Genomic DNA, 115,343 nt, shown 5'->3' on the forward strand with positions numbered 1-115,343 from the left:
TAGCCGATGGTCCGGGTTCTTTCCCTCTCGGACATGGACCTTAGCACCCATGCCCTCACTGCGCAGAAACGTTTCATAGCATTCGGAGTTTGTCAGGAATTGGTAGGCGGTGAAGCCCCCGCATCCAATCAGTAGCTCTACCTCTATGAAACTATCTACACGCTGCACCTAAATGCATTTCGGGGAGTACGAGCTATTTCCGAGCTTGATTGGCCTTTCACCCCTACCCACAGGTCATCCCAAGACTTTTCAACGTCAACGGGTTCGGTCCTCCACTGTGTGTTACCACAGCTTCAACCTGCCCATGGGTAGATCGCACGGTTTCGCGTCTACTACTACCGACTGTGGCGCCCTGTTAAGACTCGCTTTCGCTACGGCTCCGCCCCTGAAGGGCTTAACCTTGCCGGTAAAAGTAACTCGTAGGCTCATTATGCAAAAGGCACGCCGTCACGGTGCAAGCACCGCTCCGACCGCTTGTAGGCGTATGGTTTCAGGATCTATTTCACTCCGTTATTCACGGTTCTTTTCACCTTTCCCTCACGGTACTGGTTCACTATCGGTCTCTCAGGAGTATTTAGCCTTGGCGGATGGTCCCGCCGGATTCATACAGGGTTTCACGTGCCCCGCACTACTCAGGATACCACTATCTAAAAGGTCTTTGCCTATACCGGGCTATCACCGTCTATGGCCGCTCTTTCCAAAGCGTTCTAGTTCATAACTCCTCGAACATCGTGGTCCTACAACCCCGTTATTGCCGAAACAACAACGGTTTGGGCTAATCCGATTTCGCTCGCCGCTACTATCGGAATCACTTTTGTTTTCTCCTCCTCCGGCTACTTAGATGTTTCAGTTCACCGGGTTTGCTCCTCTTGCGAGGTGACATGTCTTCAACATGCCGGGTTGCCCCATTCGGATACCTGCGGATCATTTCGTGTGTGCCGATCCCCGCAGCTTTTCGCAGCTTATCGCGTCCTTCGTCGCCTCTGAGAGCCTAGGCATTCCCCATACGCCCTTTTCCAGCTTGTCGCTGTACCTTCTTACTTTGTATTCCAATTCGTACTCTTTACTTAAAAAATTCGTGTTTTTCTTCTCTTCAAAGTACACATATACCTAAATATATACGTACCCTGTCCCAATATGTCAATGAACTTTGTCGCGGGCCACGACAGGCAATCAAATCCCATCGAACCCACATACAATACATGAAGACAAATAAATTATCCCCGGGCATTGCCTGGTGGAGAATATCGGAGTCGAACCGATGACCTCCTGCGTGCAAGGCAGGCGCTCTAGCCAGCTGAGCTAATCCCCCGTCTTTTCAAAACGGAAATTCCAAAATAAAAATGAAATCCCAAATTCCAAAAACTTAGGGTCTTCTCAACTCCCAGAATTTCCAATACTTATCTTAAAGAACTTTTTTCAACTCCGAACCCAAATACTCTGAACTCTTAACTTGAAAATGTAGTCCCGGGCAGACTCGAACTGCCGACCTCTACATTATCAGTGTAGCGCTCTAACCAGCTGAGCTACGGGACTGTCCCGGATCACACTTTCGCGCGACCGTTCCTTTATACCATAATACCATGAAGACCTTTTCAATCGGAACCTGTCATAAAAAATAGAAAGAGGCACGGGGCGCGGTCGAAGGCCCCTCGAGGGGCGGCGCGCTTTCCTGTCGCGGCCCAAGGGCCACGAAGGTTCTGCTCTAGAAAGGAGGTGTTCCAGCCGCACCTTCCGGTACGGCTACCTTGTTACGACTTAGCCCTAGTTACCGATCTTGCCCTAGGCCGCTCCTTGCGGTGACGGACTTCAGGCACTCCCGGCTTCCATGGCTTGACGGGCGGTGTGTACAAGGCCCGGGAACGTATTCACCGGATCATGGCTGATATCCGATTACTAGCGATTCCAGCTTCACGGGGTCGGGTTGCAGACCCCGATCCGAACTGTGACCGGTTTTGTAGATTCGCTCTGCCTTGCGACATGGCTGCTCTCTGTACCGGCCATTGTAGCACGTGTGTGGCCCAGGACGTAAGGGCCGTGATGATTTGACGTCGTCCCCACCTTCCTCGCGGTTTGCACCGGCAGTCCCGTTAGAGTCCCCATCATGACATGCTGGCAACTAACGGTAGGGGTTGCGCTCGTTATAGGACTTAACCTGACACCTCACGGCACGAGCTGACGACAACCATGCAGCACCTTGCAAATTGCCCGAAGGAAAAGGTATCTCTACCCCTGTCAATATGCATTTAAGCCCTGGTAAGGTTCCTCGCGTATCATCGAATTAAACCACATGCTCCACCGCTTGTGCGGGCCCCCGTCAATTCCTTTGAGTTTCATTCTTGCGAACGTACTCCCCAGGTGGGATACTTATCACTTTCGCTTGGCCGCCCACTGCTCAAGGCAGCGGACAGCTAGTATCCATCGTTTACGGCGTGGACTACCAGGGTATCTAATCCTGTTCGCTCCCCACGCTTTCGTCCATCAGCGTCAGTTCATGGTTAGTCAGCTGCCTTCGCAATCGGTGTTCTATGTAATATCTATGCATTTCACCGCTACACTACATATTCCGCCAACTTCACCATGACTCAAGACCGACAGTATCAAAGGCATTTCTACGGTTGAGCCGCAGACTTTCACCCCTGACTTATCGGCCCGCCTACGGACCCTTTAAACCCAATAATTCCGGATAACGCTCGGACCCTCCGTATTACCGCGGCTGCTGGCACGGAGTTAGCCGGTCCTTATTCTTACGGTACCGTCAACAGGGCACACGTGCCCCTCTTTCTTCCCGTATAAAAGCAGTTTACTACCCATAGGGCATTCTTCCTGCACGCGGCATGGCTGGATCAGAGTCTCCTCCATTGTCCAATATTCCTCACTGCTGCCTCCCGTAGGAGTCTGGTCCGTGTCTCAGTACCAGTGTGGGGGATCCCCCTCTCAGGGCCCCTACCCATCGTAGCCATGGTAAGCCGTTACCTTACCATCAAGCTAATGGGACGCATGGCCATCCTTTACCGGCCGAAGCCTTTAACCTTATGATAATGCTATCTAAAGGTACCACGGGGCATTAATCCAAATTTCTCTGGGCTATTCCCCTGTAAAGGGCAGGTTCCATACGCGGTGCGCACCCGTGCGCCGGTCGCCGGCAAGAAAGCAAGCTTCCTCCCGCTGCCCCTCGACTTGCATGTGTTAGGCCTGCCGCTAGCGTTCATCCTGAGCCAGGATCAAACTCTTCATCGTTAATCTGTAAATAATCTTACGCGCCCGACGAAAAACAATCTCCCGGCCCCGTATCTCAATCCTATTAAATCTCAATATGGTTCCTTCCCCGCCCTTGGGCGGGGGTCGTTTGTCTTCACAGTATGTCAATGAACTATCCAAAAAAAAGAAAGCCCGTAAGCCCCCTTAATAACGCTTTTCCTCCAACAACATCAAATCCTATACGCCCAAAGCGGGTGCAAATATAAGATGGTTTTTTCGCTTACACAATACCTAATCCTATTTTTTTGACAAGGTTAACAAAAAAAGTTTTAACTATTTGAATATCAATGTTTAAGATGCCAACAAAAACTCCACAAAATTAGAATTCATCTATTTATTTATGTACTTCACTTTTGCTTCAGTCCATTAACGTAAAGTATTTCTACTGCAAACTTATATGGTAACCTTTTGTAATTCAGTTTTAATAGAAAAAGGGAGTTCAAAAGACCCCTAACACCTCCCCTGAAGAGGATCACGGACAAAGTGACTACCCTACGGGAATAGATACAATCAGACAAGAAGGCCACGAATGTGAAGTATCATTCGATAATCTATCTTTCTTATTCACATACAAGCCACAAACGCCAAAAGTTATTTAACCGCCTATGAGAAGAAATTCCATACGAGACCAAAACGGACGACGAAGTCGCGATAAGGATAATCTGGTGCAGCATAAAAATTCGGTTGGCTAAAGAAGGAATTAAAGTGTTCGGCCTTCAAATAAATACGAGTCTGTTGGACCTTCGCGTTAATAAAAAAATCAAGTAAAGGATATCCTCCCAACTTTTCATTGTTCTGAGTATAAAATTCCCCTAGGGCGGGATTATACCCATCCATGTTATAAGAGCTAAAATACTTCAAGGTGATACCTGTTTGAAGATACATGGCTTTTTTGAATACATCCGAAGAAAAGTAAAGCGTATTTCGAGTAACTAATTGGGGAACATTCAATACGTCACTTGACTGTGCCACTGTTTGATACATTACAGTATTGTTAAGTGCAAACTTGCCCAATCTAAATTCTTTATCGTACTTGACCTTTAAGTGGTTTACACTTTTGCTTTCTTGAAAAGGCCTGATAATGGTATTGTCTAGGCCCTCTTCAACAGTAATGGTCGGGTCGGCCGCAAAATAAGCGTAGTTGCCCAATCTGGAATACTTGGCCATGACATTGCCCCAAGTATGGGATTCAAAATCAAATTGTAGGCTATTCACATTTTCCTTTTCGAAAGTATTGGTGTTCTGCCAATTATAATTCGTGTAATCACTTTGGTACATCAAAAAATTAAAATCGGGCATGCTGTTCGATGAATGGAGGGTGACCCTGACTTTGTTCTTTTCATTGAAACGATAACTGGCCGCTGCGTCGAGAAGGCTCCCGGTCAGGCTTCCAGAAATGTTATATTTAACTCTTCCCTCTAACCTAAAACCTGCAATTGTTTTTGAATATTCCGCACCTATGGCAACTTCTTCACCTTTAAGCTGATTCTGAATGGTTTGTGTATCGGTAATTAGAATGCTATTGGTAAAATAGTTGTAGTTGTAAAGACTGATATTTCCTTCAAGCCTACCCAACGTGGCATTGTAGAATTCGGCGCTGAACTTATTAAACATGGTTTTCAAATTCATTCTATCGTTTATCGTAGTAACCAATGCGTCGCCGAAGTAAACGTTCGGGGCGGTTTGCGTAAACAAGTAATACTTTGTTTCGTAATCGAATTGATGACCTATCGATAGTGAAGTCTTCTCGACCCTTGAAGAATCTTTGTTCTTTCGAATCAATTTGTAGCTATGGTCCATATAGTACCGTTTCCCCAATAACTTATTCTCGGCATCACCGAATCGCACGTCGATACGAGACCGGTCCCTAAAGTTCGATTCTTCCGATTCGAACTGAAGTTCTTTGTTGGCCAAGCCCCCGTTTTCTTCAGTTTCAATATCTTGGGCAGCTATATGGGCCCTGAGCATATATCGACCGTTTTTTGTCACATAGTTCAAGGTCGTTCTGAAATTACCTGATTGGGCCTGATTGATCTGATATTTTCCCAAAGAACGGAAACCCTTGTAGGCGATGGAGTAATTAAATCTTCTTGACGTGTTGAAAGTTAACAGTGCATCCAACAATTGGCCCTCTTCAAAAGTGGTCTTAAAAAAAGGTCCGACATTGGGGTCGCTACATTGTAGTAGTCGATCTGTTCTTTCTCCAAATAATTGAAATGCTTTGCTTTCGCTCCCAATTTTGGATAGAAATCCACACGCTCGAAGTTAACGCCCAACTTATTGTAGGGCTGTCCCACGTTAGCGAAGGGCATCAATTCGAAATCATCGCGACGCAAGTAATTATACCTATATTCTTTTTGAATGGTCAAGGTAGTATCTAAATAGGTGGTATCTCTGGCATGTGAGATTATCTTGTAATCTTTAATCGTTATTTCCTCTTCGGGTAATGGCTTGTTGTTGGGGTTTCTCTTTTTTGAAAACTGGGTCGTGTCTTTTTGTTTTCCCTTGATCGGGGCTTCCTCTTGGGCAATTAGCGAGGCACTCATCAGAACAAAAAGCAATACGAGGAAATATCTCATGAATATTCGTTAGACGAACAAAGTTAATTTTTTTGTTCCTAACTAAATGTGAAAGTTTTCTCAAGTGTGTTGGAAGGATAAGCAACCACCTCTTTCGATTTCGACCAGATTTAATTTATATTCGCCAAAACTTATTACTTCAATTTTGCTCAAAAGCTTTCATAGCTATACCGATGAAATCGGAACGGATGAGGCAGGTCGTGGATGTTTGGCGGGCCCAGTAACGGCTGCGGCCTTAATTTTGCCAAAAACCTTTGAAAACACAACGCTAAATGATTCCAAGTTGCTTTCGGAAAAGAAGAGGGAAGCGCTTCGACCTATTATAGAAAATTCTTCGGTCTGTTTCGCCGTGGCCCATATTCTTCCTCAAAAAATTGATGAGATAAACATTTTGAATGCATCCATATTGGCCATGCACAAGGCTATTGAAAAATTGGAAGTCGATCCGAAATTTATCATTGTTGATGGCAATCGCTTTAAACCTTACGGAAACACTCCTTTTGAATGTATCATAAATGGGGACAGTAAATATATGAGCATCGCCGCGGCTTCAGTTTTGGCCAAGACCTACCGAGACTTCTATATGGAGGAGTTGCACGAGAAATATCCCATGTACAACTGGAAAAAAAACAAAGGATACCCGACCAAAGAACATCGGGATGCCATTCGAAAATATGGCCTCACCGAACATCATCGAAAAAGTTTCAGGCAACTGCCAATGCAAACCAGCCTTGATTTATAGGACACTTTTTAGAATCAATAGATTTCAGTGAATCGAATATTTTTCAAAAAGTTTTGTTTCACTGTGCATACATATAAAGTGCTTTATGTCATAAATTTGCAACAAAGTACCCACCATGAGGCTTAGAGGCTTTCTTATTCTGCTCACGATATTGATTTTGAGTTGTGGAAGGGAGGATAAAAAAAATATTCCTTTGTCGGACTATGTTCCGCATAATGCTTTGGCTGCAATACAGATCAACAATCTCGCTTCTCTTATCGACAGTCTCGAAAACAACGAATTTATTTCCCGATTGGAAAATCTGGAGTCATATAAGGCCATCATTGATAAAATCGCTTTTTTAGAACAACTAGATAGAGAATCTAACGGTATGTTGGTATTCTCAAAATCTGAAAGAGATAGTGTCGAAGTACTCTTTATTTCTGATACGTTGTCGAATATGTTCCATGTTGACAGTCTAAGAAACAAATATGCCGAACTTATCTCGTTTGACAACCAAACATTCGATAAGTATATCGTAAATGACAAAGCCATTTACAGTAGTGTTGTAGACAATAGGTTATTCATTAGCACCTCGGCAGAATTGTTGGATGATAATTTACAGCAGACCGAAGGAGACACCTCCGTTCTTTTCAAACGTCTGTATGCTATTGCCGATAAAAATAAACCGGCAAACTTGTTTTTAAACCTTAAGGAGAATGAATACCTGCTTTCCCAAATAACTTCCGATTCTTTACATATATCCATTTCAAAATTCTCCGACTGGGTCTATTTCGATACAGAAATTAGAACCGACTTTTTGGCCCTAAGCGGTCTAGCCGTGTCGAACGACTCGACTACCAAATACCTGAACCTTTTTAAGGATACCGAGCCTCTTCCCAACGCAACTCCCTTTTTTGCCCCTTTGGAATCAGAGTCGTTATTGACTTATACCTTTAATGACCAACGTGTATTTAAAAAAATCAAAAACACTTTCTTAGCAAAGTGCCCAAAAACGATTCGATCTTTAATACGGTGGAAGAAATCGGTATCGTACGTGTAAACGGAAAAAAGGCCGTGTTCATCAAAACCTATGGGTCTGAAGGTTTATTGGATTTTTTGGCCCTCCACCAAAAAAGCACTTCTAATTACCAAGGCAATAGCGTAAGAGAACTTGGTAACACCAATTTTCTGAACGCTAACTTTGACCCTCTCGTACAAAATTTCGTTGCCAACTATAGTACCGTTCTTGAGAATGTCTTCGTTTTTACGGAGAACAAAGAGACCGTACAAACGATAATTTCCAATTATAAAAATGGAAATACCTTCGGCAAGAATCCGGTTTATGGCTTTGCCAGCAAAAATGTAGGGTCATCCGCGTCGATATTATGGATATCGAATGCAAATCATGTTGAGCAACTCGTAAAAGATAATTTCATTGAAGATATACATGTAAATCTGAAAGATTCTAAGTTTAATGGCTATGCCTTCGCCGGTCAGATGGTTGCAAACGGAGATTTTTTCCATATCAATCTTTCTGCCCAAAAGATGTCAACGGAAAAAGCCCTAAAAATCATTAAACCTCTTTTCACTGTTTCTTTGGATGCAGAACCCGCCACCAATCCACAATTCATAACCAACCATAATACCAAGAAAAAAGAAATTATAGTTCAAGATGTTACGAACAACCTCTATCTCATTTCAAACAATGGAAAAATTCTTTGGAAGAAACAATTGAAAGGGCCCGTACAAGGCAAAATACATCAAGTAGATCTTTACAAGAACGGCCGATTACAGTTGGCCTTCACAACGAACAGCGAGTTTTTGATACTAGATAGAAATGGAAAAGAAGTGAAACCATTTACAATTTCGTATGAAGGTGGTAATCTCAATCCTTTGGCGGTATTCGACTATGAAGGAAAAAAAGACTATCGATTTGTAATAACGCAAGGTGAGAAAGTTTTCATGTACGACCGCAATGCAAAAATTGTAAAAGGATTCAAATACACACGTGCCGATAGCCCCATTCTTGATGCACCCAAGCATCTAGTAGTTGGCAACAAAGACTATTTGGCCTTCAAATTGGAAAATGGAAGCCTGCGATTGCTCAATCGCGTAGGCGATGTTCGAACCAAAGTGAGCGAAAAAATCGATTTCTCTGAAAATGAGGTCTATATTCATAAGAATAAATTTACCTTGACCGATAAGGAAGGCACTTTATATCAAATCGATAGTCAGGGCAAAATAACCAAGACCGCCTTCAATCTCAATCAAGATCATGGTTTTGACGCCACCAGTAATACGTTGGCACATATGAACGACAATACGCTAAGTATCAAAGGAAAAACGATAGAATTAGATCTTGGCGTATACACAAACCCAAAAATTTTCTATCTAAATGATAAGATTTACGTTAGCGTGACCGACATTCAAAATCAGCAGGTATATCTTTTCGATAGTCAAGCCAAACCGATTCCTAATTTTCCTATTTTCGGAACGTCGATTATCGACCTAGATGATGTTGACAACGACCAAAAACTAGAACTTACAGTTAAGAATCAAGATAATTCTATTGTCCTCTACACAATTAACTGATTTGATTCAAATTAGTGCACTTCATACAAAATTAGAGTCCACTGGCACAAGAATCCTAAATAGCTCCAACCTACTTTAGTATTTTGCAAGAATCAAAGAAAAGTAATTGAAAATGTATTGTTATGTGCTTTAGTCGTTAACCCTTGAATGATTTATACATTAAAAGGCTAAACAATAAAGAAAACGGTATCTTTTTTGTGCTACGTTCTCAATAACCAAAACGCCAATTTCTTTATCTTTAAGGCGTAAAAACACTATCATGAAAAAAATTGCTCGACTATTAAGAATCAGCCTTCCCCTAATTTTTATCTTCGCATTTGTACCCCAAGCGAACAGTCAGCTTCTAAAAAAATTAGGGAAGCGAGCAGAAAAAGCTGCGGAACGCGCGGTCGAACGTCGTGTTGAAAAAGAGACCACCGAAAAAACGGAAGAAGTACTTGATAGCATCCTAGAGCCCGGATCAAAAGGAGAAAAGGAAAAAAAGAGCCCCGTACCAAATGGTGAACCCTCTACTGATTCGGAATCAGGTAGCCATAGTCCAACTATAGAAGGTTCATCTGACCCAAATACTTCTTCGGAACCTAGTGGGCCGAAATCAATTACCGTATATAGTAAGTTCGATTTTGTGCCCGGCGACAAATTGCTGTTCTTCGATGATTTCGCCAATGATTTTGTGGGAGATTTTCCCAGTAAATGGAATACGAATGGTAGTGGCGAAGTAGTGACCCTCAATGACTCGAAAGACAAATGGTTTGAAATTCTACCTGGCTATACGACCTTTTACATACCCTACGTAGACTTGCCGGAAGAATACACTCTTGAATTCGACATTTTGAGTTCAGGCATCGATGCAAAAACCTCAAGCAGTGCATGGCTAGAGGTCGGGATTAGTTCTGATGACAAATTTCGATGGGGCGATTACTACGTACATGCAAATCTTCCTTTTGCACAATATACCCCTGTGGGAATTCGGGTTAAGAACCACATAAAGTATGGCGGTGGAGGTATAAACAATGTTGTCAAAGCAGACATTCGAGAAGCCGTTCTTGCTCAACCGCACATTTCTATTGCCGTCAACAAACAGCGATTTCGCCTTTGGGTCAACGAAAAGAAATATGTCGATATTCCAAAAGCAGTTCCTGCAGAGGGTGCAATTTCAACAATAAAATTTCAGCTACATGGCTTTAAAGATGGAAAGGAACGGCTGTTCATTCGCAATGTGAAGGTAGCAGAAGGTGGTTTGGACCTACGCAGAACGTTGATTTCAGATGGTAAAGTTTCCACAAACGGAATCCTATTTGATTCGGGCTCGGCCAATATTCAAGCACAATCCATGGGAATCATACGTCAAATCCATCAGGTTTTACAGCAAGAAAATAATATGAAATTGAAAATCGTCGGTCACACGGACTCCGATGGCGAAGATGCCTCAAATATGACACTTTCCAAAAACCGTGCAGAAGCAGTCAAAAATGCATTAGTCTCAGTGTATGGTGTTTCTTCTGACCGATTGAGTACCGAGGGCAAGGGAGAATCTGAACCCGTCGGCGACAATGGCACCACGGACGGAAAAGCACAGAACAGAAGAGTAGAATTCATTAAACAATAATTTTTAAACATACGATTAAGATGAAAAAATTAGTACTAAGTTTTCTTTTGGGCATATTAGTTATTCCAAATATAGTGGCGCAAGATAATTGCAGTAAATATTATCCGATGGTCGAAGGTACTTCGTTCGAGTATACGAACACAGATAAAAAAGGAAAGTCAGAAGGGGTGACCCGCTATACCATATCAGAGGTCACGCAAGAAGGTACAGCTACCAAAGCTACCTTCGATTTAAAATTTATTGATAAAAAAGGAAAGGAAATCTTTACTACCAATTATAAGATTACCTGCGAGGGAGATGTGGTCAGTATCGATTATCAATCGTTGTTTCCTTCACAAATGATGCAACAGTACACCGAAATGGGTCTTGAGATGGATATTACCGGAACCGACATTGAATTACCGAACGACCTCAGCGTCGGTCAAGACCTTGCAGACGCCAATGTCTCTGTGGCGATGAACATGAGCGGTATCAAGATGAATATCGACGTGAACCAGACCAATAGAAAAGTAGAAAAAAAGGAAAGTGTAACCACTGCGGCCGGCACTTTCGATTGTTTTCTAATTACTGAAACCACAAGTTCGAAAACCATGGGGGCCACCCAAGAAATGGATTCAAAATTATGGCTGGCCGAAGGCGTGGGCATGGTAAAACAAGAAACGTACAAAAAGAACGGTAATCTTATGAGTCGCACCGAACTGACCAAGTTCAGTAAATGACTTCATATTTTCGTAAAAGCATAGACCGAGGCCTGCACCTCGGTTTTTTAAGCACTTACCCATTGGTATATTTAATCTTCTGCACACTGAAAAAAGCCAACATGATACTATCAAAGTTTTATTTGGTTATCTTGTAGTTACTCATGCAGAGTATTTTTCTGAAGTAGAAATTTGACCCTATGCGGCGTATTATCCTTTTATTTTTACTGTTCTGTTTTCAAGGCGTACATGCGCAAAGCAATCACTTCAAAGACTCAGTAACAATTTCTGAGTTTAAAAAAAGGTAATTCTGCATATCAACCCGAAACCTGATAGTGCTCTTTTTTACATCAAGAAGAGTTTTGAAGTTGTGAAAACCAGTAATTATCAAAGAGGGTTGGCCGACACCGAATATCTACTGGCGCAGTACTACAAAAGAACCCAAAAAATCGACTCGGCCCTTGTTTATTTTGAAAGTTCGGCAAAACGAGCTGAGCAAGAGAACTACAATATTGGTGCTGCAATAGCCTATAATGGTCTATGTAGAAATCTGTACCTGCTGGCAAAATATGAGGATGCAGAAAGTGCCTGTAAAAAAGCGCTCGAAAACATAAAGTCTGAAAGTGATATCGAATATATGACAAAGGCAGACACCTATACTGCCTTAGGAACCATCTACTCACGTCAAGATTTAATTGAAAAAGCTCAGGAAAATTTCCTCAAGGTAGATTCGATGCATTTTCTGAGGCCCTTACGCCCAGATGTAATTGCTGCAGCCTATCAGAATTTAGGAGGCATACATTTAAAGTTTGATGATGTGACCCTGGCGGAATCATATTATAAGAAGGCCAATGATCAATTTAAAAAATTACCTGTTGCCGCGGCTGAATTCTACATGAGCAGCAACAATGTGGAATTGGGAAAACTTTTTTTACAAAGGGAGAGCTTGATAAGGCAGATAGTATATTGACAAAATCACATGAATTTTTCAAAAGATCAAAGATCTAACAACGGCGTCGGAAATCGCTACTAACCTAGCCAAAATCAAGTTAGAAAAAAAACAGTTTGAAAGTGCCGAAGCTTTATTCACTGAATCTTTTGAATTTTATGAACAGTCAGAATTTAAACTTGAAGGAGCGATCAATGCCATTGAATTAGCGAAACTTTCACTACTTAGAGAAAATCCACGTAACGCCCTTTCTTGGTCTCAGAAAGCCTCCTTATCGAACAAGAGCATTAAGAACGGTGTAATCGAGAAAGATTTGGCCTTTGTAATGGCCAAGACCTATTTTCAAATGGGCAACTACAAGAGGGCAAATGAACTAAATGAAGTAGGTTATGCAATAAAAGATTCCCTTGACCGTATTCAAAGTGCTGAAAAAATTCGAGAAATCGAAGGAAAATATCAAACGGCTCAAAGAGACAAAAAGATAAGACTTTTAAAAGCCCAGAACGAACTGGCCCAGCAACAAAAAAAGAACCAGCAGAATTTTCTATTGGCCGGTATTGGGGTAACATCTTTGGGCCTTCTTTTCTTTTTTATTTTATACAGAAACCGCCAAAAAACTAACCAAAAGCTATTGGAAATAGATCGACTAAAAAACAACTTCTTCACCAACATCTCTCACGAATTCAGAACACCCTTGACCCTAATATCTTCGCCCATTCAAGAAACTCTTGCAGATCCGATCTACCGAAAGAAAGGCGCAGTCATTTTGAAATGGCCGAAAGAAATACGGGCAGACTATTATCGCTGGTCGACCAATTGTTGGAGCTTTCAAAAATCGATAGCGGTAACCGTAAAATACAATTGGAAAAAGGCAAAGCCACGCATTTGATAGCCGCGTGGGCAGAATCGTTTTCATATCTGGCAAAGCAAAAAAATATCGACTTCGAAATCCAAATAGAAAACAAAGACAGAGAAGTCTGGTTCGACGCTGACGCCCTTGAAAAAATAACGGTCAATCTTTTGGGAAATGCGGTCAAGTATACCCCCGAAAATGGAGGCGTACGTATTTTCGCAAAGATCATAAGTGGTATTTTAGATTTCAAAATAGAGAATACCGGAGAAGGTCTTACCAAAGACCAAATCAAGACTCTTTTTGACCGCTTCTACCAAACCGACGAACAAAACGATGGTACTGGAATTGGACTTTCACTCGTAAAAGAACTTGCCGAATTGCACAAGGGAGCAGTTACCGTAACCAGCAATAAAAATCAAAACACCATATTTAGCGTTCAACTTTGTATCGACAAGAATAAGTTTAAGAATGTCATTTTCAAGAAAGATTCCGCTTATACGGAAAAAGTGCTTCAACCCGTTATAAATGATTCTTTTAGTGAAGTTGAGCCAACAATAGATGAAAATCTACCGATTCTATTGATTGTCGAAGATAATGTGGATGTACGTAACCTATTGGCCGATACCTTTCGAAAAGCATACCAAATTATTTCAGCATCGAATGGTGAAGAAGGTGTCGTAAAGGCCATCGAAAAAATACCTGATTTGATTATCTCCGACATTATGATGCCCATTAAAGATGGTATTCAATTGACAAAACAATTGAAAGAAGATGAACGTACCAGTCATATTCCAATTATTTTATTAACCGCGAAGGCAGGCGACGAAAATGAGCTTTCAGGCATCGAAGTGGGAGCCGATGATTATATTACCAAACCCTTCAATCAAAAAATACTAAAATCAAAGGTGACTTCTTTGATCGACCTTAGAAGAGAACTACGATCTCGATACAGCCAAGAGGTCATTTTAAAACCTAGGGATATTGCCATTACGTCGACCGACGAACGGTTCTTAGAAAAGTTACAGAGCGTTTTGGATGAAAAACTCATAGATCCTTCTTTCAGTGTTGAAAACTTCAGTGCCGCCGTTCATATGAGCCGTATGCAATTGCACCGAAAATTAAAGGCGTTGACCGGTCTTTCTACATCAGAATTTATTCGATCGCAACGTTTGAAATTGGCGGCCCAGATACTGAAAAAATCAGATGTGAGCATTTCTGAAGTTGGCTATAGTGTTGGTTTCAACGATCATGCCTATTTCAGTAAATGTTTTAAGGAAACTTACAATTGTACCCCTTCCGACTTTGCAATGAATAAATAATTGCTGTCGAAAACGTTGTTTTTAAAGGTCTTTCCGAGTGTGTTACATGGCTCATAGTTCTTGTTACATATTTCATAGTACTTCCTAAACTAGTCCGTTACATTCGCATTGTAAAGAGATAGACCATGGTTCGTCTCTATGTCAAGATAAATGATGATGACGGCTAAAAAAAGTAAAATGGAAGGTTCGCTTGACAGTTTCCCCGAAAATCAAATTTACCTAAATATCGACCAGCTAAAAGATGGCACCTATGTATTGAAAATCATGAAGAACAATAAGGTCATTAAAAAAACCACATTTAAAAAATAGAGATCAATACATATGAAAAATGGATTTTTTAACGCTCAATTCAATAGCTCACATACATATAAATTGAACTCTATTTATGGTACCCTTCTTTAAATCTAAACGTTAGTCTGGAGCAGGACAAACACTATTAAATAATTAATTAAACCCAATATTATGAAAGCAAAAATTATGATTCTGATGGTCTCACTAATAGGACTATCCTCATGTATCAAAGACTACCACGGCAGTGGACCCAAAGAAATCGAGTTTACCGAAAAAAATTACCTCTATGAAGGTCATCTATATCAAGTTTATATTGATGGGGAAATAGAGGCTTTAAACATTGAGATCCAAGTTTTGAAAGATAAAATTGCCAACGATCTTGGGGATGAAAATACCGAAAAGGATCTTGCCGCTGCAGCCGAGAGGCGAGACGGTCTTGAAGATGATTTGAAAAGTATCTTTTCATTGGAACAAGTGGGCATCCGCATTCCACCGCCACCGCCGCCATGCCCAATACCGAACAACTGTGACTTCTCAGGATTGGAATACGTATTAGCCGGTACCGGGGTCGAAAAAATTCGGATTCTGTTTTTCAATGAAGGTGGAGATGTAGTTGGTGGCGGCACCATCGATGAATTGAGCCCGCTGCCTGGTGCCGAGGGTCAAATCAATTACAGTAATCTTATGATCGGTGATCAAAATAGTCCCGTTTCAGCCATTCAAGTTCAAGTCTTTAATTCCGATGGGGTCGAAGAAAGAAACTATACCGTTAAATAAAAAACGAAGTGTTTGAGTATCTTACGGGTAACTTAGAGGAATTGTTGAAGTAAAACCGACATACTAATTCACCTACCGAAAAATCCAAGTTGCCCTGTATGGTACTACGTATTATCGTCATATCCCTTCTTTGCTTTTCTGCCACCACGTATGGTCAAGATGCTGAGTATGAAAATCAGATCGACATACTTCTGGGGAAGGGATATGCACATTACGGGGTTCAGAAAGACTCTGGGCAATACTATTTTAAAAAAATCGAGAATTTGGCGTGGGCCGAAAAAGACACTCTGACCCTGCTCGATATCCTAATTACCTCTAACCGTCATTTGGGCTATTTCTATGACCTGAGCACCATTAGGGAAAACTTATCTAAGATCGATAAGATTTCTGACCCCAAATCCAGTTTTTGGCAAAACCTTGAAGATTCACTTTTATATCGTAATTCGATTCGGGCCGATAAGGGTAACTTTTACTTTAAGTTAGGCAACAAAGGTAGGGCAAAGTCGTACTTCAACCACATAAAGAACTCGTATCAGAATCAACCGCCCGAATCACTTACACCAGATCATTTTCTTTTATTATCCAATTCGATGAGCTTTTTGGCCAAGACCTACCACTTGGAAGATAAGTTCAATCTGGCAAAAGATTACTACGAACAAACCATAAACTTAGTAAAGACGGTAACACCTGAAAATCTAAATAATCTATACATCAACTATGCTCTTTTGGCAGAAGTTCTAACCGATCAAGGCGATTATGAACAGGCCAACTCATATTTACGAACTACCCTTAAAGATGCCCTGGAACAAAACAATAATCCGAATAGAATCATTAGTGTTACCCATCATTTGGCCGAAAACTATTTATTACTTTCCAAAAAGGATAGTGCGCGCCATTATCTTGCAGTAATGGCAAACCATTTAGACAGAAGCCCAACTTTTAAGCAACTATATCACCGAACAAAGGCCAGGTTTGAGTTGCAAAACAATAACGTCAAAAGTGCCCTTAGTGAGATCGATCTAGCCCTTGACACCTATCTCGATCAGACCGGGGAACTGAATAATGAAAGGTTGGCCAATCTATATTTGGAAAAAGGAAAAATACTAATTCTTGCAAGGGATTTTCAAAACGCCCTCAAAGCTGCCGATAAAGGACTTGAATTACCATCCAGTAAATTTGGCACTGCCTATCTAGATTTAATGGCCTTAAAAACAGGCACATTGCTTAGTTTAGAAAAATTCAATGAGGTCGGTACTTCGGCATTTTTGGCAGTTAGCATGTTAGATAGCCTTAAAGCTGACTATCAGTATAGTTCCGATAAAATCGATCTTATTGAAAAGACCTTTCCTTTATTCGAATCGGCCCTAGAAGCTAACTATTCTAGTTTTAAAAAAGGGGCAACGACGAACATTTAGATAGGGCTTTCTTCTTTATGGAAAAGAGCAAGTCTGTATTGTTGTTAGAAGCCCTTATGTCGGCCAAAGCCGAGCGATTTGCTCAAGTACCAGATTCGTTGTTGGAAAAAGAGCGCCTACTACGTTCGGAAATTACCTCATTGGAAAAAGAGTTAATAAAAAATACAAATGAAAAGGAGAAGCTTAAAAGTGACATCTTTCTTTTAAAGGAGCAGCAAGCCGGCCTTATGAAATTTGTGTCCGCAAATTATCCCGACTACTATAGCTTGAGGTACGGTGCGAACGTAACCGACCCGAATTCTTTTTCCAAAGAACTTGACCCAGACGAGTTGATGATAAGTTACTTCTATGGAAATCAAGCTATCTACGCCCTCTCCATAAGCCAACAGTCAAAAAATTTGATTAAAATACCTCTCGACAAGGCACTCGAAAATAAAATCAAAGAAGTACATGAAATGCTTTCAGATTCGAAATCGGACATAAGCGACTTGTCAAATTTAACATACGAACTCTATGGTATATTAATAGCGCCTTTGCTTTCTTCACCCGAAACCTCAAAATTGACACTGATTACCGACGGGCTTCTTAGTTATCTTCCTTTTTCTGCTTTAAATACGGATTCGAACGGATTGACCTATCTGGTCGAAAATTATGCTATAAGTTATGCCAATTCTGCCACATTATTAAAACAATTAAATGAGCGAGAACCCGCCAGTGAATCTCAAATGCTTGCGTTTGCCCCGAGCTTTGATGGCAAGACGGAGGTCAGCTTAGATCGTTCTAAATTACTGCCTTTGCCCCATAACAAAAAGGAAGTCGCACAAATATCGAAGTCTTTCGATGGTCGTTCTTTTGTAGATAAAGAGGCATCCCTCGATCGCTTCAGGTCAGAGGCTAAGGGTTTTACTATTTTACATTTGGCGACACATGCCATCTTTGATGACAGCACGCCGGAATACTCCTATTTAGCATTTGCGCAAGTCGACCAACCTATTGATGAAAGTATTTTGTTCGTCGCTGACTTGTACAACCTAAGAACAGACGTGGACCTAGTAACTCTCAGCGCATGTGAAACTGGTATAGGCGAATTGAAGCGAGGTGAAGGGTTTCTAAGTTTGGCCCGAGGATTTTTCTACAGTGGGGCCGCAAGCATCGCCAGTACCCTCTGGAAAGTCAATGATGCCTCCTCGACCCAGCTGATGGATTCGTTCTATAAAAATCTAGCGGAGGGAAAAACAAAAGATCAGGCATTGCAAAAGGCAAAAAAAACATTCATAAAAGACAACAGTCAGAATGCACTCGCCCACCCATATTATTGGTCAGGATTTGTTATTTCGGGAAATACATCACCCCTAATATCTTCAAATATATGGTCATGGCTTATTTTAGGAATTGTAGGCTTATCAATTTTACTCGGACTTTACTTTTTGAAGAAAAGAAAAAGCTAGTCTAGCTCTTTTAAGAGTTCCTCCGCTTTTGACCTGTTATAATCGTAGTTTTCAATATGATGCTCGAGAACGGCAATGGCATTTTTCTTGTCTTCCTCTTTTAGGTAGGCCAATGCCAGGTACCAATTTGCTTCCGCCTTGAACTCGTCATCCGTTTCAATGACTTTGTTAAAAAGGGCAATAGCGTCCCTGTTTTTGTCAAGATTCAAGTAGGTTTGGGCCAGATAGAAATTACTATGTTCTATGCTTCCCTTATCTTCCGAAGAAAGAAAAATTTTGGCGGCCAATTCATAATCACCCGATTCATAGGCTGCAAAAGCATCCCTTTCCAAAGATTGAACAGTATCGCTCCTTGTAATCGTGTAAACCGTATTCGGATATTCTTGAAAGTTCGATTCGTACAGATCATTATAATTGGGTCCAGAGAGGCTATTATAAACAATCCATCCTAAAGCTGCTAACAAGGTAATTGAAGCTGCAATGGACCATTTTTGGTAGTTGGGCTTCAATCTTCTTACCGGGGCCGATTGCGAAATATCCTTCTCGAAACCGACCAACCTTTGCTTTAAATCTTTAGTCTCTTTGTCTCGGATTGCATTTTGTATATCGCTTTCGAAATCGAACTGTTTCTTAAAATCTGGATCGGTTACCAACAGCTCGTCGAACCGCTGCTTCTGCTCGGCAGTGAGCTCCTTTGAGAAATATAGATATAGTAACTGCTCCTTTTCCATCACACTATATATTTTCTTTTATCCGTTCCCTTAATGTCTTCATACAACGCGATTTTGCCGCTTTCACCACATTCTCGTTGTTGTAGTTCTCGGCTTCCATGATTTCTTTGATCGTGTAGCCACGATAGTAAAAAAGTGTCAATAGTTCTTGACATTTTTTACCGAGAGTCGTGAAATACTTCTGCAACAATTGTTGCTCGGCAGTTAACGCCGGCTTCTCTATTTCTAGAGTACTGACCAACTCATCGGCTTCTCCGACCATTGAAAGGTCATAATTGCCACTTACCTTCTTTTTGTTTTTTCTCATCTGATCGAAAATCAAATATTTTCCAATTCCGAAAAGATAGGTGGAAATACTACTTGTAAAGCGCTCTATCTTTCCGCTCATAACATTGTCGTAAAAAATAACATAGGCATCTTGGTAAATATCAACGTTTTCTTCATCGGTGAGGTTATATCGCCTAGCGAAGTTCAAGAACTTTCCCCTGTTCTCTTCGTACACTCTTCTTAGGACGTTCTCAGAACCTTGTCTTAATTCTTCGAGTGTAAATTCTACCTGTGCATTTTCCATTTAATGCCGTTCTAACAAAAAGGTTAACATGTGGTTACAGCTAATTTAACATTTTTTGTACGCCTATATCGGTCAATTCCGCGATAAATCAAACGGAATCAAGTGTTTGTAGTAATTCGATTACAAATAACTTTTGTCAGGTTTCCTTTGAAAGCCGTTTCCTTATCCTTTTTCAAGAAATAAAATGAGTTTCCTGTTAACCTATTAGCATCTCCTCCATAAAAAGGAAACAATAAAATAAGGAAGTCATGAAAACGATAAAAGTACTATTACCCATGTTCATACTCATTGGCCTAAGTGCCTGCGAAAAAGAAAATCTCTTCGATTTCGGGGCACAGGGCTTAATCGAAAATCCCATTCCGAGTCCTTTACCACAAGAAGATTTGCTTCCAGAAGATTTTGTAAACCTTACGTTCACGGTTCGTAGCCAAGAGGATCAAATGGGAAAGTTTGCAGAGAACGCTATGGTAGAATTCAATGGAAAAATCTGGTCGATTGGAGGCAAAAATGAACATTCGGCAGGCACCTCATTGAACGCTGTATGGGCCAGTGATAATGGCGAGCATTGGTACTCTGTCACCAGTGGGCTTTTTGATGAACGAAGTGCCCATACCCTGACCGTATTCGATAATAAAATGTGGCTGATCGGTGGAGTTAACAATTCAGGTCGCCACCTTTCAAATGTCTGGTATTCAGAAGACGGATCTACATGGGTATTGGCAACCGATACACCTGCCTTTGGTAGTGCCGCCTATCACAACACCATTGTTTTTAACGGAAAGTTGTTCCTCATCGGCGATGCCTCAGGAGGCTATATAAAGGTGTGGTCATCGGTAGATGGAATTGAATGGGAGGAAGAAAATTCCATGGCCTTTTCAAGTAGGGAGAATTTTAGAACAGTGGTTTTCAATAATATCATTTATGTAATTGGAGGTAACTATACCTCAATATCCTTCAATGAGATTTGGGCCAGTAATGATGGAACCGAATGGTCGCAGGTAACACCATCTGGCACTATTTTTTCCGCACGTTTTGCACATACGGTGACCGTACACGAGGGGCGGGTATGGGTAGTTGGCGGTAGCAATGTTTCGCCCTCAGATTTCGTACTTGACTTTTGGTATTCAGATGATATGGTCGAATGGATCGAGTATTCCGGAGCCCTTCCATCCACCGAGGGTCTTGCTAATCATGCAGCGCTCAGTTACAACGGTGAAATATGGTTGTTCGGTGGATATCAAGATGAAGGGTCAGCAATACGAATGATAGGGTCGATTCGAAGTATCCATGCCGATTAATCGCTTTTATAAGCTTTCAATATTAAAAACTCAAAAATTTTCAATCTGATATCTACATGGTCATTTAGTATAAGAGACTGTGCCCATCAAATTGGGCACAGCTTTTTCATTAAAGGGCCCTATCTCTTTCTTCTAAAAATCATGATTTCTAAAAAATACCCTTTGATGTTAACCTTTTATCTATCCAACCATAAAGAAGTAACAATTAAAAAGGATAATTATGAAAGCAATAACAACATTACTGATCATTTGCCTTGTAGGATGTATTACCGCCTGTCAGGGTCAGACAACAAAAGAATCGTCAGAGAAAGAAACTCTAAAAACAACGGGGGAGAAAGATAGCAGCAAACAAATGAACTTGCTCGACGAACAGGTGAAAATGTACGGCTCGGTTTTCGAGCTGGCCGGTGCAGGTGAAGACAATCCATTGAGCCAGGCCGAAAACTATGGCGAGCTAATCGAAAAAATGGATTTGCCCGAAGAACAAAAAGTAACGCAACGCGAGCATTACAAAGTGTATGACCTAAGTCTTGACCCTACCAAAAAAGATTCATTGAAAATCATGGTCGGCAAAATGTTGGAAAACGCAATGGAAAAGAGTCAAACCGACCCTGATAATTAATTCACTTTAATAAATAAATTATGAAAACGCAAAACCATATTATCGGTCTCTTATTTCTTACTAGCAGCATGCTAACGCATTCGCAAGAATTCAAAGAACGGCATGTTCGAAAACTCGAAAACCTCGGTATTAAATATAAAGCCGAGTATTCGTTCAACGAGCAAGCGACCAAAGATCTTCATCAGGTTTTGCACCATGATTTTAAACGTAGAGCAAAAAATACCGTTGGCGCTTCTTTGTTAACGGTCGGTGTAGGTGGCCTGGTCGGGGGGGCTCTGATAATGAGAGGAAGAAATTATCACGGCGAAAGAAATGCCAGCGCTGGCGGTCTTCAAACTTTTGCGGGCTTACTATGCTTCGGAGTTGGCGCGGCAGGAGTGGGTACTTCGATTCCCCTTTTTGTAGGTGCTCGCAAAAGCAAAAAGAGAAGAGACCAATTGAGAAAATCTTACGAAATGGATCAAACCGAGGCTATATGGGCTTTACAAGCAAAGTTTTTGAGTGATAGTCAAGACCAGAATCTTGTTATGGCACATTGAACCGTTAAATATAAATCTCAATCCTTCAAGGTATTTACGTTTAGTACGACTTGTAATCTGATGTCTTATGCTCGGAGCCAAAAACTCGGTTTTTTTTATACCCCCATGTTAACCTTAGGAAAATCTGACCATAAAAAGGAAATCTGTAAACAAAATTATTATGAAAACACATAAATTAATCCATTCCGTAGTTTTAATTACATTATTGACCCTAGGTTGCCATAAAGATGATGGACCGGAAATAGTAGTGCCCATTGAAGAAAACCTTCCGACTCCAAACCCTGTACCGATGTTGAATTCTATCAGCCCAGAAAGCGGTCCAAAAAATACAACTGTGACTATCAAGGGCATTGACTTTGGTACTGATAAGGCCAAGGTTAAAGTATTTTTCAATGATGTGAAGGCTATGGTCGAGTCGGTAACGGAAACTGAAATTAAAACAAAAGTGCCTTCTCTAGCGCTTACGGGGCCCGTAAAAGTTATGGTTGATGGCAAGGAATTGACAGGGCCGGACTTTACCTACGAATTTTCAGAAGCGCATGTTAGTACTTTGGCCGGAAACAAAGATGCATCGGGCAATACCGATGGTCAAGGCACAGATGCCCTTTTCTCAGGTTTTGGTGGTATAACAAGGGATGTTGATGGAAATCTCTATGTCGCCCAACCTGTAGAAAATACCATCAGAAAAATAACTTTAGATGGTCTCGTGACCACATTCGCCGGGGCTTTTGAAGGATATGAAGATGGCCCCCTTCACAGTGCAAAATTCAAGTGGATAAGTGATGTCGCTATCGATGCATCCGGGAATATGTACGTAGCGGATACTTCCAATAATAGAATACGAAAAATATCACCCGATGGTACCGTAAGCACCTTAGCAGGCAGTTGGCAAGGATTTGCAGACGGACAAGGGATCGAAGCCAGATTTTTTCTGCCCGATGTCATTACCGTCGACAGTTCAGGCAACGTATTTGTCGCTGAGGGCAGTGCTGATTACGCCCATACTAGAATTCGAAAAATTACCCCAGAAGGTTTGGTAACAACATTCGCAGGGTGGGAAACCGGATTTCTTGACGGACAGGGAACGGATGCTAGTTTCAAATTTATTTCCGGGATGACGATGGATAATTCGGGAAACATAATTGTAGCGGATGCCGGAAATAACAAAATACGCAAAGTAAGTCCAGATGGTCATGTTTCCACAATTGCCGGAAGCACTGAGGGCTACTCAGACGGTATGGGTGACGAAGCACAATTTTATCGCCCATGGGGCCTGGCCGTCGATAAATTGAACAACATTTATGTAGCGGACTATTCAAATATGAGGATACGAAAAATCGACCCTAAGGGAATGGTAAGCACCGTGGCAGGAAGTGGATCTTATGGCTTTGATGACGGCGAAGGACAGAATGCGACGATAGCATTCCCCAGAACCTTAATAGTGGATGACAATTTTAATCTATTTGTGACCCAAAATAATGTCATACGAAAAATAGCACTTGAGTAGAGTGATCTAAAAACCAACACGATCAAAACCGAGGCCAAACCCTCGGTTTTTTTATGCCTTTATGTTAACCTTTTCGATCAGCGCCCATAAAAAGGAAAATAATGATAATCTCAAAATTTCAAATTATGAAAACGACAACGAAAATTATGATGTGCTTAATGGCGGCACTTTCCATTGCCACTACTTCTTGTGACAAAGAGGGACCTATTGGACCAGAAGGCCCTCAAGGGTCGCCGGGTATGCAAGGCATTCAAGGTGAACCGGGCGAAGCAGGGCCAGCTGGACAAGACGGAATCAATGGTACAAATGGTACCAATGGGACAGACGGCCAAGACGGTAGCGCGAACATAGACTATCTTACTTTTGACGTAAGTGCCGCAAGCGGAACCTCATTTGAACTTAGTGCGAATCCACTATCGGCCAATATAGTTGAAGAGGGGACTGTGTTGGCCTATTTGAATGTAGGTAGCGAATGGTATCAAATTCCAAATCAACGTATTACCACTAATGGTTTTAGTTTAATTGATATAGCCACATCGTTTATTGATAACGGTAGCAATTATCTATTTAAAATGACATTCCTTAGAGACGGAATTCCATTTGCAATTGCAGCTGGTGATTTAGACACCTTGCGCCTTGTCAACATACGTCCTAGCTCATCAGGTAAAAGCACGGGCAATGACGCACTCAAAATGTTGAAAGACAATGGTGTAGATGTAAGTGATTACTACCAGGTGATGAATTATTTTGGATTGCCCTATTAGAACTTTAAAAAAACCAATAATAGAAAGGACCGAGGCCATAAACCTCGGTTTTTTCTTTTCTACATGTTAACCTTGTTCCAAAAAGAGCATTAAAGTGTAAATACTAAAACAAGTGTCATGAAAAATAAAGGTCATTTAAATTATTTAAAAATCCACATTCTACGCCTATTTGCTGTACTAGTTATAGTTGTAGGTTGTAAAAATGATGACAATGGTGTTCAAATCTATGAAGAAGTCGAAGAGGTCGCTGCCCCTGAAGGAGTCATAACCTTGGCCAATCTAGAGAAGCAATTGAAAATTTCGTTAGACGACGGTAGCCTTCTCGAAGAAAGTGTCGTCGCTAGGAACTTCGGCAGCATAGTACATGAGGGAAATCATTACCAATTCGAGTCGAATACTTTCGAAAAAATAAGTAGCAACGGTATCATTGTATGGACAAAAACATATACTGAAGAAGTTGACAAATCAATCGAACTAGAAGCGGACAATATCGTCTTCTATGAAAACAAGGCGTTCATTTCCTATCGGATATTGGATACCAACACCTACGCCAGCGAGTACTTTCTCGAAGCCCTAGACCTTGACAACGGAAATAGCTTTTGGTCGCTGAATGTGGGTCATAGAACAATACCGCATATTTATAAAAACCGATTGGTAACGGTTCAATACCCTAACGGCAATGCACCCGTAGTCTTTCAATATAGGAACAAATCGGTAGGAGATGTTGAGGCAGAAAAAACACTCAATGATAGAATTGGCGGTTTCGTCTTCGACAGTGACTTGATTATCGCGAACTCATGGAGTGATAGGGTTTTTGCCATGGACCGTGCTTTGAACATAGTATGGAACTATGATACAGGAGCAGAAAACCCTAGAAGAGGATCTATTTTTCAAAATCAATATATTTTTTATTCCAGGGATAAGCATCTGTATTCCCTTGATAAGAATTCAGGTTTGTTGAATTGGAAAACAGCTTTGCCCGAACCGAATATTTTAGGAATTCATAACTACGCTGAATACACCTATGTAGGGCAAGAAACCGGAACTAAAACCATGACCTTGTCTAAAATTAAAAATGAAAACGGAGCGCTGGAAACTAGTTTTGAAATGCCCATGTCAGAAGACTACTATACCACAAAACTTATTTTTCATAAAGAATATCTGTTGTTGGTTACTTCTCCCAATTCCGATGAAAACGAAAATCAGATACAGGTAAAGCTGATTCATTTGCCACAATCAAAAGAGGTATGGTCGGTTAACCACAATATTCGCATTCGGTCATTGAAAGCCAACATTCTTTCCAATGATTAAATCATATCTATTGAGCAATCACACACAATAATTAATTATAAAATTTCAAACTATGAAAACTTCAAAAATAATACTTGCATACCTAATCGTAGCATGCTCCCTAACCCTAGTTTCCTGTTCAAAAGAAGGGGAAGTTTCAGAAAAAGAGGGTCTTCAAAATCAACCGGAATTAAATTCAACGGAAGGATCCGTTCAAAAAACCTCGTTGACCTCAAAAGCATCGCTCCCATCAAGGGGAAGCCTCAATTTGGACATCATATTGGACGATTTCAAATCTAAAAAAAGAAGCTACCACATGAACGTTTCAACGACCGCGATAATGAATACCGGTCATGTATTTCCCATTGTGGGATACTCCCTGAATCAATATACCTATTGGGAAGTGGGCAGTACAGGCTATTGGAGGGCAGATAATCGCATAAAAAGATCTGATTCAGGTTTTTCGGCCAGCAACCATTTTGAGGTATTGGTATATCCGAATCGTTCGGCACCTGAACTTGTGGATCAAAACGGAATCAAGATTACTTGGAGAAGCCCAGAAATGGGTCTACACACCTTTATTCTTGAAAATGTATCAGTCTACTATGTAACCAATGGCATTCTGATCAACGGAAGTTATAAAATCAAGGATACGCCTATTGGCGTGAGTATCAGCATTACACCAAAATCTTAGGAGAAGTCTAATCTTTAAATAAATCAAAATGAAAAATATACTGAAACTTATACACTTTAGCTTACTGGTATTAGCGCTTTCTATTACATCTTGTGTCAAAGAAGGACCAGAAGGGCCAATTGGGTCCGTCGGGGCGAAAGGCGAACAGGGAATTCAAGGGGAAAACGGAAATGCAAACGTCAAAGCTTTTGAACTAATCGTAAATAAAAGTGACTGGATGCGCAATCTCCACTACGGTGGCGGCAACGTTTACAGAGCGTTTGAAATACTTCCTGAAAGCATCGGCAACATTGATTTATATTCCTTCAATCAAGGAGGTGGCACTGTATTACTTTATGGTTTGATCGAATACTCCGGTGATACGCACGGAGCTCAACAAGAACGCAAACCATTACCATTTATGACCTCCGTTAATAAGGGAGCAGATTATTTTGGTCTGAAATTGGAATTTTCCCTAGCAGAAACTCCCTCTTAATGGCCGAAACAACTAATGGTTGGGATGCTAAAGGCTTAGCGGATGAAGATTTGCCTGATGTCGTAGACGTACGTATAATACATATTGAATCTAATAATGTCATATCTGGAAAGTCGACAGAAACCGACGTTCTTACCGAACTTAAAAAAAACGGTGTCAATATAAATGATTACTATGCGGTAATGGATTACTTCGGATTAGAGTACTAAAACTATTTTCTGAATAAAAGCTTAACCGAGGCCCACACCTCGGTTTTTTTATGTCCTGGTGTTAACCTTCGAATGTTATGTGCATAAAAAGAAGCAGGCAACAATCCTAAAATCCATGATTATGAAAACATACAAAATACTATTTCTAGCAATCCTCATTGTAACATTGTCATCTTGCCACAAAGAGGAACTGGAATTCCACCCAACGGAGCCCCGATTGCAAAAGACCGGTTTTAAAGGAAATCTAGAAAACCTCCCCACCTTTGAAAGAGAAAATTGTTTCTATCTTCGGAATGAAGGCAAGGTTTTAAACTATCCCCGAACGGAGAGTAGAGCCACGGTCAATTTTCAAGGGCAAATATGGACTTTGGCACTCAATACCGCCAAAGCTTCCGGCAACAGTGCAGGTACTGCTGAAATATGGTCAAGCAACGAAGGTCAAAAGTGGAAACTTCGAAAGACTAATCCTTTTAGTGGAAGAAAATACGCATCATTGGTAGTACACAACAATCGTCTATGGATGATCGGAGGCGTTAATGGTGCAGATCAATACTTAAGGGATATTTGGAGCTCTGCCAACGGTATCGATTGGGTAACAGAAAGCTTTGTTGCCCCTTTTACCCTTGGCAATAGAGTCGGAGGAAGGGTAACCACGTTTCGAAATAAACTATTCGTGGTCAAAAGGTCGTACCCGAATACGGAAGTCACAGTGTATTCGAGCAAAGATGGTAGGCGTTGGGATCTAGATACAGCGGATGCCCTGGGTACTATAGGTTCCTTTGATGTCCATGATTTTGAAGCTATAGTCTTCAATAATACCTTAAATATTATCGCCATTATAAATGGTGGCCGCGAGCGAAAAATGATTTTTAGAACAACCAATGGTAGTGATTGGCATAACTTGCAATTCGAATCACGGCCAATTGTACCGACCCGATACGCCCATCAAGACCGCCTTAGGGGTACTGAAGGTGGTTCCGTCACTGAATATAAAGGACTGGTCTGGCATATTGGAGGTACTCAAAGTCATTATGATATTTTAAATCGAATATGGTATTCATCGGACATGCAGACTTGGACAGAATATAGTCCGAAAGGAAAATCCGGTTCTACAATTCATAAAATCAAAGCTCCACACTTGGTTAATCATACAGCATTGCCCTTCGACGACAGGCTATTAATTTTTGGTGGTGGTACGGGTAAGCTTGTTATGGATTATAGCCCCAACCCTAATGTTTGGAGTATCTATGAAGATTGCATTGTAGAACTTACATTACAATGATTCACAAAAAGCGAGGCCTAGGCCTCGCTTTTTTCTTTAATTATTTCAGCTTCAAAAAGAAGCTCGAAATGTTTTACAAGTTTTTGTTTTACCTCATCCATGTCGACTTCCTTCTTGCCCAACTCTACATTTAACGAAGTAACGGCCTTATCCTTTATTCCACAGGGAATCATCAAATCAAAATATCCCAAATCAGAATTCACGTTCAGCGCAAAACCATGCATGGTAACCCAACGGGAAGCACGAACACCCAAAGCACATATTTTTCTCGAAAACGGAGTGCCGCCATCCAACCAAACCCCAGTTTCGCCTTTCGAGCGTTCTCCTTTCAACCCGTATTCGGCCAAGGTCAAAATGACCATTTCTTCCAGAAGTCGCAAATATTTATGAATATCGGTAAAGAAATTATCAAGATCCAGAATGGGGTAGCCGACAATCTGCCCCGGGCCGTGATAGGTAATATCGCCACCCCTGTTAATTTTGTAGAATTTGGCGCCTTTTTCGGCCAATTCTTCTTCACTTACCAAAAGATTGGAAAAATCCCCACTTTTTCCTAAAGTATATACATGGGGGTGCTCAACTAATAAAAAATGATTGGGCGTTTCGAGTTGGGTTGCTTCCCTTCTATTTTTTATTTTAAGGTCAACGGTTTGTTGAAAAAGAAGCTCTTGGTAGTCCCAAGTTTCCTTGTAGTCCTTCCGTCCTAGATCCTGTACATGTACCTTCTTGTTCATTGGTGCAAAGATACGAAATTGTCAAGGGGCTTATTTAAAAGCCAAAAGGTATTCCCTCCCCTCGGAGAGGGTTAGGGTGGGGACTCAATTCGGATTGTTCAAAATAACCAGTGCCGCGATAACCCCAGGAACCCATCCACAGAAAGTCAGCAATAAAACGATTAAAAATGATCCGCAACCTTTACCGATTACCGATAGGGGCGGAAAAATTATGGCCAGGAGAACTCTTATAAAACTCATTGTAATATTTGATTTTGATTGATGTATTATATGGGTCGTATTATTTAGTCATTTGTTACATCAAAAGCAAAAGTATTATTACCCTGATCAAATTGATAGATTAGGCTAGACTACTTATATTTGCTGCCTTAATCAGCACATGTATGCAACTTTCGGAACAAGAGGTTATTAGAAGGGAAAAATTATCAAAGTTGAGGGAAATGGGCATTGACCCATATCCTGCGGCTTTATACCCCGTTGACGCAACATCCAAAAGCATCAAGGAGGGCTATTCCGAAGGAAAAAAAGTCGTTATTTCTGGAAGATTGATGTCCCGAAGGATTCAGGGTAAAGCTTCCTTTGCCGAGTTGCAAGATAGCACCGGTCGCATACAGGTCTATTTCAATCGTGATGAAATTTGTCCGGACGATGATAAGACTCTCTATAATGAAGTCTATAAAAAATTACTCGATATCGGGGATATTATCGGCATCGAGGGCGAACTGTTTACGACCCAGGTCGGCGAAAAAACCGTAATGGTCAAAAAGTTCAGCATGTTGAGCAAGGCCCTGCGCCCGTTACCCCTACCTAAAAAGGATGCTGAAGGAAATGTTTTTGACGAATTCAATGACCCCGAACAGCGCTACCGACAGCGGTATGTGGATCTCGTGGTTAATCCGAAAGTCAAGGAAACCTTTGTCAAGCGCACCAAGATCACCAATACTATCCGTCAGTTTTATAACGAGCGGGGCTATTTGGAAGTAGAGACGCCAATTCTACAACCCATTCCCGGTGGTGCTGCGGCACGACCCTTTTTGACCCATCATAATGCGTTGAACATTCCGCTGTATTTACGTATCGCCAACGAACTTTATTTAAAGCGTTTGATCGTAGGTGGATTTGACGGAGTTTATGAATTCTCAAAGGATTTCCGCAACGAGGGAATGGACCGAACTCACAACCCTGAGTTCACCGTGATGGAATTGTATGTAGCCTATAAGGACTACAATTGGATGATGGATACCACCGAACAGCTTTTAGAACGGGTCGCCATCGAGGCCACGGGAAGCACCAAAGTCACCGTGGGTAAAAACGAGATCGAGTTCAAGGCACCATACCCTCGTGTTCCGATTCTGGAGGCCATAAAAATCCATACAGGCTTTAATGTAGCCAAAATGGATGAAAATGAATTGCGCGAAACCGCCAAAAAACTACACATAGATGTTGACGACACTATGGGCGTGGGCAAACTGATCGATGAGATCTTTGGGGAGAAATGTGAACATCATTACATTCAGCCGACCTTTATCACAGATTACCCAAAAGAGATGAGTCCCCTGACCAAAGAGCATCGAGAAAACCCAGCATTGACCGAGCGATTTGAACTGATGGTCAATGGCAAGGAAATCGCCAACGCTTACTCCGAGCTGAACGACCCTATCGACCAACGCGAGCGCTTTGAAGAGCAATTGAAACTCTCCGAAAAAGGGGACGACGAAGCCATGTTCATCGATCAAGATTTTTTACGTGCCTTAGAATATGGAATGCCCCCTACTTCCGGAATCGGTATTGGTATTGACCGCTTAGTCATGCTAATGACCAATAATTCTTCGATTCAAGAGGTTTTGTTCTTTCCGCAGATGCGACCTGAAAGTAAACAAGTCGAACTCAGCGAAGAAGCAAAAATGGTTTTTGAATCCTTAAAAAAAGTCCAGAAACTTGCATTGATCGACTTGAAAGAACAGTCGGGTCTTTCCAACAAACAGTGGGACAAATCCATTAAAGAATTGACTAAAAACAATTTGGCCAAGGTCAATAAGACGGATGACGGTCTATTCGTGGAAGTAACAGCCTAGCAACATTTTCTCAGTTGAATATGTTTTTGGTGTTTTAATAAGTTGTCCTTAGTTTAGGACATGGACTTCCTGAAAAAAATTCTCACTCTTTTAATCTTTGTTTTTACTTATAATTCATTCGGGCAATCGCCGATCGAACCTCAAGAATCTCCCCATGACCTTCATTTTGAAAAACTTGCCAATACTTGGGACGAAGGTATTCCCCTAGGTAACGGTATGGTCGGCATCCTTATTTGGGAGAAAGAAGGCAACCTGCGTTTTTCGTTGGACAGGGCTGATCTTTGGGATCTACGCCCTATGGAAAACCTCAAAACCCCAGAATGGAAATATAGTTGGGTATATGAACAGTGGAAAAACGACACCTACAAAGAAGTACAGGATCGCTTCGATGTTCCCTACGATAAGAGTCCTGCTCCTTCGAAAATTCCCGGTGCAGCTTTGGAATTTGATATTACTGCTTTTGGGGAAGTAGCTTCCGTTCATTTGTATATCAAAAATGGCGTTTGTGAAATAAAATGGAAAAACGGAATCAGATTATTGGCATTTGTACACGCTACTCAGCCAGTCGGTTGGTATCAGTTTGAAGGTCTTCCGGAATCATTAGGTTATGAATTGATTCCTCCGGCTTATACCACTCCTGGAGAAAGTTTAGAAGATAGTCCTGTGACCGGACAAGATTTGCGAAGGCTTGAATATCCCGAAGGGAAAATATTAAAAAATGATACTTCTACCACCTACCTTCAAGAGGGCTGGGGCGGTTTTAAGTATCAAGTCCATGCTGAACATACTGTTGATGCCCAATCCTTAACCGGCAGTTGGAGCATAAGTTCCGAATTCCCTGAATGGGAAAAGAAGCCCAGCGCCATGAACCTTGTCAAAAAACATAGGCAAAAGGGGCTTTCAGAGGCATTCAAATCACATTCGAAATGGTGGAATGAATTTTGGTCGAAATCTTCATTGAAAATTCCGGATACCATTTTAGAAAAGCAGTGGTTCTTGGAACAGTATAAATTTGGTTCAGTGGCCCGTGCATCTGGCCCTCCGATTTCATTACAAGCGGTCTGGACGGCCGACAACGGAAAACTACCACCATGGAAAGGCGACTTTCATCACGACCTCAACACCCAACTCAGTTATTGGCCCGCCTATTCGGGAAACCACCTAACCGAGGAAATGGGTTTTATCAATTGGTTATGGAAATATCGGGAAACCTTTGAAAAATATACTTCGGAGTATTATGAGGCTAAAGGTCTGATCGTGCCCGGAGTGACTACTCTTGAAGGACAACCCATGGGCGGATGGATCCAATACTCCTTCGGGCCCACGGTATCGGCTTGGCTGGGACATCATTTTTACCTGCATTGGCGATATTCGATGGATAGGGGTTTTTTAGAGGAAAAAGCATATCCATGGATAAAAGATGTCGCAATATTTTTGGATGCCATTTCCCAAAAGGATGAAAAAGGGAGGCGAAAACTACCCATAAGTTCGAGTCCCGAAATCCATAACAACAGTAAGCAAGCATGGTTCGGCGAAACCACCAATTTTGACCTGGCCCTGATTCGCTGGACGTATGAAAAGGCGGCCGAACTCGCGACGGCACTCGACAAAAACGCAGAGGCCGAAAAATGGAAGAAAATATTGTCTGAATGGCCCTTGTTGGCTATCGATGAAAAAACAGGTCTTATGATTGCTCCCAACGTCGATTATGAAGAATCACATCGTCATTTTTCACACCAAATTGGGTATCATCCATTAGGTGTCGTCGATTTCTCAAAAGGGGAAAAAGATATAAAAACAATAGAAAATACAATAGCCACATTAGATAGTTTGGGCTCTTCCCAATATGTCGGATATTCATTTAGTTGGCTGGCGAATATGAAAGCCCGTGCATTCGATGGAACGGGCGCTAAAGAAGCATTGAAAATTTTTGCAACTAGCTTTTGCCTACCAAACAGCTTTCATGTGAATGGGGACCAATCTGGAAAAGGGTATTCCAATTTCACCTATCGTCCATTTACTTTGGAAGGAAATTTTGCCTTCGCCGCCGGTTTACAAGAAATGTTGTTGCAAAGTCATACGGGAATCATCCATATTTTTCCCGCGATACCTTCGAATTGGGAAACCGTTTCGTTTAACAAATTACGGGCTGAAGGAGCATTTTTGATTTCCGCGATAAAGGAAAATGGTACGGTCAAAAAAGTATCCGTTCATTCAGAAAAAGGCGGAAATTTGAAACTGAAAAACCCCTTTGGCGATACTATTTTTGAATGTACTTCGGAGTTCGAAGTTAAGGAAGACAATATTATTTCCATCGGAACAGAATCCAATCAGATTATCGAATTGGTGTTGAAACAATAGGAAAATTATCATTCCGTTGAAAAAGGAAACCCTAGCCTATCAAGAAAAGATTCCTCGTAGTTCCGAATGACATTTCATGGGACTTTGTCATTCCGAGGCCTAAGGAATCTCCTGAAATAATTGTTATCTTTATGGGTCAATACCATTGATAATGCAGAAGTTCACTCAAAATAGCATCTTTTTGTTCGCAATGTTCGCTGTGCTTCTTTTTACGCAGTCCTGCCAAGATACCGACCCCGTTGATTTCAGCACCCAAATAAAACCCATTCTCAACAATAAATGCATTACCTGTCACGGCGGGGTTAAAAAGAACGGTGGCTTCAGTTTACTCTTCGAGGATGAGGCCTTTGCCGAAACCGAATCGGGCAAACCTGCGATTATTTCGGGTGATGCCTCAGGCAGCGAATTAATACGAAGACTCCATGAGGACGACCCAGAACTTCGCATGCCCTATGAGAAACCAAAATTGTCCGACGAGGAAATAGATTTGTTGACCCGTTGGATCGACCAGGGAGCAGAATGGGGCGAGCACTGGGCCTATTCGCTTCCGGAAGAGATTGAAGTTCCAGTTATGACCGCTGAAGCAGGTTTTGCCCCTGAAAGTGCTTCCGAATTCCTAAAAAATAACATTGACAATTTTGTATTGGCGCGATTGGAAAGTGAAAAAGATCGAGCCGAACCTTCCCGCTGATAAAAATATTATTGCTCGAAGGGTTGCCCTTGACCTAACGGGATTGCCCCCCGACCAAGAATTATTACAAAGTTTTGAAAAGGGCGACCTTACCTATGAATCTTTGGTCGATACCTTATTGGCACAAGAAACCTATGGTGAGAAATGGGCCACTTGGTGGCTCGACCTCGCTCGATATGCTGATTCTAAGGGGTACGAAAAAGATATGGCGCGCGAGATTTGGCAATATCGCGATTGGGTTATCAAGAGTTTTAACAAAGATCGCCCTATGATCAATTCACCATTGAACAATTGGCGGGCGACCTTTTGCCACAACCTTCGACCGATCAACTGATTGCTACGGCCTTCCATAGAAATACCATGAACAACGATGAGGGCGGCACTGATGATGAAGAGTATCGGGTGGCTACCGTTATCGATAGGGTGAACACCACTTTTGAAGTATGGCAAAGTACTGCCATGGGCTGTGTACAATGCCATAGTCATCCGTACGATCCGTTTAAACATGAGGAATATTACAAATTAATGGCCTTTTTCAACAATACCCGTGATGAGGATACGCCCAGTGAATCCCCCGTGCTGAAATTTTACACGCCCGAGCAACAAAAAGGAGTAGATAAAGTATTGGATTGGGTTGCCAAACATGGCAATGAAAAGCAACACACCACCTATAAAAACTTCCTACAGTTTACCGAACCGGTCTATAAATCACATTTTTTTAAGGAATTTAAAAGTAGTGTCTATGATGACCACGCTTCGGTTGTTTTTTGGGACGATGGAAATTTGATCATTGAAAATGCCTATACCAATAACGCAAGCCTTGTGTACCTAAACTACCGATCGCATTACGATGGCACAAAAATGACGATTCGCGAAAAAGATTCTAATGGACCGATTTTAGGGGAGTTTGTCATCAATAAAGCAAAGAAGAATACTACCTCACAATTTCCGATTCGAAAAATCGACAAGAAAACTGATATCTATATCGAGACACAGAACAATGCGATTGCCAAAGAAGTCAACATTCTTAATTTGTACTGGATAGGCTTTTTGGAGGATATGCCTGGAAAAGAACAGCCTGGCTGGGCGAATATCAATTCCACATTTATAGAAGCACTGAATGCCGATACACCAACGGTACCCATTCTTTCGGAGAATCCTGATTATATGAAGCGTACCACGCAGGTTTTTGATCGTGGCAGTTTTATGGTCAAAACGGATACGGTTCAACCTGCCACTCCTGAAAGCCTAAACGAATGTAACCCTGATTGGCCCAAAGACCGATTGGGATTTTCAAAATGGATCGTCGATAAGAAAAATCCGTTGACCGCACGAACCTTGGTCAATCGCGTGTGGCATCAGATATTCGGTCGGGGTCTGGTATCGACCATCGAGGATATCGGTTCGCAATCTGAACCACCCACCCATCCAGCTTTGTTGGATTGGCTTGCCTTACGCTTTATGAACGAGTATAACTGGAGCGTGAAATCGCTCATCAAAGAAATTGTCATGTCGGGCACCTATCGACAAAGCTCGGAAAGTAGCCCCGAAATGTATCAAATAGACCCCGATAATGAATTGTACGCCCGAGGACCGAGAATACGTTTAGGTGCCGAACAGATTCGTGACCAAGCCTTGGCCGTATCGGGATTGTTAAGCAATAAAATGTACGGACCTGGTGTAATGCCACCACAACCCGAAGGGGTTTGGGAAACCGTTTACAATGGAGCAAAATGGATGGAGAGCAAAGGGGAAGACCGATATCGACGGGGAGTGTATACGTATCTGAAACGCACAAGTCCGTATCCTTCGTTTTTGACCTTCGATGCCGGTAGTCGTGAAGTCTGTATGATCCGTAGAACACCCACCAATACGCCCTTACAGGCCTTGGTGACCTTGAACGACCCCGTTTATCTTGAGGCTTCCTACCAATTGGCAAAAAATACAATGATTCCTAAGGATGTTGATGCGAGCATTGCCGTCGCCTACAAGAGAGCAACACTTTCCGAGATTGAGCCGACATCATTACAAACGCTGAAAGACCTCTATGAAACCTCATTGAACGAGTTTTCCAATAATCCGGAAGCGGCTGAACTCTTTCTTCATTTTGACAAAAATCCGACGCCGCAATTGAGTGCCATGACAGTAGTTACCAACGCCATTATGAATCTGGATGAATTTTTAACGAAAGCCTAATGGAAGATATCATAAAAAGATTGCTAAAGGAGCAACTAGCCCGGGAAGCCCAAGCAAAGACCCGAAGGCATTTTATAAAGAACTGTGCACAAGGTATTGGCGGACTCGCATTGAGCTCTATTTTTATGGGGTGCGACCCTTTAGGCAAACCGGTCAAAAAATCGCAAGTGGCCTTTTCGGAGCGCGATCTAAATCCATTGGCCACCTTAGCACCTCCTTTTAGTCCAAAAGTGAAATCGGTTATTTATTTACACATGGCGGGCGCCCCTTCGCAACTTGAAATGTTCGATTACAAACCGGCACTCCATAAGCTCGATGGTCAAGACTGTCCGCAATCTTTATTGGAAGGAAAAAAATTCGCGTTTATCAAGGGCACACCAAAATTATTGGGGCCGCAGGCAGAATTTGCCCAAGAGGGCGAATCGGGCAATTGGGTATCGAACTTCTTGCCGCATTTCAAAAAAGTAATCGATGAAGTGGCTTTCCTAAAGGCGGTGAATACGGACCAATTCAATCATGGTCCGGCCCAATTGTTTATGCATACAGGTAGCGCCCGTTTAGGACGACCTAGTATCGGATCATGGGCCACATACGGTCTCGGTTCTGAAAATCAGAACTTGCCAGGGTTTGTGGTTTTGACTTCAGGAGGTAATGCTCCCGATGCCGGAAAAAGTGTCTGGGGCAGCGGATTTCTACCCTCGGTCTATCAAGGGGTGCAATGTCGTTCAAAAGGTGACCCGGTACTCTATATTGAAGACCCTGATGGCGTAACACGAGATCTTAAAAAAAGTACCATTGACGCTATCAATACAATCAATAAGGAAGAATACGCCAAATATGCCGATCCAGAAATTTTGGCCCGTATCAATCAATATGAAATGGCCTATCGGATGCAAATTGCCGTGCCGGAAGTGATGAACATCAACAACGAACCCGAAAACATCAAAGAAATGTACGGGGTCGAAGCAGGAAAAGAATCCTTTGCGAACAATTGCCTTTTGGCTAGAAAACTGGTCGAAGATGGCGTTCGTTTCGTACAGCTTTTTGACTGGGGCTGGGATACCCATGGTAACATTCGTGAAGGTTCGGTTGATTTGGGACTCCGAAACAAATGCCGTGAAATTGACCGTCCCATTGCTGCATTGATCTTGGATCTAAAACAACGAGGACTGCTCGACGAAACCTTAATCGTTTGGGGCGGCGAATTCGGTAGAACTCCGATGCAAGAAAACCGGGGCAATAAAAAAATGGAATTTTTGGGGCGGGATCATCACGGTGACGCCTTTACCATGTGGATGGCCGGTGGCGGAATTAAAAAGGGAGCTTCCCACGGAAAGACCGATGACATCGGTTTTTCTGGAATCGAGGGAAGAGTTTCGGTGCATGATGTGCATGCCACTATTTTACATCTTCTCGGTTTTGACCACGAACAATTCACCTATGAATTTCAAGGCCGAAACTTTAGACTGACCGATGTTGAAGGAGAAATCATTAAAGAGATACTGGCATAAAACAAATACATGAGATTAGCACTACTCCTGACCCTACTATCTTTTAATCTTATTGGCTTTTCCCAAGAAAAAAAACAACTCCAATTCTTCCAGACCGATTGGGGAAGAACTGATTCTTGGTTCGCCTTTTGTGAACGAACCAAAGAAGCGGGCTATGATGGTATCGAAGTTTGGTTTCCTACGGAAATGCAGAGCATGATAGATTTGAAAAGAGCCCTTGAGCAATACAATCTAAAAGTAATTTTTCTAGCAGGAACGGATAGGTCGCTACCTTTTGAAACAAGTTTGGTCCGATATACCGAAAACCTGATGAGGTTAGCGGAGTTCGGACCCGTTGCAATTAACTGTCACACGGGAAGCGATTTTTTCACTTTTGAGCAGAACAAGGCCTTTATCGATGCGGCGAATAAAATCGCCAGGGAAAATAACATCCCCATCTATCATGAGACCCATCGCGGACGATTTAGTTATAACCTACCCGATACCAAAAAATACATTTCGGCCATTCCCGATTTAAAATTGACCTTGGATATCAGCCATTGGATGGTCGTACACGAATCGCTTTTACAAAATCAAGATGCCGAGCTACAAGATGTGATCGACCGATCGAACCACATCCATGCCCGGGTAGGCCATGCAGAAGGTCCCCAAGTAAACGACCCCGAAGCTCCGGAATGGAAAAAAGCATTGGAACGACATTTGGATATTTGGGAAAAGGTCATACGCCAGAAATGGGAGACCGATCCGACTTTTACGATTACCACAGAATTCGGTCCGGCCGATTATATGCCCACATTACCATTCACCCGAGTACCGGTGGCCGACCAATGGAAAGCGAACGTCTTCATCATGAAGGCCCTAAAAGAAAAAATGAACATTGATTAAAGTGCAAATTTTATGGATGTTCTAAAACAACTCTTGGGCAGGTTACACCCACTTATCGTTCACTTGCCGATAGGCTTTATAGTTCTCGGGCTATTACTTCAATGGTACGACCGAAAAAGAATGGAATATGGTAAGGTAATCCCATTGGTCTATCTCTGGGCTGGAGTCAGCGCGGTTTTAGCCTGCATTACCGGGTATCTACAATATTTGGGAGAAGGCTATGCCTTCGATACAGTCAAATTCCATTTATGGTCGGGCATCGCAACTGCCTTGTTTGCCTTTGTGATGTATGCAAAGCTCAAAGGAATAAAGGCTACCAATCTCCTAGAAAAAGTTCCTATCACGGGGCTGTCCGGACTATTTCTAATATTGATTTCGTTCACAGGACATCAAGGAGGAAATATCACCCATGGCGAGGACTATCTTGTGGAGCCTTTGCCCAATTCGATAAAATCCGCACTCGGTTTTCAGACATTCGAAGAAAAAGAAATCGCCCTCAATGATGAAAATTGGGAGGATGCAGAACTCTATGAAGATGTTATCAAAGCCATTCTGAACAACAAGTGTGTAAGTTGCCATAACCCAAAGAAAATAAAGGGCGAGTTACTGTTGCATTCCGAGGAGGGTATAATTAAAGGGGGAGAGAACGGCGAGGTGATCATTGCTAATAATGCTTCTGAGAGTGAGCTGTTTTCCCGCATGAACCTGCCTATGGAAGATGACGACCATATGCCGCCCGAGGGAAAGACCCAGCCTTCAAAAGAAGAAATTAAATTGATTGGCGCTTGGATTGATGCAGGACATCCGTTCAAGGGTACGATTCAGGAAATAGGCTTGAAAAAAGACTTGTTCCTTTCTTTCTTCCCGAAGAAACATGATTTTGACTATCCTGATTTTGAAATTACAGCAGCTTCTCAAGATAGTATCAAAATAATCGAAGAAACAGGAGTACATATTGACCTCATTAGCAAATCTTCGAATTTTCTGAGTGTTTCCTGCATCAATAAACCAGCATTCTCTGATAGCGATTTTGAGTCTTTGCTTCCTGTAGGCCAACAAATCGCAAGATTGGATCTGGGCGGAACCCAAGTGACCGATGCCATTTTTGAAAAATTGGCAATGTTACCAAACTTGACGATATTAAAATTGGATAATACTTCCGTTACCGGAAAAAATATCGAATCCCTGAAATCTTTGGAGCATTTAAAATCCATCAACCTTACGGATTCCCAATTTGAGCAATCCCATTTACAATCGCTCGAAAATTTTAAAAGTTTGCAAAGCGTATATCTCTATAAAACCAAAGTAGATTCAAAAGGAGTTCAGACCCTGAACGAGGGGCAGATTATAATCGATTATGGTAGTTATGAGTTGCCCATCATTCCATCGGATTCTATTATTTATTAAAATCTTAAAAAAACGAAATGAAAGCTAAACTAGAGCTACTTAAATTTCTTCGACCTTATGATGAATCGATTCAACAATTGGTTTTTGAATTACGAAAGTATATTCTAAAACTCGTTCCTGAGACCAACGAACTGATTTGGGACAATTATAACGCCGTCGCCATGGCTTATTCCAAGTCCGACCAATTGAAGGACGCATTTTGCCATATTGCAGTCTATGCGAAGCACATAAATCTTGGATTTAATCGCGGATCGGAACTATCGAAACGCGATTTAAAGCTGGAAGGCAGTGGAAAACTTATAAGACATCTCAAAGTAAGATCGACGGAAGATTTTCAAAAAGATAGTATTGAGCAAATAATCTACGAGGCGGTCGGAATTTCAGAAAGACGAAACAAGAATCTCGCCAACACCGAGACAAATCGAAAAAGTATCGTCATGTCGGTTTCAGAAAAGAAAATCCGTCCGAAGAACTAGGATATTCAACAACATAAAGGTCGGAATTTTAATTATTATTCCAATATTAAAAAACATAGCTTAGAGCCCATAATCAAGCTATATGAACCAAAGCAGCAAATGGGGTCTTTTTTTAGGACCCATCCTATTCTTTATCATCCTAAACCTGCCCTTTGAAATGGTCTCCGAGAAAGGTGATGCCGTTATCGCCGTTGCGGTTTGGATGATCGTTTGGTGGATTACCGAAGCGGTATCGATTTCGGTTACCGCTTTATTGCCGCTCTTGTTGTTTCCCATCCTAAAAATCATGGAAATCGGTGATGTTGGCGCTAATTATGGGAGTCCGATTATTTTTCTCTTTTTCGGAGGTTTTGTGCTCGCGCTTGCCTTAGAAAAAGTGAATCTGCATCGACGGATCGCCTTGACCATTATTAAAATTACCGGTACGAGTCCGAATAAAGTGGTGCTGGGCTTTATGATTGCGACTGCCGCTTTAAGCATGTGGATCAGCAATACAGCAACGACCGTACTCATGTTGCCCATTGCGATGTCGGTCATCAATTTATTGGTCAATGATGAAGATGGATTCACAAAAGACGATAAGAATTTTGCTTTGAGCGTTATGTTGGGTATTGCCTTTTCCGCAAATGCCGGGGGAATTGCAACCGTAATCGGCACCCCTCCCAATTCGGTGATGATCGGACTTTTGGAAAACGAATATAACATCGAAATTTCCTTTTTAAAATGGATGGTAATTGGAGTTCCCTTTTCGGCCACGATGATTTGGATCAGTTATTTGGTCTTGGTCAAGTGGATGTTTCCCAACAAACAATTGAAGTTTACAGCATCAAAAGATGTTATTAATGTAGAACTGCAGAAGTTGGGGCCAATGAGCGGAAAGGAAAAAATGGTACTTGCGATCTTCGGAGTTACCGTTTTTCTATGGATTTTCCGAACCGCCATCAACGGGATATTTCCCGATTTAAAACTAAACGATACCATTATTAGTATTGGTGCAGCCATTGCGATGTTTTCCATTCCGTATAATCTTAAAAAAGGAGATTTTATTATTCACTGGAAGGACACCCAAAGACTGGCCTGGGGCATCTTGATTCTGTTCGGTGGCGGCTTGGCCCTGGCAAAGGGGATGTCGGTCAGTGGCATAGTCGATATGGTTTCTTTGGCTATTGCCAATAGTGAAATCAGTGTCCTATTGACCGCGATTCTCTTGATAACCTTGATGCTTTTTATGACCGAATTGATGAGTAACGTGGCTCTAATAGCAGTTTTAGCTCCCGTGGTGGCGGGTATCGCTATCGGCTTGGAGATTCCGATTCTTTATCTTCTCATTCCCGTGACCATGGCAAGTAGTTGTGCCTTTATGCTTCCAATGGCCACACCGCCCAATGCCATTGTCTTTGCCAGTGGTTATATCAAGGTGAGTGAAATGGCGCGTGTAGGGGTTATTTTAAATTTCATCGCCGTAGGCCTGCTCATTCTGATGTTTCAATTTGTGATTCCGATATTTTTTTAAAAACAAAACCCCCATTCAAAATGGAGGTTTTATCTAGACTAACTCAAATACGAAATAGATTACTTCGCTACTTTAATATACGGATCAAAACCCTCTGGTAGATGTTTTTCCGGATCAAATCCTAGTTCAAAAAAATCATTTTCATCGATATAGTTAAATCCTTCGACATCTTGCGGGTAGGCATACGGATTAAAATCTTCCGGAAGATATTTGGCTGCGTCAAAACCTAGGTCGATTTCGATTTCTTCTTCCATCATTTGAATAGAGTTGATATCAAATTCTTCTTCCTTCGGTGTATTGCTATTGGCAAAGGCCCCAAAGACATAAAGAAGTCCGATAGCCGTGCACGATATAATTTCCATTTTTTTAATCATAGTAATTAGGTTATGTATGAGCTACTATAACGCAAAATAGTGCCGTTATTGTGGCATTCATTTGTGGGGGAATTCCTGTAAAAGATTAGAATGAATATTTCGCAAAATATATTTGCTAAAATTGCCAACTTTACAATCAGCGCCTATTTTTCTTAATGTAGTAAGAAGAAAAACGATGAATTTTTACATCGTGCAATTCAACGAATTTTTTCAAAAATGGACATTTTCCATATTCTAGGTGAACCGTTTATCGATGCTTTTACGCTTCGTAGATAAAAAATCAAAAAAAATTAAGCCCTGACCTAATCTTTAACCATAGCATAGAATAGGGCCCGACAAATGGAAAGGGTAGCCTATCGGCCCATAGACAGGTTCATCATATAAGATGTTCTTCGGTGTGTCACGGCCCGGTGACAGCAGAATAGCCAAAAAATAAAGCCATCCCGCAGCGCGGAACAGCTTTATCTCGACTAATTCGCTAATTGAAAAATGAATTTCTATATAAAAGACTGTTGAAAAACAAAAATGTTACACAAAAAGTAAAAAATTTTGAAAATTACCACTGAGCTAACCAAAAAATGCTGAATCAGCCAAAGTATTTGACAACCTCATTTTACCTTGATTTTCCTCGCATCTCGGTAAAATGCAGCAAAATCGGATGAAAAAAAACGCTATTCAACAACTTTAGCACTTTTGACATCACAAAGTACTCGTTTCGCAACAATCGACTTTTTTGAGTTAGGGTAATCTCTAATTTAGTCCAAGAATTAAAAACCAAACGTCATGTCATATAAAGCAAAAAGTGTTCTGTATTTCGCAAGTTTTATCCTTGCAGCGATAACCTACTATAATGTAAACGTATCGCAAAAGCATGTAGCCGATTCGAACGAACTTGCCAAAGCCGACGTAGAACAAACGCACATAGAACAACTACAAAACGATATTCATTAAGAACTACCTACTATACCTATCTAAAGGCCATGATTCCCCATCATGGCCTTTTTTCGTGCCAGTTGGTCGTACCGTTAAAAAAAACCCAAATCCAGTCGATGGATTAAACCATTATCATCGCATCGAGTCATAGGTATAAATCATTAAATAGCAAAAACATGAAAAAAGCAATTTTAGCCATAGCACTCTTGATAGGCGTATTCGGAATGGCACAAAAAGAAGGAAAATCGAATAGGGGTGGTATGAAAGACTTGAACTCTGAACAAATGGCAACTTTACAAACCAAGAAAATGACCTTGGCATTGGACCTATCGGAAGCCCAACAATCACAGATCCAAGCCTTGAATCTTGAAAACGCCAAGGCTCGCAAAGCCAAAATGGAAGAACGAAAGGCAAAAAAAGAGGCGGGAGAAGCCCAAAAGCCTACTTCCGAAGAGCGCTACGCGATGCAGAATGCTCGACTGGACCAAATGATCGCCCAAAAAGCGGAAATAAAAAAAATACTGTCGGACGAGCAATATGACAAATGGGAGAAAATGGGGCACCGCAATGGCAAACACCGAAAAGGAAAAGGCAAAAATCATAAAAGAGGTGATAAAAAAGCCGATAGAAAATAGTTGGTTTGATTGATTGATTGATGAAAGAAAGCCGTTCATGTAGTGTGAGCGGTTTTTTTTATGCTTTAAGCTTGATTTGTTTAATTCTATGTTAGAACTTCATCGTTCATTTCCATAAATCAGTTTGAACCTATTTGAAAAAAACAAATGGAACTTAAGAGCAACCCAAAAGTCAAGGATATCTTTGATACATATCCAAAAACCGTAAAGTCGAAGATGCTTTTCCTAAGGGAGTTGGTTTTAGAGGCGGCTTCCGAAATCGAAGGACTTCAAACACTTGAGGAGACCCTAAAATGGGGCGAACCCAGTTATCTCACTAAACATGGCAGCACACTACGAACGGATTGGAAGGAAAAAAGTCCTGAACAATATGCCATGTATTTCAAATGCACCTCGAAACTCGTACCTACATTCAAAACCATTTATAAGGATATTTTCGAATTTGAAGGAAATCGGGCAATCGTCTTTAAACTAGGGAGCAAGGTTCCTAAAAGGGAGCTAAAACACTGTATTACATTAGCCTTGACCTATCATAAGATAAAGCAGCTTCCTTTCTTGGGGGCTTAGGTGGCAAGCCATTCTCAGTATATTTACTTCTGCCACTTAGAAATTCGGGGCTTATAATTGTAGTCTATCAAGAGCTTCGATCGTTTCATCCAAATCCGCATAGCTCAAGGCGTCGTTCAAAAAATAACTTTCAAAGGCGCTAGGCGGTAAATAAATGCCCTTTTCGAGCATCCCATGAAAATAGGTTTTGAAAGTATCATTGTTTCCCTTGGCAGAAGATTTAAAATCAACTACGGGTTCGTCGGTAAAATGTACCGATATCATTGAGCCAAAGCGGTTAATTTGATAGGGAACCCCCTTGCGCTTCAATACACTTTCAAGACCCTTGTGTAGATGCTCTGTTTTGTCGGCCAAACTTTCAAAAATCTCAGGGCGATCGTTGAGTTCGGTCAGCATGGCAAGTCCTGCGGCCATGGCCAAAGGGTTTCCACTTAATGTTCCCGCTTGGTATACCGAGCCTTCAGGTGCCAAATGGGACATGATTTCTGAACGGGCAGCAAAAGCACCTACGGGAAGTCCACCACCAATGACCTTTCCGAAACAAAGAATGTCGGCATCGATGCCCAAAGCTTCCTGGGCACCACCTTTTCCCAATCGAAAACCGGTCATCACCTCATCAAAGATGAGCAGGATTCCATGGTGGTCGCAGAGTGCCCGAAGACCCTCCATAAAACCTTTTTGGGGTACGATACAGCCCATATTGCCAGCCACAGGTTCAATAATTATCGCGGCAATCTCGTCCTTATTGGCTTCCACCAAAGCTTGAACATGATCAAGATTGTTGTAATCGGCCAACAAAGTATCCTTGGCCGTGCCTTGTGTCACTCCCGGACTATTCGGGCTTCCAAAAGTGACCGCCCCACTACCCGCCTGAATCAAAAAAGAATCCGAATGACCGTGATAGCAGCCGGCGAATTTGATAATTTTATCTCTTCCCGAAAAACCCCTTGCCAATCGTACAGCACTCATACAGGCCTCGGTACCGCTGTTCACAAAACGAATCTTATCGATATTTGGCACCATCGACACCGCTAATTTGGCTAGTTCGGTCTCGATTTCGGTGGGCATTCCAAAAGAAGTACCCTTTAGTGCCTTATCAATGACCGCACTGATAACAGGTTCGTATGCATGACCTAGAATCAATGGACCCCATGAGGCGATATAATCGATCAACCTATTGCCATCTTCATCGTATAGATAAGCACCTTTGGCTTCTTTGACGAATATGGGGTCGCCTCCTACCGCCTTAAAAGCCCTGACAGGGGAATTGACGCCTCCGGGGATATATTTTTTCGCCTCGGCGAACAAGGCACTACTACGTTGATACATCATGGAATTAGTTAAATTTTTTGGTCTTGACCACCAATTTTTGACCGACCGATATATCACTGTCGTACAGATAGTTCCAACGTTTCAGGTCATCCAGTGACACAGAATAGGCACGTGAAATCGAATAGAGTGTATCCCCATACTTTACTACATGGGTTTGGTTTTGGGGAGTTCGGTTCGTGTTTTCAGCAATTTCAGTCGTCGCGGCCACTTGGCCGTAACCCTGTTTTTTGATTTTATTATCGAATCTATAGAGCTCATGTCGCTCGATAAGAGCAATCAATTTTTGAGGATATCGCTTGTCGGTAGCATAACCCGCCTTACGAAGTCCTTTCGCCCAACCTTTGTAGTCATCATTGTGCAAATCGAAAAGAAAGGCATACCTGCCCCTATTTGTCAAAAAGATGCTGTGATCGCGAAACGAATACATCGGGTGATTGTATTTTCTAAAACACTCACCCTTTTCGTCATCGTCATGATAATCGAAATCTCCTTCCCACCCGGTATGGCATTTTATTCCGAAATGGTTGTTGGTCTTCCTTGCCAGTTCACCTTTTCCGAAACCACTCTCGAGTAAGCCTTGTGCAAGTGTTATACTGGCCGGAATACCGTAAGCCTTCATTTCCATTTGGGCGATTTCTGAAAATGTATCGATATATTCATCGATGGAAGACACTTCAAAATTGATAAACTCTCCGGTATCTTCCGGAAGGGTATAAAGGCCATCATCATCATAAGTAGCACTCGATGATTTCTTTACCACCGGCTTAGGCGTATATTTATCATGTTTGGCCAACGAAACACTTTGCCTTACTTTACAGCCTATTAGAAACGAGCCCAGCAAAATGGCCATGAGCATTTTTTTCATCATACGTGAATCTCTGGTAGGTTTTTCATTTTCAATCTAAGGTTCATGCCTTCAATACCTTGCAGCCCTCCTGTATGGATGGCCAGAATTTTGGTTTTTGGCTGAAAATGATTGTTCTTTATCAGATCCATAATTCCAAAAATCATTTTGCCGGTATAGATAGCATCCAAGGGAATATGGGTCTTATCATGGAAGTCATTAATGAAATGGATAAGCGCCGAAGTAACCTTAGCATAACCTCCAAAATGATAGTCCAATTGCAATCCCCAATTTTCCCTAACAGCAAATTTACGAATATCTTCCATTAAAAATTCTCCCTTGAGCGCGGGGAAGCCCAAAACCTCTTGGGAAGGCTTGGCCGAATTGATGATTCCAGCCAATGTTCCACCGGTGCCAACGGAGCAACAAATGATATCGAAATCGGCATCGCCATACTCCAGAATTTCTTCACAGCCCTTGACGGCAAGCGTATTCGTACCACCTTCGGGAAGGTGATAAAAATTTCCGAATTCCGCTTTCAACCTATTTAAAAAATCATGGTTTTCTTTGTTCCGGTAGTCATCCCGAGAAACAAACTTGAACTGCATACCATTTTTGGCGGCCCTTAACAACGTAGGGTTTGCTTTCCAGTTATCCGACAGTTCATCACCACGGATAATCCCGATGGTTTTAAACCCGTGTAATTTTCCGGCATAGGCCGTGGCCACGATATGGTTGGAAAAAGCGCCTCCGAAGGTCAATAAAGAATGTTCTTTCTTAGCCTTGGCTTCCTCAAGATTATATTTGAGCTTACGATACTTGTTTCCAGAAATTTGGGGATGTCTCAAATCTTCCCTCTTGATAGCTAGGGAGATTTGTTTTTTCGCGAGAATGGGGAGTGTTACGTTTTGATTTTCAATCGGCACCCTGGCAAGAATTTAACGTCAAAGGTACTTTATAAAAGCGAAAGTGGTTCGCTCAGACGGGTAATTCAAATTTCGCTCATTATGATAGGCTTCCCTTTCGAAACTGATGTTCTGGTAAGCTTTATAACTGTTCAAATAAAATAATGAACGTAATAACCATTCCGTAATATAGAACACGTAAAAAGGCAAAATCAACAACTCTTGTTGCTGCTTAAGATGAATTTTCTCATGATTGATAAGAACAGTATCTTCTTTTAAGGCATCATTTTTAAGTATAATGAAAGGCCAGAGCGAAAGGCCGACATAATTTTTATAGAAGAAATGTTTAAATACTAGAATCATAAATCAGTCTTTAAACGGGGATATTCAAAGATAATTGTTAAAATCGCCCGTAGAATACTAACAATAATATGTTGCCAACAATTGTACCAAATCGTTAAAATTGGAGTTCATCCCTTTAAAATGAATCCTTTTAAGATAATTGAAATCCTTTTATTAACAGGAATGGATTATTTTTATAAAGGATTTAGAAGAAGATCCATGTAGTATGAAGGAGTATATTCCGCTTGAAGAAGGAGATTATTATGTGTCGGAAGAAGGTTTTAAGGTTTTTACAGAACAGTATCACTTAAAAAAGAGGATATTGCTGTGAAAGCGGCTGTAGACATTGTCCCTACGGATATAACCCAAAGACGAATTCGCAATAACTATTTTACGTTTCGGCATGATTTTTGAGCATTTCAACTAGCAGGAAACAAACCGATAATCCCAAAAAACTATACATTATGAAAAAGATAAAAATTTTTGCACTACTCATGTTGGTTCTGCTTTTTTTAAGCTCATGTGCTTCAGTTCGCGTACTTTCCGATTATGACAAAGAGGTAAATTTCAATGAATATAAATCGTACGCTTTCTACAAAACGGGAATCGACAAAGCCCAAGTTTCGGACTTGGATAAAAAACGAATCCTAAAAGCTATTGATACGGAATTAAGTGCCCGTGGCTTTGTAAAATCAGATAACCCCGATATTCTCATCAGTATCTTTACCAAAGAAAAAGAACAGGTCGATATTTACAACAACAACTGGGGCTGGGGCGGCGCTTGGGGCTGGGGCTGGGGCTGGAGTCCATGGATGTGGGGCGGATGGGGCCCAGGTTGGGGCGGCAACAACGTCAGTACCCGTACAGAAGGCTCGCTCTATATAGACCTTATCGACTCGAAAAGCCGAGAGCTTGTCTGGCAAGGTAAAGGGGTCGGTAACCTTAACAATATAAGCAAAATCGAAAAGAAGGAAGAGCGTATAAAAGAATTCGTTTCTGAAATCTTACAGGCATATCCGCCCAATGCGGTGGCGGGAAGATAATATTAGCTTCCCCCATACTATTTCGACCGTCCGCTTAACAACATAAGTTTTAAGCGGACGGTTTTTTTGTACCTTTATCCTTGTAAAAAGAGTACCCCAATGTCCTACGAAAGCAACGCCATTTTAGATAAGCTTCCCAAACATTTGAAGCAATATATCAAGCCACAAAACTATAATGATTATTCGGCGATCGATCAGGCCGTCTGGCGCTACGTGATGCGGAAAAATGTAGATTATTTAAGTAAAGTGGCCCATCGTTCATACTTAGATGGACTTAAAAAAACCGGAATTTCCATCGACCACATTCCGAATATGTACGGCATGAATCGTATTTTAAAAGAAATCGGTTGGGCAGCTGTCGCCGTGGATGGATTTATTCCGCCATCCGCATTTATGGAGTTTCAAGCGTACAATGTGTTGGTCATTGCTTCCGACATTCGCCAGTTGGACCATATCGAATATACACCGGCCCCAGATATCATTCATGAAGGTGCGGGGCATGCGCCCATAATCGCCAACCCCGAATATGCAGAATATTTAAGACGTTTTGGCGAGATAGGCTGCAAGGCCATTTCAAACGCCAAAGATTTTGAACTCTATGAGGCCGTTAGACATCTATCCATCATCAAGGAAGCTTCGGGAACACCACAAAAAGAAATCGACAAGGCCGAAAAACATATTGAAGAATTGCAACAAAATATGGGTGAACCCAGTGAAATTGCCCTGATTCGAAACCTACACTGGTGGACTGTGGAATACGGTTTGATAGGAACGGTCAAAAATCCTAAAATCTATGGCGCAGGACTTTTATCCTCGATTGGCGAAAGTGCATGGTGCATGACCGATAAGGTGAAAAAAATACCATACTCCATTGAAGCGGCACACACCGCTTTCGATATTACCAAACCGCAGCCCCAGCTTTTCGTAACTCCTGATTTTGCCTTTCTAAGTCAAGTATTGGAAGAGTTCGCCAATACGATGGCCTTGCGAAAAGGTGGCTTATCAGGTCTAAAAAAGTTGATTGCGTCAAAAGAACTGGGCACTATCGAACTTAGTACCGGCCTCCAGATTTCAGGAAATTTTCAGCGTATGATCGCCCATGAAGGCAAGCCTGTTTTCTTTCAGGCTGCTGGTCCCACTGCTCTCGCCTATCGTGAAAAAGAACTGGTTGGGCATAGTATCAAAAGACACGCCACTGGGTTTGGTAGTCCCATAGGCAAACTAAAGGGCATCAATCTTGCTATAGAGGATATGAGTCCGCGAGATTTAAAAGCTTACAACATTTATGAGGGAGAACGGGTCTCCTTAGAATTTGAGGGAGGCATAAAAGTCACAGGGCATATTATTACCGGAACACGAAACCTCAAAGGAGAAATTATTTTGGTAACCATGAAAGATTGTAAAGTAGTACATGGTGAACAAGTACTTTTTGAATCGCATGATGAACTTTATAATATGGCCATCGGTGAACACATTGTCTCAGCCTTTAACGGTCCTGCCGACCTCAACAGCTTTGATCTGGTGACCCATGAAATAAGTAGTACCACGATAAAACAGGCAAAGGATACTGTACGTTCTAAATTGGAACAATTATATGCCCAGGTCCGGGAATTTAGGGAAGGTACCAATACAACAATCTCACGTCATAAGGTTTTTGAGGAAGTCAAAAAGGAGTACCCAAGGGACTGGTTACTGTCGGTCGAGCTTTACGAATTGGCAAAAACAAACGGAGATATGGTCTTTTCAAAGGAAATCTTGGCGCATCTGGAAACGGTTAAACTCGACAATCCGAAGGTAGGGCATCTTATCGATGATGGTGTGTCTTTGGTCTCAAAAAGTTTCGTAGTTTAGAAACAACTGTCAACTACCCTATTTGGGCTTTGTAAACCCTATCAATGAAATCATTATTTTACATTTTCTTCATCATTATATCGCCTATGGCCTTTTCACAAGTTGAACCCAATTACGATGAGAGCAAGGTTCCTGAATTTTTGGTGCCTGATCCGCTCATGGCATTCGATGGCACTAAAATAAAAGATGCAAAAGCTTGGACGGAAAAGCGTAGACCCGAGGTATTGGCTTTTTTTGAAAATGAAGTTTTTGGCAAAGTACCGGGCGAGCTGGATGCCTTTTCTTTTGAAATTATCGAAGAAGATGCAAATGCCCTAGACGGAATTGCACACAGAAAACAAATAGCGGTTACGCTAACCAAAAACAAAAAGACACTTCAGTTCAATATTTTGCTCTATACCCCTTCAGGTAAGGATAATGTCCCTGTTTTTTTGGGATATAATTTTCATGGAAATCAAACGGTTACCTCTGACCCAAAAGTCAAAATCACCAAGGCTTGGAATATGAAAAATGACAATCTCGGTATCGTAAACCATCAAGCTACCGAAAAAACAAGGGGTGGACGGGCACATCGCTGGGACATTAATGGAATCATTAAGGCCGGATTCGGATTGGCGACTATCTATTATGGGGAAGTAGACCCCGATAAAAATGATCTTAGCGATGGATTGCATCGCCTCTTTTATAAGGAAGGGCACCAAAACCCAGAGGCCAATGAATGGGGAAGTATTGCCGCGTGGTCTTTCGCCCTCAGTAAGGCATTCGATTATCTTGAAACAGACCCTAATGTGGATGCAACCAAAGTTGTGGCCTTTGGACATTCTCGGTTGGGAAAAGCCGCCTTATGGGCAGGTGCTACCGATACCCGTTTTGCTGGTGTCATCAGTAATGATTCAGGGTGCGGAGGTGCAGCACTTTCCAAACGCAAGTTCGGGGAGACGGTGGGCCGTATAAACAATAGTTTTCCACATTGGTTCAATACGAATTTCAAAAAATACAATGAAAATGAGGAAGCGCTTCCGGTAGACCAACATCAATTATTGGCACTTGTTGCACCGAGACCTTTATACGTGGCGAGCGCCGAAGAAGATGAGTGGGCCGATCCAAAAGGCGAATTTCTCTCCGCACATTACGCGACCCCGGTATACCATTTATTCGGCAAACAGGGAATCGAATCCACTGAAATGCCCAAAGTCAATACCCCTATTCAAAACACCGTGGCCTATCATATTCGAACCGGAGTCCACGATGTGACCGATTATGATTGGGAGCAGTATATCAAGTGGGCCAAGGAATTTGTGGAATAAGCCTACGAAACCCTGCTCTTTATATATCGTACTTGGCCGTTATGGTTCGATTCGTGTTCGACAACATGAAACCACCTGCAATAATTGTTGGTAGGTTGGTTTCCAAAGCCTTTGCTTGACTCCAGCAACCAAGTATCGTCACGATTCTTTAGTTCCGTTTTCGAGAACTCGCGAACTTCGTTCAGCTTGTCAGTATAAAAAGAAAGTGGTCTGCCCTTAAATGTTTTTCGACCGGTATCGCCAAGGCTACTGGCCGCACTCCAAAGGGCATCTTCGACCCCGAAATTCATTTTCTCTTTTGGCACGCCTGTAAAAGTGCTCAATTGATAGTAGCGTTCCGTCGCGGCCAAATGCATCAACATGGCACCGATGGAATTTGAATTATCATCCAGTAAAAAATCAAGTTCTTTTTGGGATAGGCCTTTTGAATCGCGCATTACTATCATACGCATCCAATCCATCATGGACACCAAAATGCTGATTTGATCCGTATAACCCTCGCGTTTACCGAATTCGTGAATGTTGTCGTTCAGTGGAAAAGTTCCACTGGAAGCCAAATTGATATTGGGTACGAGTAGCCCGGCACCTAAAATTCCTGTTGTTCTTAAAAAGTCTCTTCTGTTGTTCGATTGTTTCGTGTTGTCCATGATTTTTGATTTGTTTTCAAGGTAAAAACAAACCTCCAAAACAAGTCCCGCTTTTCGGAAAGTTTAACATCAATCCTTGAACAACTGTTCGGAAAGACTTCCTGCTATGGGTTGCCCCTGGTATTCCAATGTCCATTCCATTGAATTTGTCAGGATATAGAATTTTTGTAGTTCGCTGATCAATCGATTTTGGGCATTACTTTTTAAAGTGGAAGCCTCAATTTTTTCATCAGCGAAACGTTGACGTTCCTTTTTATTTTATTGTAGTCCGCTGCATTAAACTGGTTAAGATAATCCGCCGTCACATCATAATATTCAAAATCAGGATTAATTTTGATTTCCGGTTCGGGAATGCTCTTGATGCGCAGTGTCTTATTCGCCTCATCGAGCTCAAAATCGATTTTGCTTAAATCATAGGCGACCATAACTTCGGCATTGACCACCACCAAGGCCTTTTTTATCTGCTGTTATCAATGGCCCGAATAATTGTTGGGAATCTTTGTAATTATAGACTTCGGCGAAGTGGCCTTCGGTTACGATCAATTTGGAGACATTTTCAATTTCTTGCTGGATCAGCATCGAGTTTTCCTGAAGGATGGATTTCTCCTTTTTTATCCTCGCTACAAGACCGGAAGACCAAAACTGCTGCCAAGGTTATCAATGCGCCTGCCAAAACTTTTCTCATGGGCTTAATAGAAATTAATTGGTCTTTTTTAAGTTCTCGACTGCGCTCGAACTGACATTTAGAAGTTAATAAACGGATACTTCTGTTGAAGATACGTAATTTTCTCCTCTAGCGATTTCAAAAAATCTTGATGCCCCACCGAACTTGGATTAAAGGGGCGGTGCCATAAACCTTTTTGAATTGCATCAACTTCATCCATTGTTGAAAAAGCTTTTTCAGAAATCCATACTTCTTTGAATTTTTCCCAGACATAATCTATCGCAATTTGGTTGGGATGAATCATATCGCCTTCGTAAAAGCGATAATCGCGAAGTTCGTCCATCATAATTTCATAGGAAGGGAAGTAAAAAAGGCTTCTCGACTCCGCTCGAAGTGACAGAAACTGATGAATTGCTGTAACCAAATGTGCCTTACTCCGTTGGTTCTCAATGAAACCATCCTTTACGTGGCGAACCGGGGAGATAGTAAAAATTATATTTAAATCACTATTTACGGATTGTAATTCATTATCTACCTTTTTAATGATTTCTGTAATTTTAATTGCACTTAATAGTTCTTTATTGAACTCATTGTTTGGTATTTTGTGACAATTTGAAACTACGCTATTCTGTTCAACATGACGATAAACCCATGCCGTGCCCAAGGTAATAATGGCGTGCGTAGATTCCTTTACTTGTCGATGTGTTCGCTCCAAGCCGTCGTTTAATTTTTGAAGCAGAACTTTTTTTGAGACATCACTCAAATCGGAGTGAGCATCAAAACAATGCCACCGCTCGTTGTGAAAAAATATATCCGATTCGGTATATGTATCTTTTTGTACAGCTCTTGAAATCAGATTTTCAATAGACTTGGGGTGGAATAAGATTCCAAACGGGTTCTGTAGTGACCTGAATTTAAAGTGTTCAAATTTCGCTCCAATATTATCCGAAAAACAAGAGCCAAACAACACTAGTTGACTGCTGTAATCAATCTGATTTTTTGCTTTGGTTAGCGGAATTGGGGTTTGGAGTTTCATAAAGATACTTTTTTACCCCTGTCTTTTTCAAGGAGGGGAATGAATTCCACTCGTGGAATAAAGAAGAAAACAATTTTACTTTAAATACCCTTCGGCCTGCTCTAAAGCCTTAATCAAACCATCAGGATTCTTGCCCCCTGCTGTGGCAAAGAAAGGTTGCCCGCCACCGCCGCCTTGAATATATTTTCCCAATTCACGAACAATAGTTCCTGCATTTAGATTTTTTTCTGAAACTAGATTTTTTGAGATATAGCAAGAGAGCAAAGCTTTTCCATTTTGTTCCGTTCCGAAAAGCAGGAATAGGTTGTCCCTATTATTTCCCATTTCAAAAGAGAGGTCTTTGAGGCTGGCAGCATCCAAGTCCACTTTTTTGGCTAGAAATTGAACACCATTGATTTCTTCCAATTCGTTCAGCAAATCTACTTTTAGGTTTTTCGCCTTATCCTTTAACAGACTTTCTACTTCTTTTTTCAATCGAGCATTTTCCGCTTGAAGTGACTCAACAGCTTTTACGGGTTCTTGGAAATTGTTGAGCAAGTCCTTGATTTCGTAAAGCGTTCGGTTGTTCTCAGAATAAAAATCCTTAACAGCATCTGAGGTAATGGCCTCTATCCTACGTATACCAGCTGCTACGGCCCCTTCCGATACAATCTTGAAATGCCAGATATCCGCCGTATTCTTGACATGGGTTCCCCCACATAATTCAATCGATTGGCCGAAACGCACGGTGCGTACCGTATCTCCATATTTTTCACCAAAGAGGGCCATTGCTCCTTCTTTCAAAGCATCCTGTATCGGTATGTTCCGATTTTCTTGAAAGGATAATTGTCCTTCGATTCTTGAATTTACAAAATTCTCTACAGCCCTGAGTTCGTCCGTCGTTAACTTTGAATAATGTGAAAAGTCAAAACGTAAATATTTTGAATGTACCGCGGAACCTTTTTGCTCCACATGGCTTCCTAAAATCTCCCGCAATGCCTGATGCAACAAATGTGTTGCGGTATGATTGGCCTCTGTTCTGCGACGCTGCTTTTCATCGACAGCGGCTTTTAGAGTTTCGTTCAAACGCTTTGGTAAGTTCTTGGCGAAATGAACGATTTCGTTATTTTCTTTTTTAGTATCCACAATATAGACCACATCACCGTTCGGTACTTCCAGATAGCCTTTATCGCCAACTTGGCCCCCTCCTTCGGGATAAAAAGGGGTCATATTGAATACTAACTGATATTGCTCCCCTTCTTTTTCGAGATTATTTTTCGGTATTTTACCAATTTTACGTTGGCTTCAAGAACATCATATCCCACAAATTCCTGCTCTGCATTATCAATAAGCACGACCCAATCTTCTTTCGAAATTTCCGAAGCCGAACGCGAACGGTCTTTCTGCTCTTGCATAGCACTATTGAATTCTTCTTCATCAAGAGAAAGCCCTTTTTCGCTCAAAATAAGTGCGGTCAAATCTATTGGGAAACCATAGGTATCGTATAGCTCGAACGCCTTTCGGCCATCAACCGCATCTCCCTTGTTTTTTTTGATAATGGTATCCAATAAAACCAGGCCATGCTCCAACGTATTGAGAAAAGAATGTTCCTCCTCTTTAATAACGTTCTCAATGAGTTGACGTTGTTCTTTGAGTTCAGGAAATGCTTTGCCCATGGTTTCGGTCAATACGTTTACCAACCGATACATAAAAGGCTGTTTCGTATTTAAAAAGGTGAAGCCATAACGAATCGCCCTCCTTAAAATTCGGCGAATGACATAACCTGCACCCGTATTGCTTGGAAGTTGTCCGTCAGCGATGGAAAACGAAACCGCACGTATATGATCGGCAATGACCCGAATAGCAATATCGGTTTCCTCTTCTTTACCATACTTAGAATTTGTTATGGTCTCTATTTCACGAATTATGGGTGTAAAGACATCGGTGTCATAATTCGATTTGACCCCTTGCAATACCATACAGAGCCGCTCAAAACCCATACCTGTATCCACATGTTTCGCGGGAAGGTTTTCCAAATTCCCGTTCGCTTTGCGGTTATACTGCATGAAAACAAGGTTCCAGATTTCAACGACCAGCGGATGGTCTTGATTGACCAATGAAGCACCCGAAACTTTTGCCTTCTCATCCGTAGAGCGGATGTCCACATGAATTTCTGAACATGGCCCACATGGCCCTTGATCGCCCATCTCCCAGAAATTGTCTTTCTTGTTCCCAAGAATAATGCGGTCTTCCGGCACGATGGCCTTCCAAAGATTGAAGGCCTCTTGGTCCATTTCTAAATTATCTTCATCATCGCTACCTTCAAAAACCGAGACGTACAGGCTTTTCTTATCTATTTTGCAGACCTCCGTTAAGAACTCCCAAGCCCATTCTATTGCTTCCTTTTTAAAATAATCCCCGAAACTCCAGTTACCCAACATTTCGAACATCGTATGATGATAGGTATCCTTACCGACTTCTTCAAGGTCATTGTGTTTTCCACTTACGCGCAGGCATTTTTGCGTATCGGCTATTCTTGTGTGCTTCGAAACGGAATTCCCTAAAAAAAACTCCTTGAACTGGTTCATTCCAGCATTCGTGAACATCAGGGTAGGATCGTCTTTGATGACCATGGGTGCGGAAGGCACGATCTTATGGTTTTTCTCCTTAAAAAAATTTAAAAAGTGTGTCCTGATTTCCTTGGAGTTCATAGAAAATGGTAAGGTTTTGTGAATTTTAACTTTTTAAACGAAACAATTTTTATATTTGTTTGTTTTGTTAAAACAATGCACAAAAATAGGATAAAATACCTTCATGTCTAAAGTAAAGTATTATTACGATCCGGACACGCTGTCGTACCGTAAGATAGAACCGAAAAAATCGAGGCGATATCGAAATATCGCACTATTTGTTTTGGGATCATTTCTTTTTGGGCTTTTTTCATTGATACTATTATTGAATACAAACCTCATCAATACGCCAAGGGAACTTTCCCTTGCGCGAGAGGCCAAGAACTACGAACTTCAATTTGAAATTCTGAACAAGAAAATGGAACAGATCGAAGACGTTCTTGCCAATATTGAAGAACGCGATAACAATATTTACAGGCTTTATTTTGAGGCGAACCCGATTCCCGAAGAACAACGACGGGCCGGATTTGGTGGTGTCAATCGCTATAGGGCCTTAGAAGGCTTTAACAATTCAGAGATGGTCATTGCCACTACAAAACGCTTGGATATCATAAAAAAACAAATGGCGATCCAATCCAAATCGTTGGATGAGATTACAATATTGGCCGAAGAAAAAGAGAAATTATTACTGGCCATTCCGGCAATTCAGCCACTGAACAATGAAGATTTGACCCGTATGGCATCGGGCTATGGGTGGCGTTCCGACCCATTCACCAAGGCGAGAAAAATGCACTGGGGCATGGATTTTACAGCACCAAAAGGCACGCCAATATATGCCTCTGGGGATGGAAAGGTCACCCGTGCAGACAATAATTCATCAGGTTACGGTAAGCACATACGTATTGATCATGGATATGGATATCTTAGCCTTTATGGGCATTTGAGCCAATACAACGTAAAAAAGGGGCAAAAGGTAAAACGTGGAGATCTAATTGGGTTTGTAGGAAGCACCGGAAGGTCTGAAGCTCCGCATCTTCATTATGAAGTCTGGAAAGACAAAGACCGGATTGATCCCATAAATTTCTATTATGGTAGTTTGACACCCGAAGAATTTGAGAATATGCTGAAATTCGCCAACCAAGAAAATCAATCACTAGACTAATGCAAGTAGACCTCCCCGAAAAACGATATTATGGTATTGGCGAAGTTGCCAAAGCTTTTGACGTGAACACGTCATTGATTCGTTTTTGGGAAAAGGAATTCGATGCGTTGAAGCCAAAAAAAAATGCCAAGGGAAACCGAAAATTTACCCCTGAGGATATCAAAAACCTTCAATTGATATATCATTTGGTCAAAGAACGTGGCTTTACACTCGAAGGTGCCAAAATACATCTTAAGGAAAATAAGCAAAAGACATTATCTAATTTTGACATTATTCAGAAGTTGGAGCGCGTAAAAACAGAATTGATCAAAATTAAAGAACAACTCTAGGGAGTACGAATAATGTATTTTGATTTTGTTCTTAACCTCAAAGGCTTGATTTGAAAATTTGTCGATGCGAAAGTGTAACACACGGTCGATTTCTAATACTTATATTATATCAACAACTTTAAACCACTAAAGATTTCCGCTTTCGCGGGAGTGACAAAAAACACTAATTATGAAAAAAGGATTAATTGTATTGATAGTTCTTGGCGTCATCGCTTTCGGACTTTATCAATGGGCAGTTGGATTTAATAATACCGCCGTCGAATATGAGGCCAATGCCAAAACTGCTTGGTCAAACGTTGAGAGTTCATACCAACGTCGAAACGATTTGATCGGTAACCTAGTAAAAACCGTGCAGGGGGCAGCAGATTTTGAAAGGGGAACCCTTACCGATGTTATCGAGGCGCGTGCCAAAGCTACTTCGACGACCATAGATGCTGACAATTTAACACCCCAGAACATGGCCGCCTTTCAAGAAGCACAAAGTGGCCTTACCGGAGCTTTGAGCAAACTGATGGTGGTCGTGGAACGCTACCCCGAACTTAAGGCGAATCAAAACTTTTTAGAACTTCAATCACAATTGGAAGGTACAGAAAACCGCATCAACGTGGCCCGTGATCGATTCAATGAGAAAGTTAATATTTACGATGTTCATACCACAAAATTTCCCGGTAAACTCTTGGCCGGACTTTTTGGTTTCGAAGAAATGGCTCGTTACAAAGCGGATGCCGGTTCGGAGAATGCTCCTGATGTGAATTTTGAATTTGAATGATTATATGTCTAGGGTAGAAGATTTTTTAACGGCCGAAGAGGAGCAGGAAATCGTTATTGCCATTCTTAAGGCCGAAAAAAACTCTTCTGGCGAAATACGGGTCCACATCGAAGCACATACACGATTAGACCCTATGGAGCGTGCCAAAGAGGTTTTTCACAAGCTAAAGATGGACAATACTAAAGAAGAAAACGGGGTATTGATCTATGTAGCGGTCAACGACCGTAAGTTCGCTATTTGTGGTGATAAGGGCATTGACAGGGTCGTACCCGATGGCTTTTGGGACACCACAAAAAATACCATTCAAGAGCAATTTAAAAAAGGTAATTTCAAACAAGGTATCATTGACGGTGTCTTACAAACGGGCAAAGAACTTCAAGCTCATTTTCCTTGGCAAAACAACGACACAAATGAACTTAGCAATGAGGTATCGAAGGGGTAGTACACTATTAATCTTACTTTTTTGGTGCACCTTTTCTCTGGCTCAATTCCAAATTCCTGAGAAACCGTCGCTGCAGACCAGTGTTTATGATTACATTGATTTGCTACCTGAAGGGCAGGAAAAAGCCTTGGAGCAGAAATTGATCCGGTACTCCGATAGCACCTCCACACAAATCGTAATTGCGATTATCAGTTCTACAGAGGGTGAAGAAATTACCTATTTAGGTGCCCAATGGGGGCAAAAATGGGGAATCGGACAAGAAGGAAAAGATAATGGTATTTTGGTGTTGCTGGCAAAAGACGACCGAAAAATAGCCATCAACACTGGCTACGGCGTCGAAGGAAACCTGACCGATGCTATGTCGCGCAGAATTATAGAAAATGTTATTATTCCACGCTTCAAGCAAGATGATTATTATGCAGGGCTGAATGAAGGTTCTGACGCAATCTTTCAAGTGTTACGAGGAGAGTTCAAAGAGGAGAGAACTTTTGATGGTGGAGGCGGCGGTTTTCCTTTTGGTGCATTTCTACCTATTCTGATTTTTATAATTATTCTGATTATTCTTTCAAGCAGAAATCGAAGAGGGGGCGGCCGAAACGGTGGGAAACGTTCTTCAGGACTTGATATCTGGGACATCATCATTTTAAGCAACATGGGCCGTAGCGGTGGTTCAAGTGGCGGATTTGGCGGTGGTGGTGGTTTCGGTGGTGGCGGTGGATTTGGTGGTGGCTTCGGAGGCGGTGGCTTTGGTGGTGGCGGTGCTTCCGGAGGATGGTGATTTTTAAGTACGAGGTATGATTTACGAAGTGCGTATTGAGAAATTGGTTGGTCGGGGGTAATGGAAAAAATCCATTCTTTGAGATCAAGGCCTAGGAATTCGATGAAATATGCTCAACAACCCTCAATCTTAATCCAGAAAAGGTTATTTACTTTCTGAACTAATATCGGGGGTCAATTTTCCGTTTTTCCATTCCAGTTCACGTGTGACCTTTTTGGTTTCTATCCAATTCGTTTCTTCGTCTTGATAGCTTCCGATTTCTTCCTTATAGACGATTTTTTCGGGTACTCCGTTCTGATCCGCAGGAAATAGATACTCCTCTTGGTACCAATAGACCCCCGCATCGGAAATTTGGGAATATTCGAAGGCTTTAAAAAAATGGGTGCCGTCGTTGAAAAGATATATTCACCCACCTTCCACTCCGCAAGCTTCACTTAACAAATCAACATGCAACATATTGACCACATCGGCCAAACCTCTATTGTCATGGGCTTTGATGGAAAATACACCAGAAGCGGCATTGCTCAATTTGGTAGCAACCTCAAGATACGGCGCATCGGCCCTAACCAATCGGGTTTTTAAGTATACCTCTTCACCTTCTTTCTTAAGGGAGATTAAATAAGTTTCATCCATTATTTCTTGACGGGCAAAGGCAATCAATCCTCCTAAGACATAACCTTCTTTACCTTGTACCAATAGGCATCATAACCCTCAAAAGGTTGTTTCACCTCCGTTTTCCCCAAAATCTTGATAGGGCGTGCAATCTCGAGAAATTCAAGAACTTCTGAATCAGTACTTGGTGCCGTTCTTAGTTTTACGTTATCGCCAAATAGGTATTCGGTCGAACCTGGCTCGAACTCATAATTGCCATGAATGTACCGTGGCTCTTGCGCGAAAGCTACGGCGCAGGTAAGAAAAAACAGAATTATGGCTTTTTTCATTACAAAGATTTTGCTATTGAAGTCATTCAAAAAGAACGCCAAAAAAACCAATAGATTGTAATTGAAAAAGTATAGGAAATACTTATGTCACTTCTTTCTCATAAAAATGGTTATGGGAACCCCCGTAAAATCAAAGTTTTCGCGAATTTGGTTTTCGAGATACCTTTTATAGGGTTCCCGAACATATTGCGGCAGATTACAGAAAAAGGCAAATTGCGGATAGGGCGTCGGTAGTTGTGTACAAAATTTAATTTTGACATGCTTGCCCTTGTAAGCAGGCGGTGAATAACTTTCGATTAGCGGCAACATCACATCGTTGAACTTTCGGGTCACGATTTTTTTACTTCTGTTTTCATATACCATAACCGCCGTCTCAATGGCCTTAAAAATGCGTTGCTTAGTCAGTACTGAAATAAAGAGAATCGGCACATCGGTAAAGGGTTCGATGGCCTCTTTTATTTTTTTGGTGTACTGTTTCATGGTATTGGTCTCTTTATCCTCGACCAAATCCCATTTATTTACCAAGATTACGATACCCTTATTGTTGCGATGTGCAAGCCAAAAAATATTGGCTACTTGGCCATCAAATCCACGTTCGGCATCGAGTACCAAAAGCACTACATCGCAGTGTTCAATGGCCCGAACGGAGCGCATGACTGAATAAAACTCAAGATCTTCTTTTACCTTGGCCTTTCTTCGTATTCCGGCCGTGTCCACCAAATTGAATTCAAATCCGAATCTGTTGTATTTGGTATCAATGCTATCTCGGGTGGTTCCGGCGATATCGGTAACGATGTACCGCTCTTCCCCTATCAAAGCATTTATGAAGGAGGATTTTCCCGCATTGGGCCTACCGACCACAGCGAAACGAGGAAGTTCATCTTCTACTTTCTCATCTTCAGGAAGCATTTCTACCAAGGCATCCAACAATTCTCCGGTACCACTACCATTGATACTCGACAGGTTGTAATATTCCCCTAATCCCAAAGCGTAGAATTCAACGGCATCTGCAGCTCGCTGTGCGTTATCAACTTTGTTTACGGCCAAGAATACAGGTTTGTTGACCCTACGCAAAAGCTTTGCCACATCTTCGTCCATTCCCGTTACACCAGCTTCTACATCGACCATGAAAATAATGGCATCTGCTTCATCTATGGCCAGTTCTACTTGTTTGTCTATCTCTTGTTCAAATATATCGTCGCTACCTTTCACGTAACCGCCCGTATCGATTAAAGAAAAGTTTTTACCGTTCCAGTCGCTCATTCCATAATGACGATCACGGGTTACACCGCTAATGGCATCTACAATGGCTTCCCTTCTTTGGATCAATCGGTTAAAAAAAGTAGATTTTCCGACATTAGGCCTCCCCACAATGGCTACTATAGCACTCATACCTCTCAAATTTGCTGCAAAAATACTATTAATAATCGAGCAAATAATGGTATCTTTTACTTTGGAAAAATGACAGGACATGAAACCGCTTTCCAACGATATCGTTCTTAGACCCCGTTTTCAATTGGATCTCCCAGAACCCAAGGAAGCTGCGCTGGAAGCTTTTGAAACCCATCGAAAAAATCCTTTTACCGTAAAAAGGATGGATGATCATGTCTTTATCAAGTTCAATGCGGAACAGCTGCATTTCTGGTCGCCCCAATTACATCTTGAAATCAACGAAACTGACGAAAAGAACAGCAAGTTGTATGGGCTTTTCGGTCCGAACCCTACTTTATGGACATTTTTTATGTTCCTCCATTTCGGGGTGGCGACTATCTTTATCGTGCTCGGAGTCTGGGCTTATTCAAGTGCGTCACTCGACCGCCCTTACGGACTTCAAGTAGGGCTGATGGTGGCCATGGTAGTGCTCTGGTTCGCCTTATATGCGTTTGGAAGGGCGGGCAGACATAAGGGGAAACCCCAGATGCGGGAATTATATGGATTTATGATGGAAACCTTGGATAAATAAGTTCAGAATTAATTCTAGTTGTAACCGAACCGTTTCAACTGTCTGGCATCACTGCGCCAATTTTTATTCACTTTAACATACAGTTCAATATGCACCTGTTTGCCAAAGAATTTTTCCAAGTCTTTTCGCGCTTCGACCCCTACCCTTTTTAATGCGCTACCCTTGTGACCAATAATAATTCCTTTCTGGGAATCACGCTCGACCATGATGACCGAACGCATACGGATGATGTCTTCATCTTCAAAAAACTCTTCCGTTTCGATTTCTACGGAATAGGGAATTTCTTTTTTATAATGGATAAGAATTTTTTCACGGATGGTCTCGTTCACAAAAAAACGTTCAGGTTTATCGGTAATCTGATCTTTGGGGTAATAGGCCGGACCTACTGGAAGCAGTTCGATAATACGTTCGAATACATTCTTGATATTGAAGTTCGTCAGTGCTGAAATAGGATGCAACTCTACCGAAGGTAACTGTTCTTGCCAATATTGAACCTGTTCTTCCAACAATTCTTGAGTCGCGGTATCGACTTTGTTCAATAGTAGTAAAACCGGAACTTTGCTGTTCTTAATAATTTCGAAGAATTTTTCGTCTTTTAAGGCTTTTTCACCGATTTCGACCATATAGAGGAGTACATCGGCATCCTCAAAGGCAGATTTTACGAAGCCCATCATACTTTCCTGAAGTTCGTATGCAGGCTTTATAATTCCAGGCGTGTCGGAAAGTATCATTTGAAATCCATCCCCACTAACGATACCTAGAATGCGATGTCTTGTGGTCTGTGCCTTTGAGGTTATTATGGAAAGTTTCTCACCCACAAAGGCATTCATCAAAGTAGATTTGCCCACATTGGGGTTTCCTATAATGTTTACAAAGCCTGATTTATGCACAGCCATTATCTTGATTTTTACACAAAGGTACGATTAACATCGTATCGTTATTAAATAACAAAGACCGGTGAGTACCGGTCTCTGTCCTGCATCACTTTTCCCCCGAACAAGTGATGCCTTTAATCTCTATATCGAACCGTATTCAAAATGTCATCAGGAATTTAATTTGATGACATTATGAAAAACTTTCGATATCTATTTAGAACCTTAAAAAAATAATAATGAAAGCAACAAGCCTTAAACTAGGTCTAGTACTACTAACGATTTTCTTCCTTTCCTGTAGCAAAGATGAACCCAGCACGACGCCAGAACCTATTTCAGACCCTATTGAAAATCCAATTCCTGATCCTACTCCAGACCCCACTCCCGACCCAGACCCGGAACCAATCACCCAAAGCGATATCTCTACTATAGATGACGCGGTCTTGGCATTCATGCAGAAATATGATGTGCCCGGTGCAGCAATTGCAGTGAGTGTTGACGAGAAGATGGTCTACACCAAAGGTTATGGCCAATCAAATTTGGAGAACAACACTGACACCCAAGCCGATGACGTTTTTCGGGTAGCAAGTCTATCAAAACCATTCACCGCAACAGCAATAATGAAATTAATAGATGAAGACAAATTGGAGCTTTCTGACAAGGTTTTCGGCCCTAACGGTGTCTTAGGAGATGATTTTGGCACTGCAGTACTAAGTGCCAATGAGCTTGAAATAACCGTCGATCATCTACTTGTTCATGGTTCGGGCGGTTGGGGAAACGTATCTGGTGATCCGATTGGCCATGAACCACAATTAGATACTAATGGATTTATTGAGTACATACTTAATAATTGGAATTTGCCAAATGCCCCTGGTACGAGCTTTGAATACAGTAATACCGGCTATTGGTTTCTGGCAAGAATCATAGAAAAAGTATCAGGTCAATCCTATGAAGATTATTTGAAAAGTATGGTCGCACCAACTGGTATTTCTTCTTTGAAAACAACCACCTTCCGGCAAGAAGATAGGGCGGAAAACGAAGTTGAGTACTACGGTACACAACAAGACATGCAATGGATATACACCATCGCTTCGCGTAGGGACGGCGATGGAGGTGTAGTAATCAGTGCTCCGGATATGTTGCGTTTCATGTGTGCCGTCGATGGAAGGCCAAACCGTACGGATATCGTTAGTTCAAGTTCTCAAAGTCTGATGGCAGCGCCATCTGAAATATCTCATTTAGGTAGAGGCCTAGGAACATGGGAAGCTCAAGATTTGTTGTTTTTTACAGGAAGTCTTCCAGGCACTCGCACTTGGTTCTATATGAACGGCAACGGGGTAAGTGCCGTAGTGTTGCTAAATTATCGACGTACCGATGTAGCCGATTTCGACAATGACTTGAATACGTTGGTTTATAATATGGTCAAAGATGGTTCCATCAGTTGGCAAACTGATTTAGATCAATTTTAAAAGGCTTAGTAAGATTTTTAACCCTTAAAAATGTCATCAATAAATTTTCTTGATGACATTTTTTCTTTAGTACGATATCCTATTGTAAACCATAAAAGCATATCCATGAAAACGTTCAAATTCATACTGTTATTTGCTATGGCAATCATATTAAATGCCTGCGGCACCGACAGCAAAAAAACTACAGATACAACTTCTAGCTCTTCTTTTTCCTTTTTCGGGGATTCTGAAAAAACATATGAATTCAAAGATTCTAAATCAGGGCTGCTCGTATCGACAGCAAAATATCCTTCAGATTGGGAAGTCATTACAAAAGCAGAATACAAAATAGACCCCGTCATTCCGGCTTTCCGATATCAAATCAAAGATCAAGCTGGCATGCAAGCTTTCAATACGCCGCTGAAAATGCATTATGCAAGCACAAATCCGCAGTTTGAGCAAATGATGCGCAATTCCGGTCTAAAAAATGTAAAAAGCCTAATGACGCCACAGCAATTGGTACAGGGTGAAGTCGCTCCGAAACTACAAAGTAAAGGATTCTCATTCAGCAACTCAAGGGAGTTTCCTGAATTGGAACAAAAGGCACTCAAAGAAGCTCGCAAGAACACTACAGGGCCAATGGAAATAAGTATAAACGGTACCATTTGGCACGGTAATAATGGTCAAAAGGCGCTAGTGATTCTCAACTATGGAAAATTATCGCAGCCCACCGCCAACGGGCAAACCATGATGGTATGGATGTACTCCACCGATGTGCTTATCTCAAATGAAATTGATTTTGAAACCAATGTAGCAGATTTCGTAAAGGCCAATCTAGAAAGTGAACCGACTACTGAATGGGATAACTACATGGCGCAACTTACTACCAAACGACAAGAGGATAATAGACGGCAAGCCCAAGCATCGCAAGCACGGATGCAACAGTCAGCCATTGCCCACCAACAGCGAATGGCACAAAGACAAGCAAGTTTTAATGCACACCAGCAAAAAATGGCCGGTATATCAGCAAGTATGGATGCGAGCCATGCCTCTTTCATGAACAACAATTTTGGAAGCGAGAGTTCTACCAGCCAACAAAACTTTGTCAACATGATACATGGCGAAGAAACAGTTTATAATCCAGGAAACGGAAACAGCTATCAAATAGAATCGGGTGCCAAAGAAACTTGGATGGACAATAATGGCAACGCAATATACAGTGATGACCTATTCTTTGACCCGAATGCCAACAACTCTTTGAACAACACAGAATGGAGCAAAGTATGGGAAGACTATTAAGAAATTGATGACATACTAAAAAGGATACGATTCATAGATACATAAACTATAAAAAAGACCAAATGAAAAAGGTACGACTAATCTTGACCCTTATATTTACTGCTGTCATCTTGATAATAAGTTGCAGCAAGGATGAAGAATCCCCAAAACCAAAAGATATCGTTCAACAGCAGGATCCCAGCGATCCTGAGAAGCCTGATGAACAGGATCCTCCTACCGAGGGCCAGGTGCAAATGGTAGATGTTCAAGTGAACTTGCCAGCAGACTCGAACTTGGACTTATCCACCACCACAATCGTTACCTTAGCCAGCCCAGGAGAGGTAAAAGAAAATGGGGTAGGAAGTGTTCCCTTTAATCCTGGAAGTTTTGAGCTTGCCTATCTTTTTGATGCCAGTGATAAATTACTTCTTTCAGGTTTCATCAGCGATGATAGAAAGGAAATTTCCGTTGCTACAACAACTGAGGTTATGTTGTACTTTGGTCTTGGCTCTTATTTGCAACCCAGTGAGTTTAAAAAGGGTTATTTACAAGGAGTACAAGGAATAAACGGTTTTCAAGAATTGAAAAATTCAATTGAGGCTCTTTTTGTTGAAGACCCCTATATGTATGAAAAAGGAAGTTATCTCGCTGTAATTGATGCCAAAATTGCTGAACTTTCAACTATTGAATATTCGGATTTGGCCGCACGGGTCGCTGTTGACTCAAAAGACCTAAGAAGTGGCATACAATTATCTGATGTTGATGATTCTTCTATGAAAATCACAAATTGGTATCCAAGGCGTGGCCATGCCTTCGTATACAAAAAATCTTTCAAGGATGAAGATGGCAACGAAACCGTTTTGAATTCCTCTATTGAAGGAAACGATATGGCAGATATAGAAGTAGCACTTGAACCTGCCAAAGCGATATTCACAGATGGCTCCAATAACAAATATGTGCAATGCAATCAAGCCAACCAATTTAGCAACACAGTCACGGAACCCATAGACCTAAATCTCTTAGAATCACAATCATCTGCTGAATACGAAGTGGTAGTTGTCGGTCCAGGTGGAAAAGCAAATCTTGGTAGAACACCAACGAATGCCGAACAGGCCAAAATTGATGAGCTCAACAAGGAATCTTTCGTTTTAGACTATTTCTTGCCCACGTTATTGGATATTGGAGGAAATAAAGACCTGCTTCCTGAATTTGGAGATGCTAAAGAGCAAGAATTGGTGAATGCGGTTTTACCGTTTTTAGAAGCAAATCCTGATGTTACATCCGATGTTTTAGATAATAATTATCAAGAAGCGCTTGAAGAATTTCTACCTGCACTGTATGGTGACATTCGTCAATCCGATGATCTTAGAGAACTACTAAAAGGAGTGTATGGAGTGCTTTCCAAGACTGGAAATAGTCCAGAAACTTTTGTGCAAGGCAACGAACTGATCGAAACGGGGTATCCCAGAGAGAAATATATCATATCCGTTATTGATAAAAACATAAAGTCAAGTAGCACAACTTGTGTCAATAAAAGAATCGGTGATTCCAGACCAATGGAAACATGGGACGTTTCTGTTTCTGAAGGCAAGGTAAAACTCAGTGCCAAAAATGGGTGTATGCAACTGCGTGGTTATGTTGATATTACCGCTCGGGTTACTACAGAACTTGAAGAAGGGGACGAATTGGAATATGAATGGTCCACAACGACACAATTTGGCGGCAATGTCAATGATTTTCAAACGAACGGCGCAAACATTACCTCCACAAAGGAAACAGTCACCTTTTCAAGTACAGCTTTAAACTCAGAGCTTTCAGATGGCAATAACATTGAAACGGTGACAGTAAAAGCTTTTGTAAAAAATGCCAATGGAAGATCAGAAGTAGGTTCTGACGAAATACAAGTCTGCATTTTAAAAGACAAGTTCATCATTAAACCCAATGGAATCTGCATCAAGGGTAACTCTGGGGCCGTTCTACGGTTGATCCATAATAATGGTGCGACTACCATCCCAAATAATGAAACCGACTACAAAGTGGTTTGGACTACTAGCGGGACCTACGGCAACTTTTTAGATGGGAATAGCGTCGCCACAACGTACAATACAAATGCAATGTCTTATCAAAGTTTTGATACCAAGGTCAAAAAGGGCATTGATACCTTTACTGCGATTATATATGGAAAACCTAAAGGAAGCAGTGAAGCTTATCAGCAAATAGATGAAGCCGAAGGCGCTATCTGCGTCAATAACGAACCTAAGGAATTAGTTACAATTATCGATAGTCAGTTTTTTGTTATAGAAGGTGATGTTGAAAACAATGGAGGAACAAGAATGTCTCATTTCAATACCTTCAGGGTTTTCCCCAATCCTGATGCGGTCAGTTATAAAATTGAGGTGCTAGACTATAAATACCAAGGTGTTTCCCAACCTTCTCAAATAACATCTCGTTCATGGCAGGCAGATAATGAGACATTTCTCAGAACAGTAAATGGAGAAACTTTTTCTGGCCAATAGACGGCTTTCAAAATAGCATTAATTCTGCTCAACCTACTTATGGGGCGGCAAGGAGTGTTATAGAAGGTATAAAAGGCCAAGCAATACTAACCATAACTTTAGAATAGTTTTATGATCAAGAAACCCAAGGGAGCCCAAAATGACTTTTGCTTTTGAAATAAAAATTCAACCATGAGAAACAACGTCGACATGTCCTAAAATAAAGACCTTTTAACCGGCTATCTTTCGTGCGATTGTTAAAAACGCTAAATTGCAGGTGCCTTAAAAGCCTTGTAATGCAGACCAAACCCATTACCAACCACAAACCGTTTTCTCAAAAAGAGCTCGTCGCCGGCGTAAAGACCAACAACCAACAAGTACTTCAGTGCCTCTATGAATTGGTATTTCCGAAAGTAAGGTCGTTAGTCTTAAAAAACAATGGTGATGATGCCCAGGCAAAAGATATTTTTCAAGAAGCTTTTGTAAGCACTTGGAGAAACATCAAAGATGGGAGATTAGATGATGACGAAAATGTCAATGTAGAGGGATATCTATTTCGGATCGCAAAAAACAAATGGATGGATCATTTACGATCTGCGAACTATAAAAAAACAATTTCGCATAACACGTCTATTCAGATTGAAAATCCATCGGAGGATGAGATTGTTGAAAACTTTGAAAAAGAAGATCAACGTAAAAGAATGGCCCTCAGACAAGCTTTGGACAGATTGGGAAGTGAGTGCAAAACAGTTTTACAACTCTTTTATTTTGAGCGAAAATCAATGGATGTCATTTCAAAAGAGTTGAATATTGCCTCCGCATCAGCACGAAATAAAAAGTACCGCTGTATGGAGAAATTGAGAACATTGAGTTTAGAAATCAAAAACAATGGATAAGAACCCCAAATACATATCACAAGAACAACAAGAGCTTTTTGAGCGCTATCTCATGGGTGAAATGCCTATTGCCGAACAGCTATCATTTAAAGCGCGCCTTGCCGATAATGATGACCTAAGTAAATCATTTGAGGAATTCAAAGCTCTTTTTGAAACAGTTGAGGAAGCAGCGCTATGCGAAAAACTGGAAGATTTTCATAGTAGCGTTATTGAACAGAAAGAGGAAACTCCAACAAAAACGTTAAACATCTCAAAGTTTCGATTCAACTATCGTATTGCCGCTTCAGTTACGATTTTATTGGCAATCGGTGGCTTTTGGTTTTTCAATAGCCAAAACTCCAATGAAAAACTTTTCAATGAATATTATAGCCCCGATCCGGGATTACCAACCGTCATGGGAGCTAACGATAATTATGCCTTTTATGAGGCAATGGTTGACTACAAACAAGGGAATTATGACATTGCCATTGCCAAATGGGAAAAGTTATTGGTCTCAAAACCTGAAAATGATACGTTGAACTATTTTTTGGGGTCAGCATATTTGGCAATTGAAGAACCCACTAGAGCAGTTTCATTTTTAGAAAAAGCAATTCAAGCAAAGTCGTCAAGTTTTAGGAATGAAGCACACTATTACGTCGGTTTAATATATTTGAAATCAGGGAAACAACAGAAAGCAGTAGAGGCACTTAACTCAAGTGAGCTGCAAAAAGCCGCGGAACTTCATCAAAAATTAACAGCATCACAAAAATGAGCGGAATCCACAAAATTTGGTTTTTACTCTTAATAGTTGTGTACCCCATAAAGGGCAGTTCCCAAGAAAAAGAAGCCGAATTTGAAATGGTCATTGAACGTCTTATCACACAAGACAGTATTCAAAAGGCAGAAGAACTGGTTATTGAAAAAATTGCGCATGCTAAACCGCAAGAAGATTATGAGACCCTATCAAGATTGGTGTATTGGCTTGGGAAAATCGAAATAACTACGAACTCTGAAAAACTGTTTCCGCAGGCTACAAAATTATTTCAAGAAATCACTCGAGCTTCAAGTGCTTCAAGTGTACTGTTCCACGCCCATCTAGGAATATCAAAACTTTACAACGAAAAAGGAAACGCTGGCAAAGCCTATGAAGTAGCAAGCACGGCCAAAAAAATTGCGTTATCTCTAAATGATACCGAAAGTGAAGCTGACATTTTTTTCTATTTAGGAGAATACGGACTGCGATCCGGCAACATCAATACTTTTGAAGAGAATATGAGAAAAGCACATGCAGTTCTAAAAGCAAATGTTGGACAAGAATTTAAACTCTCTCCCCGTATTCTAAACTATATGGGTGCGCTCATGTACCTAACATCAAAACCAGATAGTGCACTTTATTTCTATAATAAGGCGCTTACCAAAATTGATGTTATGGAGAAAAACAGTGGAAACCAACTTTATTTTCCAGCTGCAATAAAAGCTAATATAGTGCTTTTGAAACAAGCCCAAAACCAGTATGACGAAGCGTTAGAACTTGCAAAAGAGTGCGTTTTTTTGAACAATCGTTTCTTGAAATCGGAGAAAAAACATCCTTTAAGATATCGATCGCAACGTAATCTATCACTTGCCTATCGCAATCTGGTTTCTCTATACGAACAAGTTGGTGATTATGAAAAAGCCAATAGAATTGCGGAGTTGGCTTACAACCATGCGAAAGCCAACTTTGAACCGCAACTATTAGAAAATTTCTCTGCTGTCACCTTATTAGCAGAGGCAAAAATTGCAAACAAGGATTTTGACAGGGCCATTGAAATATGTGGGGAGGCTGAAACGTCGTTAGCGCTTATGCAAGGGGAGAATCCGTTATTGAAAGCAAATCTTTATACCATTTTGGGAGGCGCTTTTTACGGAAAGAAAAACTACTCAGAGGCCATGAAATATTATGAACTCGGAAATGAATTTCATGGAATGGCTCAGGAAGGCACCTATAGTAGTGACCGCCTTTTTGCAATGATGAACCTTGCACTTTGTTATGCACATCTTGAGAAAAACGAAAAGGCCAATTCCATTTTAGAAGATGCCTTCGCCGCAACTGGGGAGAACGGGAGACTGAAAAATTCGGTCGTGATTGCTCAAGCGAGGGTCGCTAATATTCTTAGAAATTACGAGCACCTGCAATCATCTACGAATAAATTTCTAAAGGAGGATTTAGATGTGAATAACCCAGCCACCAATGCCTACCGAGCCGAAATGATTGCAATGAACGCAAAAGCCATCTATCATTTGAACACTACGAATGATGTAGAATCACTTAAGAAAATAGCCGTCTCATTACAAGAAGCCGTTCAAATACTGGAAGACAGAAAATCATCCATCTTTACTCAAAATAACATTAGCGAGCTTATACAAGACCATGAGCAGGTTTTTGATTTTGGGAAAAGAATTAATCTTGAGCTCTACAATCGTACAAGAAGCCCATCAGATTTGAAAAATGTATTAAGTTTTCATGAGTCGTCTATTTATAGCCGCATTCGGTCGCGGTTAGATCTTAAGGAGAATGGATCTACATTCAAGCTTGCGGAAGAAACCGCTCTGCGTGAAAAGGAACTAAAGCAAAAAGTTAATTCTGAAATTGAAGATGCCACTACTTACTTGAAAAATGTGGACGAATGGAATCTCTTTCTCGATTCTTTAAAAGTCTCTAATCCGAAATACTACAAAATGCGCTATGCAACAATAGCGGTACCCTTGTCCGATTTAAAAAAACAGATTCCTAAGAATACAACTTTGGTCCGTTATTTTTTTATTGATGATACATTACATGCCTATGTGGTAAATTCTTCGCTTGAAAAATTAATACCTTTAAAATCGAATGACATTGAATTTCATATCAGGAAATTATCTGACTATCAAACAGATGTTTCAAACCTATCAAACTCCGCCAATAAACTTTATGAACAACTTTGGAAACCGATCGCTTCATCCATCAGCACAGAGAAGGTCATCATCTTTCCCGATAAGGAATTGTTCAATCTTAACTTTGAATTGTTGACCCAGGAAAATATAACCTCATTTGAAGAACTCAGCCAGAAAAGTTTGTTGTCAAAATTTTCCATTTCTTATAATTACAGTCTTTTACTACTTGATAAAAAAAGAAAGACCATTGATTACAATGAGGACTTTATCGCATTTGCGCCAGAATTCAATAAAAAAATGAAGGATGATTATCAGATTGCGATTTCCGATTCCATTGATTTGGACAAAACTTACTTAAGACTTTTGCCTCAGCCTTTCAGTTCAGAACTGGTAAATAAATTCACGAAAAGATTCCGTGGTCAATCCTTTTTAAATGAGAAAGCTTCGAAACAATTATTTTCTAAAACCGCCAGGGAACACAAAATCATTCACATAGGCACCCATGCCGAATCGAATAACATTAGTCCGGAGTTATCTAGATTGGTTTTCGCCAAAAACGTTTCCGATTCGCTCAACTTGAATGACAACTACCTTTACACCTACGAAATTTACAATCAAGACTTGAGCTCAAATTTGGCCATTTTGACGGCTTGTGAAACGGGTAAACCAACGTACCAACCAGGTGAGGGTATGATATCACTGGCGCATGCTTTCAACTATGCTGGCAGTGAAAGCATTTTAACCAGTTTATGGCAAATTGATGAGCGATCGAGTACCCAAATATTGGATTATTTTTATACTTACCTTGAACAAGGATTACCAAAGGATGTAGCATTACGGCAAGCCAAACTGGATTATTTGGCCACTGCAAAAGGAAGAACGTTGCACCCTCAATATTGGGCCGGACTGGTTTTAATGGGTGATACTTCACCCATAGAACTTTCAGGGTCGAACCTATGGCATTGGATAAGTATTGGGCTTGCGTTAATAGTACTACTTGTTTTTGTTCTTTTCAAAAGAAAAAGCCTTCATTAAGTGAAGACCTTTTCTAACTACTAACTAAATCAAATTTTGTTTTATCCCCTTACATTGGGATCATTATCATCTGGGTCTAAATGAGCAGGTGAACCATCCCCATCTTCATCGATAAATCCACCTCCATCAGGTCTTACATGCAATTGAAAATTGAAAGGCAAAAAAGTATCTAGGGTTCTAGCATCGAATTCCGCTGTTGGTGCAGCCGATATTTGAATTGCAGAATTAACAGAGCCTAGACCAGGCACCAAAACAGAACGCACCCAAACCAAACCTGTGAAATCACCGAACCGTAATAGCCTTGCATTGAAATTTACCAAGAGACTTTCAAACTGTTGACTTTCATTTCTGGAACAGATTACCTCAAACCCTTGACTATGGCCATACACAGAAAACATAGTATTGATTTCCCTCGCCATAATGGCATCAAAATCGGACAAACCGAAAACTGATGAATTTGGAATCCATCTAAAAAAAACGGCGTTGTCATTTCTTAGAATATCCAATCCTAGTGTTGCGGTTTGAGAATCGGTAATTTGAGAACCAGTGTACCCTTGCGGATATTCCAAACTTAATAAGGGTTGTAAATTATGGGTTACTCGCCCACCAGAATTTTTAATTATTGGAAATTCTGGGAGAGGTAAGAAAATTCCATTGGCCATATTCCAATAGGCCGCAGCGGGGCCTTGAAAGTTGTTACAAAACTGTGCTTGAACCGCTTGTAAATTATTCTCCGTCTGACCCGGACTTTCATCCTTACTGCAAGAACCTAGCAAAGAAATTACCAGAATACCAACAAGCCTTAAATCTCTTTTTTCATGATGTCGTTTTCTTTACTATCGAATAGAAAAGAAAATGTCATCAATTTGATTTCTTCAAATTTGAAAAATACTCCTTTGCCGCTACATTTACCTTGGGCGCCAATAGGAGAACGGCAATCATATTCGGTATCACCATTAATGCATAGGATAAATCGATGAGGTAAGTTACCAGCTCTACAGAAGCTACTGCTGCAAAAACAATCGTAATTATAAAGTATACATTGTATAACTTACCGATTTTAGCGTTCGTTAAAAAAGATAAACTTTTGACACCGTAATAAGAATAAGTAAATAAAGTAGATAAAGCGAAAGCCGTCACTATGATCATCAATAAATCATCTCCATATCCGAAGAGGGTGCTCTCAAAAGCGGAAAGCGTCATTACAATTCCATTAGAATCTTCCAAATAAGCACCGCTCAAAATAATGACGACGGCAGTCATGGTGCATACCAAAATGGTGTCTATAAAGGGGCCCAAACTCGCCACCAAGCCTTCTTTTATGGGATTATCCGTCTTCGACTGCCCGTGGTACATCGGCGCGCTACCCAAACCGGCTTCGTTAGAAAACATGGCCCTCCGTACCCCAATGATGACCAAACCCCAAAAACCTCCCGTTACGATGGTATCAAAATTCCAAGCCTCGGAAATGATCATTTTTAAGGAAGGAAGTATTTGCGCCGCGTTCAGCACCATCACCGCGATTACCGCAACCAGATATACCAAAACCATAAAGGGTACAATCGCAGAAGCCACCTTGGCGATTTTGGTCAAACCACCAAAAATCACAAAGGAAGTGATGACGGCCAAAACAATTCCAACGGTCAACTTCCAATTAAATTCGCTCATCTCAAAAATCGTATTTGATGGCTCAACAACACTCATAAAGGTTTCCGTGAATTGATTTGCCGTAAATACTCCGAGGAAACCAAATAGTCCGCACACTGCAAAGAACATAGCCAAAGGCCGCCACTTCTCCCCTAGTCCTTTTGTGATGTAGTACATTGGCCCGCCTTGCAATTTCCCTTCGGAATCAACACCACGGTACATTATCGAAAGGCTACAGGAATAAAATTTAATACACATACCTATTAATGCGGTCATCCATATCCAGAAAACCACTCCAGGGCCACCATAATGAATGGCTATCGCAACGCCAGAAATATTTCCCAGACCTACTGTAGCCGCAACCGCGGCCGAAAGCGCTTGAAACGAACTAACGTCTCCTTTGGCATTTTTATCATCATACTTGCCAGCGGTAATCGCAATGGCGTGGCCAAAAAAGCGATAGGGCAAAAACTTGGAGTAAAAAACAAGAAATAGTCCGCCAACTATCAATAACAAAAACATAGGCCATTCGGTAAACGGAATGGCTTTTGAAAGAAAATCGTTGATCGCATCCATACATTCGAAGGTATGGATTTTATGAATTTTTTAGGTAGCTGCTTGAAAAAAGATTCTCTTCACAAGTTTTGATAATGACAAGAAACCGTTGTATATTTGTCGCCCGTTAACGTAAATAACGTTTTCGACTTTCTCGTCGGGTTTTATGCCCCGAAGTTGCAAAACAAGTGAGATAAAACCCATATCGCGGGGTAGAGCAGTAGGTAGCTCGTCGGGCTCATAACCCGAAGGTCGCTGGTTCGAGTCCAGTCCCCGCTACTAGCAAACAAAGGGCTTTCAAGATATTGGGAGCCTTTTTTTATTGATTGGGTAAAACATAGGTAAAACAAAAATCGGGTTAAGCGCCTATTAAATATACTTGGTTGATAAACGAACCCGCTCTCTCCTTGCACATTCCCCCCAAATCTTACCATGACTTACCTGCGCGTGGATCCTGCTGAGTTTCTTTAGCGTCCCGACAGGTAAGCGTTAAGAAGAAACTTTGTAGGGCGCAACCGTACCTTTGCTCGGCACACCATACTTTTCCTCTCCCTAACCACAAAAGCACCCGTAGGGTGTTAGATTCTATAGCAAAGCTCAAGTTGATTTTTTGGATAATTTTAGTCCCGTAAAAGATTAATTAACGAGAACACTAAAAAAGATTAGAGCTATGAACCTCATGAATTATGATGTGTCTATTTTTTTTCACAATACTTTCCTATAAGGCATTCCTTTTTATTAGTCTTAAATATGCCTTTATATTGCTTTTCAGTGTGACATCAAACTGAGCCTATAATATCCAAATTCAAGCAAAACGAAAAAAGAATTAGAAAATATTTTCTATAATAAATACGTCATTTCATTGAGAATTTAGAAGTGTTTATCCTAATTTTATGGAGATATGACACAGGATCTAGCTAAACAATTTCAAGGCCCAATATCCAATGTTTTTGACGAGGTGCACGCTTTTTGGATTGCTGGCGGCAGCTGTGATGGGTGTTCTATCGCAACTGTTGGCGCCAGCAGTCCATCTGTGGAAAACCTATTAAATGGAACTATTCCAGGGGCGGCAAAAGTAATTCTACACCATCCGGTGTTAGCAGTTAATGCAGGTGAAGAATTTATAAAACCTTTCAGACTAGCTGCTAAAGGGGAGCTAGGCGCTCCATTTGTGGTGTTGTGCGAAGGCTCCATAATGGACGAAAGTTTGGCGGCCGAAACCGGGGGCTATTGGTCAGGGCTTGGCGCGGATGAAGATGAAAATGGAGATCCTCAACCTATTCCTTCCTCCAGTTGGGTTACCAGAATGTCAGAACATGCTGCTGCGGTAATAGCGGTAGGTACCTGTGCAACCTGGGGCGGTGTTCCGGCAGCGGCCAATAATCCCACCAACGCGGCTAGCGTGATGGACTTACTGGGCGAGGACTATAGAAGTGTCTTAGGATTGCCAGTTGTCAATATACCGGGCTGCGCACCACAGGGGGATAATATTACCGAGACTATAGTAGCAGTATTAATGTTTTTGAATGGATTGACTCCGTTACCCGAGTTTGATGAATTAGGCCGGCCGTCTTGGCTGTTTGATGAAACTGTACATAGAGGATGTACTAGGGCGGGATTTTACGAAGAAGGTAATTTTGCAGATGAACATGGGGATAAGGAATGCCTTGTTGAAATTGGTTGTTGGGGCCCTGTTGTACAATGTAACATTAATAAAAGGGGCGCTATTAACAATGCGGGTGGATGCATGAATGTTGGTGCACCTTGTATCGGATGTACGATGCCAGGTTTTCCTGATAGCTTCGCGCCATTTTATAAAACGGCACCGGGTACAATGGTTTCATCTAATATTTCTAGAGTAACCGGTACAGTAATCCGCAATCTCCGGGAAATGACGATGACTTTTCATAATCGAACAGATAGGTGGAATAAGAATGGGAAGGTTCCTTCGGGTTGGGGCCATGTTAAGGAACCCAATCTATTAAAGAAAGTAATGCATTATACCTATGAAAAAATGCAATTTAGTGATAGCCCAAAACCTGGTTCTAAAAAATAATCACTTCAATGGAGAATGAAACACTTTTTAACGAATGGTTAATCGGACTAGGATTGGTCTCCTTAATTGTCGTGATTGCCGCAGTACTTTTGATTTTAGTATTCTTAGCGGCAAAACGAATCTTAAGATTGGCCGGAGCGGCATTGGAAATTGTCACTCAAATAAAAAATAATACTTCAAGCATTTGGGAATTGGAAACTACCAATAAGGTAGCTGTTGATATTCAAAATGAAGCGGAAGCAATTGAAGCACATGCTACATTGGTAGCTGAAGCTTTGGAATAATAAGGAAATAAAAGTATGAGCACGGGAATTCAATTATGGATAATATCATTGGTCATTGGCCTTGTAGTCATTGGCGTAGTGGCATTTCTTCTCAATTTAGTAAAGAAAACCGCCGTTAAGATCGACGATACCGCTGCAGATATTTGGACTCAAGGAAAACTTACAGCAAACAACACGATTCATATTCCTTTGTTTTTAACTAAAACGAACCAAGTGGCGGGCAAAATCCTAAAAGCAGCAGTAGCTATTGTGGGAGGTTCAAAGGCCATTACGCAACATATTGAAGGTTGTCCGGGCTGTCCTTATTGTATCTTGCAATCCTCTAAAAATAATGTCCTATGAGTGTATTGTTAATGGTCATTACAATTCTGGCGGTACTTCTTTTGGTGTATGTTTTGGTGCATTATCTAAGAGGAATTATCAAACTACTAACCAGCATCGGAGGTAGTGGTTCTAGTTATTTGGCTAAATTGAGGCTAGGTCTTAGGGCAATTGAAACTGAAACAGGGCATCTTCCTACTCAAGTTACCAAGTTGAATGGAGCCCTGACGGAAGTAGCAGGGGGACTAAAAGTGGTTGACGATGAATTAGAGGCATCTATAAACGCCGCGGTAAAACAAAAAGTGTAGTATGGAAACTGTAAACATTTTATGGTTGATATTATTAATAGTTACGGTACTTGTATTACCATACCTAATCCATTTGTTGCACAAGACATGGCAGGCGGCAAGGTCCATCGAACGTTATTTTAAAGAAATGAAGGAAGCTGGAATTGGAATTGCAAACAATACGGAACATGTTAAAGCTTTGGATGATACTATTGGTGTCGCGTCGGGCATTTTGGGAGTTGCAGGGTCTATAAATGAACATTCGGACACCTTAAAAACAACCTTGGCGGCCAGAGCGGAAAAAATAAATTAGAAATTCAATGAATACAACAACACTATTTGTAGCTACACTTATTATCGTTACCCTTTTGGTGTTGGTATTGGTTATATATCTTATATTGATTATAGTTGCGCTACGAAGAGCCGGAACCCACCTAGAAGGTCTGGCCGGAGGGTTGAAAAAAATACAAGATGATACCGGACCATTGGGAGAGAAGGTAGGAGTCATTAATGGTGCACTACAACAACTCCACAGTGGATTATCCTCCGTAGATTCGCATCTAGTCGCTATAGCAAAAGTTTTAAAACTAGTCTGATTAAAATAATTTAAATAATAATATCGCCTATGTGCTTTAAAAATTTACCGATTGCATTTGATGAAGATGGAAACGCCTATTTAAAAGAAGGTCTCAAAGATCCCTATGAGCATAAAGTAGTCGATTTAGGTGAGGAGCAGGAAGTTTTAAAAGGCTTGTTGGAACGCAACGGATTTATCAGAAATATAGATTATGACCCAGTAACCCGTGTTGCCGGTGCGCTCGCTTTTCACAGCGTAGTTGACTTGGAAAAAAGGAAGGTATTGTCTACAAACTCAATGGCTACGCTGTTTCGTGGCTATGAAGTGATTCTAAAGGGTAGAGACCCTAGGGATGCAGCTTATATTAGTAGTAGAGCTTGCGGAGTTTGTGGTGGCGTACACGCTACAACCGCGGCCTTGGCCATTGAAATGGCCTTAGACATCAAGCCACCACCATTGGGCATTGTTATGCGTAATATTCTATTGGCCATTGAATACCTCTACGATCATCCATTGCACCTTTTCTTGTTGGCCGGTCCTGACTATTCAGAAGAATTGGTTCGTGAGACCAATCCTGAACTCATAGATAAGGCGGCAGCTACTAAAGCAAAGCATAAAGATGTTCATGATTATGAAACCGTTTTGGATATCATGAAAGATTTGAACCCCCTAAAAGGTAAATTATATCTCGAGGCATTGTCAATGACCCGTGTAGCTAGAGAAGCATACGTTTTTATCGGGGGTAAATATCCCCATCCTCAGTCTGTCGTGCCAGGCGGACTTTCGGTCACTGTGACTGCTTCTGTTCTTAATGAAGTCTACAGTAGATTGATTAAGTTTTTCGATTATAGCCAAAAAGTAACAGGAATCTGGGATGATGTTTTTGATTTCTTTTTGGAAAGCAACCCAGAATATGCAAAGTGCGGTATTCGACCGGCGACCATGATGGATACGGGGGTTTGGGATAGGCCAGACCATTATGACGCTTCTTTTGAAAATTGTGATAAATGGGGCGAAGCACGATGGTCTACACCGGGAGTTTTGGTAGATGGCGAGGTGGTTACCACGAAGCTTACCGAATTGAATGCAGGTTTAGAAGAATTTGTAGAACATTCCTATTACGAAAAATGGGACGGACATCGTTTTAAAGAAGATCCCAATGGGATGCCTTTAAGCCCAAACCATCCCTGGAACAAGGAGACCATTCCGAAACCCGGAAAGCAAAGCTGGAAAGACCGTTATAGCTGGGATACTGCCCCTACGTGGGACAGAATGCCGATGGAGGCTGGTGCGTATACCAGAATGTATATGACCGCAAAAGCGCAAAAAGCCCCTGCAAGTCAATTTTTGGAAAATACGGGAACCAGTATGAAAATTCATGTGCCCAAACATTTTCTCCCAGAAAAAACCTTAGAATGGAAAATTCCGGAACATTGGAATGCCTTTGAACGTAACAGAGCAAGAGCGTATTGTATACCCTATTCGGCCATGGTCGCTATGGAGAATTGGCTGCTTGCAATGGATCTTATCAAAAACGGAGAAACAAAAGTAAGTGTGCCATACGAGATTCCTAAAAAAGGAACACATATCGGTTTTGGAGCATGGGGTGCCGGCAGAGGTTTCCTAACACACCATCTCATTGTGGAGAATGGTGTTATTGAAAATTATCAAATTATTACCCCGTCCACACTTAATGCAGCACCAAGAACTCCTTGGGGTGAAATGGGCCCTTATGAAGAGGCGGTACTAAATACACCCATTCTTGAAAAATTCGATAAACCAGAAGACTATAAGGGCATCGACATTTTAAGAGCTATCCGTAGTTTTGATCCTTGTATGCCTTGTACCACACATATCATGGCCAAGGATTCTGATCATATGGTAACAAGAGAGGTAACAACCTGTGCATGTGGTATTGAATAATATCCTAATAGGTACGGTTGGTTATCACCTATTACGTAATCATTCTGTAGGCCCTATTTTGCTTCCGCAACTAAATGCGGAGGCTTGGAATGACAAAGTGACCATTGAAGAAATGAACTGGGGTCCTATTGCCATTGTTCAATATTTTCAAACACTTAAGATTCCGTTTGACCGCGTTATTTTTTTAGTGGCTATAGAGAGAGCAGAGCGGAAAATTGGTGATATCTCCGTTTATCAATGGTTGGGAAAACTGCCTGACGAAAAACAAATTCAAGCTTGTGTTGGTGATGCGGCGACTGGTGTGATTTCGGTTGAAAACCTCCTTGTGATAGGTGAGTTCTTCAAAATTTGGCCCAAGGAAGTATTTTTGGTTGATGTTGAACCGGGAGAAGAGCAGGCCGGTGAGCACCTCACTGAGGAGGTAAAAGATAAGATTCCTGAAATTTTACGTATTTTAGAAGAGCTGACCCAGGATGGAGCGGTTTTGATGGAAACTAAAAAGCTGCAAGGGGACACACTATTCGAAGAGTAAGAATATGAATGATAAAATAGAAGACAGCCCATTACGTTCCCTTTTTTGGAAGGATGAGATTCTGCAGGTATTATACTGGATGCACGGTGAAGGTATGGGGTCAGAGGTAAGTCTGCCTCAAATGCTTCCCTTTTTAAATACTTCTTATCAAAATTTAGAATATCATCTTCAAAAAATAACTGATGCAGGTTTGCTTGTCGGTGATAAGAAAGAAGGTGTCATCTATTACAAATTATCTGAATCTGGCAAAAAAGAAGGAGGTCGGCAGTTTGCCGAGGCATTTCAAGGTATGCAAAAAGCTGGGCATGGAGAATGCGGTCCTGATTGCGAATTTTGTTACGGTTCTGACGGGGTAAAGCTTGAAAACTGTGTTCATAACTGTGCTAGCGGCTCCCACTAATATGAAACCTATACTTTTTAACAATGTAGAGTTCAAGGAAATCATGCAGTATATGCAAGAATTGGTCAAACAATCAGCGACTATTGAAGATGAGCAAACAAAGGAATTTATTTCGGAAATACTCAAGTATTATGACTTAATGCATCGCGAGCCTCTTTCAAGAATGCTTCAAGCTATTGAAAGTAGCTACCCTGATTTAAAAGATACCCTAAAACAAGACTATACAATAAATACACTTTTAGAGCTTTATGATTTTGAAAGCACCAACCTCCCTAATATTCAAAAAAAGACCTAGTTTTCTGCTTATTTTGCTGACTGTTTTGCTGGGTATGGGATGCAAAGATGATTCTAAAAAGGATAGTACAGCAGTACAAATTGAGGCTGCCAATCAAGACTTGAGCGAGGCGGAGAAATTGGTAGATGAAGCCATAAATCACTCCGGAGGCATGAGCAATTGGGCCGCTAAAAAAACCTTGTCCTATACAAAAAACATTCAAAGTTATGATTCCACAGGTACTTTACTTCGAACCGTAGCACAAGCGCATAAGTATCGGTTAAAACCTTCCTTCAAGGCAAATATCAGTTGGGAGCAAGATGGAATCAAACACGAAATAATCAATAACGGAGGGCAAGCCTGGAAATTGGTCAACGGAAAAATTCAGGATGACGAAGCCTCTGTAAATACCGCTTGGAATTCTTCATTCGGTTCTCAGTATATGGTAAGTATGCCATTTAAATTAAAGGCCCCCGGAACCATACTAAACTATGAAGGTATTGATACCCTATCCAATAATAGAAAAGTACATAAGCTTAAAGTTACTTATGAAAAGGGTGCTGGAAGTTCAGGAGGAATGCATACCTGGCATTATTTTTTAAACATGGATAACTATCAATTTGAGGCTAATTTTTTAGACCATGGTAAGGGATTCTCCTATACCGATTATGAAACCTTTGTAGAGGTTGATGGCATAGCTGTTACCAAGGAAAGAAAAAGTTATGGTTCGAATGAAAACATGGAAACTACCTACCTTAAAACTATATATAGCAATTCCGATATTCAATTTGATGTAGAATTGCCGGAAGAATTGTTTAAAGTAAACAACTAAACTATTGGGCTACTGTGCTGAAAAAAATCCTAATTGCCGGAGTTGGTAATGAATTAAAGCAGGATGATGCCTTCGGTATTGAATTCGCCAAAAAATTTCGGGATGTTGTTTCTCATTTAGGCCATATTATGGTAATGGAAGTGGGTATCGGAGGTATTCATTTAGTACAAGAGTTACACGCAGAGTATGATATTTTGGTATTAGTAGATGCCGTGGCGTGGGGCGAAGAGGCAGGCCATATTTATTTTCGGGAAATGGAAAAAGTGTCCGATATTGAGGAAATGCCCGTTTTTGAAAAAGAACGTTTCTTGCCGACATGCACTATACCAACCCTATCAGAGCCTTGATGTTGGCCAAGGCATTGAAAGTCTTGCCCAATGAAGTATATATCTTGGGTTGTGAGGCTGCAGAACACAATGACTTTGCTATCGGAATGACCACTGTGGTTGAAAATGCGATACCTCGAGCGATCGGCCAGTTGCAAAGCTGGCTGAGCACTAAAAAACTGGCAAATTTTGAATTGTGACAGGTATATAAAATTATTTCTTTTTAAGTAGGATTTTTGTAACTTTATAAGACAAATAGCATATTATGAATCAGGACATTAAGCCAAATCAAAGCCCCAAAAAGGTTCAGAAACAATCCGAGGAAAAAATCCCTTGGTGGTTTAACATGCATGTAAAAGACTTGGTAAAACCCATTACCATAAAACGCATACAATTAGTATCTGCAGGAGCACTTTTACTTGCTTTAATTGCTGGTGGATCATATGCATGGGAAAATTTTTTAAGGGAGCCCACGGGTGCTGAATTTGTTGATGATATCGTTGATGCAGCCGGTGGTCTTGATACCTGGAATAGCATTGAACATGGGCAGTTTACACGTACCCATAATTTGTACGATGATACTGGTGAATTATTAAAGTCTACCGAAGAGACTTTTTATTTCAAAAGAGGAAAGGAAGGCCTAAAGTTGCAGGTTAAGTCTGTTGGAAATGATAATAGTGAAGTGGTGGTTGGAAAGGATGACGAAGGATTTTGGGCAACCAAAGACAATCAAACGGTAGACCCAATGGTTGCAGCCAAGGATGAAGGAATGATGTGCGATTCTAAATTTTGTGACCCTCAATGTGCTTCTTCGATGGCATTCTTTCGGTTTTCAATGCCGTTTAAACTAAAAGATAGGGGAGTGAATGCGAGTTTGGCATCAACGGGATTCAATATTGCGGAGTTGAATTTGCTGGGAGGTTCTGGTAAAGAACCGACTTTGCTTGATATTTCTTATGACCCCAAAGTGGGAAAGGATAGCTGGCGGTTTTATGTAGACCCTCAGGATAAATTGATTCACAAAGTTGAATATTATAACAAGTCTGATAAAGGGGAAACCCGCCCCGAAGAAATTTATTGGACAGATCACAAAAACGTTGATGGCATAACTTTTAGCCATCGATGGACAAGGTATTGGCCCAATGGCAAGGTCATGGACGAATATGTGTATTCAGACGTGAACTTGGACAGCGAATTACCTGACGGATTTTTCAATAGAAGAAATTCTTCGTCAATTGCTGCAAATCGATAGACTAGGTTTAGCTACCCGGCTAGAATAGAATCGCATAATTTTTCTAAGGCTTTTACTACTTTGGCCTCAGGGTCAAAATCGATAACGGACATCCCTTTCAGGTCTGCAGCCATGACCTGTTCGTCAAACGGAACGAATGCCGCAATCGGAAGGTTGATTTTAGCGCAGTACTCGCGTATGGCCATTTCATCTTCTTTCGTGCGTACCTTATTGGCAATGGCCTCAACTTGACCAATACCCAATTGTTCCGCCATTTCAGCAAATCGCGATGCCGCCTCTAAGGATCTGTAATAGGGTTCGACCACCGTATATATTTTATCAACATATTTAGAGGTTCCCCGTTTCATATGTTCTAGCGATGCCTCTGTATCCAAAACCATAATTTGGCCTTGTTCAGAGGTTAAGGCCGCATTTACCAATTCGCGAACAACGGTATGTGAACCACACATACATCCAGTTCCAGCCTTTTCAGGTTTCCCTACCTTTAGCAAGGTCACATTATCTGTCACCTTTTGCCCATACGTATCCAAAACTTCTTGAAAGGGCATTTTGACCTGAAATTTCCATTTCCCATCTTCGGTCTCCACTCTTTCAATAATATCGGTGCTTAAATTAGGCGGTCCCACATCAGATTTGTCAATACCCAGAACAATAGAGAGGTTGGGGTTGGGGTCGCCATCGATAGCAAGTACAGTATCACCTTTGGCTCCGAAAATACGGCAAAGCGTTCCACTAATAGTGGTTTTACCCACTCCACCTTTACCTGCTATTGCTATCTTCATTACAATTTGAGTTTGGTACTATTATTGGTCGTCTGGCCGTATATCATCAAGTTCATCGGTTCCCAGTAGAAAATCCATAGTACGTTTTGCTTCTGCCTCATCCACTACACTCATGGCTACACCAACATGAACCAGCACATAGTCGCCTTCCACGGCCTCTGGAACGAGGCCTAGATTGATTTTTTTTACAATACCATCGAAGGATACTTTGCCTATTCTGAAAACACTTTCTATTTTATCCTCAAAACCTATAATTTTTCCGGGTACAGCCAAACACATGAATATGGATTTAATATCAGGTTAATTTACGGAAATCAAGCGAGATAGATTCATCCAAATAAAATTTTAATTGAGGCAGTATCACAGCTTCAAATTCCATCCACCCGGCTTCGGTAAGCAAAGGAACCAATTGATTCCAAATAAATTCTTTAAAATGCCCCTCACCAATTTCACTTTTACCACGCACCTGACGTTGCGTAAGCCAAAATGTAATAATCATCCAAATTGATTCTGCAGTATGTAGGTATTGCCTATCTAATTGTTCAGGTTTTATGATGCCTTTTTCCGAATTCAACCGCAACCATTCTTCTATTTGTACAATCATTTTCTCCAAATATGTCACACGTTTTGCGTGCATTTTTGGGTAGGCCCTTTCCATTTCAAGGAGATCCAAGAAATAAAAGGAATACTGATTGAGCACAAAAAAATAGCGTCCCAAATGATTGTCAAAGTCAATGAGGGATGGAAAATTTTGGTCAACGGATAATAACAACTCCAGTTCATTTCCCAATTCTGCGTCTATAGCTTGAATTATAGCTTTTTTGCTGTAATAATGGTACGCAAGATTTCCCACGCTAATACCCGATTCGTCGGCGATTTGTTGCAGGCGAATATTGACCAATCCCTTTTCATTAAAGAGTTTGATAGCAGCGTTTAATATTTTTTGCTTCGTACCGCTCATTGAATTTGTCTAATGCTTTCCGGCAACTCCCAGTCGAACTATTAGCTGCGCGTTAATACTGCGACCAGGCGCAAAAAAGCGCGTTTGATTTCCCGGCGTACCTCTGAATACATGACTTTGATATTCTTTGTCGGTCAAGTTGTCCACAGATAGCACAAACTTTGAATACGGAAATTTCGGGAAGGCCTTATGTAGATTAACCCCTGCGCTTATATTAAATAAAGAATAGGCATCTGTCTCTCTTTCAGTCGGAGCAGGCCGAGACTGTTTGGAGGTAATAATACTCTCCACACGTCCGAAAAAGGTATCGCTATAATTTCGAATTTGAAAACCTATTATATTTTGGTCGGCTGGCATAAAAGCCAAATCATCATCTGTAATCTCATTTTTACCTCTGATGTAGGATCCACTCCAGAAGATATTGGACAATTTCCCGATGGAGTAGCTCAATTGATACTCAAAGCCGGTTAACCGTGCTTCTCCCACAGCTTGATTTTGGATATTAGGCGTACCCTGGAAATCGACGCTTACCGGCACGTACAGATCGTTTACGAAGTTTTGGTAAAAATTTAGATTAAGGTCGAACTTGTCACTATCGAACGCATAACCCAATTCGTAAAACACTCCTTTTTCTGGTCCAAGATCAGGATTAGGTATTACGCCGTCGGCAAAATTGTACTTAGAAAATAAGTCAGGGCCTCTAAAGGAATTCGCTAAATTGATAGAGAAATCTGATTTTTCAGAGGCATGGATTTTGGCACCAATGTTTCCTGTGAGAGCACTATTATTATCCGAAATGTTATCGTCATTATATAAGTCTGCTATCTCAGGAATAAAAAACGGCTCACGTTCAATTTCGTTCTTTACATTGTCATACCGCAAGGCGATTAACAAATCAAATGCATCACTGACCTTCCATTCTTCTACGGCAAAAACTCCAATGGAGGTAGCATAACTATCGGGTTGAATTTGACCCGGTGGCGGAGCTACTTGATTTACCTGTACCCCCATTGGATTAAAAATATCCACTACCAATTCCCTTTTAGTTCCAAAACGATGCTCCCTCAGGTAATCTGCGCCGATAGTCAACTTGGAGTTTTCCGCTAAACGAAGTGCGGTAAAGGCTTTAAAGCCACCAAAATCGACATCTACATCCAAATTGGCATCAATTCTTCGATTAATGTTCATGGTCTCTGGAAAAAACACATTCGTCACCTGTTCTATATGTAAACGTTGCTGTTTGAAGTAGGCGCTAAATCCAACTTCTTCGATAATCCCTGAAAACTCTTTTCCGCTATAGTTAAAATTATAATCCGTCTGTTCATCGGGTGAAAATAGTCGTACAAGTACCGGTGGTCCGGGTGCCCCAAGCCCTCCGGGAAAACCGACATCGTCATTTTTAAAAAATTTACCACTAAATTCAAATCGATGCTTTTCCGCTGGAGAATATCCAATGTTCCAATCGAAGTAGTTTGATTTGAATTGACTGTTAGGTACCTCACCTCCGGGTGTATCTGTATTATCCGCATCGCGCAGACCGCCACCAATTAAAAAATCAAAGCCCTTACCACGGCCCTCGACCTCGAGCCTGCCGCGCGAATAGGAATTCACAGATTGGTAACCGCCATATAAACTTGCACCTACTTGAAAGTCTTTACCATAGCCATTTTCCGCCTTTCGGGTAATCACATTAACAAGTCCGCTTACAGCATCACTCCCCCAAAAGGCTGAGGCCGGACCCTTGATTACTTCAACACGTTCGACTTGCCAAGGATCTATCAAGGCGTAACTTCTTATACGACCACCTACAAAGGAATTGCCGTCAATCAATATAGGCGCTCTTTCTCTCGATAACCCTCTAATTATCGGTGTGCTGGTAATGCCACCATCATTCTGAATTACTACGCCGGGTACGTATTTCAAAATTTCCGTTGCCGAAGGCGGTTGGTTTTCAAGGATTGCGCGTTGTTCGATTAGGGCCACATTGACGGGTAGATTCTTAAGGGGAGAGGAAGACCTTGTTGCAGTGACTTCAACGGGGTCTATTTGTATCGTATCCTGAGCTTGTTCTTGCCCATAAAATAAAGTGTGTACAAATACAAAAATGAGGGTAATAAAGTAGTTTTTCATGTGTTTTCGTGTTAGTTAGGCAGAACAAAATAGGAAAAAAACTAATACGGGATTTAACAGATACGAGGCAGCTGCTCCCCAACTAACATATTTACAATGCGTTTACCGCCTATAGAACTTGTGAGAACTACTTGTTTTGGATGGGTTTCTGTCACTTCCCCTATGATGGCAGCATGTTTTCCAAATTCCATAGATTGAAGCTTTTTGACAACCTCTTCGGAGATTTTATCAGTGACCACCGCAATGAAGATTCCCTCATTGGCTACATAAAGTGGATCCAAACCAAGGATTTCACAGAGCGCACTTACTTCATTTTGTAACGGGAGCTTTTTTTGCAAGATTTCTACGCCTAGATTTCTATCCCTTGCAATTTCATTTAATACTGTTGCCACACCACCTCGGGTCGGGTCTTTTAGTAAATGGATATCTTCTCCGAATTCATCGAGTAGTTCGGCAACTATATAATTTAAACCTCTGGTATCACTTTTTACAGCGGTTTCAAATTCTAAGCCCTCGCGTACCGACATGATGGCCACCCCATGGGTAGCGATTGAATCACTTACAATAATTTTATCGCCAGGTTTTACATTTTGGGTTGAAATTTGAGCGCGTGCATGTATTTGCCCAACGCCACTAGTGTTTATGAATATTTTATCACCTTTTCCTTTTTCAACCACCTTGGTATCTCCGGTCACTATTTGTACACCAGCTTGCTCCGCAGCCGATTTAATAGCCACCAGTATATCCCAGAACTCGGTCATTTTTAAACCTTCTTCCAGGATAAAACTTAAAGAAAGGTATTTAGGGATGGCCCCGCACATGGCCAAATCATTCACAGTGCCGTTCACTGCTAACTCGCCAATATTACTATCAGGGAAAAAAATAGGAGAGATGACAAAACTATCTGTAGTAAACGCTGTTTTACCTTTTAATTGTAATACAGCCCCATCATGGCGCTGTCGTAAATGTTCGTTGTCGAAAAGATGAAAAACGCCAGAATCAAGTAATTTATTAGTTAAAAGACCACCACTACCATGACCAAGAGTTATTATATCGAAGTCCAATTCAGGCATCGGACATTGCAGTTTCATTTTCAAGTTTTTTTCTGACATGAATTGTATCGGATAATATTAGGCAAGGGTTTCTGCCGCTCCACTGAAGTGATAATATGCGGCACAGGCTCCTTCTGAACTGACCATAGGAGCTCCCATCGGATTTTGAGGAGTACATTTTTTGCCGAACTGTGAGCACTGCATAGGTTTTTTAATTCCTTTTAAAACCAAACCTGCAATACATTCTTTGGGTTCTTCAACTTTTTCGATATGAATATTGAACTTTAAATTGGCATCGAAAGATGCATATTCAGGTCTTAATTCGAAACCACTCTTAGGAATATTTCCAATACCCCGCCACTCCCTATCGGAAACCTTAAAAATTTTATGAATGAGTTCCTGTGCTTTGAGATTGCCTTTGGGTTTAACAACACGACTATATTGATTTTGAAGAACTGCTTCTCCTTTTTCCAATTGTTGAACGGTAAGTAGTACGCCCTGTAAAAGGTCTACGGGTTCAAAACCCGTGACTACCATCGGAATTTTATATTTGGTCACTAAAGGATAGTAGTCATCCATACCCATAATTGTACATACATGACCTGCAGCTAAAAACGCATCTATCTTACTTTCTTCGTCTTCAATTACCGCTTCCATGGCTGGTGGCACCAGTACCTGAGAAGCTAAAATGGAAAAGTTGGTAAGACCCATATCATGCGCCTTGTCAATTGAAAGTGCATTCGCAGGTGCCGTGGTCTCAAAACCAACTGCAAAAAAGACCACTTCTTTGCTGGGATTATCACTTGCAATTTGAACGGCTTCCAAAGGAGAGTATAAAATGCGAATGTCTGCACCTGCGGCTTTCGCCTGTAACAAACTCTTTTCTGATCCGGGTACTCGTAACATATCTCCAAAAGAACAAAGAATAACGTGTTCTTCCTCGGCTAGATGGATGGCCTTGTCAATTAAATGCAGCGGAGTAACACAAACCGGACATCCCGGTCCGTGAATCATTTGGACTTCTTTGGGCAACAAATCCATAATTCCGTTTTTAACCAGACTATGGGTCTGTCCACCACATACTTCCATGATATTCCATGGTTGTGTAACGGTGGCATGTATTCCATCTAAATATTTTTTTGCCAAATCGGCATCACGGTATTCGCTTAGAAATTTCATCCTTCAATAGTTTGATAATATGCTAATTGGCCCAAAGCGATGTTTTCGTCATTGGACGATACTTCTTGATGAAAATAGAGTTGAAAATTAGCCTTTAGGTGAATCATCATCAAATCTACCAATAGTCCGTTCTGAAAAACACCGCCACTAAAGGCTATTTTTTCCATGTTGTTTGCAAAAGCAACTGCCTCAACCATCTTCACTAAAGAATAATGGAACTTAAATGCAATTTTATTTTTGTCAATTCCTTTGTGCAAATCGCAAACCACTCCTTCTAGAATAGTTGTGGTTGATATTTCTTCAAGATACGATATTTGAGAAATATAATTCGAATCTGTAATATCTTCATTTTTATTAACGTAGGTTTGAGCTAGTGTTTCAAGTTGAAGGGCCGCTTCTCCCTCATAGGTTTGTGTATCCATAACACCCAACAGGCAGGCAATAGCATCGAATAAACGACCCATACTCGATGTTTTTAAAGGTGGGTCAGTATTTAATAGTTTTTGATACAATTCCCATTCTTGGGCATTAAACTTGTCTTTAAGCATACCTAGGGCATCGGAATTCTGCCAAGAATGTGCTAGTGCCGAAATACGGGGTTCAAGGGCCATTTTATCACCTAAGATGGAAGGCGCGTATGAAAGGTGTGCAAGTCTACTGAACGCTGCATTTTCAAACTTTAAAAACTCACCGCCCCAGCTATTCCCATCAGTACCATAACCAGTGCCATCCCATATGACTCCCAAGACCTTTTCCGGTTTTGTCAGCAATGAATGTTCTGATAAAACTCCGGCGAAATGGGCCAAGTGATGTTGTATGTAAACGAGTTTTGCACCATATGTAGCGGCTAACTGTTTTCCATATTCGGTTGAAAAATAGTTAGGATGCTTATCGACTAAAATGATTTCAGGTCGACAATTCAACAGATTTATGAAATGTGCAATAGTTCTTTTATAGTTTTCGGCACTTTCAAAATATGCCAAATCACCAAGGTATTGACTTAAATAAAACAAGTCTTGGCTAAGCAAACCGAAAGCACTTTTTTGAGATGCCCCCATTGCTAATAGTACAGCTGCTTTTTTATTTGAAACCGGTCCGAAATAGTTGGGCGCCAAACCACGGGACCTGCGAATAAGTATTTGTTTTTTTCAAGGGACTAAAACGAACTACGCTATCATCTTGGGATGTTATAATCTCACGGTCATTGGTTAGCACATAATCCCAAATTCCGGCTAGTTCGGAAAATACCTTTCTATCTTCAAACACAATAGAAGCATTACTTAGGTTTCCACTTGTTGCAACTATTGGTTTTCCATATGCCTGTAATAGGAGTTCATATAATGGAGTGTAAGGTAACATTACCCCTATTTGGTCTAGACCAGGCACTACTTCATTTACCGCAATGCTGGCTCGTTTCTTTTTTAACCGTAATAATACAATTGGAGCTACTTCCCCCGATAACATTTCAAGCTCAGAAACGTGTGTTTGAAATTCTCGTTGTACCAATTCGACATTGGGGTACATACAAGCAAATGGCTTTGATGGCCTGTGTTTCCTTTTTCTGAGTGTATTTACCGCGTTGGAACTGGTAGCATCACAGGTCAATAGGTATCCTCCTATGCCTTTGATCGCAACAATTTTTCCTTTCTCCCATAAAGCCACAACTTTTTTAATAGCCAAGTCTGAATTGCTTTCAAATTCTTCCCCCAAAGTGTTTGCCAGACTTAATCGGACACCACAATCAGAGCAAGAATTGGTTTGGGAATGGTATCTGTGATTTTCCGGGTTTGTATACTCTTCATTACAAGTTGTGCACATTTTGAATTCGTTCATTGCGGTGAATTCCCTTTCGAATGGCAGATTGTTAATCAATGAAAAGCGTGGCCCACATTGGGTGCAGGTAGTGAAAGGGTATAGTGCCCGACGGTTATCGCTTGATTGAATCTCTGTTCTACAGTTTTCGCACATCGCAAAATCGGGAGGAAGCATCAATGCAGCAGTTTTGACTTCCTGATTTTGTAGAATTTGAAAATCTTGAAAACTTTGGTCTTTGACTTTGAAAATGGTATGTCCCGTAATTTTTGCCAAGCTAGGTGCACCCTTAAGTACAGACTTATAAAAAGGAATTGCAGTTTCTTCTTTGGCCACAAATTGAATATGAAGACCATCCAGGTCGTTGTAAACAATCCCATTTAGTTTTTGTTTGGCAGCTAATCGGTATACATAAGGCCGAAACCCTACCCCTTGCACTCTTCCAGTAATATGTATGTGCCAAGTTTTCATTAGCCTACCAATATAGGAAATTATCATGCGGTTAGCGATCTCTTAATTGAGATAAAGAAGTTGGGGTAATGTTGGTGAGAAAAAGAAATTCCCAATCAAGATTTTGACACTTATACTTTCTGGCTAATTGGGAGCATTTAGATTATCCACTTCAACTACTTGTCCCATAAAACGAACTTTTTGGTGCTAAGGATAGACTCTAGAAAATATTATCAGATTTACATCCAAAGCCCCCTACCCTTATATTTTGAGTAATCGGTCAATTCATCCTTAAAGCCGTTAAACATTTCTTCCTCTATATAACTGTTGCTTCCCAACATATTGCCAAGGGCGTAAACTCCCTTTCGAAGTAGACGCGCCTGTTTCCTGTTCACTTGCTTTTGGGAAACGGTAACTAGGGCTTCCTTCAACCCGTTCTGCATATAATGTTCCACTATTTGTAATGGGAGATTCGGTCTTACCCCATCCAATACGAAGAGATAGGCCGCCTTCCTGTATTGCCCGGTGTCCACCAAATGACCCGCCCAAAGACTTTTCAGATTGTTCCGTCCGGATGTTTCGATGTTCGCCAAGATTTTTGTTTGCCCGTCCAAAATCGTATTCAAGTCGGGCGATGATTCGAAATAGGCCTGTGTTTTTGGTGCGATCGGAACGCTTCCCGGATACTTGGAATATATAGAACCGATGAACAGCTTTCCTTCCTTCTTTTCAAATTTGAATCCTTTTTCATTAAAGAACTTTATATAGTCCTTCGGGGATTTCTCGAAAGATACCTGTGTGCGTTCTGCATGTTTGTGGTAGGACTTCAAGCTCAACTGCTCGAACCGTCGCCTATATTTTTGTGTCATGGCCGCGTAAACGTTCGGGAACATCAGCGGCAGGAATATTGCCGTCGGGCTTGGGCGGATTTCTTTTTCGGTTTTGTCGTTTAGAAGTCCTTCCAATATTTTTTCGTTTTCCCTGATAAAGCTTGGGGAAGCGTAAAAGTCGATTTCCTTCGGCAACGGTATTTGGCCCAAGTTCAATTTGACCTGATGTCGACGGGAATTCGAAAATCGGAGCATGCCCCTACCGTAATCGGTGCCGAGGCTTCTAACAAGCTCGAAGAGGATTCCCCTTTGTCTCGGTGTATCGAATAATCGTTTCTCGCTTGCCTGTCGTATAAGTTCGGCCTTCCCTATTAATTGCCGTTCTTCCTTAACCGACTCCGCAATGTAAAGCTTGTCCTTTGCAATACCGAATTGTTCCTGTAGCATATTGCCCATTCTTCTGTTATCGATATGTAGGTACTTTTTTAGAAATAGAAAACGTTCCGATCTTGTTATTTCCTTGACCAATGGTTTTACACTTAGCCTATCGATATGTTCGGAGAAAAGTAGTTTTCTTCCCGAATTTTGATAGGTCTCTTCATAGGCTTCCTTGATGCACTTTTGAAGTTCCAGTTTTAGCTGCTTGCTTTCCCCGTTCATCTGGGTGTGTCCGGTCTTAAAGAGTTGAAGGTTTTGGCGGATTCCGATAGTAGGAGCTATTTCTTCGGCTCTGAAGACATATCCCGATTTGTCATAAATGGTAAAATCAACGGACTTGTCTTCTTCATCACATTCAATTTTGCAATCGAGTTTTTGATAGGAATGCAGAATGTTGGACAGATGTTCGGGGTCTATCGTCTTGAATAGTCCGTAAGTGGTCTGTATTTGTTTTTCCAGCCGTTTTTTGACCATCGGTAACAGTTTCGAGCTTTGGTTCTGCTCGAAGACCTTCTGCAATTTTGGGCCGCTTAATTGGGGATGGACGGTGTAGCCGTTGATGAACCTTGACTTGTAGCCATCTTTTATGGCAACACCATAGGAAACTGCTATCCTACCGTTTCGCTCTATAGTCCTCAGCTCGATGTGGTGGTCTTTGAGGTATCCGGCCAGTTCTGTAAAACTGCGCACCTTGTACTTTTGCAAAGCGATGTTCACGATGTCCTGTATATAGAACCTGACCCCGTTGATGTCCCGGTTGCGGAATTCTGGCAATTCGTATTTCGGTAGTTCCTTGGTCTGTTTCGTATCGGGAGATGGGGAAAGTCCGAACTCTTTTTCAAGGTATTTCTGGATAGCAATACTCCTTCTGATATCATTGGAAAGGTTGATCTGCAAGCAGTCTTCCTTTATGGTGGACGAGACGATATGCACATGTTCATGCTTGGTATCATGATGTCTTATGACCACATAGGGCTGTTCACCATAGCCCATATGGTTCATATAATTTTTGGAAAGTTCGAAAAAGTCGGTGTCGTTCAGGTGCTCGCCACGGGGAAGGTTCAATGAGATATGCGCATACCTTTTTTCGGAGTCGTGGCGATTGCCCAGATGGTAGAGTACCCTCCCGAAAAACTTCATATCGGTATCTTTATCGGAATAGGTATTTTGAAAGCCGAGTATGGTACTTTGGGATTTGCCCGATACATAGTTCAATACGCCCTGAACATTTTGCCGATAAAGGATCCTAGCTATCATTCTTGGCTTTTGGCGTTTATGGTTTCTATCAGTTCGAGCATGAGTTCGCTGGCCTTTTGCACTTCCCTTATGAGGTTCGAATTCGGGCTTCGCATGTTCTTATAATTTGCCACCTTGACGAGCTGGTTGATGTTGGTGCCTATCTTATTGATCTGGTAACTGAGGTTGGAAAGGCCATCGGGAATTCGTTTTTCCTTCGTGGTTTTTTTATTCAGGATCAGCTTTCTGAGGTAAGGGCCGACCGTTCCCCTTTTCCCGAAATCAAGATTGTAGGATTGCAATATGGACTTGACTTTTTCCAGTTCCGTACCGTTGAACCTTAGCGTTATGGCATGCATCCTTTTCCTGTCCCCCAAACGTTTTCTACCGCCTTTGTTGATTGCCATTTTATATCTCGATTTTATCGATTTTCACTTCGTAGAAGTAGGCGGTTTCGCGGTGCGCGAAACATCACTTGCTATCCACCTTCGTGGATAAATATAACACATCAAATTTAATTATAATAATCTAATTATCAGTTTTTTATGTCGTAAAAACATATAGAACCATATGAGATTATATGGGTACAGATTGGAGGTTTATCTGGTCTAATATGGCGTTGAAAAAATGGAAAGAAATACGGAAATTTTCAATTTTTTTATGGGTGGGGAGAGGAAAGGGCAAGCGGCTTTTCCGCCGCTTGTGCTTTCGCGCGGTTTCGAGGGGGTTCGAAAATCTGGAAGGGAAAGACCCCGAGTGCTAACCAGCGCAGTGGTTCGCTGGGGAAGTCTTGAAAAGGAAGATTTTTGAACTTCCGCAGGAACATGGCGAAACAAAAAACTCAGACCATCCTATCTTCCACCTTTCCCCAATTAATGATCTTCAGGATATTTTGAAGATACTCCACTCTTTTGTTCTGATATTTAAGATAATAAGCGTGCTCCCAAACATCGATTCCCAAAATGGGAGTGCCTTGCAGCTCGGCTACTTTCATCAAAGGGTTATCTTGATTAGGAGTGGAAAAAATATGCAATTTTTTATCATCAACTTGCACGACCCAAGCCCAGCCTGAACCAAAACGATTTGCCGCAGCATCGGATAATTGGTTCATAAAAGCTTCCTGTGACCCAAAATCTTCTACAATCTTGGCCTTAAAACTTTCGCTCATTTTTCCGCCGGGCGTTAATATATCCCAATATAACGAATGGTTAAAAAACCCACCGCCATTATTACGTATCGCGGTAGGAAGGTCGTCCATACTTAAGATTTCCTCAATCGTCTTTCCTGAAATATTGACTTCTTTCAAAGCTGCATTAAGTTTATCAGTGTAGCCCTGATGGTGTTTGGTATGGTGTATTTCCATAGTCCTGACATCGATGACTTCTGGAAATGCATCATATCCATACGGAATTTCAGTTAGTTCAAAAGTATTTGTAGAAACTGTTGCTGTTTTCATGTTTTCTTCTTTTTTAGGTTTTGATTTGCAAGCCGTTAACAATACGGAAGGCGCAATGGAAACCCCTGCGGATACCAATGCGGTCTGCTTTAAAAATTTACGTTTGTTCATAATAACATTGTTATGACTACTCTCTATTTAATAAGCACAGCCTTAAGAATACCTCCCGTATAGTTGAATACACTTGTTTTGTAATCGTTGAAATTCTCATAGAACTTTTCGAAACGATCTTTTAGGTCCTGATGGTTTTCTAAATAATAGGTATCACAAGAAATATCTTCACATTCCAAAATTCCCTTTAATTTGTTTTCATAATTTTCGATCTCTTTCTTGAAGTTTCTTGTTTCACGTGTTTTGGTGGCTATTTCATGCTTGAATTGTTGTAACCGCTCAAAAAGATTGGGCATGTTTTCTTTAAAGGCATTGGAATTCAATAGTCGATCGATAAATTGAGTATCGGTTTCAATAAATCCGATAATCGATTTCCACCATTGTGCATCTCGGTGAAAGGCAGTCAGTAATTCTTCCTGCGTGTTTTGTTCGCCTAACATCTTCAAGTGTTTGATAATTTAGGGGAAAGTTAATTCTGTTGATAAATCTTATCAATGATGCTTATCAGTTTTACTATTTTTTATCCCATCTGTAATACCTTTGCTCCCCTAATTTTTGCTCTTTTAGTTCTAACAAGGCCTTATTCGCTTCCTCCAAGGTATATAGCTGGACTTCAGGTCGTATGGATGCCTGAGAGGCCAGTTGCAAAAAATCGACTACATCTTTACTGGTTACGTTCGCGACCGACTTAATTTCCTTCTCAAGCCATAGATGCTCTGGATAAGAAAGGTTTTGAAGATAATTTTTATCGGCATCCTCTTTCCTAATGGCATTGATGACCAATCTACCACCCTTTTCCAAGTTCTTCAGTGCTTCGACAATCGGTGCCCAAGCCGGGGTGGTGTCTATAATAGCATCTAGTTTTTCGGGGGTGATATCCGCTGTATCTCCCGCCCATACGGCACCCAACTCTTTGGCGAATTTCCGCTCCTCTTCTTTTCTGGCGAACACATAAACGGGAGTAGTGGGATAGCGAAATTGTACCATTTTTAACACCAAATGTGCCGAGGCTCCAAAACCTGTAAGTCCCAACTTTTGTCCATCTCGTAGTTCGGTCAACTGAATAGATCGATAACCGATTGCTCCCGCACAAAGCAAAGGTGCGGCTTCTACATCGGTAAAGAAATCTGGGATAAGATGAGCATATTTTTCCGGAGCGGTCATGTATTCGGCATAGCCTCCATTTCTGTCTCTTCCAGTAGCCATAAATTGGTCGCAGAGATTCTCGTGGCCTTGTGAACAAAACTTGCATTGCCCACATGTGGAAAATATCCAAGCTACCCCTATCCTTTCCCCAATTTTATATTTCGAAGCACCAAAGCCCAGTTTTACCACGGTGCCCACTACCTGATGTCCTAAAACCATAGGTAGTTTGGTCGGCGGAGTTCTTCCCTCGATTTCATCCAGTTCGGTATGGCAGACCCCACAGACCGAAATTTTAATCAATACTTCGTTGTCCAGCGGTTCTGGAATGGCAATATCGACCAATTCAAGAGGGTGTTTGTTTTCTTTCAACGATATTATCTTTTTTAGGATCATTGCTTTCATAATCATAGTTTTAATTAACCACCCTTAGAGCCTGTTTTGAATATCATTCAATACGCTAGCCTACTTAATTTGCTCGTATCGCTAGAAACCGTTCCACATAATAGATAGCATTATGTGCCGAGGGTGATATTTTTGGCAGAATTAAGTCAAACGCATGGTCGGTCTGTGGTACGATATGCATTACCACGGGAACATCATTTTCAGTTAAACGGGCATGCAGTTGGCGTATTGCTTTCGCCGAGACAAGTATATCATGTTTCCCATTCAAAAGTAAAGTAGGCGGACAGCCCTTGTGAACGTAGGTGATAGGCGAAAACAGGGAATAGGCTTCCGGTCTTTCAGTGGGGTTTCCTCCAAGTATGGGCACAAAATTCCTGGCTCCTCCTTTTTATCAAATCCAAGACGGTGGTAGTTCTCGCCCATGCTCTTCTGTAGCCATTTTGGCATGCTGGCAGATTCGTCTTTTTTCGCATCGTTTATAGTTCTAGGCTTAATCAAATGCTGACCTGCATGATAATACGTAGCCTCTAGATCACTGGGACCGTACCATGAAACCACGCCTTGTACACTTGTATCAAAACCTTCCAAATCATTGGGCATAAACTTCCAATTTTCATGGGTATATGCGGCAAGCAACGCAATATGTCCTCCAGCAGAACCACCACCTATTACAATTCTATTAGGATTCACGCTATAAACCTCGGCATTAGCTCTCATCCAAGCGATAGCATGTTTGGCGTCGTGAACCATGCCCATAAAATCGGTTTCGGGAAAAAGCCGGTACGCCACATCCATTATCACATGCCCCTGTTTGGCCAGATGCCTGAAAAAAGTCCTTGTGCCGCGATCTTTGTCCCAAATAGTCCATGCACTGTCATGTAGATAAATAAAAGCCAATCCGGAATGTTGTACTTTTTTGGGCGGTTGCCAGATATCGCACAAGAGTCGACGATCCGTATCTGGAATGGTATAAAAAGAAATGTTCTGGTCAAAAATATGGTCTGGGGACTTGGGCAATTTAAACACGTAACGTTTGGGAAGAAAGCTGGTTTTATGTTCTGGTGGAATACTACTTTCCCACCCCGGACCAAACGCTTGCCCAAAACTTGTAGCGCGTTTCGGTGGTCGAGTTATTTTACCGATGTGGATCCCATATAGTAAGGCATTCAAAAATCCCAAAACGATTAGGAGCACGGAGTGCACGGCAAATCCTAACAGTGCAGTAAGTAGCGCAAAAAGGAAAAGTAAAGGGGAAAGTGCGGAAACAAATACCTTGACCAGCCAAAGCGCAAACGAAGTGGGTTGGCGCAACCTGAAATAAAGCAGATAGGTCATCAACAGCGTGATGGATAACAGAAAAACGATGCTATTTTGTATGATGGGATTCATTGGTTTTGTACATTTTTCTTAAACCACAAAGCAAGGAACAACATCATCAAAGGAGCCGTAATCGTCCAAGGAATGGCCAAAAGCAGTATCGTTTCTGAAAACTCGGGATAGAAATAAACAAATGCAATTAAGGGAGTTACCAAAACATTTGCCAAAAATGCGATTCGCACCCATTTTTCAAATCCTTGCTTTTTAAATAATGGCAATACAAAAACCGATGCCAACCCCATACAGATATATCCTATCGCATCAAAATCCCAAAACATTGAGTGTGGGGTCTGTCTCAGGACTTCGATTCCGTCGGCTGTTCCTTGAAGTGTCATGGGGATTACGGTTGCTAATTGCACCACGTAGTTCGCCGTAACGAATATGGCATAGATAACCGTAAAAATCAGTGCCGCATGGCTCCAGAATTTTTTATCTTCTGGTGTTACGTAATGGAGTGCCAATATTTCAAGAATAAAAGGAATGACGATACAGAGGGAAAACCCATAGATAAAAATTTCATCGTAGGGATACTTCAAAATTCCAACAAGCTGCAATGTTTGGGTAATTACAAACAATGCATTTGCACCGAACGCTATCAATCCAGAGCAAAATCCGATTTTGTAGGTGCCAATGTTCATTGCAATTCGGTTACATTATATTCTACGCTTTTCAAGTTAAATCTTCCATATATAAATTCCCCATCGGGATAATGCCAAATGGCTTCCCCATAAGTTGGCAATTTGTAGCCGTTGACGTTTTTATAATTTTTAATGGGAGTTGAAAACGGAAAGGTTGTCATCTCCGAAACTGAGATACGGTCTTCAGAAACGAAGTTGACCAGTTGGCCTTTTTGATTGAAATGTAGGATGGCGGAAATACTCGTGCCGTTTGTGGTAAAAGTTGCCTTGGCCGAAATGTCGTCAATCGCTTCCCAGACAATCCGGTCGTCGATTAGAGCGGCAGGAGCGAACAGACAGAGATCATTAAAAAAGGTAACGGTCTCCGTCGCGAAAAGCTCTTGACTATCAATGTTGACTACGGGAAAAAGGGATAGGAGCTTTATGAGCATGCCGACATGCCGCCTTTTATAGGCATGATAGCCCGCCGTAGGCAAACCCTTGACCTTCGCTTTCATAAAGAACAAACGGGCGGGAGACGCAATAAAATTGTACTGTTCCGAGGTAAATTGAAACCAATCCTTCCCTTTATCGCGCATTGCACCTTCAAAACGAATTTTGAAATTATACACTCTAGGTTTGCCTAAAACCCCCACGTATCGTAGATTGTTTTGAACGGGAAAGGGAAGATGACTTAGGTCGTTTTCAGTAATTCGTTCGTCAAATAAAGTCGCGGATTCCATAGCTGAAACCACATCCTTTTTATATCCATTTTCAAAGCGTTCCGTTCCGAGACCGACAATCGCCACAATCAGTAGCATTACGTTGGCGATCGTACCATATTTGGCATCCGCCCAGACTGTCAAAATCAAAAACTGTGATACGATGGCCGCCATAAAGACGAACCAATGCCAGCCTTCTTTTCTGAAAAGTATCATAAGCGCCGAAAGCACAAATAGCAAGCCCGTCAACAGCCATAACAGCCCAACGGGTTTTGAAAACTCTTTGGTAAACTCGGCCATACTTCCAATGGCGAAGGCCCTGACAAAACCAAGAAAATGTAGCAGGCCATGAAAAAACAAAAATAAGGTCAGAACTATTCTCATCGCATGTCGATCTGTTGTTTAGGATTAACTACCCCAAGCCAAGTCCCGAGCACAATAAGCGCAATACCCACTAAATAATAGGTAATGTGAAGGGGGGCATAAAAGAAGCCCAGATTTATAAGGAGTTCAACGGCAAGCCAGCCTAAAAGCACAATACCCTGCAAGACTATTAATACAGAGTACTTCGATGCCTTTTTCACTACAAAAAAGGCAATGACAAGGCTTGATATGCCATTGGAAAGAAATAGGATAATCCCGGGCAACAAATAATTATCGAATATGGTGGATTCCAACAGTTTTGCTGGAATACCGATGGCTGCTCCGGTGGGGTCTCCCATTAATCCCAAGCCTCCTAAAATTGAAGTTACACCTAAGAAGATCAGAAGTATCACTGCCAGTATATGAAGTGTTTTATCCATATTCAGATTGCCAACATTTTTTAGAATAGCTTAGCGATTCCGATTCCAAAGCCTATATAGTTCAAGTCAACATCTGTCGAAGTATTTCCAATTTCGGGCTTCCTAGAAAGGGAACGATAGCCCATTTTCGGGCGAAGGTTCCAGTTGCTTCCCAAGTCTATTTGAAGACCCGCCCCGATTTCCCGTGTTGCGTCAGAACGTACAATTCGTCCCATGGGCCGTCTTTTAGGAAATCCGGATCCGGGTCTTTTGTTATATTATCCATGGCAAAAGAATCTAAAAAGTTGCTTGACCAAAAGTAATATGTCGACTAGGCTTTCGAAATGACCGAAGTCATATAAAAAATACCCTGAATGACCAATATCATTTTACCAGTACGTGTACCCTTCTATTTTTACGGGGAGTACTATAGAAGACCTATGGCTCGGTAATCTTGCTAAAGGTATTAATGGTAAAGGCCAATTTCCGTTGTTCGGTTTCAACAGGAAGAAAATTACATCATAGAAAGTTAAAACAAACGTTATGTCAGCATCGATAAATGAGTCATTAGCCATCCAATTAGACGGACTTGTCCTAAAGGGCGACCTAATTATCCCAGAAAATGCCTTTGGGCTGGTTGTCTTTTCTCATGGCAGTGGCAGTAGTCGTCTAAGCCCTAGAAATAAGTATGTAGCGCAAATGTTGCAACAAAGGGGCTTGGCCACTTTGCTATTTGATCTGTTGACCGTAGATGAAGACCGCATTTATGAAAATAGATTTAATATCGATTTGCTCTCAATGCGCCTAATCGATGTAACCCAATGGATGCAAAATCAAAAAGAGATCAAGCGTCTTCCCATCGGCTATTTTGGTGCCAGTACAGGAGCGGCCTCGGCATTACGTGCCGCAGCGTTTTTTGGGGATGAAATTAAGGCCGTAATCTCTAGGGGCGGAAGGCCTGATTTAGCCCTTTCCGAACTGCACAAGGTAACGGCACCCACACTTTTTATCGTTGGCGGGTGGGACGATGTGGTAATCGAATTGAACCAAAAAGCATATGACAAATTGAAATGTGAGCGAAAATTGGAAATCGTTCCCCACGCGACCCATCTTTTCGAAGAACAGGGTAAACTGGAAGAAGTAGCCAGACTATCGGCCGATTGGTTCGTGACCCATTTGTTACCCCAAAAAATAGAAAACAATGTTTGAGGACAGAATCGATGCAGGAACGCAACTGGCAGATAAACTAATGAAATTCAAGGATGAAAATGTTGTGGTTTTGGCAATACCAAGGGGCGGATTGCCTTTGGGTTCCATTGTAGCCAAGGCACTGGATGCACCCTTGGATGTAGCCCTATCCAAGAAAATCGGGTCTCCATTTAACAAGGAATACGCAATTGGAGCGGTAAGCATGGAAAATATAGTACTGAGTGATGCCGGTAGGGTCGATAAAAGGTATATCATGAAAGAAACGAACCGTATTCGAAAAAAGTTAAAGGAACGGCAGGATCAATACTATAAAAACAGATCTCCCAAAGATCTAAAAGATAAGATTGTTGTCATCGTTGATGACGGAATTGCAACAGGCAATACCATCTTGGTCACCGTGGAATTAGTGGACATGCAAAAACCTTCCAAAATTGTGGTGGCGGTACCAGTTGCCCCTCCTTCAACTATGGCCAAACTTAAAGATTCACCTCTTGTGGATGAAGTGGTTTGTTTACAAACTCCATACAATTTTCGGGCAGTGGGACAATTTTACGAAGAATTTTATCAGGTTTCCGATCAGGAAGCGATACGATTATTGGAGGAAAGCAATGCAGCAAGCAAGTCTAGCCTTTGACTACAGCTACGGGCCTCAATTTTGCTATTTTCTTGGCAATGCCAGAATCGTTCACGGTATCTACCACCAAATTGACGTCTTTGTACGCAATAGGTGCTTCTTCCGCTATTCCTTTGAACGAACCCGCTTCCACAAAAATACCTTTTTCCCTAAGTTTCTCTTTCAACACAGGTGCGTTTACCTGCTTCTTGGCCGCGGTACGGGATAATCGCCTTCCGGCACCGTGGCAACATGAACCAAAAGTAATTTCGTGGCTTTTGGCGGCACCGGCCATGACATAGGAACAGGTGCCCATGCTTCCGGGAATGATCACAGGTTGCCCAACGGCTTTGTAATTCTCCGGCAGTTCTTCGAATCCAGGGCCAAAGGCCCTTGTAGCTCCTTTGCGGTGTACGATCATTTGTACTTCTTTCCCATCGGCTAAATGTGTCTCGACCTTGGCAATATTGTGTGCCACATCGTACATCAGCTTCAAGGGTTCAACGGTCGGCCCAAAAATGTTCGCCCATGCGGTTCGCGCCTCCCAAGAGATCACTTCCCGGTTACACCAGGCATAGTTGGCCGCAGCGCACATGGCCTTATAATAGTTTTGTCCTTCTTTGGAGTTGAAAGGCACACAGGCCAACTCCCTATCGGGCACTTCGATATTGTAATCCGGCATTGCCGACATGATTTGACGGATATAGTCCGTAGCGACCTGATGCCCCAATCCTCTAGACCCCGTATGGATCAGTACGACAACTTGGCCTTTGTAAAGGCCATATGCCTTGGCAATATCATCCTCATAGATTTCCTCCACGTAATCGACCTCTACAAAATGGTTTCCTGAACCTATGGTGCCCAATTGATCTGTACCCCTTTTCTTTGCCATCTCGGAGACCAATAAGGGATCCGCATTTTCCAACTTCCCATTACTTTCTATAAAAGCAAGGTCATCTTTAATCCCATAACCATTTTCTACGGCCCACTCCGCACCCCTTAGTAGCACTTCGTCCATTTCTTGGGAAGAAAGTTTGATTTGTCCTCCTTTCCCCATTCCAGAGGGAATTTGGGCGTACAATTCTTTGGATAAAGCTTCCACTTTATCTTTGATATCCGTTATTTTTTGGTCAGAAGTCAATAATCGCACCCCACAGTTGATGTCATATCCAATACCACCGGGGGAAATGGCCCCATCCGGGTATAGAGTAGCGGCAACCCCACCAATAGGAAAACCATAACCTTCATGAACATCGGGCATTACAAGGGAAGCTCCCTGGATACCCGGCAAAGAGGCCACATTGACCAATTGTACCAAAGATCGATCTTCCATAATGGCATCGAGCAAAGGTTCGGATGCCAGAACCCTGGCGGGTACCCGCATTTTGGGGTGGAACGTTTTGGGAATCTCCCATAAAAAGTCCTCGATTTTATGGATATCTTCTTTTTTGATTTTCATATTTCATATATCAAAAATTACCAAGGTTTCCCAATTCCCATGGTTATCCTTATGCACGTTGGCCTCATGGTAGGTTACCGCCTTGATTTCCTCATTAAAGCCCTCTACTCTTGTACCGTAAATCTCCACTACTGCTTTTGTTCGGGTAAATTTTGTAAAAAGTACTTTGCAAAAAATTGATTTTTCCGAATATGAAGTACTGAGTACTTCTGATAATAAATCGATGAGTAGGCAGGTCTGGTCCAATGCCACGATTTCTATTTTGGACTTAATATTGGATGATTTGTTTTTATCGCAAAAACCTTCCTTTAAAATATTGCCCATACCTATTACACCTGCCTGAAACAATTCCTCTACACTGGAACCCCCAATTTTCATCCGGATATCTGCCGTATGGGGAAGGTATTCAATGGTCATTTTTTCGTTGCTTTCACAACCACAAAAGAGCCTTTACCAACACCTGATTTGGGTAGTTGTACTTCTTTGATTTCGTCCAAAGCGCCAAACAAGGTCTGATTGAATTCTAAATTCTTGAATCCGCATTCTTCTAGTAATTTCTCAATTCGGTCAACGGAATAGAAAGTTGCCTTGGCGAAGAAGGTGCTGCGGTGGCGTTTTTCCCAATATTGTTTTGCTACGCTTTGATCCTTATCCAAAAAACCGATGAGGACGGCACCCTTGTGTTTTAATACCCTATGTGCCTCTACCAGGGCATGCTTAATATTGGCCAAGTGACATACGGTCACAAAAAGCACAAAATCGAATTGCAGATCACCATAGGGAAGACTTTCCGCAACCCCATCAATAACCTCGATTCCTCTGTCAATTGCCTTTTTGGACATGGCCTCCGAAGGTTCTACACCTTCCTTAATCCCCAAAGGAAGGGCAAACCTTCCCGTACCCAGCCCCACTTCGATACCTCGTAAGTTTTCGGGCAATTTCTGTAACTGTTCCCTTATGGCCGCTATCTCCGATTGATAGACCTCGGGATACTCTTCATACCATTTCTCGTATGCTTCAACATTTTTGTCGAATATTTCTGTCTGTAACATAATCATCTTGTTTTAATCTTTCTTAATATCCCAACAAATTTGGCAATTGGCAATGACCTATGTCAACCAAAGCAATATTCATGAGTGATTCCACCTTAAATGCGGATAATGCATCATGCGAAAGTTTATGTTACCTCTTGCATAATGCCATACCTTACTAACCAAAAAATGGGCAAAGCGCCTTACTTTTCCAAGATTTCAAAAGTCACTTTGGCATTTACCCTGTACTCCGAAATCTTATTGTCCACTACGGTTACCTGCATGTCTTGCACGTAGACCGATTTGATATCCTTAATGGTCTTGGAAGCCTCAGTAATAACTTGCTGAACAGCATCCTCAAAACTTTCCTTGGAATTTCCCAATAACTCTACAACTTTTAATACTGACATGATTACTTGTTTTAATGATTAAGTGACTGTCTTGAAAATTAGGCAAGGCTATACCGCCTTCAATCAAAGAAAATTGCCTTTTTCATCGGTTTTTATCCTTAATATCTTATCCCCGTTTTCCAATTTGATTTTGTACTTCTTGGTTACGCCTTTATCTTCATGATAGTTGACCAAATAAACATCTTTGGAAATAGCCCAGTTTGGAAATCTATTTGCTATCGCTTGTATGACACTAGGGGTAAATTTATGTCCTTGAACTTTTCCGCCGTCCTTAGAATTTTACCGTCCTTATCATAAGCGGCAAGTATTTTACCTTCAGGAATGTAAAAGGTAATATGATACAGATCGTAGTCATCCTGATAATATTCCGAGCTTTTCACGTCATAGGCCGCCACTTTTCGTTCCAATAATTTTACAGGTAACGCTACAGGTTCTTCCGGGCTCAAGCTATGCAAATACTTATAGTTGGTCGCATAAACTACAACCTCAGACAGTTCTTCTGTTTTTATGATTTGGGCACTGACCGGGATGGTCAAGCCCAAGGCTAATAGACCTAATAATATTCTTTTCATGATTATAGATTTAAATTACTATTTGAGTGAATTCTTGATGACATAATAATTCATCGCTTCAAAACTAGAATATTGCCCCGCCCATCACAATGACTTGGGTCAGTCCGAGAAGTGTTAAAAACAATGCATTAATCTGTATTGCAAGTGCCGTTGGTTTCTGTTATGAAGTAGAAATCGGATTTTTTAAATCCCACATTCGAAGACAATAGAACTTGTATAAGAGAAGTCCTCGTTTCTTTTGACCGAGCATTTTAATCCATCAATAGATTTTATTGCTGCATCAAAATTCTTGAACCAACAAGTACCGAAAATTTGTCCGACAAATTTCTTTTCTGTAATTTCTTCCACGTCCATAATACAAAAAATGGCCTGGTGTCTATGAGTGAATTCCAATACCTTGGTCAAAAAGTCGACCAGCAAAGTAGCAGGATTATCCGCCGATATACGAACTATCATAATGCAATTATAATGCGTAACAGAGCTACATGATCCGGGACTCAACAGATGGCCCAAACCCCTGAGGCTATTTTTAAAAAGATGCTGCAGCGAGCTTCCCTCGACTTTTATTTGTGTATTCGAAGTTTGCAGTGCTCTTTCAACAGGCCTCCTTTTCCGTTTCTTGCGTTGTTCAATTTCTAAGTGCATAATCATTTTATTTTGATCCAAATTTCTTATGAATTTACCTCACTAAATTTAAAAGAGATTGCGCCTTATGGCAATGACCTGTGTCAATCTTGGCATCATCCAATTGTTCAATTTCGAATGAATTCCTCAGTAGACCATCAATACCTAAAAATAGCGTTCATGGAACTTTCTTTTACCGGCATTTCATTTGAGGGCAAAGAATAAACCTTACCTCCTTGTCTAAAGGTTTCCATGGCGGCCAAGTTGGTCAATGAGGTATTGTTCAACTCATGTTTATAATCAATTATAACTTCATTGTTTTCCATTTCATACCTACCAAAGATATCGTCTCCGTCAGCGATGAAGAGGGTATCAACCCTTCCGTTCAAGGCGGCGTGGAGAATGTCATCGATTTCATAGGAGGTCTTTTGGGTATGATACAACTCGGTAAATTGTAGTGCCTTCTCAGTTTGGGACTTTGTGAAATAGCTTTCCATCAAATCCCAAGATGCTTGGTGCAAACTTGTTTTCACTTTAAATTCTGGATCGCCCCCTACATTTTCATGGTAAAGTTCAGGATACGTACTCGCCTCCTTATAGACTTCAACTAAATGGTCTACACAAGCTAATACCAATGGCACATTTTTATGAGTAATAGCCTTTTTCACACCTTTGTCAACTGCCCTGAAGAAGGTCAAAAGTTCTTTTTTATTATCATCCTTACCTTCGCCATGGCCGTGAAAAGAACCTGCGCCATGCACATTTTGACCGCTTCTAAACTGTAACATTTTTGGCTTATGGTCAAAACCCACCGCTTCTTCCAAGCGATCAGGTGCAAAGTCTTCCACATATAAATCTTTAAAATTGTACCTGGATGCCTCATAAAGTTTTACATAGTCTTGGCTCAGCTCCAAAAGATAATAGAATCCATCATTTTGATAGAGGGGCAGCAAAGGTTTTAGATAAAAGTGGCCCGACACATAGGTACTGGCCTCAAAAGAAATCGGGACTTTAAAATATTGCATCCCATCTTCAGGATCTAAAAAATGGCGAGTCCATCAGAAGGATTTCGCCAAAGATCGACCTTGTCGAGTAGTTGCTCCAACGGTCTGAGATAATCGGCTATTTCGCTGTCATGCATTTGGTACTCGGACAACTCGTTCTTTACTTGATTAATGCATTGTTTGAGTAGGGCCTGCGCCAAGTGCAGATTTTGTTCCTTTCCTTTTTTATCCATAGGAAGGTAGATGGAAACACAATGGAGCGCGCGCTTTTCCATCAAAGATTCAAAGCTCTCTTTTGGTAATGGATTTATTTCAGCAGTATTCATGGCCAACCTATTTTTGGTCAATGTACCTATTAGATAGGAAACTTAAAATGATTTGAATCAGTGAGGAAGTATTAGTAATAAAAAATATGGTCAAAGATTTAGAAAGCAAAACTATTTCCTTAATAGGAAGTGATGGTCTATAAGGGATCTTTCTTGGGAAGACACTTTTCAATAGCGTTTAAAAGATCCGGCAAATCAAAGGGTTTGGTCAGGTAACCGTCTGCGCCAGCATCCATTCCAATCTTGACTTCTGATTTTTCAGTTTTGGCGGTAAAGAATATGAACGGTATTCTTTTCAAATCTCGGTGTTTCCCAAGATACCCAAGTACAGCAAAGCCATCCATTTCTGGCATACGCAGATCACATAATATCACGTCTGGTGGATGTAGTTTAATAACTTCCAAACCTTTCTTTCCGTTCGAAGCGGTCAAAGCGATATAGCCTTCCAACTCCAATAGTTCTGCTGTATTTTCCCGAATAGTATTATTATCTTCTATTATCAAAATTCGAGGCATAAGAAAAATGGGTTAGCGTGAAATTTAGGGAATAAAAAGATAAGGAAATTTATCTTAAATGAAGGAAAATTCTTAAGCTTAATAATTTAATAACCTTTTATGTTTTAAAATCTCATGGATTAAATGGCCTTCATGTCGCTATTTCTGAATGTATCATGAACATCTGTTTTACAGTTTGTTCTAATTATTCTCTTCTTATCAACCTAGTTTTTTCTTACCCCCCAACCATATTATATAGAATGAAAGCTTAAAGGATGTAATTCCTTAAGCTAATTATATTAAGCAATATAGTATCGAGAATATTGGCAGTACTTGAGTTGGATTTACCTTCCGGTCGGCGGAATACTGGATGTGACACCATGCATGATGTATATCATTTTAAAGTTAAGCACAGGGATTTACCTTGCACTTATATAAGGTGTAAAATAAAATAACAAAAAATGAATACAACAAAACTAGTTGGTGTTAGCTTTATCCTGTTATTGACCTCATGTGTCAGTCAAAAAAAATATACTGCTCTGCAGGACAGGGCAAATCTTTGTGAAAACAGCTTGAACAATAGTCGGAACGAGGTCACTTTGCTGGAAAACAGTCTGGCCAACGAGAAAAACAGGGCCAAATCGTTGGAGCAACAAATGGAGTACTTTAAAAGTACGAACACTGATCTGTTGGCGCGATTATCGATCTTTCAGTGGTCAGTAAATCTGGTGCGGAGAGCATTAAACAATCCTTGGAGGCATTGAACGAACAGAATAAGTACATCAAGGATCTTACGACATCTATGCAACGCAAAGACTCCATCAACTTGGTCTTGGTCATGAACTTAAAACGTTCTTTGGACGACTTTGACGATGAGGACATTAACATTGAAGTAAAAAAAGGGGTAGTCTATGTTTCCATTTCTGATAAGATGTTGTTCCGTTCAGGAAGCTATCAGATCAGTAATCGTGCCGAAGAAGTCATTGGGAAGATCGCAAAAATCGTGAACGATCATAAAGAATTGGACATTCTTGTGGAAGGCCATACAGATAATGTACCCATCGCCAATGAATGCATGGTGGATAATTGGGATTTGAGTGTAAAACGGGCCACATCAATAGTCAGGTTGATGCAAAATAAATTCGGGGTACAGCCCCAAAGGATGACCGCTGGCGGCCGTTCGGAATACTTGCCCAAGACTACCAACGAATCCGTGGAAGGAAGGGCAAAAAACCGCAGAACTGAAATCGTAATCCTACCGAAGCTCGATCAATTTTTTGAGTTGTTGGAACCCCCTATGACGAGCGCCGAAAATTAATTGATCATTAAACCATTGTCGCAAAGAAATAATGAAAAAGATCCCAGTAGTATTCGCCTTTTTGTGGATGACGTTCAGTTTTGCCCAAAGTATCAGCAAATTGTATGAAAAGGCCAATACATCGGTAGTATTGATCAAGACCTGGCAACCGGAAATATTCGGTAAGGGTCAATTGAAGACAATGGTATCGCTCGAAGGCATCGGTTCCGGTTTCGTGGTTTCCGAAGAAGGCGATATTATGACGGCCTCACATATAGTACAGACCGCGGCATTGATCCGGGTAGTCTTTTCGGACGGTGAGGAAGTACCTGCCAAAGTGTTGTACTCCTATCCCATGGCCGATGTAGCCCTTATTAGACTCACTGAACAAAAAAGTACTCCGCTATCGGTAGTTACAATGGCCGATTCCGATAAAGTCAAAATTGGCGACCAGGTCTTTGTCATCGGTTCGCCTTTTGGTTTGGGACATTCCCTTTCGGTAGGATATGTTAGTGGAAAGTATTCCAGAAAAGATGTGTCCAGCGGGTTCATGACCACCGAGTTTATCCAAACCGATGCGTCAGTTAACGAAGGTAGTTCTGGCGGACCCTTATTTAATATGAATGGCGAAGTAATCGGGATAGCAAGTTTTATCCTTAGCCATTCCGAGGGATTTCAGGGCATATCGTTTGCCGCTACTTCAAACATTGCCCAAGAATTGTTATGTGAAGGGCATCCTATCTGGGTAGGAATAGAGGCTCATTTTGTTTCAGCACCTTTGGCAGAAATATTCAATCTACCTCAAAGTGGTGGTTTATTGGTAGAGAAAGTAGCCCCCCTTTCGTTAGGCGATAAATTAGGGTTGCGAGGGGGGTTCTATCGTATGAGTATTGAGGGTGATGAACTATTGGCCGGAGGCGATATCTTGCTCATGATGGAAAACATTTCTTTGACCAATGAAGAAAATCTTATTAAAGCCTGGGGATATGTGCAGAGGCTGAAAGAAGGGGATTCCATTTCGGCCAAAATTATAAGGGAAGGGGAGGTAATGAAAGTATCGGCAAGAATTCCTAAAAGGTAAAATGGCGATGCGAAATGTGTTTTACCAAAACTAACCTATGCAAAAAATAATCACACTTACCATGAACCCTGTTCTTGAAAAAGAAACCTCTGTGGCGGGCATCAGGCCCAATACCAAATTAAGGTGTGCTTCGCCGATATATTATGCCGGCGGCGGAGGTATCAATGTATCACGCGCTCTAAAGAATTTGGGTGCGAAATCACTATGCATTTATTTGGCGGGCGGGTCTACAGGCAATCATCTAGAACAATTGGTATCAAATGAAGGCATATCACAAAAGGTGATTTCGGTCAGAGGTCGCACCCGGGATAATCTTTCCGTAACAGATACCGTTACCAACTTACACTACCAGTTCAGAGTACCAGGACCCCGCGTGGAGAAAAAAGAATGGGAACAGGTACTGAAGCTACTGGAAGAACTTCTAACCAAAGATGATTATTTGGTAGCCAGCGGTAAATTGCCTCCGGGAGTTCCTCCTGATTTTTATGTAATGGTCTCGAAAATAACGGATGAAAAGGAAGCGAAACTAGTGTTGGACACTTCCGGAAAAGCATTGTTACCCAGCATGAAGGCCAATATTTTCATGATGAAACCAAATTTGGCAGAGCTCAGCATCTTAAGTGGTGTAGAATCAATCTCGGCCTCAGAGTTGGAATTTTCGGCAAAAAGGTTTTTAAAAAATTACTCATGCCAAGTGTTAGTGATTTCATTGGGTGCAAGAGGGGCCCTACTCGCCACAAAAAATAAAATGGAGCATATTTCTGCCCCGACGGTATACCAAAAAAGCACTATAGGTGCCGGGGATAGTATGGTGGCAGGAATGGTACTAAGCCTAGTTCAAGGCAAATCCTTAAGTGAAATGTTACTATACGGTGTGGCCTGCGGTGCCGCAGCTACCATACGCCCTGGTACACAGCTATGCAATAAAAATGATGTGGATGATTTGTATGATTGGATAAAAAATAAAAATGTTAAAAGGGCAAAAAAACGCTTAAACTGATCTAGGTCATTTTGAAAGTGAATCCAACTATCTATTTTGGCATCATGTTTAAAAAACATATAGTTCTTTGAAAACAATAGCATAAGGCTTTTTTGATCTTCAAGAGAGATAAGGCCAAGATAAAGAAGAGGTTACAGATACCCTTTTATACCATTTGAATCGTGAACGGATTTAGCGATAAATCTCAGTAATGATCAGTATAAGTGGCAATCGGGTTGAATAACGTCTTCTAAGAGACCGGAACGTTTCGGCGTTCCGGTTTCTTTTAAAAAATAGTAAGGTATTGGTCGGTACGGTCGCAAGACGGTAGCGGTCATAGTAAAGGAAAGGATGCTGTTGGTGCCCAAGTCGATCAGTTAGTTCATTTTAGCAATAAGGTGGTTTAAAAGATTGATGAACGGTAAAAATGAATTCCATTTCTTTATGGAAAACAGGAAGTTTCGGCTTCCTGTTTTTTTCTTTGAAAATATATACAAATGATAAAGGCTTCTAAGCAGCAATGCCTTAGCGGCCATAAAATGGTATCGCAACGAGTTCTTTAATCTTGAAATTCAAGTTTATGCCCAGCTAGTGCATTCCAGCTTGATGTGCATTCAAAAATTAAAGCAAAGCGATACCAGAAAAAAGGACTGGGATATTCCGGTATTCGCGTCCTTTTTAAAAATACATATGGAAAGGCCAATATCATCGCAAGGGGATAAAGGCCAGAAAGGGTTTGGATTATTTTTTCGCCGAGATC

115 protein-coding genes, 3 tRNA genes, 2 rRNA genes and 5 pseudogenes (1 of these 125 cut by a window edge) are annotated in these 115,343 nt (G+C 41.3%); 73 read left to right on the forward strand and 52 right to left on the reverse strand.

Going from position 1 to position 115,343, the window contains the following annotated elements:
• From N8A86_RS04455 to N8A86_RS04475, 5 genes and pseudogenes are all read right to left on the reverse strand, one after another.
• Window positions 1-1,028 (reverse strand): 23S ribosomal RNA (locus N8A86_RS04455) (it extends 1,810 nt beyond the left edge of the window).
• 207 nt (window positions 1,029-1,235) lie between these two features.
• Window positions 1,236-1,312 (reverse strand) — tRNA-Ala (locus N8A86_RS04460).
• A gap of 150 nt (window positions 1,313-1,462) precedes the next feature.
• A tRNA-Ile gene (locus tag N8A86_RS04465) sits at window positions 1,463-1,536 on the reverse strand.
• A 173-nt stretch (window positions 1,537-1,709) separates the two neighbouring features.
• Window positions 1,710-3,240 (reverse strand): 16S ribosomal RNA (locus N8A86_RS04470).
• Together the 16S and 23S rRNA genes with 2 tRNA genes alongside form the textbook arrangement of a ribosomal RNA operon.
• Window positions 3,241-3,864: 624 nt before the next feature.
• Window positions 3,865-5,840: pseudogene (locus N8A86_RS04475) on the reverse strand (putative porin).
• 142 nt (window positions 5,841-5,982) lie between these two features.
• Between N8A86_RS04475 and rnhB the strand changes: the two are divergent.
• The 12 genes from rnhB (at window position 5,983) to N8A86_RS04535 (ending at window position 18,515) form a co-directional block, all read left to right on the forward strand.
• Complete coding sequence (gene rnhB / locus N8A86_RS04480) at window positions 5,983-6,582, forward strand: ribonuclease HII (RefSeq protein ID WP_430682195.1); 600 nt, start codon at window positions 5,983-5,985, stop codon at window positions 6,580-6,582.
• Window positions 6,583-6,697: 115 nt separating this feature from the next.
• Window positions 6,698-7,624 (forward strand): hypothetical protein, encoded by a 927-nt coding sequence (locus N8A86_RS04485; RefSeq protein WP_273567967.1) that lies wholly within the window; start codon window positions 6,698-6,700, stop codon window positions 7,622-7,624.
• Complete coding sequence (locus tag N8A86_RS04490; RefSeq protein ID WP_273567968.1) at window positions 7,567-9,156, forward strand: hypothetical protein; 1,590 nt, start codon at window positions 7,567-7,569, stop codon at window positions 9,154-9,156. The genes N8A86_RS04485 and N8A86_RS04490 overlap by 58 nt, the downstream gene beginning before the upstream one ends.
• A 259-nt stretch (window positions 9,157-9,415) precedes the next feature.
• Entirely contained in the window at window positions 9,416-10,765 is a 1,350-nt protein-coding gene (locus N8A86_RS04495) for an OmpA family protein (RefSeq protein WP_273567969.1), read from the forward strand.
• A gap of 20 nt (window positions 10,766-10,785) precedes the next feature.
• Complete coding sequence (locus N8A86_RS04500; RefSeq protein WP_273567970.1) at window positions 10,786-11,484, forward strand: TapB family protein; 699 nt, start codon at window positions 10,786-10,788, stop codon at window positions 11,482-11,484.
• 349 nt (window positions 11,485-11,833) lie between these two features.
• Window positions 11,834-12,433: a tetratricopeptide repeat protein gene (locus N8A86_RS04505; RefSeq protein ID WP_273567971.1), complete on the forward strand. Its 600-nt coding sequence runs from the start codon at window positions 11,834-11,836 to the stop codon at window positions 12,431-12,433.
• A 292-nt stretch (window positions 12,434-12,725) separates the two neighbouring features.
• Entirely contained in the window at window positions 12,726-13,301 is a 576-nt protein-coding gene (locus tag N8A86_RS04510) for an ATP-binding protein (RefSeq protein ID WP_273567972.1), read from the forward strand.
• On the forward strand, window positions 13,184-14,584 hold the full coding sequence (locus N8A86_RS04515; RefSeq protein ID WP_273567973.1) for a hybrid sensor histidine kinase/response regulator transcription factor: 1,401 nt from the start codon (window positions 13,184-13,186) through the stop codon (window positions 14,582-14,584). The genes N8A86_RS04510 and N8A86_RS04515 overlap by 118 nt, the downstream gene beginning before the upstream one ends.
• Before the next feature lie 177 nt (window positions 14,585-14,761).
• On the forward strand, window positions 14,762-14,893 hold the full coding sequence (locus N8A86_RS04520) for a T9SS type A sorting domain-containing protein (protein ID WP_273567974.1): 132 nt from the start codon (window positions 14,762-14,764) through the stop codon (window positions 14,891-14,893).
• 153 nt (window positions 14,894-15,046) lie between these two features.
• Window positions 15,047-15,652, forward strand: coding sequence for a hypothetical protein (locus N8A86_RS04525; protein ID WP_273567975.1), 606 nt, complete (start codon window positions 15,047-15,049; stop codon window positions 15,650-15,652).
• A 98-nt stretch (window positions 15,653-15,750) separates the two neighbouring features.
• Window positions 15,751-17,067, forward strand: coding sequence for a tetratricopeptide repeat protein (locus N8A86_RS04530; protein ID WP_273567976.1), 1,317 nt, complete (start codon window positions 15,751-15,753; stop codon window positions 17,065-17,067).
• Between the two features lie 17 nt (window positions 17,068-17,084).
• Complete coding sequence (locus tag N8A86_RS04535; RefSeq protein ID WP_273567977.1) at window positions 17,085-18,515, forward strand: CHAT domain-containing protein; 1,431 nt, start codon at window positions 17,085-17,087, stop codon at window positions 18,513-18,515.
• Here N8A86_RS04535 and N8A86_RS04540 read toward each other — a convergent pair.
• Window positions 18,512-19,246 carry a tetratricopeptide repeat protein gene (locus N8A86_RS04540; RefSeq protein ID WP_273567978.1) on the reverse strand — a complete coding sequence of 245 codons (735 nt, stop codon included), beginning with the start codon at window positions 19,244-19,246 and terminating at the stop codon, window positions 18,512-18,514. The two genes, N8A86_RS04535 and N8A86_RS04540, sit on opposite strands and share 4 nt — an antisense overlap.
• 4 nt (window positions 19,247-19,250) lie before the next feature.
• Complete coding sequence (locus N8A86_RS04545) at window positions 19,251-19,817, reverse strand: RNA polymerase sigma factor (RefSeq protein WP_273567979.1); 567 nt, start codon at window positions 19,815-19,817, stop codon at window positions 19,251-19,253.
• Window positions 19,818-20,065: 248 nt separating this feature from the next.
• Between N8A86_RS04545 and N8A86_RS04550 the strand changes: the two genes are divergently transcribed.
• The 10 genes from N8A86_RS04550 (at window position 20,066) to N8A86_RS04595 (ending at window position 28,497) form a co-directional block, all read left to right on the forward strand.
• Window positions 20,066-21,115 (forward strand): DUF6242 domain-containing protein, encoded by a 1,050-nt coding sequence (locus tag N8A86_RS04550; RefSeq protein WP_273567980.1) that lies wholly within the window; start codon window positions 20,066-20,068, stop codon window positions 21,113-21,115.
• A 220-nt stretch (window positions 21,116-21,335) separates the two neighbouring features.
• Window positions 21,336-21,737 carry a hypothetical protein gene (locus N8A86_RS04555; RefSeq protein ID WP_273567981.1) on the forward strand — a complete coding sequence of 134 codons (402 nt, stop codon included), beginning with the start codon at window positions 21,336-21,338 and terminating at the stop codon, window positions 21,735-21,737.
• Window positions 21,738-21,757: 20 nt separating this feature from the next.
• Window positions 21,758-22,276 (forward strand): hypothetical protein, encoded by a 519-nt coding sequence (locus tag N8A86_RS04560; RefSeq protein ID WP_273567982.1) that lies wholly within the window; start codon window positions 21,758-21,760, stop codon window positions 22,274-22,276.
• A gap of 160 nt (window positions 22,277-22,436) precedes the next feature.
• On the forward strand, window positions 22,437-23,783 hold the full coding sequence (locus N8A86_RS04565; RefSeq protein WP_273567983.1) for an IPT/TIG domain-containing protein: 1,347 nt from the start codon (window positions 22,437-22,439) through the stop codon (window positions 23,781-23,783).
• 125 nt (window positions 23,784-23,908) lie between these two features.
• The gene (locus tag N8A86_RS04570) at window positions 23,909-24,547 is read left to right on the forward strand and encodes a collagen-like triple helix repeat-containing protein (RefSeq protein ID WP_273567984.1); all 639 of its coding nucleotides are present in this window, start codon (window positions 23,909-23,911) and stop codon (window positions 24,545-24,547) included.
• 117 nt (window positions 24,548-24,664) lie between these two features.
• Window positions 24,665-25,858 (forward strand): hypothetical protein, encoded by a 1,194-nt coding sequence (locus tag N8A86_RS04575; RefSeq protein WP_273567985.1) that lies wholly within the window; start codon window positions 24,665-24,667, stop codon window positions 25,856-25,858.
• 52 nt (window positions 25,859-25,910) lie between these two features.
• Window positions 25,911-26,531, forward strand: coding sequence for a hypothetical protein (locus N8A86_RS04580; protein ID WP_273567986.1), 621 nt, complete (start codon window positions 25,911-25,913; stop codon window positions 26,529-26,531).
• Window positions 26,532-26,559: 28 nt separating this feature from the next.
• Window positions 26,560-27,006: a hypothetical protein gene (locus N8A86_RS04585; protein ID WP_273567987.1), complete on the forward strand. Its 447-nt coding sequence runs from the start codon at window positions 26,560-26,562 to the stop codon at window positions 27,004-27,006.
• Window positions 27,006-27,215: a hypothetical protein gene (locus N8A86_RS04590; RefSeq protein WP_273567988.1), complete on the forward strand. Its 210-nt coding sequence runs from the start codon at window positions 27,006-27,008 to the stop codon at window positions 27,213-27,215. The genes N8A86_RS04585 and N8A86_RS04590 overlap by 1 nt, the downstream gene beginning before the upstream one ends.
• A 121-nt stretch (window positions 27,216-27,336) precedes the next feature.
• A complete protein-coding gene (locus tag N8A86_RS04595; RefSeq protein ID WP_273567989.1) occupies window positions 27,337-28,497 on the forward strand; it encodes a DUF6242 domain-containing protein in 1,161 nt (386 codons plus the stop codon).
• Between the two features lie 17 nt (window positions 28,498-28,514).
• On the opposite strand, the gene lipB is transcribed toward N8A86_RS04595, so the two are convergent.
• Complete coding sequence (gene lipB / locus N8A86_RS04600) at window positions 28,515-29,231, reverse strand: lipoyl(octanoyl) transferase LipB (RefSeq protein ID WP_273567990.1); 717 nt, start codon at window positions 29,229-29,231, stop codon at window positions 28,515-28,517.
• 84 nt (window positions 29,232-29,315) lie between these two features.
• Window positions 29,316-29,471 carry a YqaE/Pmp3 family membrane protein gene (locus N8A86_RS04605; protein WP_188315664.1) on the reverse strand — a complete coding sequence of 52 codons (156 nt, stop codon included), beginning with the start codon at window positions 29,469-29,471 and terminating at the stop codon, window positions 29,316-29,318.
• A 143-nt stretch (window positions 29,472-29,614) separates the two neighbouring features.
• Here N8A86_RS04605 and lysS point away from each other — a divergent pair, with 143 nt between their 5' ends.
• The 10 genes and pseudogenes from lysS to N8A86_RS04655 all read left to right on the forward strand — a co-directional run bounded on the left by lysS (window position 29,615) and on the right by N8A86_RS04655 (window position 42,346).
• A complete protein-coding gene (lysS, locus tag N8A86_RS04610) occupies window positions 29,615-31,306 on the forward strand; it encodes a lysine--tRNA ligase (RefSeq protein WP_273567991.1) in 1,692 nt (563 codons plus the stop codon).
• Between the two features lie 60 nt (window positions 31,307-31,366).
• On the forward strand, window positions 31,367-33,667 hold the full coding sequence (locus N8A86_RS04615; protein ID WP_273567992.1) for a glycosyl hydrolase family 95 catalytic domain-containing protein: 2,301 nt from the start codon (window positions 31,367-31,369) through the stop codon (window positions 33,665-33,667).
• Between the two features lie 151 nt (window positions 33,668-33,818).
• Window positions 33,819-34,358 (forward strand): c-type cytochrome domain-containing protein, encoded by a 540-nt coding sequence (locus tag N8A86_RS04620; protein ID WP_273567993.1) that lies wholly within the window; start codon window positions 33,819-33,821, stop codon window positions 34,356-34,358.
• Window positions 34,327-34,847, forward strand: a pseudogene (locus N8A86_RS04625) (DUF1549 domain-containing protein); the annotation flags it as partial. The gene N8A86_RS04620 and the pseudogene N8A86_RS04625, both read left to right, overlap by 32 nt.
• Before the next feature lie 717 nt (window positions 34,848-35,564).
• A complete protein-coding gene (locus tag N8A86_RS04630) occupies window positions 35,565-36,554 on the forward strand; it encodes a DUF1553 domain-containing protein (RefSeq protein ID WP_273569023.1) in 990 nt (329 codons plus the stop codon).
• Entirely contained in the window at window positions 36,554-38,065 is a 1,512-nt protein-coding gene (locus N8A86_RS04635) for a DUF1501 domain-containing protein (protein WP_273567994.1), read from the forward strand. Before N8A86_RS04630 ends, N8A86_RS04635 begins: the two co-directional genes overlap by 1 nt.
• A gap of 9 nt (window positions 38,066-38,074) precedes the next feature.
• Entirely contained in the window at window positions 38,075-38,950 is an 876-nt protein-coding gene (locus N8A86_RS04640) for a sugar phosphate isomerase/epimerase family protein (protein ID WP_273567995.1), read from the forward strand.
• 12 nt (window positions 38,951-38,962) lie between these two features.
• Window positions 38,963-40,357, forward strand: a complete 1,395-nt coding sequence (locus N8A86_RS04645) for a c-type cytochrome domain-containing protein (protein WP_273567996.1) — start codon at window positions 38,963-38,965, stop codon at window positions 40,355-40,357.
• 17 nt (window positions 40,358-40,374) lie between these two features.
• Window positions 40,375-40,833, forward strand: coding sequence for a DUF1801 domain-containing protein (locus tag N8A86_RS04650; protein WP_273567997.1), 459 nt, complete (start codon window positions 40,375-40,377; stop codon window positions 40,831-40,833).
• An 82-nt stretch (window positions 40,834-40,915) separates the two neighbouring features.
• Window positions 40,916-42,346 carry an SLC13 family permease gene (locus N8A86_RS04655; protein ID WP_273567998.1) on the forward strand — a complete coding sequence of 477 codons (1,431 nt, stop codon included), beginning with the start codon at window positions 40,916-40,918 and terminating at the stop codon, window positions 42,344-42,346.
• Window positions 42,347-42,405: 59 nt separating this feature from the next.
• Here N8A86_RS04655 and N8A86_RS04660 read toward each other — a convergent pair whose 3' ends face one another.
• Window positions 42,406-42,708 (reverse strand): hypothetical protein, encoded by a 303-nt coding sequence (locus N8A86_RS04660; protein WP_273567999.1) that lies wholly within the window; start codon window positions 42,706-42,708, stop codon window positions 42,406-42,408.
• A 795-nt stretch (window positions 42,709-43,503) separates the two neighbouring features.
• Here N8A86_RS04660 and N8A86_RS04665 point away from each other — a divergent pair.
• From N8A86_RS04665 to N8A86_RS04675, 3 genes are all read left to right on the forward strand, one after another.
• Window positions 43,504-43,671 carry a hypothetical protein gene (locus tag N8A86_RS04665; RefSeq protein ID WP_273568000.1) on the forward strand — a complete coding sequence of 56 codons (168 nt, stop codon included), beginning with the start codon at window positions 43,504-43,506 and terminating at the stop codon, window positions 43,669-43,671.
• Window positions 43,672-43,829: 158 nt separating this feature from the next.
• Window positions 43,830-44,288: a DUF4890 domain-containing protein gene (locus N8A86_RS04670; protein ID WP_273568001.1), complete on the forward strand. Its 459-nt coding sequence runs from the start codon at window positions 43,830-43,832 to the stop codon at window positions 44,286-44,288.
• Between the two features lie 147 nt (window positions 44,289-44,435).
• Window positions 44,436-44,855, forward strand: coding sequence for a DUF1801 domain-containing protein (locus tag N8A86_RS04675; RefSeq protein ID WP_273568002.1), 420 nt, complete (start codon window positions 44,436-44,438; stop codon window positions 44,853-44,855).
• Window positions 44,856-44,906: 51 nt separating this feature from the next.
• Here the strand turns inward: N8A86_RS04675 and hemL are convergent, their stop codons facing one another.
• The 4 genes from hemL to N8A86_RS04695 are packed head-to-tail and all read right to left on the reverse strand — an operon-like array spanning window position 44,907 to window position 48,299.
• Complete coding sequence (hemL, locus tag N8A86_RS04680; RefSeq protein ID WP_273568003.1) at window positions 44,907-46,187, reverse strand: glutamate-1-semialdehyde 2,1-aminomutase; 1,281 nt, start codon at window positions 46,185-46,187, stop codon at window positions 44,907-44,909.
• A gap of 4 nt (window positions 46,188-46,191) precedes the next feature.
• Window positions 46,192-47,037 carry a glucosaminidase domain-containing protein gene (locus N8A86_RS04685; RefSeq protein ID WP_273568004.1) on the reverse strand — a complete coding sequence of 282 codons (846 nt, stop codon included), beginning with the start codon at window positions 47,035-47,037 and terminating at the stop codon, window positions 46,192-46,194.
• A gap of 14 nt (window positions 47,038-47,051) precedes the next feature.
• Window positions 47,052-47,957, reverse strand: coding sequence for a 1-aminocyclopropane-1-carboxylate deaminase/D-cysteine desulfhydrase (locus tag N8A86_RS04690; protein ID WP_273568005.1), 906 nt, complete (start codon window positions 47,955-47,957; stop codon window positions 47,052-47,054).
• Window positions 47,958-47,975: 18 nt separating this feature from the next.
• Window positions 47,976-48,299, reverse strand: coding sequence for a hypothetical protein (locus N8A86_RS04695; protein WP_273568006.1), 324 nt, complete (start codon window positions 48,297-48,299; stop codon window positions 47,976-47,978).
• A 205-nt stretch (window positions 48,300-48,504) separates the two neighbouring features.
• On the opposite strand from N8A86_RS04695, the pseudogene N8A86_RS04700 reads away from it, so the two are divergent.
• From N8A86_RS04700 to N8A86_RS04715, 4 genes and pseudogenes are all read left to right on the forward strand, one after another.
• Window positions 48,505-48,664 (forward strand): annotated as a pseudogene (locus N8A86_RS04700) (C1orf53 family protein).
• A gap of 78 nt (window positions 48,665-48,742) precedes the next feature.
• A complete protein-coding gene (locus N8A86_RS04705) occupies window positions 48,743-49,321 on the forward strand; it encodes a DUF4136 domain-containing protein (RefSeq protein ID WP_273568007.1) in 579 nt (192 codons plus the stop codon).
• 99 nt (window positions 49,322-49,420) lie between these two features.
• Window positions 49,421-51,172, forward strand: coding sequence for an aromatic amino acid hydroxylase (locus N8A86_RS04710; RefSeq protein ID WP_273568008.1), 1,752 nt, complete (start codon window positions 49,421-49,423; stop codon window positions 51,170-51,172).
• A 44-nt stretch (window positions 51,173-51,216) separates the two neighbouring features.
• On the forward strand, window positions 51,217-52,479 hold the full coding sequence (locus N8A86_RS04715) for an alpha/beta hydrolase family protein (protein WP_273568009.1): 1,263 nt from the start codon (window positions 51,217-51,219) through the stop codon (window positions 52,477-52,479).
• 2 nt (window positions 52,480-52,481) lie between these two features.
• Here N8A86_RS04715 and N8A86_RS04720 read toward each other — a convergent pair whose 3' ends face one another.
• From N8A86_RS04720 to alaS, 4 genes and pseudogenes are all read right to left on the reverse strand, one after another.
• Window positions 52,482-53,126 (reverse strand): DinB family protein, encoded by a 645-nt coding sequence (locus N8A86_RS04720; protein ID WP_273568010.1) that lies wholly within the window; start codon window positions 53,124-53,126, stop codon window positions 52,482-52,484.
• 69 nt (window positions 53,127-53,195) lie between these two features.
• Window positions 53,196-53,811: pseudogene (locus tag N8A86_RS04725) on the reverse strand (DUF4230 domain-containing protein).
• Window positions 53,812-53,869: 58 nt separating this feature from the next.
• A complete protein-coding gene (locus tag N8A86_RS04730) occupies window positions 53,870-54,826 on the reverse strand; it encodes a GSCFA domain-containing protein (RefSeq protein ID WP_273568011.1) in 957 nt (318 codons plus the stop codon).
• 75 nt (window positions 54,827-54,901) lie between these two features.
• A pseudogene (gene alaS / locus N8A86_RS04735) lies at window positions 54,902-57,516 on the reverse strand (alanine--tRNA ligase).
• 103 nt (window positions 57,517-57,619) lie between these two features.
• Here alaS and N8A86_RS04740 point away from each other — a divergent pair.
• From N8A86_RS04740 to N8A86_RS04760, 5 genes are all read left to right on the forward strand, one after another.
• The gene (locus tag N8A86_RS04740) at window positions 57,620-58,597 is read left to right on the forward strand and encodes a M23 family metallopeptidase (RefSeq protein ID WP_273568012.1); all 978 of its coding nucleotides are present in this window, start codon (window positions 57,620-57,622) and stop codon (window positions 58,595-58,597) included.
• Window positions 58,597-58,926 carry a MerR family transcriptional regulator gene (locus tag N8A86_RS04745; protein ID WP_273568013.1) on the forward strand — a complete coding sequence of 110 codons (330 nt, stop codon included), beginning with the start codon at window positions 58,597-58,599 and terminating at the stop codon, window positions 58,924-58,926. Before N8A86_RS04740 ends, N8A86_RS04745 begins: the two co-directional genes overlap by 1 nt.
• A 169-nt stretch (window positions 58,927-59,095) precedes the next feature.
• A complete protein-coding gene (locus tag N8A86_RS04750) occupies window positions 59,096-59,695 on the forward strand; it encodes a LemA family protein (protein WP_273568014.1) in 600 nt (199 codons plus the stop codon).
• A gap of 4 nt (window positions 59,696-59,699) precedes the next feature.
• A complete protein-coding gene (locus N8A86_RS04755) occupies window positions 59,700-60,137 on the forward strand; it encodes a TPM domain-containing protein (RefSeq protein ID WP_273568015.1) in 438 nt (145 codons plus the stop codon).
• A complete protein-coding gene (locus tag N8A86_RS04760) occupies window positions 60,118-60,915 on the forward strand; it encodes a TPM domain-containing protein (protein WP_273569024.1) in 798 nt (265 codons plus the stop codon). The genes N8A86_RS04755 and N8A86_RS04760 overlap by 20 nt, the downstream gene beginning before the upstream one ends.
• 405 nt (window positions 60,916-61,320) lie before the next feature.
• Here N8A86_RS04760 and N8A86_RS04765 read toward each other — a convergent pair whose 3' ends face one another.
• From N8A86_RS04765 to der, 3 genes are all read right to left on the reverse strand, one after another.
• Complete coding sequence (locus N8A86_RS04765) at window positions 61,321-61,611, reverse strand: hypothetical protein (RefSeq protein ID WP_273568016.1); 291 nt, start codon at window positions 61,609-61,611, stop codon at window positions 61,321-61,323.
• Window positions 61,581-61,856 carry an SH3 domain-containing protein gene (locus tag N8A86_RS04770; RefSeq protein WP_273568017.1) on the reverse strand — a complete coding sequence of 92 codons (276 nt, stop codon included), beginning with the start codon at window positions 61,854-61,856 and terminating at the stop codon, window positions 61,581-61,583. The genes N8A86_RS04765 and N8A86_RS04770 overlap by 31 nt, the downstream gene beginning before the upstream one ends.
• Before the next feature lie 87 nt (window positions 61,857-61,943).
• Window positions 61,944-63,248, reverse strand: a complete 1,305-nt coding sequence (gene der / locus N8A86_RS04775) for a ribosome biogenesis GTPase Der (RefSeq protein ID WP_273568018.1) — start codon at window positions 63,246-63,248, stop codon at window positions 61,944-61,946.
• Window positions 63,249-63,327: 79 nt separating this feature from the next.
• Between der and N8A86_RS04780 the strand changes: the two genes are divergently transcribed.
• The gene (locus tag N8A86_RS04780; protein WP_273568019.1) at window positions 63,328-63,819 is read left to right on the forward strand and encodes a GTP-binding protein; all 492 of its coding nucleotides are present in this window, start codon (window positions 63,328-63,330) and stop codon (window positions 63,817-63,819) included.
• A 14-nt stretch (window positions 63,820-63,833) separates the two neighbouring features.
• Here N8A86_RS04780 and era read toward each other — a convergent pair whose 3' ends face one another.
• On the reverse strand, window positions 63,834-64,715 hold the full coding sequence (era, locus tag N8A86_RS04785) for a GTPase Era (protein WP_273568020.1): 882 nt from the start codon (window positions 64,713-64,715) through the stop codon (window positions 63,834-63,836).
• 215 nt (window positions 64,716-64,930) lie between these two features.
• Here era and N8A86_RS04790 point away from each other — a divergent pair, with 215 nt between their 5' ends.
• From N8A86_RS04790 to N8A86_RS04815, 6 genes are all read left to right on the forward strand, one after another.
• Entirely contained in the window at window positions 64,931-66,160 is a 1,230-nt protein-coding gene (locus tag N8A86_RS04790) for a serine hydrolase domain-containing protein (protein ID WP_273568021.1), read from the forward strand.
• A gap of 105 nt (window positions 66,161-66,265) precedes the next feature.
• Window positions 66,266-67,438, forward strand: a complete 1,173-nt coding sequence (locus tag N8A86_RS04795; protein ID WP_273568022.1) for a hypothetical protein — start codon at window positions 66,266-66,268, stop codon at window positions 67,436-67,438.
• A 62-nt stretch (window positions 67,439-67,500) separates the two neighbouring features.
• The gene (locus tag N8A86_RS04800; protein WP_273568023.1) at window positions 67,501-69,933 is read left to right on the forward strand and encodes a hypothetical protein; all 2,433 of its coding nucleotides are present in this window, start codon (window positions 67,501-67,503) and stop codon (window positions 69,931-69,933) included.
• Between the two features lie 275 nt (window positions 69,934-70,208).
• Window positions 70,209-70,808 (forward strand): RNA polymerase sigma factor, encoded by a 600-nt coding sequence (locus tag N8A86_RS04805; protein ID WP_273568024.1) that lies wholly within the window; start codon window positions 70,209-70,211, stop codon window positions 70,806-70,808.
• 52 nt (window positions 70,809-70,860) lie between these two features.
• Window positions 70,861-71,559: a tetratricopeptide repeat protein gene (locus tag N8A86_RS04810; protein WP_273568025.1), complete on the forward strand. Its 699-nt coding sequence runs from the start codon at window positions 70,861-70,863 to the stop codon at window positions 71,557-71,559.
• Complete coding sequence (locus N8A86_RS04815; protein ID WP_273568026.1) at window positions 71,556-74,735, forward strand: CHAT domain-containing protein; 3,180 nt, start codon at window positions 71,556-71,558, stop codon at window positions 74,733-74,735. Before N8A86_RS04810 ends, N8A86_RS04815 begins: the two co-directional genes overlap by 4 nt.
• A gap of 41 nt (window positions 74,736-74,776) precedes the next feature.
• On the opposite strand, the gene N8A86_RS04820 is transcribed toward N8A86_RS04815, so the two are convergent.
• Window positions 74,777-75,511 (reverse strand): hypothetical protein, encoded by a 735-nt coding sequence (locus N8A86_RS04820; protein ID WP_273568027.1) that lies wholly within the window; start codon window positions 75,509-75,511, stop codon window positions 74,777-74,779.
• Between the two features lie 85 nt (window positions 75,512-75,596).
• Complete coding sequence (locus N8A86_RS04825) at window positions 75,597-76,958, reverse strand: alanine/glycine:cation symporter family protein (RefSeq protein WP_273568028.1); 1,362 nt, start codon at window positions 76,956-76,958, stop codon at window positions 75,597-75,599.
• A gap of 185 nt (window positions 76,959-77,143) precedes the next feature.
• Here N8A86_RS04825 and N8A86_RS04830 point away from each other — a divergent pair.
• From N8A86_RS04830 to N8A86_RS04900, 15 genes are all read left to right on the forward strand, one after another.
• A tRNA-Met gene (locus tag N8A86_RS04830) sits at window positions 77,144-77,216 on the forward strand.
• Window positions 77,217-77,838: 622 nt separating this feature from the next.
• Entirely contained in the window at window positions 77,839-78,993 is a 1,155-nt protein-coding gene (locus N8A86_RS04835) for an NADH-quinone oxidoreductase subunit B family protein (protein WP_273568029.1), read from the forward strand.
• Between the two features lie 8 nt (window positions 78,994-79,001).
• Window positions 79,002-79,277, forward strand: coding sequence for a hypothetical protein (locus N8A86_RS04840; protein ID WP_273568030.1), 276 nt, complete (start codon window positions 79,002-79,004; stop codon window positions 79,275-79,277).
• Window positions 79,278-79,292: 15 nt separating this feature from the next.
• Window positions 79,293-79,619 carry a hypothetical protein gene (locus N8A86_RS04845; RefSeq protein ID WP_273568031.1) on the forward strand — a complete coding sequence of 109 codons (327 nt, stop codon included), beginning with the start codon at window positions 79,293-79,295 and terminating at the stop codon, window positions 79,617-79,619.
• A complete protein-coding gene (locus N8A86_RS04850; RefSeq protein WP_273568032.1) occupies window positions 79,616-79,906 on the forward strand; it encodes a hypothetical protein in 291 nt (96 codons plus the stop codon). The genes N8A86_RS04845 and N8A86_RS04850 overlap by 4 nt, the downstream gene beginning before the upstream one ends.
• 1 nt (window position 79,907) lies before the next feature.
• Window positions 79,908-80,198, forward strand: coding sequence for a hypothetical protein (locus tag N8A86_RS04855; RefSeq protein WP_273568033.1), 291 nt, complete (start codon window positions 79,908-79,910; stop codon window positions 80,196-80,198).
• Window positions 80,199-80,205: 7 nt separating this feature from the next.
• Entirely contained in the window at window positions 80,206-80,481 is a 276-nt protein-coding gene (locus N8A86_RS04860; RefSeq protein WP_273568034.1) for a hypothetical protein, read from the forward strand.
• Window positions 80,482-80,510: 29 nt separating this feature from the next.
• Window positions 80,511-82,385 carry a nickel-dependent hydrogenase large subunit gene (locus tag N8A86_RS04865; protein ID WP_273568035.1) on the forward strand — a complete coding sequence of 625 codons (1,875 nt, stop codon included), beginning with the start codon at window positions 80,511-80,513 and terminating at the stop codon, window positions 82,383-82,385.
• Window positions 82,378-82,917 (forward strand): hypothetical protein, encoded by a 540-nt coding sequence (locus N8A86_RS04870; RefSeq protein WP_273568036.1) that lies wholly within the window; start codon window positions 82,378-82,380, stop codon window positions 82,915-82,917. Before N8A86_RS04865 ends, N8A86_RS04870 begins: the two co-directional genes overlap by 8 nt.
• A 4-nt stretch (window positions 82,918-82,921) precedes the next feature.
• The gene (locus tag N8A86_RS04875) at window positions 82,922-83,317 is read left to right on the forward strand and encodes a helix-turn-helix domain-containing protein (RefSeq protein WP_273568037.1); all 396 of its coding nucleotides are present in this window, start codon (window positions 82,922-82,924) and stop codon (window positions 83,315-83,317) included.
• 1 nt (window position 83,318) lies between these two features.
• Window positions 83,319-83,612, forward strand: a complete 294-nt coding sequence (locus N8A86_RS04880; RefSeq protein WP_273568038.1) for a hypothetical protein — start codon at window positions 83,319-83,321, stop codon at window positions 83,610-83,612.
• 34 nt (window positions 83,613-83,646) lie between these two features.
• Window positions 83,647-84,423, forward strand: a complete 777-nt coding sequence (locus N8A86_RS04885) for a DUF6503 family protein (RefSeq protein ID WP_273568039.1) — start codon at window positions 83,647-83,649, stop codon at window positions 84,421-84,423.
• Window positions 84,424-84,437: 14 nt separating this feature from the next.
• Entirely contained in the window at window positions 84,438-84,770 is a 333-nt protein-coding gene (locus N8A86_RS04890) for a hydrogenase maturation protease (protein WP_273568040.1), read from the forward strand.
• On the forward strand, window positions 84,740-84,949 hold the full coding sequence (locus N8A86_RS04895) for a hypothetical protein (RefSeq protein WP_273568041.1): 210 nt from the start codon (window positions 84,740-84,742) through the stop codon (window positions 84,947-84,949). The genes N8A86_RS04890 and N8A86_RS04895 overlap by 31 nt, the downstream gene beginning before the upstream one ends.
• 65 nt (window positions 84,950-85,014) lie before the next feature.
• Complete coding sequence (locus tag N8A86_RS04900) at window positions 85,015-86,001, forward strand: DUF6503 family protein (RefSeq protein WP_273568042.1); 987 nt, start codon at window positions 85,015-85,017, stop codon at window positions 85,999-86,001.
• An 11-nt stretch (window positions 86,002-86,012) separates the two neighbouring features.
• Here the strand turns inward: N8A86_RS04900 and N8A86_RS04905 are convergent, their stop codons facing one another.
• The 10 genes from N8A86_RS04905 to N8A86_RS04950 all read right to left on the reverse strand — a co-directional run bounded on the left by N8A86_RS04905 (window position 86,013) and on the right by N8A86_RS04950 (window position 97,278).
• Window positions 86,013-86,783 (reverse strand): ATP-binding protein, encoded by a 771-nt coding sequence (locus N8A86_RS04905; protein ID WP_273568043.1) that lies wholly within the window; start codon window positions 86,781-86,783, stop codon window positions 86,013-86,015.
• Between the two features lie 21 nt (window positions 86,784-86,804).
• Window positions 86,805-87,062: a HypC/HybG/HupF family hydrogenase formation chaperone gene (locus N8A86_RS04910; RefSeq protein ID WP_273568044.1), complete on the reverse strand. Its 258-nt coding sequence runs from the start codon at window positions 87,060-87,062 to the stop codon at window positions 86,805-86,807.
• Window positions 87,063-87,078: 16 nt separating this feature from the next.
• On the reverse strand, window positions 87,079-87,744 hold the full coding sequence (locus N8A86_RS04915; RefSeq protein ID WP_273568045.1) for a TetR/AcrR family transcriptional regulator: 666 nt from the start codon (window positions 87,742-87,744) through the stop codon (window positions 87,079-87,081).
• Between the two features lie 9 nt (window positions 87,745-87,753).
• Window positions 87,754-89,874 carry a TonB-dependent receptor plug domain-containing protein gene (locus tag N8A86_RS04920; protein WP_273568046.1) on the reverse strand — a complete coding sequence of 707 codons (2,121 nt, stop codon included), beginning with the start codon at window positions 89,872-89,874 and terminating at the stop codon, window positions 87,754-87,756.
• Between the two features lie 53 nt (window positions 89,875-89,927).
• Entirely contained in the window at window positions 89,928-90,986 is a 1,059-nt protein-coding gene (hypE, locus tag N8A86_RS04925) for a hydrogenase expression/formation protein HypE (RefSeq protein ID WP_273568047.1), read from the reverse strand.
• A gap of 18 nt (window positions 90,987-91,004) precedes the next feature.
• Entirely contained in the window at window positions 91,005-92,105 is a 1,101-nt protein-coding gene (gene hypD, locus N8A86_RS04930; RefSeq protein WP_273568048.1) for a hydrogenase formation protein HypD, read from the reverse strand.
• Window positions 92,102-93,220: a Kae1-like domain-containing protein gene (locus tag N8A86_RS04935; protein WP_273568049.1), complete on the reverse strand. Its 1,119-nt coding sequence runs from the start codon at window positions 93,218-93,220 to the stop codon at window positions 92,102-92,104. Before N8A86_RS04935 ends, hypD begins: the two co-directional genes overlap by 4 nt.
• Window positions 93,186-94,388 (reverse strand): Sua5/YciO/YrdC/YwlC family protein, encoded by a 1,203-nt coding sequence (locus N8A86_RS04940; protein WP_273568050.1) that lies wholly within the window; start codon window positions 94,386-94,388, stop codon window positions 93,186-93,188. The genes N8A86_RS04935 and N8A86_RS04940 overlap by 35 nt, the downstream gene beginning before the upstream one ends.
• A 218-nt stretch (window positions 94,389-94,606) precedes the next feature.
• Complete coding sequence (locus tag N8A86_RS04945; RefSeq protein ID WP_273568051.1) at window positions 94,607-96,892, reverse strand: relaxase/mobilization nuclease domain-containing protein; 2,286 nt, start codon at window positions 96,890-96,892, stop codon at window positions 94,607-94,609.
• Window positions 96,889-97,278: a plasmid mobilization relaxosome protein MobC gene (locus tag N8A86_RS04950; RefSeq protein WP_273568052.1), complete on the reverse strand. Its 390-nt coding sequence runs from the start codon at window positions 97,276-97,278 to the stop codon at window positions 96,889-96,891. Before N8A86_RS04950 ends, N8A86_RS04945 begins: the two co-directional genes overlap by 4 nt.
• A 220-nt stretch (window positions 97,279-97,498) precedes the next feature.
• On the opposite strand from N8A86_RS04950, the gene N8A86_RS04955 reads away from it, so the two are divergent.
• Window positions 97,499-97,681: a hypothetical protein gene (locus N8A86_RS04955; RefSeq protein WP_273568053.1), complete on the forward strand. Its 183-nt coding sequence runs from the start codon at window positions 97,499-97,501 to the stop codon at window positions 97,679-97,681.
• Between the two features lie 31 nt (window positions 97,682-97,712).
• On the opposite strand, the gene N8A86_RS04960 is transcribed toward N8A86_RS04955, so the two are convergent.
• From N8A86_RS04960 to N8A86_RS04995, 9 genes are all read right to left on the reverse strand, one after another.
• The gene (locus N8A86_RS04960) at window positions 97,713-98,327 is read right to left on the reverse strand and encodes a superoxide dismutase (protein WP_273569025.1); all 615 of its coding nucleotides are present in this window, start codon (window positions 98,325-98,327) and stop codon (window positions 97,713-97,715) included.
• A 134-nt stretch (window positions 98,328-98,461) separates the two neighbouring features.
• Window positions 98,462-98,878, reverse strand: coding sequence for a hypothetical protein (locus tag N8A86_RS04965; protein ID WP_273568054.1), 417 nt, complete (start codon window positions 98,876-98,878; stop codon window positions 98,462-98,464).
• Between the two features lie 73 nt (window positions 98,879-98,951).
• The gene (locus N8A86_RS04970; RefSeq protein WP_273568055.1) at window positions 98,952-99,986 is read right to left on the reverse strand and encodes a zinc-dependent alcohol dehydrogenase family protein; all 1,035 of its coding nucleotides are present in this window, start codon (window positions 99,984-99,986) and stop codon (window positions 98,952-98,954) included.
• Between the two features lie 64 nt (window positions 99,987-100,050).
• Complete coding sequence (locus tag N8A86_RS21950; protein WP_430682179.1) at window positions 100,051-100,353, reverse strand: alpha/beta hydrolase; 303 nt, start codon at window positions 100,351-100,353, stop codon at window positions 100,051-100,053.
• A complete protein-coding gene (locus tag N8A86_RS04975; protein WP_273568056.1) occupies window positions 100,251-101,375 on the reverse strand; it encodes an alpha/beta hydrolase in 1,125 nt (374 codons plus the stop codon). The genes N8A86_RS21950 and N8A86_RS04975 overlap by 103 nt, the downstream gene beginning before the upstream one ends.
• On the reverse strand, window positions 101,372-102,001 hold the full coding sequence (locus N8A86_RS04980) for a hypothetical protein (RefSeq protein WP_273568057.1): 630 nt from the start codon (window positions 101,999-102,001) through the stop codon (window positions 101,372-101,374). The genes N8A86_RS04975 and N8A86_RS04980 overlap by 4 nt, the downstream gene beginning before the upstream one ends.
• A complete protein-coding gene (locus N8A86_RS04985) occupies window positions 101,998-103,086 on the reverse strand; it encodes a DUF6544 family protein (protein WP_273568058.1) in 1,089 nt (362 codons plus the stop codon). Before N8A86_RS04985 ends, N8A86_RS04980 begins: the two co-directional genes overlap by 4 nt.
• Window positions 103,083-103,505, reverse strand: coding sequence for a hypothetical protein (locus tag N8A86_RS04990; RefSeq protein WP_273568059.1), 423 nt, complete (start codon window positions 103,503-103,505; stop codon window positions 103,083-103,085). Before N8A86_RS04990 ends, N8A86_RS04985 begins: the two co-directional genes overlap by 4 nt.
• A gap of 20 nt (window positions 103,506-103,525) precedes the next feature.
• Window positions 103,526-103,720 carry a hypothetical protein gene (locus tag N8A86_RS04995; protein WP_273568060.1) on the reverse strand — a complete coding sequence of 65 codons (195 nt, stop codon included), beginning with the start codon at window positions 103,718-103,720 and terminating at the stop codon, window positions 103,526-103,528.
• A 307-nt stretch (window positions 103,721-104,027) separates the two neighbouring features.
• Between N8A86_RS04995 and N8A86_RS05000 the strand changes: the two genes are divergently transcribed.
• Window positions 104,028-104,693, forward strand: coding sequence for a dienelactone hydrolase family protein (locus tag N8A86_RS05000; RefSeq protein WP_273568061.1), 666 nt, complete (start codon window positions 104,028-104,030; stop codon window positions 104,691-104,693).
• Window positions 104,686-105,327 carry a phosphoribosyltransferase gene (locus tag N8A86_RS05005; protein ID WP_273568062.1) on the forward strand — a complete coding sequence of 214 codons (642 nt, stop codon included), beginning with the start codon at window positions 104,686-104,688 and terminating at the stop codon, window positions 105,325-105,327. Before N8A86_RS05000 ends, N8A86_RS05005 begins: the two co-directional genes overlap by 8 nt.
• Here the strand turns inward: N8A86_RS05005 and N8A86_RS05010 are convergent.
• From N8A86_RS05010 to N8A86_RS05050, 9 genes are all read right to left on the reverse strand, one after another.
• Window positions 105,317-106,765, reverse strand: a complete 1,449-nt coding sequence (locus N8A86_RS05010) for an RtcB family protein (protein WP_273568063.1) — start codon at window positions 106,763-106,765, stop codon at window positions 105,317-105,319. The two genes, N8A86_RS05005 and N8A86_RS05010, sit on opposite strands and share 11 nt — an antisense overlap.
• A 3-nt stretch (window positions 106,766-106,768) precedes the next feature.
• Window positions 106,769-107,182 carry an archease gene (locus tag N8A86_RS05015; RefSeq protein ID WP_273568064.1) on the reverse strand — a complete coding sequence of 138 codons (414 nt, stop codon included), beginning with the start codon at window positions 107,180-107,182 and terminating at the stop codon, window positions 106,769-106,771.
• A complete protein-coding gene (locus N8A86_RS05020; RefSeq protein ID WP_273568065.1) occupies window positions 107,179-107,817 on the reverse strand; it encodes a class I SAM-dependent methyltransferase in 639 nt (212 codons plus the stop codon). Before N8A86_RS05020 ends, N8A86_RS05015 begins: the two co-directional genes overlap by 4 nt.
• Before the next feature lie 182 nt (window positions 107,818-107,999).
• Entirely contained in the window at window positions 108,000-108,206 is a 207-nt protein-coding gene (locus N8A86_RS05025; RefSeq protein ID WP_273568066.1) for a dodecin family protein, read from the reverse strand.
• A 215-nt stretch (window positions 108,207-108,421) separates the two neighbouring features.
• Window positions 108,422-108,778 (reverse strand): hypothetical protein, encoded by a 357-nt coding sequence (locus tag N8A86_RS05030; protein WP_273568067.1) that lies wholly within the window; start codon window positions 108,776-108,778, stop codon window positions 108,422-108,424.
• Between the two features lie 183 nt (window positions 108,779-108,961).
• The gene (locus N8A86_RS05035) at window positions 108,962-109,423 is read right to left on the reverse strand and encodes an archease (protein ID WP_273568068.1); all 462 of its coding nucleotides are present in this window, start codon (window positions 109,421-109,423) and stop codon (window positions 108,962-108,964) included.
• Window positions 109,424-109,560: 137 nt separating this feature from the next.
• On the reverse strand, window positions 109,561-110,427 hold the full coding sequence (locus N8A86_RS05040) for a baeRF7 domain-containing protein (RefSeq protein ID WP_273568069.1): 867 nt from the start codon (window positions 110,425-110,427) through the stop codon (window positions 109,561-109,563).
• Between the two features lie 14 nt (window positions 110,428-110,441).
• Entirely contained in the window at window positions 110,442-110,732 is a 291-nt protein-coding gene (locus tag N8A86_RS05045) for a hypothetical protein (protein ID WP_273568070.1), read from the reverse strand.
• A gap of 137 nt (window positions 110,733-110,869) precedes the next feature.
• A complete protein-coding gene (locus N8A86_RS05050) occupies window positions 110,870-111,247 on the reverse strand; it encodes a response regulator (RefSeq protein ID WP_273568071.1) in 378 nt (125 codons plus the stop codon).
• A gap of 440 nt (window positions 111,248-111,687) precedes the next feature.
• Between N8A86_RS05050 and N8A86_RS05055 the strand changes: the two genes are divergently transcribed.
• Genes N8A86_RS05055 through N8A86_RS05070 form a run of 4 tightly spaced genes read left to right on the forward strand, consistent with a single transcriptional unit; the run spans window position 111,688 to window position 114,604 of the window.
• Window positions 111,688-111,990 (forward strand): hypothetical protein, encoded by a 303-nt coding sequence (locus N8A86_RS05055; protein ID WP_273568072.1) that lies wholly within the window; start codon window positions 111,688-111,690, stop codon window positions 111,988-111,990.
• Window positions 111,987-112,544 carry an OmpA/MotB family protein gene (locus N8A86_RS05060; RefSeq protein WP_273568073.1) on the forward strand — a complete coding sequence of 186 codons (558 nt, stop codon included), beginning with the start codon at window positions 111,987-111,989 and terminating at the stop codon, window positions 112,542-112,544. Before N8A86_RS05055 ends, N8A86_RS05060 begins: the two co-directional genes overlap by 4 nt.
• Before the next feature lie 31 nt (window positions 112,545-112,575).
• Window positions 112,576-113,604 carry a S1C family serine protease gene (locus N8A86_RS05065; RefSeq protein ID WP_273568074.1) on the forward strand — a complete coding sequence of 343 codons (1,029 nt, stop codon included), beginning with the start codon at window positions 112,576-112,578 and terminating at the stop codon, window positions 113,602-113,604.
• Between the two features lie 37 nt (window positions 113,605-113,641).
• On the forward strand, window positions 113,642-114,604 hold the full coding sequence (locus N8A86_RS05070) for a 1-phosphofructokinase family hexose kinase (protein WP_273568075.1): 963 nt from the start codon (window positions 113,642-113,644) through the stop codon (window positions 114,602-114,604).
• Window positions 114,605-115,343 lie beyond the last annotated feature (739 nt).

The organism is Maribacter halichondriae, assembly GCF_027474825.1.
Classification (GTDB): Bacteria; Bacteroidota; Bacteroidia; order Flavobacteriales; family Flavobacteriaceae; genus Meishania; species Meishania halichondriae.

Bases quoted from the DNA above. Each gene is read 5' to 3' on its own strand.
- N8A86_RS04485 (WP_273567967.1), top strand. From the start codon at position 6,698: ATGAGGCTTAGAGGCTTTCTTATTCTGCTCACGATATTGATTTTGAGT.
- N8A86_RS04495 (WP_273567969.1), top strand. From the start codon at position 9,416: ATGAAAAAAATTGCTCGACTATTAAGAATCAGCCTTCCCCTAATTTTT.
- N8A86_RS04500 (WP_273567970.1), top strand. From the start codon at position 10,786: ATGAAAAAATTAGTACTAAGTTTTCTTTTGGGCATATTAGTTATTCCA.
- N8A86_RS04515 (WP_273567973.1), top strand. From the start codon at position 13,184: ATGGCCGAAAGAAATACGGGCAGACTATTATCGCTGGTCGACCAATTG.
- N8A86_RS04520 (WP_273567974.1), top strand. From the start codon at position 14,762: ATGGAAGGTTCGCTTGACAGTTTCCCCGAAAATCAAATTTACCTAAAT.
- N8A86_RS04525 (WP_273567975.1), top strand. From the start codon at position 15,047: ATGAAAGCAAAAATTATGATTCTGATGGTCTCACTAATAGGACTATCC.
- N8A86_RS04530 (WP_273567976.1), top strand. From the start codon at position 15,751: ATGGTACTACGTATTATCGTCATATCCCTTCTTTGCTTTTCTGCCACC.
- N8A86_RS04535 (WP_273567977.1), top strand. From the start codon at position 17,085: ATGGAAAAGAGCAAGTCTGTATTGTTGTTAGAAGCCCTTATGTCGGCC.
- N8A86_RS04540 (WP_273567978.1), bottom strand. From the start codon at position 19,246: ATGGAAAAGGAGCAGTTACTATATCTATATTTCTCAAAGGAGCTCACT.
- N8A86_RS04545 (WP_273567979.1), bottom strand. From the start codon at position 19,817: ATGGAAAATGCACAGGTAGAATTTACACTCGAAGAATTAAGACAAGGT.
- N8A86_RS04550 (WP_273567980.1), top strand. From the start codon at position 20,066: ATGAAAACGATAAAAGTACTATTACCCATGTTCATACTCATTGGCCTA.
- N8A86_RS04555 (WP_273567981.1), top strand. From the start codon at position 21,336: ATGAAAGCAATAACAACATTACTGATCATTTGCCTTGTAGGATGTATT.
- N8A86_RS04560 (WP_273567982.1), top strand. From the start codon at position 21,758: ATGAAAACGCAAAACCATATTATCGGTCTCTTATTTCTTACTAGCAGC.
- N8A86_RS04565 (WP_273567983.1), top strand. From the start codon at position 22,437: ATGAAAACACATAAATTAATCCATTCCGTAGTTTTAATTACATTATTG.
- N8A86_RS04570 (WP_273567984.1), top strand. From the start codon at position 23,909: ATGAAAACGACAACGAAAATTATGATGTGCTTAATGGCGGCACTTTCC.
- N8A86_RS04575 (WP_273567985.1), top strand. From the start codon at position 24,665: ATGAAAAATAAAGGTCATTTAAATTATTTAAAAATCCACATTCTACGC.
- N8A86_RS04580 (WP_273567986.1), top strand. From the start codon at position 25,911: ATGAAAACTTCAAAAATAATACTTGCATACCTAATCGTAGCATGCTCC.
- N8A86_RS04585 (WP_273567987.1), top strand. From the start codon at position 26,560: ATGAAAAATATACTGAAACTTATACACTTTAGCTTACTGGTATTAGCG.
- N8A86_RS04590 (WP_273567988.1), top strand. From the start codon at position 27,006: ATGGCCGAAACAACTAATGGTTGGGATGCTAAAGGCTTAGCGGATGAA.
- N8A86_RS04595 (WP_273567989.1), top strand. From the start codon at position 27,337: ATGAAAACATACAAAATACTATTTCTAGCAATCCTCATTGTAACATTG.
- lipB (WP_273567990.1), bottom strand. From the start codon at position 29,231: ATGAACAAGAAGGTACATGTACAGGATCTAGGACGGAAGGACTACAAG.
- N8A86_RS04605 (WP_188315664.1), bottom strand. From the start codon at position 29,471: ATGAGTTTTATAAGAGTTCTCCTGGCCATAATTTTTCCGCCCCTATCG.
- lysS (WP_273567991.1), top strand. From the start codon at position 29,615: ATGCAACTTTCGGAACAAGAGGTTATTAGAAGGGAAAAATTATCAAAG.
- N8A86_RS04615 (WP_273567992.1), top strand. From the start codon at position 31,367: ATGGACTTCCTGAAAAAAATTCTCACTCTTTTAATCTTTGTTTTTACT.
- N8A86_RS04620 (WP_273567993.1), top strand. From the start codon at position 33,819: ATGCAGAAGTTCACTCAAAATAGCATCTTTTTGTTCGCAATGTTCGCT.
- N8A86_RS04630 (WP_273569023.1), top strand. From the start codon at position 35,565: ATGGTCAAAACGGATACGGTTCAACCTGCCACTCCTGAAAGCCTAAAC.
- N8A86_RS04635 (WP_273567994.1), top strand. From the start codon at position 36,554: ATGGAAGATATCATAAAAAGATTGCTAAAGGAGCAACTAGCCCGGGAA.
- N8A86_RS04640 (WP_273567995.1), top strand. From the start codon at position 38,075: ATGAGATTAGCACTACTCCTGACCCTACTATCTTTTAATCTTATTGGC.
- N8A86_RS04645 (WP_273567996.1), top strand. From the start codon at position 38,963: ATGGATGTTCTAAAACAACTCTTGGGCAGGTTACACCCACTTATCGTT.
- N8A86_RS04650 (WP_273567997.1), top strand. From the start codon at position 40,375: ATGAAAGCTAAACTAGAGCTACTTAAATTTCTTCGACCTTATGATGAA.
- N8A86_RS04655 (WP_273567998.1), top strand. From the start codon at position 40,916: ATGAACCAAAGCAGCAAATGGGGTCTTTTTTTAGGACCCATCCTATTC.
- N8A86_RS04660 (WP_273567999.1), bottom strand. From the start codon at position 42,708: ATGGAAATTATATCGTGCACGGCTATCGGACTTCTTTATGTCTTTGGG.
- N8A86_RS04665 (WP_273568000.1), top strand. From the start codon at position 43,504: ATGTCATATAAAGCAAAAAGTGTTCTGTATTTCGCAAGTTTTATCCTT.
- N8A86_RS04670 (WP_273568001.1), top strand. From the start codon at position 43,830: ATGAAAAAAGCAATTTTAGCCATAGCACTCTTGATAGGCGTATTCGGA.
- N8A86_RS04675 (WP_273568002.1), top strand. From the start codon at position 44,436: ATGGAACTTAAGAGCAACCCAAAAGTCAAGGATATCTTTGATACATAT.
- hemL (WP_273568003.1), bottom strand. From the start codon at position 46,187: ATGATGTATCAACGTAGTAGTGCCTTGTTCGCCGAGGCGAAAAAATAT.
- N8A86_RS04685 (WP_273568004.1), bottom strand. From the start codon at position 47,037: ATGGCCATTTTGCTGGGCTCGTTTCTAATAGGCTGTAAAGTAAGGCAA.
- N8A86_RS04695 (WP_273568006.1), bottom strand. From the start codon at position 48,299: ATGATTCTAGTATTTAAACATTTCTTCTATAAAAATTATGTCGGCCTT.
- N8A86_RS04705 (WP_273568007.1), top strand. From the start codon at position 48,743: ATGAAAAAGATAAAAATTTTTGCACTACTCATGTTGGTTCTGCTTTTT.
- N8A86_RS04710 (WP_273568008.1), top strand. From the start codon at position 49,421: ATGTCCTACGAAAGCAACGCCATTTTAGATAAGCTTCCCAAACATTTG.
- N8A86_RS04715 (WP_273568009.1), top strand. From the start codon at position 51,217: ATGAAATCATTATTTTACATTTTCTTCATCATTATATCGCCTATGGCC.
- N8A86_RS04720 (WP_273568010.1), bottom strand. From the start codon at position 53,126: ATGGACAACACGAAACAATCGAACAACAGAAGAGACTTTTTAAGAACA.
- N8A86_RS04730 (WP_273568011.1), bottom strand. From the start codon at position 54,826: ATGAAACTCCAAACCCCAATTCCGCTAACCAAAGCAAAAAATCAGATT.
- N8A86_RS04740 (WP_273568012.1), top strand. From the start codon at position 57,620: ATGTCTAAAGTAAAGTATTATTACGATCCGGACACGCTGTCGTACCGT.
- N8A86_RS04745 (WP_273568013.1), top strand. From the start codon at position 58,597: ATGCAAGTAGACCTCCCCGAAAAACGATATTATGGTATTGGCGAAGTT.
- N8A86_RS04750 (WP_273568014.1), top strand. From the start codon at position 59,096: ATGAAAAAAGGATTAATTGTATTGATAGTTCTTGGCGTCATCGCTTTC.
- N8A86_RS04755 (WP_273568015.1), top strand. From the start codon at position 59,700: ATGTCTAGGGTAGAAGATTTTTTAACGGCCGAAGAGGAGCAGGAAATC.
- N8A86_RS04760 (WP_273569024.1), top strand. From the start codon at position 60,118: ATGAGGTATCGAAGGGGTAGTACACTATTAATCTTACTTTTTTGGTGC.
- N8A86_RS04770 (WP_273568017.1), bottom strand. From the start codon at position 61,856: ATGAAAAAAGCCATAATTCTGTTTTTTCTTACCTGCGCCGTAGCTTTC.
- der (WP_273568018.1), bottom strand. From the start codon at position 63,248: ATGAGTGCTATAGTAGCCATTGTGGGGAGGCCTAATGTCGGAAAATCT.
- N8A86_RS04780 (WP_273568019.1), top strand. From the start codon at position 63,328: ATGAAACCGCTTTCCAACGATATCGTTCTTAGACCCCGTTTTCAATTG.
- era (WP_273568020.1), bottom strand. From the start codon at position 64,715: ATGGCTGTGCATAAATCAGGCTTTGTAAACATTATAGGAAACCCCAAT.
- N8A86_RS04790 (WP_273568021.1), top strand. From the start codon at position 64,931: ATGAAAGCAACAAGCCTTAAACTAGGTCTAGTACTACTAACGATTTTC.
- N8A86_RS04795 (WP_273568022.1), top strand. From the start codon at position 66,266: ATGAAAACGTTCAAATTCATACTGTTATTTGCTATGGCAATCATATTA.
- N8A86_RS04800 (WP_273568023.1), top strand. From the start codon at position 67,501: ATGAAAAAGGTACGACTAATCTTGACCCTTATATTTACTGCTGTCATC.
- N8A86_RS04805 (WP_273568024.1), top strand. From the start codon at position 70,209: ATGCAGACCAAACCCATTACCAACCACAAACCGTTTTCTCAAAAAGAG.
- N8A86_RS04810 (WP_273568025.1), top strand. From the start codon at position 70,861: ATGGGTGAAATGCCTATTGCCGAACAGCTATCATTTAAAGCGCGCCTT.
- N8A86_RS04815 (WP_273568026.1), top strand. From the start codon at position 71,556: ATGAGCGGAATCCACAAAATTTGGTTTTTACTCTTAATAGTTGTGTAC.
- N8A86_RS04825 (WP_273568028.1), bottom strand. From the start codon at position 76,958: ATGGATGCGATCAACGATTTTCTTTCAAAAGCCATTCCGTTTACCGAA.
- N8A86_RS04835 (WP_273568029.1), top strand. From the start codon at position 77,839: ATGACACAGGATCTAGCTAAACAATTTCAAGGCCCAATATCCAATGTT.
- N8A86_RS04840 (WP_273568030.1), top strand. From the start codon at position 79,002: ATGGAGAATGAAACACTTTTTAACGAATGGTTAATCGGACTAGGATTG.
- N8A86_RS04845 (WP_273568031.1), top strand. From the start codon at position 79,293: ATGAGCACGGGAATTCAATTATGGATAATATCATTGGTCATTGGCCTT.
- N8A86_RS04850 (WP_273568032.1), top strand. From the start codon at position 79,616: ATGAGTGTATTGTTAATGGTCATTACAATTCTGGCGGTACTTCTTTTG.
- N8A86_RS04855 (WP_273568033.1), top strand. From the start codon at position 79,908: ATGGAAACTGTAAACATTTTATGGTTGATATTATTAATAGTTACGGTA.
- N8A86_RS04860 (WP_273568034.1), top strand. From the start codon at position 80,206: ATGAATACAACAACACTATTTGTAGCTACACTTATTATCGTTACCCTT.
- N8A86_RS04865 (WP_273568035.1), top strand. From the start codon at position 80,511: ATGTGCTTTAAAAATTTACCGATTGCATTTGATGAAGATGGAAACGCC.
- N8A86_RS04875 (WP_273568037.1), top strand. From the start codon at position 82,922: ATGAATGATAAAATAGAAGACAGCCCATTACGTTCCCTTTTTTGGAAG.
- N8A86_RS04880 (WP_273568038.1), top strand. From the start codon at position 83,319: ATGAAACCTATACTTTTTAACAATGTAGAGTTCAAGGAAATCATGCAG.
- N8A86_RS04885 (WP_273568039.1), top strand. From the start codon at position 83,647: ATGGGATGCAAAGATGATTCTAAAAAGGATAGTACAGCAGTACAAATT.
- N8A86_RS04895 (WP_273568041.1), top strand. From the start codon at position 84,740: ATGCACTATACCAACCCTATCAGAGCCTTGATGTTGGCCAAGGCATTG.
- N8A86_RS04900 (WP_273568042.1), top strand. From the start codon at position 85,015: ATGAATCAGGACATTAAGCCAAATCAAAGCCCCAAAAAGGTTCAGAAA.
- N8A86_RS04905 (WP_273568043.1), bottom strand. From the start codon at position 86,783: ATGAAGATAGCAATAGCAGGTAAAGGTGGAGTGGGTAAAACCACTATT.
- N8A86_RS04910 (WP_273568044.1), bottom strand. From the start codon at position 87,062: ATGTGTTTGGCTGTACCCGGAAAAATTATAGGTTTTGAGGATAAAATA.
- N8A86_RS04915 (WP_273568045.1), bottom strand. From the start codon at position 87,744: ATGAGCGGTACGAAGCAAAAAATATTAAACGCTGCTATCAAACTCTTT.
- N8A86_RS04920 (WP_273568046.1), bottom strand. From the start codon at position 89,874: ATGAAAAACTACTTTATTACCCTCATTTTTGTATTTGTACACACTTTA.
- hypE (WP_273568047.1), bottom strand. From the start codon at position 90,986: ATGTCAGAAAAAAACTTGAAAATGAAACTGCAATGTCCGATGCCTGAA.
- hypD (WP_273568048.1), bottom strand. From the start codon at position 92,105: ATGAAATTTCTAAGCGAATACCGTGATGCCGATTTGGCAAAAAAATAT.
- N8A86_RS04940 (WP_273568050.1), bottom strand. From the start codon at position 94,388: ATGAAAACTTGGCACATACATATTACTGGAAGAGTGCAAGGGGTAGGG.
- N8A86_RS04945 (WP_273568051.1), bottom strand. From the start codon at position 96,892: ATGATAGCTAGGATCCTTTATCGGCAAAATGTTCAGGGCGTATTGAAC.
- N8A86_RS04950 (WP_273568052.1), bottom strand. From the start codon at position 97,278: ATGGCAATCAACAAAGGCGGTAGAAAACGTTTGGGGGACAGGAAAAGG.
- N8A86_RS04955 (WP_273568053.1), top strand. From the start codon at position 97,499: ATGGAAAGAAATACGGAAATTTTCAATTTTTTTATGGGTGGGGAGAGG.
- N8A86_RS04960 (WP_273569025.1), bottom strand. From the start codon at position 98,327: ATGAAAACAGCAACAGTTTCTACAAATACTTTTGAACTAACTGAAATT.
- N8A86_RS04965 (WP_273568054.1), bottom strand. From the start codon at position 98,878: ATGTTAGGCGAACAAAACACGCAGGAAGAATTACTGACTGCCTTTCAC.
- N8A86_RS04970 (WP_273568055.1), bottom strand. From the start codon at position 99,986: ATGAAAGCAATGATCCTAAAAAAGATAATATCGTTGAAAGAAAACAAA.
- N8A86_RS04975 (WP_273568056.1), bottom strand. From the start codon at position 101,375: ATGAATCCCATCATACAAAATAGCATCGTTTTTCTGTTATCCATCACG.
- N8A86_RS04980 (WP_273568057.1), bottom strand. From the start codon at position 102,001: ATGAACATTGGCACCTACAAAATCGGATTTTGCTCTGGATTGATAGCG.
- N8A86_RS04985 (WP_273568058.1), bottom strand. From the start codon at position 103,086: ATGAGAATAGTTCTGACCTTATTTTTGTTTTTTCATGGCCTGCTACAT.
- N8A86_RS04990 (WP_273568059.1), bottom strand. From the start codon at position 103,505: ATGGATAAAACACTTCATATACTGGCAGTGATACTTCTGATCTTCTTA.
- N8A86_RS04995 (WP_273568060.1), bottom strand. From the start codon at position 103,720: ATGGGACGAATTGTACGTTCTGACGCAACACGGGAAATCGGGGCGGGT.
- N8A86_RS05000 (WP_273568061.1), top strand. From the start codon at position 104,028: ATGTCAGCATCGATAAATGAGTCATTAGCCATCCAATTAGACGGACTT.
- N8A86_RS05005 (WP_273568062.1), top strand. From the start codon at position 104,686: ATGTTTGAGGACAGAATCGATGCAGGAACGCAACTGGCAGATAAACTA.
- N8A86_RS05010 (WP_273568063.1), bottom strand. From the start codon at position 106,765: ATGAAAATCAAAAAAGAAGATATCCATAAAATCGAGGACTTTTTATGG.
- N8A86_RS05015 (WP_273568064.1), bottom strand. From the start codon at position 107,182: ATGACCATTGAATACCTTCCCCATACGGCAGATATCCGGATGAAAATT.
- N8A86_RS05020 (WP_273568065.1), bottom strand. From the start codon at position 107,817: ATGTTACAGACAGAAATATTCGACAAAAATGTTGAAGCATACGAGAAA.
- N8A86_RS05025 (WP_273568066.1), bottom strand. From the start codon at position 108,206: ATGTCAGTATTAAAAGTTGTAGAGTTATTGGGAAATTCCAAGGAAAGT.
- N8A86_RS05030 (WP_273568067.1), bottom strand. From the start codon at position 108,778: ATGAAAAGAATATTATTAGGTCTATTAGCCTTGGGCTTGACCATCCCG.
- N8A86_RS05035 (WP_273568068.1), bottom strand. From the start codon at position 109,423: ATGCACTTAGAAATTGAACAACGCAAGAAACGGAAAAGGAGGCCTGTT.
- N8A86_RS05040 (WP_273568069.1), bottom strand. From the start codon at position 110,427: ATGCAATATTTTAAAGTCCCGATTTCTTTTGAGGCCAGTACCTATGTG.
- N8A86_RS05045 (WP_273568070.1), bottom strand. From the start codon at position 110,732: ATGAATACTGCTGAAATAAATCCATTACCAAAAGAGAGCTTTGAATCT.
- N8A86_RS05050 (WP_273568071.1), bottom strand. From the start codon at position 111,247: ATGCCTCGAATTTTGATAATAGAAGATAATAATACTATTCGGGAAAAT.
- N8A86_RS05055 (WP_273568072.1), top strand. From the start codon at position 111,688: ATGAATACAACAAAACTAGTTGGTGTTAGCTTTATCCTGTTATTGACC.
- N8A86_RS05065 (WP_273568074.1), top strand. From the start codon at position 112,576: ATGAAAAAGATCCCAGTAGTATTCGCCTTTTTGTGGATGACGTTCAGT.
- N8A86_RS05070 (WP_273568075.1), top strand. From the start codon at position 113,642: ATGCAAAAAATAATCACACTTACCATGAACCCTGTTCTTGAAAAAGAA.